The organism is Methanothermobacter sp. EMTCatA1, assembly GCF_002356395.1.
Taxonomy (GTDB): domain Archaea; phylum Methanobacteriota; class Methanobacteria; order Methanobacteriales; family Methanothermobacteraceae; genus Methanothermobacter; species Methanothermobacter thermautotrophicus.
The window spans coordinates 1,189,798-1,305,140 of record NZ_AP018336.1 but is presented as its reverse complement, the minus strand read 5'-3'; the positions used below and the strand labels follow the sequence as shown (position 1 = coordinate 1,305,140).

Genomic DNA, 115,343 nt, shown 5'->3' with positions numbered 1-115,343 from the left:
GACTATGACTCCCTCCGCGGGAAGGTTGGTATGGGTATAGCTGTTGGTGGTGATAGATGCGGGGGGCAGGAGCCAGCCCTCATGCAGATCCACACCTTCTACATACTCAACGGCGTCATACCCGTAAGTGGAGGTTCCTTCGGTGCAAATCTGGGGGCCTGTTTCTGGTCAAGGGACACCCTTGAGGGTGTTAAAGAGGACTCATATGGATTCAAAACCCTCAAAAAGACCCTGGGCATGTTTAAAAGGTTCCTGGACTCTGAAGGACCCTGAAATTCTTTTTTATTCGGAATTTATTTAAATCCGTCAACTCTTTATTTCTGGTGATTCAATGGCATCTTCAGGCACATCCAAACTTCTAAAGGGCAGTTTCCTTATAATGATAGGCAACCTCCTGTTCAGGGTCGGGGGCTACATCTACAGGGTGCTCATGACGCGTCTGCTTGGACCCGAGGGCTACGGTTTGCTTGGACTCACACTCCCCTTCCAGGGAATATTCCAGATACTGGCAGCGGGGGGCCTTCCTCCAGCCATTGCAAAGTACGTGGCCCAGCATAGGGCTCTGAATGAGGAGGAGATGGCGCGCCAGGTCGTTGTGACATCCCTAAAGGTGATGATATTCCTGGGTATAGCCTTTTCCCTGGTCATGTTTTTCACTGCCCCCTGGCTTGCAAATGATTTCTTCCACAAACCAGCGGCCCAGTACCCCCTCCAGGCGGTTGCCCTCATAACACCATTCAGTGTCATTGTTGGGGCATTCCGTGGAGCATTTCAGGGCATATACCGCATGGAATACGTCGTGATTACAAGGGCTGTTGAGCAGGTTTTCATGATAACAATGGCTGTTGTATTCGTCATGGCAGGTTTCTATGCAGCCGGGGCGGTCATTGGCACCTCCATGGGGTTCCTTGCATCAGCCATCTCAGCCATAATCATCTTTCGCAGACTGATAAACAGTTACTTTCCGCCCGCCCCACCCGAAAAGAGACTGGGCCTCAGGGAGGAACTTGGACTTGTCAAGACCCTGATATCCTTCTCGATCCCGGTCATAATAACCGCCCTCTCTGAGATGGCCATATACGACATAAGCGTATTCGTAATAGGATACTTCATGGCAACAACCTCGGTGGGGTACTACACCGCCGCCGATCCTGTTGCAAGGCTCCCTCTTGTGATATCAATGTCTGTAGCCACGGCTGTACTTCCAGCAGCCTCTGAAGCATTCGCCCTGAAGGATCAGAATCTCCTTGAGACCTACATTGTCCAGTCATACCGGGTCGTGACCCTCCTTGTGCTGCCAATGTGTGTGGGTATAGCCGTGTTCTCAGGGCCCCTCCTTGAACTCCTCTTTGGGAGGGACTTCATCTTTGGGGCTGGGGCCCTCAGCATACTCGTGGTGGGTATGAGCTTCTACACCCTCTTCATGATATCATCAAGCATAGCCCAGGGGATAGGGTACCCCCGCCTCCCCATGTATGTCCTGGTGGGTGGGACCATCATAAACCTTGTACTCAACGTTGCCCTTGTACCCATGCTCGGGATCGAGGGAGGGGCCCTTGCAACAACCCTTGCAGCCCTAATTATAATGATCATAATCCTGTGGAAGACCACACAGATAACAGGTGTGAAGCTTCCAGGGATGGCGTTCATCAGGATAGCCACTGCATCCGGGGTTATGGGTGGTTTCATGATTCTGCTCCCCCAGAACATCCCAGGCCTCCTTGCAGCCATCATCTTCGCTCCCCTGGTTTATGGTCTGAGCATTCTCCTTGTCGGTGGTGTTGAGAAGAGGGATGTGAGGCTCATTCGAAGGTTAGGTGCAAGGATGGGGCCCCTCAGTGGTGCAGTTGCAAGAATGGCTGATCTGATGGACCGGTGGGCGAGATAGTTGATGGCATAAAGATATAAAGAACCGGCGCCATAGGTTCTACAATGAGATTTGCCTGTAGAATCCCTATCAACGATCTTGAAGTTCCGGTTGATGAGAGAATGTTCAAGCTCCTCAACCTCATCCACAGGATGGGCTCCATAACAGTTGCAGCAAGGGATGCTGGAATTCCCTACAGAAGCGCCCTTGCATACATACGGAACGTCGAGGATATCCTTGGCGAGAACATAGTGGAGACCCGGCGTGGTGGAAGGGGAGGTGGTGGAGGCAGCAGGCTCACAGATACAGGCCTGATGATCATCAAGGAGTACCTTAAACTAAAGAGGGCCCTCGAAAGACAGAGAACTGTGAATGAACTTGAGGGTGTCGTTAAGGAGGTTTCAGCGGATGGTCTCAGGGTTGTGGTAGGGGGTTTCACCATTGATGCCGCCCGTGCAGAGGATGTATCCGCCGGGGACAGGGTCATCCTCCTTGTTGAACCCGACGATGTTGTCCTGATGAGGGAAAGGCAGGTCACAAGCATGAGGAACATCATCAGGGGGAGGGTGACAGGTCTTGAGATGAAGGGGGACATCGTAAGGGTCAGAGTGGACGCCGGTGATGGACTTGAAATTGAAACCCATATAACACCGGCTTCACAGAGGAACCTCCAGCTTAAACTGGGCACAATGATCTACGCCGGTTTTAAGGCAGTTGCTGTTACCGTCCTGAAGATATGAGGTGTTCACATAATCTCAAAACGCATTAACCTTTCATGAAGATGGGAGTGGTTCACTTGAAGATAATTGTTGATCCAGATAAGTGCACAGCATGTGGCGAGTGCCGGGAGGCATGCCCCAAGGGTGGTAAGATATGGACCATCCAGAGAGGGAAGCCTGCAACCCCATCAAATCTTGAATTCTGCCACCAGTGCATGATCTGCGCAAGTAAGTGTCCTGAGGGCGCCATAAGAATTATCAGGGATGATAACTATGAGAAGAAGTATGAAGACGAGGGAAACCCTTGAAACCCATGTGAAGGTGGATCTTGAAATCGACGGGAGTGGAAAATCAAGCGTGAACACCGGTCTCGGATTCCTTGACCACATGCTTGAATCAGTTGCACGCCATGGACTCCTTGACCTGGAGGTTGAGGCGAGGGGTGACCTGGAGGTTGACGACCATCATACCGTTGAGGATGTTGCCCTCACACTGGGGGAGGCCCTGAGGGAGGCCCTGGGTGATAAGAGCGGTATAAGGAGGATGGCCCATGCCATGGTCCCAATGGATGATGCCCTTGCAACCGTTGCCCTGGACCTCAGTGGAAGGCCCTATACGGTCCTTGAACTGGAATTCGATGATGCTGTGATAGGTGATGTGAAATCACAGAACATAGGACACTTCATTGAGTCCCTTGCGGTATCTGCAGCCATGAACATCCACGCCTCCGTGAGGGGAAGGAACGACCATCACAAGGCCGAGGCTCTATTTAAGGCCCTTGCCCTTGCAATCCGGGACGCTGTCCGGGTTGAACACGGGGAAATTCCAAGCACGAAGGGCAAATTGTAATATGGAACAGGATATGGGATGAAAACTCCAGTTCCAGATAATTTAGCCGGCATTCCGGCTCCACTGAAACAGTAAAGCACCTCTCCACGCAACCGTAAGCCCCTTTTTTTCATTGATTAACATGAGTCACCTCCATGGTGGATTGTGCCTCAGCCATGTTCATCCAGAGACCACCATGGGGACCCAGAAAACATCAGACACGCTTCAAGTATATCCATTCACTGATAATATCAAATCTTAATTTGTAAACATTTATTAACCTTTTTTAACATATATTGTATCAGGATCAGGCTCACCGGCCATGATCATATCATTGAAGGACTGCAAATCGCGGTTATCAACTGGAATGGGGGTGAACGTTTTGTGTGAACTTTTAGGAATGTGTTTCAACCAGGAGGTGCAGCCATCCTTCTCCTTGAGGGGTTTCAGGATGAGATCAGAGCGCAACCCCCACGGATGGGGGCTTGCCTTCTATCCGGACAAATCCGTCCAGGTGTATAAGGAGCCAGTAAAATCCAGAAAAAGCATTATGGCGGAGATCATGGAGGGCTATAACCTTATCAGATCCAGCATCATAATGTCCCATGTCCGGACTAAAAGCAGTGGAGAGATCTCCCACAAGGATACCCATCCTTCCAGAGGGAGTGGGACGGTAGAGAATATGTATTCGCCCACAATGGCACCCTAAATGCAGAATTTAACCTGGAAGACGGAAGATACCGGCCAGTAGGTGAAACTGACTCTGAGATAGCCTTTTGCCATATCATGAACCAGATCAGCGAAAAGGGGGTTACATTCAAGGATGAATCAGAATACAGGTGGCTATGGGACCTCCTGCGGGATATAAACCAGCGCGGAACATTCAACTGCCTTCTATCCGATGGCAGGCATCTCTTCTGTTACCATGACCATGCCGGATACAATGGTCTCTGCCAGCTGCACCGAAGGGCACCCTATGATAAAGTGAAACTCCTGGACGATGACTACGAGATAAACCTTGCCCATGAGAAAAGACCCGACCAGGAGGGCTACATCATCGCAAGCAATCCTCTGACCAATGAAAAATGGGAAGAATTCCAGGAGGGTGAACTGAGGGTCTACAGGGATGGTAAACTGGTATACAGCTCCGGAGAATAGGTTAATCTGAACCTCTCCATCCCCACTTCATTTTGCTGTGGAACTTCAAAACTTGTGTGGATGTCTTTTCAGCTGAGACCTGTAAAATTATATTAAAGGGAGAAAAAAGTAAAATCAGAACTGATCTATTCTGGTTTGGCCAGAAGATCAGTTTTGCTTAATGTTTCGCCCTCTTTACCGTGTGGTGTTCTGAGGACGGTGTCGTTGGCCTTTTCAATCTCCCTTGCTTCTACTGCAAGTTTGGCTGCTGCAGCCAGCATTTCATGTGCTGATGCAACTATTGGTATGTACTTGTCTGGATCCTGCACCATGAAGCAGCCCTTAACGTCTATATCTGCAACCTTGGTGGCTATCTCATATGCTGCCATGGCCTTGGCCTTTGCATATGGGTTCTCATATCCTGCTGCCTCAACAGCCACGTCGGTATCTATAACAACCTGTGGAAGTTCAGGAGCCTTTCCAGCCTCAACATCGGCGATCATGGCATCAATTGTGTTCTGAACGACCCTGTATGCACCTGTGAATGCCAGAACCTTTATAACGTCGGAGTTGAAGGATGCCATCTCTGTTGGGTCCAGGAACTCCCTCCTGGCACCTATCATTGGGTCCGCCTTAACTATGATGTAACCGAGTCCCTGTTCCTCTATTTCATCCTTTACCCTCAGACCTGGAGCGTCACCAATTATCATGGCAGGGACGTCAGCCTCTGATAGGAGTTCCCTTGCCTTTGCAGGGCCCGGTGCACCTGGGTTTGGACTTATAAATATAACAAAGTCCCTGTCCATTTCAAGCATGGTGGGTACTGCCCTCTCAATTTCATCAGGGTTCATCTTTGCACCAGAACCAACCACACAGACATCTATGTTTGGCCTGTCGGCCCTCTCATCTAGTAACAGGTCAAGTACCGGTGAGGTCCCGATGTTACCGCATCTTATTATCCCAATTTTTACAACCATTAGATCACCAGAATCTTATTATTTTGCACCTTATTAAGTATTTTATGATTTAAAGATTATGATTAAGCTTTTATATCAGTAGTATATTTTTCACGGTTGCTGGGATGCGGATGGTTAAAATTCAAATTATAAATAATATTTTAATCATTTAATTTAATATTAAATTTATTAATCACAGGGTCTTTCAACAACAAGGACATTGCCCGTGAAGATCCTTGAAAATATCTCCCTCTTAACTGTGATCCTCCCAAGTGCAGGGTCCGCAAGTGTGACATTTCTCTCATCCATGGACATGATGACTGTGTAGTGACATGTGTCTCCATACTTAACAAAGACTATGTGGTTTTTTCTAAGATCATTGAGTTCCATTTTAACTCCCCTTGCTCTCAGGCCCTTTGAACTTGCTGCAAGGATCAGTCCATACATTGTGGTACCTGATTCGTCTGTACCTGCAAGTTCTGCAAGTTCTGCCTCGGTACAGTTCACTCCAAGGTTTCTGAGGACCGTTGCAAGCGCTGCCGGTCCACAGCTGTAGCTCCTGCTCTGCATGACTATAACCTCATCACCCAGAGATGTTCTCATAATAAAAACCTCCATTTTAATACTAATGTTAATAATTAATTATTAAATGTTATTAATAAATGTTGGTGATCTGTGGAATATGAAAGAACCTCAGGGATCTCCAGAGAAACAATCAGCTGAGAATATGAGAAGAGAATACAGGTAGAGCTACCGGAAAAAACAGGTGCGCAGAAAGCCAGAACAGCCTACCTGAAATGTCTGCGGGCATCCCAGATTCGTTTCATGGACTTAAAACCACCTCTGGGACCGGCAAATTCATTAAAATCTTCTACAAGCTCTGAAAGCTTGCTTAAAGCAGCTTCAGCGTTTCTAACAATGTCTGATGCTGCTGGTGGTCTGACATCATCCACCACATCCCTCAGATCACCAGCATCAGCAACCGGTATCCCCACCTCACCGGCGAGGTCAACACTGGCATGCCTCCCGTGGAAGCCCTTAATCTTGATGGAGGGGACACCCAGTACCGCCGCCTCGATTGTGATGCCCATTCCGGCACCGTATACCATGAGGTCAGCGGCGCTCATGAGGGAGGGAAGGTCAACGAAGCCCTCAAGTACCTCCACGTTGCCAGATTTTACAAAGCTCCTGACATAATCCGGGCTGAAACGGAACGGGACAACCAGGACTCTCCTGTCAAGTGCTTCAACCCCTGAGATCACCTCCGGTATGTCCCTCCTCCTCAGGTCCCCGCCAAGTACAAGGAGGGTGTAGTCCCTTATCCCCGGGTCTACGATCTGGAGGCGGCTCACATAGAGGGCGTGGGGGTATCCTCCGATGACCTCAACATTCTCAAGGAGGTACTGGTCCTCAAGGTAATCCCTGTAGCGTCCTGAGGGTGCCGTTACAATGTCTGCGAAGGCTATCATCTCGATGGGGTTGTAGATATCCTGCTCAACGTGGAGGACACCGATACCCCTGAGACGTGAAGCCGCTATGGCCTTCCTGACATCGCCGGCATTTCCACATGTGAGGACCAGGTCCGGTTCTATCACCCCGAGGTGCCTCCAGGTCCTCATGATATCCCTAATGACAAGTGCTCCAACCTCAACCGCCCTCCCTGAGCGGCTCCTACCTGCACCCATGGAATAGAATCTTGAACAGAGGCCATCAAGGATCTCCCTAACACCATCACCATGACAGAGGCAGTGATAATCATGTTCAGTGTCTTCCATGAGGGGGTGGAATGTCTTCGCAGGGGCCATTTCAGCTGCAACTGCCAGCCTCAGAGTAACACCTCCAGAGAACGTATATTGCTGATATAGATCCTATAAGGTAGAATACCCAGACCACAAGGTCCGTGGGTCCTGTTTCAACCCATACAATTGTCTGGGCCAGTATGATGGAGTATATGCCAGTGAAAAAGCCTTCGAGAACTCCCTGAATTCGGTGCATGAGCCCCAGAAGCAGGCCCAGTATAAACATCTGGAAAAGCATTGCATGTAATCCAAAATCGAGGAGGGATGGTCCAAAAATCGTGGAGGTTGTGGAGTGCCTGTAACCCAGTACAGCCTCCCCAACGATTGCCCTGGGGTCGGTGGAGTGGATGTACCCTGTCAGGGTGTAATAGAGAAGTTTGCCGCCTGTTGCACCCTGGAGGGATATTATCCTGTCAAAGACTGTGAGGGTGTAGCCTGCCCTGTAGAGGAGAAGTTCGACAGGGTTAAGGGTCCAGGTCTGCCACTCAATGGATTTAACTGCAACGTAGCCAACAAGAAGAGCTGCAACTGCAAGCGCAGAGATTAAAACTCCCAGTTCCCTCCAGGAGGGCCTGGCTGAATAGTAGAGGGTTATGGTGCCGCTGAGGAGTATGACCACCACAGTTGTCCTGTAACCTGTGAGGGCGAAGAGAATGGCCCCCATGATGAGGGGGATGTAGTATTTCCTCCGTGGATACGCTGCCAGGAGTATGTTGATGGATGGGAGGAATAACAGGTATGAGATGAACCATAACTTTGTGACAGCCCTTGCCTTGAGGTATCCGCTTAGGAGTGGGATTCCCCCCAGAAGATACAGGTTAATGGCCTGGATGAGAATTCCGGCAATCACTAACGCCACGAGGAATGGTTCAGAACCTTCATGGGTCCTTATCTTCCCTATCCTGAACCCTGATGATAGGTAAAAACCTGCAATGAGGGCGACCGTTCCGGTGGCAATGTAGATGATGGAAAGGGCTGAAGGTGGTTCAAGTCCCCTCAGGCCGAGTCCGGTTCCGGTCAGTGCCAGGGAAAGGTAGATTATAATGACAGCCACCACTGAGTATGGTGAAAACACATCAAACCTCATTTATGGTCCTCCTCCCTGGCAGCAGAAATCCCTCCATGCTAAAACTCCCAGGCATTCCGTGTGAAATTTGCAGCAAACTGTGGGCAGGATGCAGCATGTATGTGGATGTAGCTTGCAAGGGATGAGCCTGATGTGATACCATCAAGGGAATCCACTATCCCTCTCCCCCGGAGGACCCTGAAGGCGAATTTTCCGCCTGAAGCCCCCAGGACCCTTGAGTAGTGGAACTCATGTCCCCTGAATTTATCACCGGCCTCTGTGATCAGGTTATCCATCACTGCCTCGGCTATCACGTAACTCAATCCCTGGACGCGTCCTGTCATTTCAGCGGGGTGTGGGAAAACACCGCACATTTCACGTTCATCGATTGAACTCATGAGGTACATGAGGCCCCCGCATTCCCCGAAGATAGGTCTCCCATCTGCATGGAACCTCTGGATGGACTTCCTCATTGAGGTGTTGGATTCAAGTTCCGCTGCAAAGATCTCGGGGTATCCCCCACCGATGTAGACGGCGTCAACATCTGGAAGCTCCTCATCGTGTATGGGGCTGAAGGGAACCACAGATGCTGCGTTGTCCTCAAGGGCCTCAATGTTCTCCTGGTAGTAGAAGTTAAAGGCCTCGTCGATGGCAACACCTATCCTAACCCTCTTTCTGTTTCCCCTCTGCCAGAGAGGTTCCCTTTCACCCCTTATCTTCCCTGCGGAGGACATTATATCCTGAAGGGCCTCCAGGTCAATGTACTCCTCCATTGCAAGGCCCCACTTCTCGATTTGGGCTGCTATGGTATCCCTCTCAACTGCAGGGACAAGGCCGAGGTGTCTCTGTTCAACCTCGAGTTCACTGCTGCGGGGTATGCCCCCAATAACCGCTGTGCCGGTCAGTTCCTCCACCGCCCTTCTGGTCTTGAGGTAGTGCCTCCTGTTCTTGACCTGGTTCAGTATGACGCCCTCTATTTTAACCTCCCTGTCGAGGCTTCTGAATCCCAGGACCATTGCTGCAGCGCTCTTAACAAGGCTCCTTGAGTTTATTATAAGGACAACCGGAGCATCGAGGGCCTTTGCAACGGATGCAGTACTTCCTGTATCCCCTATCGGGCTTATACCCTCATATAATCCCCTTACGCCCTCTATTATGCCCATCCGGGATCCTGATAATTTCATGGCCCTTGTGAATGCCTCCCTTATCTGGGCCTCTGTCATGAAGAATGAGTCAAGGTTCCTTGAGGTGTTGCCGGTGGCCATGGTGTGATAGGATGGGTCTATGTAGTCTGGGCCAACCTTGAAGGGCTGCACGCCTCTACCTGAGAGCGCCTTCATTATCCCTGTTGCTATTGTGGTCTTACCAACCGCACTCCCTGTCCCTGCAAGTACAACTCTCATGTATGATGGTCAGCGCTCAATTTATTTAAATTATTTGTAACAAACAGAGAAAAATGACCGGAGCTGATGGAATGCATCAGCCCCGTAAGATACCCTGCGGCCGACAGAAGATGATGGAGTTTAGAGACTGCATCAGCACCTGATAAGGTACCTTGCCCTTGCTGTGTGGGACTTTCCATGTACAAGACAGAAATCCGCGTCACAGTGACTGCATACCCACATACCCTCTGGACAGGTGGGACCCTTCTCATACCTCAGTGTACCGTCCCTGCCACAGAAGGGGCAGTGGTTCCTGAAGGCAGCCCTGTGTTCAGCGTAGTCTGTGTGGAGTGAGCATGAACATCTACCCACCGATTCAACGTACTGTGAAGTTACCCTGTGGTAAGATGCTCCCACATCACGGGATATGCGTCTGTAGGCCCTGACGTGTTTCCTCTTGTAGACCTTCTTCCTGTAGTAGGCCTTTGTATGAACCCTCTTTTTCTTGTAGGTGTGCTTTGCTGCAGCAACCTTAACCGGCTTCACGGTTACAAAGTTCTTCCATCCTCCGCATCATGGGAAGCAGCCACACCTGCTGCTACCATGGGAAGGAGGAACAGGGATGTAATAAAAAATCGCTTAATTGTACCGCCTCCAATCCAGAAATACGTTTATCGTTCCCTCTGGATGGTAGGAATATAACTGCGAAGCCATATATAAATATTTTGCCTCCAAATCAAAAAATAAGGCATCATAAAACTCTTTTTTTCAATTAAAACCTTTTAATCCTTTTTCAAATATGCTGATAATGGATGTGTCATTTTTATTTCCCCTTTAAACCTCTTTGACAATCTAAATCGTCTTTTTCGAAAAATAAGTCATTTTAAGCTCCTTTCTGGTTGCGATGGTCCAATGGATTATACTGAAAGAGGCTGCAAAATCCATCTGGATCATTTAGAGGTCTGATTCGAATTTCGTGCCTGATTCGGTGGTTTAAATTGTGAAATAGCCGTTAAAATGTTCATATATCCAACTGTCATTAAAACTCATTTAATGGTTAATTTCTGGTCATCTGGCAGTCCAATCTAATGGTAAAATCTGGCAGTCCATGTACTGGTAAAATAATTAATAGAAGCCTCCACATATATACCTCCATGAGTCTCGGTGAAAGGGTCCAGGTACTAAGTGACAGCGCCCAGTTTGACCTGTGTGATTACAGTGCTGACCCATCACAGCGAAATACAGCTGTCCCTGGCATCTACTACACCAGTTACAGGGGCTGCAGGGTCCCCCTCTTCAAGGTGCTCCTCACCAACAGGTGCTGCAATGACTGCAGGTACTGTATAAACAGCTCATGCGAGATGCCGGTGGAGCTCAGCCCTGAGGAAATTGCCAGGGTATTCCTTGACTACTATGAGAGGAGATATGTTGATGGTCTCTTCCTAAGTTCCGGTGTCAGCCACGACCCGGATGAAACCATGGAGCGTCTCATAGAAACCCTCAGGATCCTCCGTCTGGAAGGCTATGGTGGTTACATACACCTCAAGATCATACCGGGATCCTCCATGGATAGCATAAAGAGGGCCATGGAGCTTGCAAGCCGTGTGAGCATCAACATCGAGACAGCCACCCCCGATGGCCTGGATGAGCTTTCATCAACCAAGGATTACGGTGTTGATATACTCCGGAGAATGAGGTGGATACACAGGTTACGGAAGAGGCACCCCGAACTTGCACCCTCAGGTCAGAGCACACAGCTCATGGTTGGGGCCGTTGATGAAACAGATGAGGATATAGTGAAAAGAGTCGGGTGGATCCATGACCGTTTCTCAATTAAAAGGGTTTACTTCAGCGGCTTCCAGCCCATGGAGGGCACTCCCCTCGAATCCAGGGATGAAGCTGATCCTATGAGGGTTCTTAGGCTTTATCAGGCAGATTCCCTCCTCAGTTCCTATGGTTTCAGTCCAGATGAACTCAGGTTCAGTGGGGGCTACCTTGACACGGACCTTGACCCGAAATATGCTGCTGCAATGGATATGGATATCTTTCCGGTTGACCTTGAGAGCGCACCCTACCATGAAATCATAAGGGTCCCCGGGATCGGTCCCAGGTCTGCCAGGAGAATAATTGAAATGCGCAGCAGGACACACCTCACACCTGAAAGGCTCAGGAAGATGGGTGTGAGAATGAATAGGGCAGAACCATTCATATACCTTGATGGCTTCCAGTCCACACTGGCTGAATGGGGTAAAGATAGAAGGGAGTGAAGCAGCCATGGGCGATCCACAGCTGCCTAAAGTTCAGAAAACAGCTCCCATATATCCGGGTACTTATCCCTCACCGCCTGCTCTATAAGGGCAGATGCCTCCCTGCTTATGCTGAATTCTGGCTGCGTCTTTTTAAGGTACCTTAAAACAGCTGCTGATCTTGCAGACCAAAGGGTAACCCTGGGATTCTTCTTAACTTCCCGTATGACCTCCTGGATGCGTGCATCATCATCCCTTCCTGTATCTTTTTCAGGTTCCTTCCTTGTCCTTGACTGGATCAGTGCATCCAGTCCCATTCCAAGGCCCTTCTTCTGTGTCATCCTATCCCTCCATTTCAAGTATTTCAGCTGCAAGTTTCATGTAGGCCTCTGTACCTGTACTTTCGGGGTCATAGGTTATGCAGGGCTTACCGTGGCTGGGGGCCTCTGCAAGGCGAACGTTCCTGGGTATCCTTGTCCTGAAGATGTTCTCCCTTTCACCGAAAAACTTCTCAACCTCCCTCTGTACGTCCCTTGCAAGTCGTGTCCTTGAATCGTAGAGGGTCAGCAGTATCCCCTTTATCGGACAGGGACTCTGGAGTCGTTCTTCCACCAGGTTCATTGTCTTCAGGAGGTCTGCCATGCCCTCAAGGGCATAGTACTCTGCCTGTATGGGTATTATGACACTGTCAGAGGCCACGAGGGCGTTGAGTGTGAGTATGCCCAGGGATGGTGGGGCGTCTATGAATATGTAGTCAAAGTCATTCCTCACATCCGCCAGTGACTCCTGGAGGATGGCATGGTATCCTATCTCACTGCTGAGCTCTATCTCGGCACCGCTGAGGGATATGTTGCTGGGTGCTATGTAGAGGTCCTGGAGCTCTGCAGGCATTATCACAGAGGACAGTGCTGCCTTTCGGCTCAGGACCGTGTATATTGTTGACTCCAGTTCTGACTTGTTTATCCCGAACCCAGTGGTTGCATTGCCCTGGGGGTCCATGTCGATTACAAGAACCCTCCTGTCAAGGAGGGAAAGTGCTGCTGACAGATTAACGGCTGTTGTTGTCTTTCCACAGCCACCCTTCTGGTTTATGATTGAAATTACCTCTCCCATCTCATCACCTGATGATCTAAGTTATAATTTATAACTTATAAAGTATATGTGATAAGTTATAAGTTATCAGATTAAAAAAATTATTAGAAGTTTATCCTCTCGGAGAGTTTAACAGGTAGCGGCAGTCTTCTGAAGGGCATGCCCTCTGTTTCAGCCCTTATACGTTCTATGAGTTCATCCAGGCCCATCTGGAGCTTTTCACCTGTTTCCCTCACATTGACCGTGAGTTTGCCCTCCATTTCACTGTCACCTATAACAACAACGTAGGGGACCCAGTCCTGGGCCGCATTCCTTATCTTCTTTCCGAGGGTCTCTGATCGGTCATCCAGGTCAGCCCTTATGTCAGCTGCGATAAGTTCTGATACCAGGTCACTGGCATATTCCATGTGGCGCTCTGCAATTGGAAGCACACGTACCTGGGTGGGTGAGAGCCACAAGGGCAGCATAGGTGGTTTTTCATCCATTTCAATGGCCGTCTTCTCAAGAAGGCTGCATATGACCCTCTCAATGCTGCCTGTTGGACTGCAGTGGAGTATTATTGGGTTTGCCTCCTCCTCATCACTGTTAACATAGGTTATCCCGAACCTCTCACCGCTTTCAACGTCAATCTGAACTGTTGGATTCTCTATCGGTCTTCCAAGGTAGTCTATAGCTGCGAAGTCCATCTTGGCAATCCAGTAGTGCTTCCTTGAGGGGAGTATCTCCAGGAGCACTGGTTTTCCGATTTTATCCGCTACTTCATGTACCCATTCCCTGTACTCCTCATAGAAGTCAGCCGTGGCCCTGAATATGACCTCATAGTTCACCTGGAGGTCCTGGCCGGTCCTCATGCACATCTCGACCTGCCTGGCGAATTCCTCAAGGGACTGATCAAGGTCAGCACATACCGTGTGGAGATCCGGCATTGTAAAGCCCCTGAGCCTCTTAAGACCAACCACCTCGCCCTTCTTTTCAAGCCGGAAGCTGTAGGTCGAGAGTTCATATATGGATGCAGGCAGGTTCTTCCAGGTCAGGAAGGAGTCTGAAAGGATCCTGAAGGCTCCGAAACAGCAGGCGTATCTCAGCATGAGCTCCTTCCTGTTCTTCATCCTGTACTGTCTTTCACCGAACTTCTCTGCATGTACCCTGATTGCCTCATCCTCGAGGTCATACATTATGGGTGTCTCAACTGGCATTGCCCCCTCACTGGTGACAAGCATGTAGACGTAGTCTGCAAGAAGGTCCCTTATCAGCCTTCCCCGGGGGTACCACCGGAGGTGTCCAACGTCTGCTGATGGCTCATAGTCTGCAAGTCCCTTCTCCCTCATGAGCCTAACGTGTGGTGGTTCTTCACCAGAGGATTCAAGTTCGCCAAGCTCATATTTCACCAGGTTCTCAAGGTCCCTGTTTTTGAACTCGAAGTCTCCGGGTTTAACCGTCTCTCCCCTATGGAGTATGAACCACTCGGATTCCTGGCTCTCCTCCTCCACCTTGGGGGGCTGTGGCCTTATGCTCCTTGATAGCTCTGAGAGTGGGTGACCCTTGCAGGATATCTTGAAGGCCTTGTACCACCCGAAAGGAACCCTTGAGACATCAACACCCTCGCTGCGCAGGGCTGATTCCATTCCCTCAAGGACCTCCACCGCTGTTTTGGGGGAGCTGAGCGAGGAGCTGAGGTGTGCGTAAGGGTATATCACGACTTTCTCTGCCTTAACGTCATTTAAAACCTTTATTATCTCATTAACCGCGTTTTCAATTACTGATTCAGGGTTATCCTCATCTTCGGCCTCCACTGCTGTGAAAACCACCAGGGACTCCCTGAAATCTCCCTGCATCTTATCTTCAGGGATTTCCTCTGCTATCCCTGTTTTATTCTTTGTCTCGTATTTCAAGTAATCAGAGTGAATTAACAGTATCCTCATGCCATCACCTTGGTAAGAATAACTAATGTTATTGTTTTTAAGGTGAGGGTTTTTAAATATTGCTCCAGTGGATCTTTAAACCCATAGTAATGTTCAGATGATGACCCTTAAGGGATCTCCTGAACCTCTTCAATGAGGTACATTCTGTGCTGATTGAAATGGAAATGTCCTGTCTCTGAGATTGAAAGGATCTTAAGGTGACCTCCCGGCACCTCCCCCCCATACCGTGTCGAATATCCGGGCATAGTTCTCTGCGATCTCAGGGTACTGGTTCCATATCCCGATGGCGGTTTCAGGGATGGGTGCACCATCGGGTGTGAAGCGTGAGAATATCCACATCATCTCCTGTGAATCCCGGACAAGCATCCTGACAGGGGGTATTTTCCTCACCTCAACCTCACCGGGTACATCAATCATCTCCCTGGCCATGATCCTCACCTCAACTCCACGACCGGTTATTCTATCAAGGGCCGGGCGGAGTGCCTTTATTTCATCCCTGAATATGAAGCCCATCCTCATCTTGAGTTCCTTCCTTGAACGGGATATTATCTCCAGTTCCTTCTTCACAATCTTCTCCTGTCCATGGATGAGCCATACAGGTGCCGGTACCCTGGCAACCCTGTCCTCATAGATTTCGGTAAGCCTGGACATGGCCTCATCAAGTTTTTTGATGATCCTACCCTTCTCCCTCCTGAACACCTCTGAGGGTGGCACCACATGGTACCTCATGGGTTTACCCCTCTCAACCTCCACGAAGCCCCTGTCTGAGAGCTGCCTCAGGACCTCATAGACCCTTGATCTTGGAATGCCTGAGACCTCAGCAACCTCCACTGCCCTGGCAGATACCAGCGAGACCATTGCAGTGTAGGCTGAGGCCTGATAATCTGTCAGACCCATGATCTTCAGGGATTCATTAACACCTCTATCCATAAACACACCTCACTCGTTATATCCCTAGAGTCCCCTCCCCATCTATCTGTTACATTTTATACTGAAATAGTGACAAAAATTATATATAATTTACTGCCAGTTTTTAATATGGTGATTGAAAATGAAGTACCGCTGCAAGGTATGTGACTACATATATGATCCGGAGGTGGGTGACCCCCGCTCAGGTATAGAACCCGGGACACCCTTTGAGGAACTCCCGGATGACTGGCTCTGCCCTGTGTGCAACGTGGGCAAGGACCAGTTTGAACCCCTCAGGGGTGAAATAAAACGCGTGCGACCCGAGGATATAGACATGTTCTGTTATCAGTGCTCCCAGACCGTCCGTGGAAGGGCCTGCACAATCAGGGGAGTCTGTGGAAAGGAACCAACAGTTGCCAGACTCCAGGACAACCTTCTATTCGCAATAAAGGGAATTTCAGCCTATCTCTACCATGCCAGGGAACTCGGATACACTGATGAGGAGGTGGACGCCTTCCTTGAGAGGGGATTCTATTCAACCCTCACAAACGTTAACTTCGATGCCGGGGAATTCATAGACCTTGCCCTTGAAGCAGGTGAGATGAACATCAGGACCATGAATCTCCTGAAGAAGGCCCACATTGACACCTACGGAGAACCCGAACCCACCGAGGTTAGGGTGGGGGCCCTTGAAGGTCCCGCCATAATCGCAACCGGCCACAGCCTCAGGGCCCTCGAGGAGCTTCTGAAGCAGACCGAGGGTACCGGCATAAACGTCTACACCCATTCAGAGCTCCTGCCAGCCCATGGCTACCCTGGACTCAGGAAGTACCCCCATCTTGCCGGCCAGCTCGGAGGCCCATGGTTCGACCAGAAGGACACCTTCTCACGCTACACTGCGGCCATACTTGGAACATCTAACTGTGTCCTGCTTCCCCGCGACGATTACAGGGATCGCATGTTCACCTGTGGTGTTGCAGCCCTGCCCGGCGTTGAACACCTGGAGGGCTATGACTTCAGTCCCCTCATAGATAAGGCCCTTGAACTACCCCCACTCAGTGAAGAAGATGCCACGACCCTAACAACAGGATTCGGGTTATCAACCATACTCTCACTGGCAGATAAGATCAGGGAGCTGGTTGAGGATGGTAAGATAAGGAGATTCTTCCTTGTGGGTGGCTGTGACTCCCCCCTCCCCAGGGCAAAATACTACACCGAGTTCGTGAGAAAACTGCCAGAGGACACCGTTGTCCTTACACTGGCCTGCGGAAAGTACCGGTTCAACTCCATGGACCTGGGTGACATCGAGGGGGTCCCGAGGCTCATAGACCTCGGGCAGTGCAACGATGCCATAGTGGCGGTTGAACTCGTTGAGGCCCTCAGCAACCTCTTCCAGATGGATATAAATGAGCTGCCACTCAGCATAATCCTCAGCTGGATGGAACAGAAGGCGGCCGCAATACTGTGGAGCCTCCTATCACTGGACCTCAAGGGCATGTACATCGGCCCAATCCTGCCTGGCTGGGCCAACGAGGACATAGTGAAGTTCCTGGTTGATAACTATGACCTCACACCAATAGGTGACCCTGAAGAGGATATCAGGAAGATACTGGGGTGATGGGAATGGAACTCACAGGAAAGGTGATGAAGATCAGTGACCTCATCGATTACCAGGACGGCTCGGTGGTCAGCAGGGAGATAATCCGCAAAGAGACAGGTACAGTTACCCTCTTTGCCTTTGACAGGGGTCAGGGCCTCAGTGAACACACCGCCCCCTTCGATGCAATGGTACAGGTCATTGATGGTGAGGCCGAAGTCACCATAAGCGGAGAGAAGCACCGCCTGGTTGCAGGTGAGATGATAATCATGCCTGCAGAAAAACCCCACGCCGTGATGGCTGTGAAACCCTTCAAGATGCTCCTCACCATGATAAGGTCCTGATCCAGGTCAATAAAACAGCAACAACCAGTCTTCTGATCTATGTTAAGAGAACAGCCAGCAACCCGGCTGTTATGATTGCAACGAAAAGGGTCCCCACCCTTTTCCCGAATTTTTTTGTTCCAAGAACAAGGGCTATTCCCCCCTTTATAAGAGTGTTTGAGATCCCCGCCAGTGTTATGGCGGCTGCAGCAGTTGATTGTGAGATGGAGCCCCCTGCTGCAAGGATTGACATGCTCACAGTTATTGCATCAACATCAGCAACACCTGAGATCACACTGGCCACAAGTACACCCCCACGGCCAAGATAGACACTGGCAGCCTTTGATATGAAGAGTATTGCAAGGAATAGGGCCCCAAATATTAGGGCCGGTTTGACAGAAAAGGGATTTTCAATCTTGATGTCTGAATCGATCCCTGATGATGACCTTATGAACATGGCTGCAAGCATAACACCCAGAACACCCATTGCAAGCATGGGAGGGGCCACATAACCCACAAGTGAGGAGTTAACAACTGAGACCTCCAGCAGTATCCTGAAGAACATCATGGAACTTGAAATGACCGCCGCGAATACCGCTGGTCCCATAAGGTCCTCTGAATCCCTCACCCTCCCTGCCATTGCAGTTACAACTGCAGTACTTGAAACCAGACCCCCTATGATCCCTGTAGCCCCAAGGCCCCTTTCGGGTCCGGCTATTTTCATGGCTATGTATCCAGCATAACTTATTGCAGATATGAAAACCACCATGAGCCAGACCTGGTAGGGATTGAAGACACCCCAGGGGCCAGTTGCGGTGTCAGGAAGGAGGGGGAGGATTACGAAGGCTATTATCAGGAACTTTATGGTGTCTATCATCTCCCTCTCACTTATCCTCCTCACTGCAACGTGTATGTACCTCTTCAGGGCCAGAATGGCCGTTACTATGATTGAGAGCATCACCGCCAGCCGGTAGTCATATGCAACACACATGGCCCCCAGGAGAAATGTGACAAGGGCAGCCACCTCCCCGGTTACCCCGATATCACCGCCCTCCCTGGTGCTTGCTGTGTAACTTACGACTATGAGGAGGATGATCCCAAGGAATGCCACAGGGAACGCCAGGAAAAACTTCCCTGAAAGATAGGCTGACAGTGCCCCTACAAGTGATATGAGCATGAAAGTCCTTATACCTGCAAATTCTGTCCTCTTGATCCGCCGCTCCCTCTCAATACCCACCAGCGCACCTATTGCAAGGGCTATCAAAAACTTAATTACCGGGAAGTCCATGTTATAATATATGGCAGTAACTTTAATATTAATTATCCCCCAATATTTAATAAAAATCGGGTTGATGATAATAATGGTGATTCCATGAAGAGTGATACAATAAAGAGGGGAATCCAGAGGGCACCCCACCGATCCCTCCTGAGGGCCTGCGGCCTGACAGATGATGACTTCGAGAAACCATTCATAGGTATAGCCAACAGTTACACTGACATAGTCCCCGGGCACATCCACCTGAGGGAACTTGCAGAGGCTGTTAAGGAGGGTGTGAATGCTGCGGGGGGTGTCGCATTTGAATTCAACACCATGGCGATATGTGATGGAATAGCCATGAACCACGACGGGATGAAGTACTCCCTGGCCTCAAGGGAGATAGTTGCAGACACCGTGGAGAGCATGGCCATGGCCCATGCCCTTGACGGCCTGGTGCTGCTTCCAACCTGTGACAAGATAGTCCCGGGGATGCTCATGGCAGCGGCCAGACTTGACATACCGGCCATAGTCGTGACCGGCGGGCCAATGCTCCCTGGAGAATTTAAGGGAAGAAAGGTGGACCTCATAAACGTTTATGAGGGTGTTGGAGCAGTCAGCACAGGTGAGATGTCAGAGGATGAACTGGAAGAACTCGAAAGATGCGCCTGCCCGGGGCCAGGATCCTGTGCGGGTCTATTCACAGCCAACACCATGGCATGCCTGACAGAGGCCCTGGGCATGAGCCTCCCTGGCTGTGCAACCGCCCACGCCGTAAGCTCACGTAAGAGGCAGATTGCAAGGCTCTCAGGTAAGAGGATAGTTGAAATGGTGCAGGAAAATCTGAAGCCAACCATGATAATGAGTCAGGAGGCCTTTGAGAATGCGGTTATGGTTGACCTCGCCCTGGGGGGCTCAACAAATACCACACTCCACATCCCGGCCATCGCAGCTGAGATCGATGGACTCAACATCAACCTGGACCTCTTTGATGAGCTGAGCAGGGTAATACCCCACATAGCATCAATCTCCCCGGCAGGTGAACACATGATGCTGGATCTTGACCGGGCAGGCGGGATACCGGCCGTCTTAAAAACCCTGGAGGACCATATAAACAGGGAATGTGTAACATGCACAGGCAGAACAGTCCAGGAGAACATTGAGAATGTGAAGGTAGGAGACAGGGACGTCATAAGGCCCCTTGACAGTCCAGTCCACAGTGAGGGCGGTCTTGCAATACTCAGGGGTAACCTGGCGCCCCGGGGATCGGTCGTGAAACAGGGAGCCGTTGCAGAGGACATGATGGTTCATGAGGGTCCTGCGAAGGTCTTTAACAGTGAAGATGAATGCGTGGAGGCCATATTCGGTGGCAGGATAGATGAGGGTGATGTGATCGTCATACGCTACGAGGGGCCCAAGGGAGGACCCGGCATGAGGGAGATGCTCAACCCGACATCTGCAATTGCAGGCATGGGCCTTGAAAGGGTTGCCCTTATAACCGATGGAAGGTTCTCAGGTGGTACAAGGGGGCCCTGCGTTGGCCATGTATCGCCTGAAGCCATGGAGGACGGTCCCCTTGCCGCGGTGAATGATGGGGACATCATCAGAATAGATATACCCTCAAGAAAACTTGAGGTTGACCTTAGTCCCCGGGAAATTGAGGAGAGACTCCAGAGTGCAGTTAAACCCCGCCGCAGAGTTAAGGGATGGCTTGCACGTTACCGTAAACTGGCAGGGTCCGCAGATACAGGTGCAGTACTCAGATAGGTGTCCATATGAATGACAGACGCGAAGTAATTGAGGCAGCCGCGTACCTCCTTCTGCTTGTGCTGGCAGTGGTTGCCTCCCAGCACATGAACGTGGTTGTATCAGGGAGCATGGAACCCGTCTTCTACCGTGGAGACATCGTCATAATCGAGAAGACCAGCTTCTTCGGGGTCCAGGAGATGGACCCTGAAAGCATCAGAAAGGGTGACATAATCATCTATGACGCCACCTGGTTCCCTGAACCCGTGATACACCGGGTCATAGGCGTTGAGACTGACAGAAACGGGGCCAGATATTACATCACAAAGGGTGATAACAACCAGGACCCGGACCCGGCCCCTGTCTATCCATCACAGGTTGAGGCGAGGGTGCTGACGGTGGGTTCACAGCCCCTCATGATACCCAGGGTTGGATACATAACACTCTGGCTTAAGGGACTCTGAATAAGGCAGGTGAAGAGATGTTCAGGTACATTGAAAAAGAGGCTAGGGATTCAATAACAGCAGCACTTGAAAAGCTCGGAATAAAGGTACCCCCGGAAATAAAACTGGAGGAACCACCAAACCCCCAGCTCGGGGACCTTGCATCCACAGTATCCTTCGAACTTGCAGGTGAACTCAGAAGGGCACCCATTGAAATAACGGCGGATATAATGTCTGTGATAGAAACCCCTGAAATATTTGAGACCATTGAATCCAAGGGGCCCTACATCAACTTTTTCGTCGATTACGGCAGATTCTCCAGCAGACTACTGGAGTCCATCCAGGATGACTACGGTTCACATCCCCCCAGGGAGGAGAGGGTGATCCTGGAACACACCTCGGCCAACCCCAACGGTCCCCTTCACATAGGCCATATAAGGAACGCCATCATAGGGGATTCCCTTGCAAGGATACTGAGGATGGCTGGCTACGACGTCGAAACCCAGTACTATGTTAATGACATGGGGAGACAGATCGCCATGATAGTCTGGGGCCTGCTGAACCTTGATGGAGACCTTGAGGACTACCCCGGGGATAAGATGGACCACAGGGTAGGTAAACTCTACTTCGAGGTCAACCAGAGGCTAAAGGAAAATCCAGGGATCAGGGACGAGGTGGATGAACTAATAAGGAAGTATGAGGCAGGGGAGAACGAGGAGCTATTCAGGAAGGTTGTTGAGTACTGCCTCAGCGGGATGGAGGAGACCATGAAAAGGCTCCACGTTCACCACGACCGCTTCGTATGGGAGGGCCAGTTCGTCAGGGATGGTACCGTTGACAGGGTGATAGAATCCCTCAGGAAAACCGGTTACACCGGCGAGAACGACGTCCTATACCTCGACCTTGAGGAATTCGGCCTTGAGAAGGAACTGGTGCTCACACGGTCAGATGGAACCTCCCTCTACTCAACCAGGGACATAGCCTACCACCTCCAGAAGTCAGAGGAGGGGGATGTTATCATCGATGTCCTTGGATCGGACCATAAACTTGCAGCCGAGCAGGTGGGGATTGCAGTGGAACTCCTGGGAGGTAAAAGACCCGAGGTCATATTCTATGAGTTCATAACACTCCCTGAGGGTTCAATGTCCACCAGGAGGGGTGTGTTCATATCCGTGGATGAGCTTATGGATGAAGCCCACAGCAGGGCCCTTCATGAGGTTAAAAAGCGGCGGGATCTTCCCGATGATGTTGCAGATGATATTGCAGAGTCCATCGGCAACGGTGCCATAAGGTACTACATAGCAAGGCTCTCACCCGAGAAGCACATCGTATTCCGGTGGGATGATGCCCTCAGCTTTGAGCGTGGCTGTGCATCCATCCAGTACGCCCATGCAAGGGCATGTAAACTCCTTGAGAAGGCGTCATTCACTGGTGAGGAGGATATTGAAGATGGATGGAAGCCCGAAGGTGATGAGAGAGAACTTGTCCGTCTTCTTGCACGTTTCCCTGTGGTGGTTGAAGAATCTGCACTTGCAAGGAGGGTTCACCCTGTGGCACAGTATGCCCAGGACCTTGCAAATACCTTCAACAGTTTCTACAGGTCCACGCCTGTTATAGGATCTGATTTTGAGGGTGCACGCCTTAGACTTGTTGATTCTGTTAGAAAAACCCTCAGAAACGCCCTCAATCTCCTGGGAATTCATGCCCCGGAGACCATGTAGGATCACTTCGGATCCTTCATTAAAATTTTTTTTGAGTGGCCTGGAGTCTTTGGACTGGATCACGATCATTAAGGTTTTTCTATTAATTAATTGACGGATGAAAAATTTCTTTAAACATGCATCAGTGGCATTCTGGGGTAAGAATATGATCCTGCCATACACCCTGCGTCACGATTCTGGTGTCCTGAATGAATATGATAAGGTTTTAATGAGCTTTAAGCCCATAAACCTGCTGAGTGGAACTCATATATCCCCCATGAGCCAGTGCATTATGGCCTTCTGGGCATGGAGCCTGTTTTCTGCCTGATCCCAGACAACCGAATGGGGACCGTCAATAACCTCGGCTGTTGTCTCCTGGCCCCTCACAGCCGGCAGGCAGTGCATGAATATGGCTTCGGGAGCTGCAAGTTCCATGAGCTCCATATTCACCTGGTATGGTCTGAAGACCTCTAAACGGTCCTCAGCCTCGTCTTCATATCCCATGCTCACCCAGACATCGGTGTAAACCACGTCGGCCCCCCTGACAGCCTCGGAGGGATCATGAATTACCCTTATCCGTGAACCTGTCTCATCTGCTATTTTCCCTGCCATCTCCCTGATGCCGGGGTCAGGTTCATAGCCGGGGGGGCAGGCAACATCCATGTCCATCCCCAGGGTGGCTGTTATGAGGAGGAGAGAGTGGCAGACATTGTTACCATCACCCACAAAAACCAGCCTTCCATCGAATCCCCCCAGCTTCTCCCTGATGGTCTGCATATCGGCCAGGGCCTGGCATGGATGTTCCAGGTCTGTCAGACCATTGATGACCGGGACAGATGCCTCGCCTGCAAGTTCAACCACGTCGGAGTGACTTATGGCCCTTATCATTATTCCATCAACGTATCTGCTGAGGGTCCTTGCTGTATCCGCTATTGGTTCGCCCCTTCCAAGCTGAAGGTCCGATGCAGAGAGGTAGAGGGGCTGAGCCCCCATCTGGAATGCCCCAACCTCAAAGGATACCCTGGTCCTTGTTGATGACTTCTCAAAGATCATGGCAAGTGTTTTACCCCTGAGGATCTTTTCCCTGATCTTCCCCTCCTTGTAGTCATCTGCGAGGTCAAGGAGGTCCACCACGTTATCCATGTCACATACAGATAGAAGGTGCTTCATCTGCCCAACTCCCTCAGGACCGCAGGTCCTCCATATGTTTAATCCTCTTCTCAACGAGTTCCCTGGTACCTATATCCCTCCTGTGGTAGAGCCTTCCCTTCACATGGGCCGTTGCTTCCTCACAGAGCTCCTCTGCAGAGTATATGTCATCTGCAGGGGCCACGAGTGCAAGTGCACGGGATGATGATGTGTATATGTGATCATCCTCCTGGTTCACAGCCGCATAATAGGTTATGACGCCCATATCCTCTATCTTCTTCTCGTCAACCTTTATCTCGGCGCCGGCAACACCTGATTCAGGGTAGCCCTCAGGTACCAGATACTTGCAGACCGTTGCAAGGTTCATGAAACTTGCTGATTTAAGGTTTCCATCCACTATACCCTCACATATTTCCAGCATGCTGGATTCAAGTAATGGGAGCACGTTCATTGCCTCAGGGTCACCGAATCGTGCATTGTACTCTATGAGTTTCGGACCATCTGCAGAGAGCATGAACTGACCATAAAGTATGCCCCTGTAGGGCCCTGTCTCCTTCCTTATGGCATCAACCGTCCTCTGCATTATTTCCACGGCGTCTTCATAGTCCTTCTGTGTCAGGAATGGAAGAAGCCCGTCTGAGTCAGAATATGATCCCATCCCTCCTGTTATGGGGCCCTGGTCGCCCTCATAGGCGTGGGGGTGGTCCTGGACTGCTGGCATTGGCACTATGTGTTCACCGTCGGAGAAGGCCTGTACAGTGAATTCCTCTCCAACAACCCGCTCCTCTATCACCACACTGGGATGACCGCCTATCCTTTTCTCAATGACCTCTGTTGCGTATTTGAGGGCCTCCATGTTATCCCTGAGGTGTTCTCCAACTATCTTGACGCCCTTTCCTCCTGTGAGGCCGACTGGCTTTACAACTGCCTCACTGTCAAAGTCTTCCATGAATTCACGTAGCTCCTCAGGGTCACTGAAGACCCGGTAGGTTATTGACCCCGGTATTCTGTAATCCTCAAAGAGTTTGCGCATGAATGATTTATCTGTTTCGATGCGGGCTGCATCCCTGGTGGGTCCCACCGAGGGTATACCTGCCTCCTCAAGGGCGTCCACCAGTCCAGCCTCAAGGGGGGCCTCCGGCCCTATGAATGCCATGTCAACTCCCTTCTCTGATGCGAACCTGACCACCCCTTCGGTGTCAACTTCAGGAGCAACAGTGAATTCCCTGGCGAGCCTTGATATACCCGGGTTTCTGTTACCCATCACAGAGTATATGGTTGCTTCATCTGCCAGTGCACTGCATATGGCATGTTCCCTTGCTCCTGTTCCCACAACAAGTATTTTCATCGGATAATCCTCCTGGAAATTGATAAGGTTAAATCTCCCTATTGTTTTATATAATCTTAGCACTTATTTGAAAGTATATATTTTATAGGAAATATGTCATTAATAATAATGACAGATTCCGTTCAAGGTGTTTCCAATGAAAGGTGGCCAGGCAATAATCAGATCACTTCTGGATCAGGGAGCAGACACCGTATTCGGATACCCCGGTGGACAGTTACTGCCACTCTATGATATGCTCTATGATTCTGAACTTAAACACATCCTCGTAAGACATGAACAGTGCGCAGCACACGCTGCAGACGGATATGCAAGGGCCTCAGGAAGGGTGGGGGTCTGCATAGCTACCTCCGGTCCCGGGGCAACAAACCTTGTAACAGGCATTGCAACGGCCTACATGGACTCAGCCCCCATCGTGGCCATTGCAGGTCAGGTCCCAACACACCTCATTGGAAATGATGCATTCCAGGAGGTGGACATGATAGGGATAACCATGCCCATCACCAAGCACAGTTTCCAGCCATCAGACGCCAGCGAGATACCTGCAATTGTCAGGGCAAGCTTCCACATAGCAAAGACAGGACGGCCAGGACCGGTTGTTATAGACCTCCCCAAGGATATACAGGAACAGGAGATCATGGAGGAGGTTGATGACCTGGAGCTCCCAGGGTACAGGCCCAATGTAAAGGGCCACCCCCTCCAGATAAAGAGGGCCGCTGAACTCATAAGGAGGTCAGAAAAACCCGTCATACTTGCTGGTGGAGGAGTTATAATATCAGGGGCGTCCAGGGAGATAAAGGAATTATCAGATCTCATAAAGGCCCCGGTGACAACAACACTCCTTGGTAAGGGTTCCTTTCCTGAGGACCACCCTTCAGCCATGGGTATGCTCGGCATGCACGGCCGCAAGGTGGCGAACCTGACAGTGGACGAATGCGACTGCCTCATAGCCGTTGGATGCAGATTCTCAGACCGTACAACAGGGAACGTTGCAGAATTCGCCCCCAACGCCAGGATAATACACGTCGACATCGACCCCGCTGAGATAGGTAAGAACGTTGGGGTTGATGTCCCCATCGTTGGAGATGCAAGAAACGTCCTCAGGGAACTCATAGCAAAACTCAAAAAATATGAAAAGAGGGACAGCCAATGGCTTGAAAGCGTCCAGAAATTCCGTGCCGATTGCATGCCAAGGATGAGCTATGATGAGGTGCCCCTGAAGCCCCAGCAGGTTATAAAGGAGATAAGCCAGGTCCTTGATGACGAGACGGTCGTTACAACGGATGTGGGACAGAACCAGATGTGGATGGCCCACTTCTACACATCCCGTGCCCCCAGAAAGTTCATATCATCAGGAGGCCTTGGAACAATGGGCTTCGGTTTTCCAGCCGCCATAGGTGCCAAGGTGGCACTGCCTGATAGTGACGTTGTTGCAGTGTGCGGTGACGGCGGATTCCTCATGGTCTGCCAGGACCTTGCAACCATAAGGGAATACGACATCCCGGTGGTGATATGTATCATGGACAACAGGCACCTTGGAATGGTGGCGCAGTGGCAGCGCCTCTTCTATGATGAGAGAATGTCCCATACACACCTGGGCGAAGTTCCGGACTTTGTGAAGCTGGCTGAATCATTTGGAGTGGAGGCTGAGAGGATAGAGGAACCCGGTGAAACCTCTGAAGCCCTTTCAAGGGCAATAAGGTCTGGTGAACCTGCCCTCCTTGATATAGTGATAGATCCTGATGAGATACTCCCCATGGTCCCCCCCGGCTGTGGTCTCACCGAGATAGTGGGGGAGTACCGGGTTGAAAGGGAGGACCCCCAGGAAATTAAATACTCCCCAGGGAAGGCGGATGGTGATTGAGATGGAACCCGATACCCATATCATAAGCGCCCTCGTGGAGCACAAACCAGGAGTGCTCCAGCGAGTTGCAGGACTCTTCACAAGACGTGGATTCAACATTGAAAACATAACGGTCGGGGAATCAGAAACCCCAGGCATTGCCAGGATGACAATAATCGCCAGGGGCGACGACAGGGTGCTTGAGCAGATAACAAAGCAGCTGAACAAGCTCATAGACGTCATAAAGGTCAGGGACCTTGAACCCGCGGCAACTGTTAAGAGGGAGCTCTGCATGGTCAAGGTCCACGCCCCATCAGAGAGTGAAAGGTCAGAGATAATACAGTACACCAACATATTCAGGGGGAGGATAGTGGATGTGAGTCCCGATGCCCTGACAGTTGAGGTTACAGGGGACTCTGAAAAGATAGACGCCTTCCTGGAGCTTCTGAGGAACTTTGGAATAAAGGAACTCGCAAGGACAGGGCCAACTGCAATGTCCCGTGGAAGCAGGACAATGTGATGCTCAATGCGGAAAAATTCCGGATCAGACCGGGACTCCCATAAATTTTATTTTAAATGAGCTGTTAATTAGAACTTGAGGAGGTTTTTTATGAAGATATACTATGAAAATGACATTGACATGGAGATACTGGCAGATAAAAAGATAGCGGTTATAGGTTACGGGAGCCAGGGCGAAGCCCAGGCCAGGAACATGGCTGACAGCGGACTCAACGTGATAGTTGGACTCAGAAGGGGTGGTAGCTCCTGGAAGAAGGCCCATGATGATGGCATGAATGTCATGACCATCGAGGACGCCTCAAGGGAGGCCGACATCATACACATACTCATACCCGATGAGATACAGGAAACCGTTTTCGAACAGTCAATAAGGCCCTACCTCAAGGAGGGTAACACCATATCCTTCTCACATGGATACAACATACACTACGGCTACATAAAGGCACCCGAAGGAGTCAACGTTACAATGGTGGCCCCGAAGGGTCCGGGTGCCATGGTAAGGAGGACCTACCTTGAGGGCTTCGGCATACCCGGCCTTGTGGCTGTTGAGGTTGATGCAACAGGCGATGCAATGGAGCAGGCACTTGCAATGGCAAAGGCATGTGGACTTGCCAGGGCAGGGGTCCTTGAGACGACCTTCAGGGAGGAAACAGAGACAGACCTGTTCGGTGAGCAGGCTGTGCTCTGTGGTGGTGTCACAGAACTCATAAACACGGCATTCAAAACCCTTGTGAGGGCCGGTTACCAGCCAGAGATAGCCTACTTTGAAACCTGCCATGAACTCAAACTCATAGTGGACCTCATCTATGAGAGGGGATTCAGGGGGATGTGGCACAATGTGAGTAACACCGCAGAGTTCGGCGGCCTTACAAGGAGAGGAAGGATCATAACAGAGGAGACTGAGAAGGAAATGGATGAGATCCTCAAGGAGATCCAGAACGGTAAATTCGCCAAGGAGTGGGCCCTTGAGAACAGGGCGGGTGCCCCCATGCTCAAGAGGATGAGGAAGCTGGAGAGTGAACTGGAGATAGAGGAAGTCGGGTCAAAGCTGAGGAAACTCTGCGGACTCGAGAAGTAAACCCCCCTTAACTTCTTTTTCAGGTGGTTGGTTTGGTATTCGTGGGTATGGACCATGGGACCACGGGTGTCTCCTTCACCATCCTCGGTGATGATGCTGAACACTTCAAGATAGGGAGGGAGGACCTATCAACAGGTAGAGCCTCCGCCCTTGATGAACTCAAAGATAGGGTTCCCCTCAACGAGATAGACCTCATGGCAATAACCTATGCCATGGGTGACGCCATAAGCACCATAAAGCCCATTGAGAGGGTGAAAAACAGGGGTATAATCTCCATTGGAGGGGCAGGTAAGGTCACAGGCGGTGGAACAGCAGTATACAGTGAAATCGAATCATCGGGGATACCCACCCTCCTCATACCTGGCCTCCACCGGAACACGCCCTGCCTTGATGAGAGGTTCAGGGCAGCCTACTCCCACCATGCGAGCCCCGAGAAGGTGAGCATCTGCTACAACGCATACCTTGAGACCGGCTGGGAGAATATGATCGTATCAGACATAAGTTCAAATACCGTCACGATGCTGATACAGGATGGCAGGATAGTCGGTGCCATGGATGCATGTGTAGGTGCCATGGGAGTTATACACGGACCCCTTGACCTTGAAATGCTCAGGAAAATAGACGATGGTGAGAAAACAGCGAATGAATGTTTTTCACATGCAGGAGCAGTTAAGATAGCGGGTATCGACACAAAGGTCTCAAGGGCCAGGGAGGAACTCCTTGAGATGTACCGTGCAGGTCGGGATGAGGCTAGGCTTGCCCTCGATACCATGATGATGACCATTGCCATGGAGATATGGGGACTTGCAGGTATCTCCAGTGGAATCGATGGAATCGTCCTCACGGGATCTGTTGGTGCCATGAGGGAACCCTATGACTTCCATGGAAAGCTGAAGGATATGGTGAAGGAAATCGCAGATGTAAGGTGTACGGATCCCACCTCAGGCTCCATGGGAAGTGCCCAGATAGCAAGAGACATATATAATGGTAAAAGGGAGATCCTTGGAATAGAGGTGGAGGTTTAGCTACCAGTTCTTTGCCAGATAAAATCAGTGCACACTTATTCCATGGCTATGAAGGCTATCTTGGTGCCCTTAATAAACTGGATGCCCTCTTCTGTCTGTAGAACCGTGTTAAGGTAGTTATCAATTGATATGAGTTTTCCCCTTGTTTCTTCATTGTTCTTCAGGGTGAGTAGAACGTTCTTATTTTTAAATTTCAGGAACTGTTTGTTAACCCTGAATTCCTTGTCACTGCCCTTCATTATTAATCCCCTTAACTGATTTAGTAATCCTATAATGATTCACATATATATAGTTCACAGCCTTAAATTTCCAGCACGGACCACACACCTGTAATGATTCACATACACTTCACAGGCTTACTCCCTCAGCACAGACCACTGCCCAGCTACGGTAACGCGGCCACCAGACACCGACTATTCCCATGCTATCCTCAGGAGTACTGTTAAAGCTGCAAACTGGCATATATTAACACTCAGAACAGGAAATCCGATTCCATGACCCTGGAATCCTTCCCTCGTTATCATGAAGATTATGAATATTGTGTTCTGCAATATCAGAAGGACTGTGAAGGCCACCAGTCCCAGTGTGAAGCTGGACTTTATCTTCCTGTAGCTTGAAAGATAAATTCCGAGAAGGATCAGGAGAAGGAAAACATTCAAAAGCCCCACTATTATGGCAAGGAACGTGAAGTTCTGGTCCTGGATGAAATCATGGGCACCCCTTCCCCTCATTCGCACACCTCGATTCTGCTCCATATCTCCTCAAAGAGGGGGTAATTATCCTCCATTACATCTGAAAGAAAGTACATTTTACCATACCTATCCCCTGAGGATACTATGATCTTATTCTTCTCAAGGACCCTCAGATGATGCTGAACTGTCTTGTAGTCAAGTCCCAGTGCCTCGGCCAGCTGGTTGTTATTGTATGGTCTCTCATGCAGCATCCTGATTATCCTCCCGCGGTTGTGACCTCCCCTTGTACCTGCAAGAAGCCACCATAACAACCTCTTCATAGGGACCACATTCAAAGTTCTGGATGGAGTTATGGTGGTCCCTCCAGATATCACTTTCTTATGCCCCGGTGAAGCAGCGTCTTTGATATGCTGCTCCAGATCTGATTATCAACTGGCTTTCTGAGTGCAGAATGTTGATCTCCGCCTGAAATCCGATCTCGGCCACGCCATTGCAGCTGCCAGAGAGGAATTCATGTTTTAAGGGGATGATATCTGATTTTTGATGTGCCTGAAAATCCCCCTGAATTGCTTCCAGTATATGTGTATGTGGATTAATGTTCCTATGACCATGAGGATTGCCAGTTCGGCGTGCCAGTAGGTAACCGATGGGTTAAGAGCCGTTTTTATGCCGAGGCGTATGAAGAGGAGGAGGAGAACCCCTGTGACTCCAGTCCCTGCATAGCCAGCTGTCAGGATGATATTCCAGATCCTCCTGTGCACTGATCCCCTGATACGGCCACTCCCCATCAGGTAGAGTGTGATCATATAAGCCGCGATCAGGATGAGGCTCAGGGGTATGAGATGATAATCTGTGGTGGGTTCCTCCACTGAGGGATGCTGCAGTGTTTCATCTGGAGCATCAACCCCTCCACTGTGAACTGAATCGTCTGAAGTCGCCGCGGAATCATCTGAGGTGCTCTGATCATTAGAGCTGTCCCGGGATGTATCATCAGAGGTGCTGTAGTCTGTGGTTGACTGTGAAAGGTCACATATCCCGTCTCCGTTAAGATCCGTGAACCTGGGGCACTGTCCGGGGTAGGGGTCATTCACAAGTCCATAGGGACAGGAAGCACCACATGCTACGCCAGCCGCCATGATACCTGCGAAGGGCAATACCCCGGTTAGAGTCCTTAAAATTCTCCTGATTCTCATTTTCCCACCCCAATTATTCTCCTCAAACTCCCCCTGTAGCAGTGAAAGTGGAAAACTGTGAGGGGTATGAGCGCAATCCCGGCCTCCACGTGCCAGTAGAGCAACTGCGGGTTGAGGTAAAACTTCACACCGGCTTCAGTAAGCAGCATGAGGACGAAGCCCCCAATTCCGGATATGATAAATGCCAGCAGTATTACGAGATTCCAGAGGTTCACATGAAAGGCCCTGCCTATAAAACCCGTCCTGTAGAGTAAATAGGTGACCATATAAAGTCCCGTGACGGGTATTGCCGGTAAAATACTGTATCCCATCCTGTTATCACCTTTAAGTTCTCTTTTTATAATGGATGGGTATGCCTCTTAAAAGAAATTTTTCCGGATTTAGACCCAGATCTCCACCAGATTCACAGGTATAACAGGTCACGGTTGGGACCTGGATGGCTGTGGATAAAAATCAGTTCCATGCTCTAATCAAGCCAGCCCTCCATTGAGTCAGGGCCTGCTGTGCAGTCGAGTGATATGGGGGTGAGGGTGGCGGTGTTTTCAGCCTTAAGTGTGTGGACATCTGTACCCGGAAGGTCTGTACCTGCAGGGTCACCATCTATCCAGTAGTATGGGCGTCCACGGGGATCCAGCCTTTTCTTTATGTGAACATTGTACATCCGGTCCCCCAGCCTCGTGAGCCTTATCTCATCGCTTGCTGGATGAGATGGGACATTCAGATTCAGGAAGTCAACACCCTCCGGGAGTCCCCTCCTGAGTATCCTCGATGCAACCCTCGCTGTGAGTTCAGCTGCCAGTGAAAAGTCAACGTCAACATGTCCGTCATGGAACTTGATATCACCCCGTCTCACCTGGAGAGAAACTGCCAGGGATGGCACCCCATGCACTGCAGCCTCCATTGCCGCCCCTATTGTCCCTGATGTTGTCAGTTCTGATTTACCAAGGTTCTCACCCATATTTATCCCTGATATCACGAGGTCGGGCTTTTCATCCATAAGCTCGAATATCCCTATGATAACAGCGTCGGTGGGTGTCCCCGAAACAGCATAGGCCCCTGATCCATCCCTGAGGGTGACCTCACTTACCCTTACAGGTTCAAAGAGTGTCAGCGCATGACCTATCCCGCTCTGCTGCGTGGCGGGGGCCACTATGATTGTCTCCCCAAGGTCCTCAACGGCCCTTCTTGCTGCAATGATGCCTGAAGAGTTAACTCCATCATCATTTGTTATAAGAATCTTCATTGCTGATCATCTTCCTCCATTTGAACTAAACTGATACCAATCATCATTATCTTATGCTCAATTATGTTAATTCTCGCCCTTATCTTCTTCTATGGATCCAAAAAACTGATGGTTGATCTTCATCAATAATCATCTCTATCTTTTTATAGTCTTTATATCAAATTTTAAGTATATCTTATAACATAGCTCTATTAAGTCTAACCCCGGCAGGTGGAAGAATTGAAGAAACAGAAACTGGTGGATTTTATTGCCAAGGTCATGGAGGATTCTGGTTTTAAGGTTTACAAGGACTTCAGGACCTCCCAGCATATAGTGGATATCTACGGAATTCTTCCAACCGCCCTCGGGGACATCGGGGTCGTTGTTGCCTGTAAGAATTATGATGAAAACTGGAAGGTTGGAATGGATGTTCTGAAGGAAATGGAAATGGCTGCAAAGACCCTCAAGGCATCCAAGGTCGTAATTGTAACGACATCTGATTTCTCATCCCAGGCAAGAAATTATGCTGTGAAGAGAAACATGAAGCTCATAGATAGGAAGGGCCTTATACGGATTGCAGAGGACTTCTCAAAGAAAATCCAGGTCCCTGAAGAGGAGGATGAGGAGTACCCTGAAGAGGAGGAGGTTGAGGTCTACACTCCCCCATCAAACATATTCCACACTGCACCCCAGAGGGGGGTTCTATCAAGAAGGGAGAGCCGCAAACCTCTGGCTCCAGTTATAAGGGGTCTGATGCAGAACACCATAATACTTATCCTGACAGTTGTTGCTGTGTCATTCATCATTGCGACCCTTCTGCAGCTTGCGGCTGGTCTCGGAACGAGCCTCACCGGTGTCTTGAAGCTGATGATCGCAGCAGCCCTATCCTATGGTATACCCTACCTGGTGGAGGAGGACGGTGCCGTTATAATGATAAAGGGTACGATAGTATTTTTCAGTTCACTCCTTCTGCTCGTCATCCTGATACTGATCTGATTCCCGTCACCAAAAAACCAGGTATCTGCAGTATATGTGCAATGGCAAAGCAACCTGAATCAAAAAATAAATTTTTAGGTTATCTTCTTGAGATAACCATTCCTGCTCCAAGTATGCCTATTCCAGCCACAAGTAAACCTGCTGCTGCGCCTGTCTCCTGCATTGGGACCATTCCTGCTCCAGCTGCTGGAACTTCCTGAGATTCCTTTATCATGATTGTTGCAGTGTCATTATTGTTTGTGGTATTGAGGTCTGGCTGATCCCCTGAGATTGTTGCTGTGAACTGTGCGGTACCTGACGCCGTGGCCCTCTGGTGCACAACAAGTTTGTAGACCGCGCCCACAGGGAGGTTCCCGATGGTCCACCGGCTGGTCAATGGGTCGTAGGATGGATCATTGTAGATCCAGTTTGCCCCACTGTCCCATGAAACCTCATGTTCAAGGTACTCAAAGGGATACTGACTGCTCCTTGTTATATCGACCTTCACTCCGGTTGCATTTCCAGGGCCGAGGTTTGTGACTGCAACTCCCTCAAAGACCTCATCGCCAACGCTGGCAGTGGTTATAATGTTTTCATCAAGATCAAGGTATTCTGCGTCCACTGCAAGATCCGAATTTACCTGTAAGTTGTCATCAGTTTCCTGGGCAGCTGCAGCTCCCATGGCAAGGAAAATCATGGCAACCAAAAGAAATCTGTACATTTTTCACCCCCCCCAAATTCTAACATCGGAAAAATAAATTCCAATGTACTGTTTGTTATTTATCTTTTTCATTGATAATATATAGGGGGTGAATAATCAAAAGCACCTGTCACTGACAGTGCCTTAATAGTGCTGCCTCCTGGCCATGTTCTATGAACACTGAAATGCATTAAATAAGTTTGAGAGTGGCGTGTGCCTCTGAAAAAATGAAAATCCAGTGGGCCGGACGAGATTCGAACTCGTGACCACCTCGGTGTGAGCGAGGTATCATACCCCTAGACCACCGGCCCCTCTGAAGCCCGAAGAATAATAAATGGGCCGGACGAGATTCGAACTCGTGACCACCTCGTTGTAAGCGAGGTATCATACCCCTAGACCACCGGCCCTCAGTGTGACTTTAAATTTTCACAATATATAAAGTTTTCCGGTTATGGAGAGCATTAATATAAACCTCCGACCATAACATACCCTACTAAAGTTTTCCGGTTATGGAGAGCATTATATAGGCCTCCAACCATAACCTATCCTAGTAAATCACCTGAGGTTATTATCATGTCATGCGAAGCCAGTGGAAAGATATGGTTAAACGGTGAAATGGTTAAATGGGAAGAAGCCACCGTCCACGTACTCTCACATGTTGTACATTATGGATCATCTGTCTTTGAGGGAATAAGGTGCTACAGGAACAGTAAGGGGTCAGCCATCTTCCGTTTGCGGGAGCATGTTAAACGCCTTTTTGATTCTGCAAAGATATACAGGATGGACATACCCTACACCCAGGAGCAGATATCTGATGCCATAGTTGAGACCGTCAGGGAGAACGGACTTGAGGAGTGCTATATAAGACCCGTGGTATTCAGGGGATACGGTGAGATGGGTGTTCACCCGGTGAACTGCCCAGTGGACGTCGCTGTGGCTGCCTGGGAATGGGGGGCCTATCTGGGTGCAGAGGCCCTTGAGGTTGGTGTCGATGCTGGTGTTTCAACCTGGAGGAGGATGGCGCCAAACACAATGCCCAACATGGCAAAGGCCGGCGGTAACTACCTCAACTCACAGCTTGCCAAGATGGAGGCTGTGAGACACGGCTATGATGAGGCCATAATGCTGGACTACCATGGCTACATAAGTGAGGGTAGCGGGGAGAACATATTCCTCGTCAGTGAGGGTGAAATTTACACCCCCCCTGTTTCATCATCCCTTCTGCGGGGGATAACAAGGGACTCCGTAATAAAGATAGCCAGAACCGAGGGTGTTACCGTGCATGAGGAACCCATAACCAGGGAGATGCTCTACATCGCAGATGAGGCCTTCTTCACAGGTACAGCCGCAGAGATAACACCCATCAGATCAGTTGATGGTATAGAGATAGGTGCCGGGCGAAGGGGTCCCGTTACAAAGCTACTGCAGGATGAGTTCTTCAGGATAATCAGGGCAGAGACAGAGGACAGCTTCGGATGGCTCACCTACATCTGATGATGAGGTTATAAGTGATAACTTATAAGTTAAAAGTGATGTTCATGGACGTTTTTCAGGCCATAGTCATTGGAACAGTGCAGGGTTTGACCGAATTCCTGCCAGTAAGCAGCTCAGGCCACCTGGTGCTGGTGCCGGAACTTATGGGTGTTAGCTCCAGCCTCGCATTCGACACCGTGCTGCATGTGGGCACACTGGTGGCTGTCATTGGATACTTCTGGAACGATATAGTTCACATGCTGGGGGCCTTCCTCTCAAGTCTGAGGGACATCCCCGCAGGTAGATTCAGGAGGGGAATCATTGAGGACCCCTTCAAGAGGCTTGCCTGGATGGTGATCATCGGTACTGTGCCGGCCGGCCTTGCTGGTGTACTGTTCAAGGACTTCTTTGAGTCACTTTTCAGCAGTTTAACCGCCGTGGGATTCTTCCTGCTGGTCACAGGCTTTCTGCTGTGGGGATCAGAGAATATCAGCAGGCGTGTGAGGGAGAAGCTTCCAGTTGAAAAACTCGGTGTCAGGGAGTCACTCATAATAGGGTGTGCCCAGGCCCTTGCCATAGCACCCGGCATATCACGTTCAGGTGCAACAATCTCTGCGGGCCTGTTTCTCGGCTTTGAGAGGGAACTTGCAGCAAGGTACAGCTTCCTCCTCTCCATACCTGCGATACTCGGGGCCGCCCTCATCCAGGTCAAGGACATTGGAGCCGGAATGGACCTCCTGGGTGCCAGCATGGTTGCAGGGTTTGCTGCAGCGGCTGTGTCAGGTTACATAGCCATAAAGTTCCTCCTTAAACTCATAAAGGAGAGGGACCTCTACATATTCGCCTACTACTGCTGGGCACTGGGTATCCTGATCCTTGCAGCCGCCCTCATCTAATGGTGAAGCTGTATCCGCACCACCTTTTTTATTCAAAGCTCTTCGTTTTGTTAAAGCAGATGCATAAAGGTTAAAGGGTTTCAGATACCAGAGCTTCTGAATCGATTAAAAATCAGAGTTCCACAGAGAATACATGGGCATAGAAGTATCTCCATGATACCGGTCCATGGGTGAGGTTATAAACCCACCAGGTACTCCAGAAGACCTCCAGAATTGCTGCAATGGCGAATAAAAGTATTATAAGCGGGATAAGGTATGCAAGGTTCTCCCTGAGGGCTGTGACGAGAGGTCCTCTGGACCTGTGCTGGATGGTCACAAGGAGGGACCTCACAAATACAAGGGCTGCCTGAAGTGAAAGTAGACACCCTGTGACCTCAAGGTGCAGGTGCAGTGTCCCCGCATAGATCAGGAGGCCCCTGACACCCCAACCCACCAGAAGGTTATGTAAGAGGGCCCCTGCAAGGACGAATATCTTAAGAACAGGATAAAATGTTGCCAGGGAGAAGATGAACACTGTAACCTGGGTTATGTTTGATATGAATATCCAGAAGGCAGTTGCTAACAGGTAATCGATGAACTGCTCCCTGAGACCAGGGAATGTGGAGAAGTGGACCACCATGTCCCCTGTGAGGAACCCATAGGCCAGTGGTCTTCCTGAGGCATCCAGTACAAAGCCAAGAAGGTAGAGTGCCATTGCAAAGGCAAGAATTCCAGGGTGTGGGATGATCCCATCCCACCGGGACCCTGAAGCCATCTGGAACCTCCATTAAAGGATTTCAGGCCAGTATTGTATTGCAGAGTTCCTCGATACGCTCCCTCACCATTTCAACGGGTATGCCATGGAGAAGTGCCAGTAGCATGGCGCCGCCGGCCCCAACACCCTCCTTCACAGAACCGTTGAGGTACTCATGGAGCCCCCTGTGCGACGCAGACCCGAAGTCAGGGTCAACCGCATAGATGTCAATATCACCTATCTGCTCTGCTATCCTGTTTATATCGGAGGTGCTGTCCTCGGCAACGAATATGGTCGTTGCAATTGCTGTATCTGAAAAGTCGAAGTCCGGGTCAATGGCCCTCATAAGGGCGCAGACCGCTGTCATCTGGGTACCCCCTGCAAGGGTCACCGGTACAGTGCTGCCCATGCATATCCCTGCAACCGCAGGTATCATGGGGTCCCCCACTGCCTCCACTGCCCTGAAGGGTTCCCTGGAGCAGTCCCCCTTCTCGATCCCTGCATTACTGAGTCCTGCCATCACAACCTCCCTCTTGAGGTCATGTGGGTTGTGGGGCATGCTGGCGCTGACCCTGAAATCAGCATCATATCCCAGGGCCGTTAAAACGCCCAGGGCAGTTGTTGTACCTGCCGGTGTGCTCTCACCCACCACCAGATGCTCTGTGAGGGAGGAGAGGGTCCTTCCAACCATCAACCCCCTCTCATATATCCTTTGAGGTTCGGTGACCGCCCTCCCTGTCCTTATATCACCTCCGGGTTCGGAGTTAATGTTTATATAGGGAACATCAGGTTTAACCGAGGCGCCTGCATCGGCGACCATGAAGGGGACCTCTGCAAGTTCCAGGGCCGCCTTGGTTATCACCGCCGGTGTGGGGGCTGCCTCCCCCTCCACGATGGTCTGGGGTATCTCAGGAAGACACCTGGGGGCATCATGAACTATGAGTTCAACGTCAGCTGCTGGAGTGTACTCTGTGAGTTCAGGGCTTGCTCCTGCCCCTGTTATTCCCGGGATTCTTGATGTCTCGGTTGTTGCGACGGCGCAGATGAACAGGGAATCCCTGTCAGTAACACCTTCAAGGTAACTGCCGGAACCATAGATCTTCAGTCCATCAAACATTTCCATTCACCTTTCCAACGATACAATAGTTATAACCGGAGATACATAAATTAGTTACACTCCAGAAGGAGCAGGGTCACAGGTGGTTAATTAAATGTTGTGTCTTGGTATAGAGGGAACTGCAGAGAAGACAGGTGTTGGTATCGTCGATGAGGCTGGAAACGTCCTATCACTGCGGGGAAAGCCACTTATACCTGAAAAGGGAGGTATACATCCCAGGGAGGCTGCTGAACACCATGCAAAATGGATACCCCGTCTCATTGCTGAGGCATGCCGTGATGCAGGTGTTGAACTCGGGGAAATAGGACTGATATCGTTTTCGAGGGGTCCGGGCCTTGGACCAGCCCTCAGGACCGTTGCAACAGCAGCTAGAACACTCGCACTTTCACTTGATGTTCCGATAGTTGGTGTTAACCACTGCATAGGTCACATAGAGATAGGCCGGCTCACCACAGGGGCCAGTGACCCTGTTTCACTCTATGTGAGCGGCGGGAACACCCAGGTCATAGCCTTCAACGAGGGAAGGTACCGTGTCTTCGGTGAAACCCTCGACATAGCCATCGGTAACATGCTCGACCAGTTTGCAAGGGAATCGGGCCTGGGACACCCGGGCGGTCCGGTCATTGAGCAGCTTGCATTGAAGGCCTCAGAGTACATTGAACTTCCCTACAGCGTTAAGGGGATGGATATATCCTTCTCAGGGCTTCTAACGGCTGCTTTAAGAAAAATGGAGGCTGGTGCAGGCCTTGAGGATCTGGCTTACAGCATCCAGGAGACAGCGTTTTCCATGCTGGTGGAGGTTACAGAGCGGGCCCTGGCATACACAGAAAAGAATCAGGTCCTCCTCTGTGGTGGAGTGGCTGTTAACAGGCGTCTGAGGGATATGCTGAGGGAGATGTGCCAGGAGCACCACGTGGAATTCCACATGCCTCCCCCTGAGTACTGTGGTGATAACGGTGCGATGATTGCCTGGCTCGGTCAGCTCGTCTACAGGTATAATGGACCGGACGCCCTGGAGGACACCACGGTGGTGCAGCGTTACCGGACCGATGAGGTGGATGTCCCCTGGATGAGGGAATCAGAGGCAGGAATAGAGCTCCCCCCTGACATCCTGGCCAAGGGTGCCGAGGCAAATATCTACAGGGGCCAGTGGATTGGGAGGCCCTGCATAATAAAGGAGAGGATATCCAAGGGTTACAGAATACCTGAAATTGATCAGAAGCTCAGGTCATCCAGGACCCGGAGAGAGGCCAGGCTCATCAACCAGGCCAAGGGCGCCGGTGTGCACACACCAGTACTGTTCGATGTCGACCCTGATGGAGGGGTTATGGTCATGGAGGAGGTTCGCGGCACCCCATTCAGGGACGCTGTTGAGGATACAGAGCTCTGTTCAAGGATCGGTGAGGCCATAGGGAGGCTCCATCACGCGGGTATAATACACGGGGATCTCACAGGATCCAACATAATCATCAGGGGGGGTGATGTGGTCTTCATAGACTTTGGACTTGGGAGGTTCTCAGATGAAATCGAGGATATGGGTGTGGATCTCCTTGTCCTCAAAAAGTCCCTTGAAAGCACCCACTACGCCCTGGCCGGCGAGTGTTTCAGCAGGGTCCTTGAGGGGTACGGCAAGATAATAGATGCTGACATCCAGTCAAAGATAAGGGAGATAGAGTCCCGGGGAAGATACACTGACTGAGCTCAGAATTAATATCCACACGATACTAAACCCCATGAATACACTGACTGAGGAGGTTCATCATGAAGGTAACATTTATAACTGGTAATAAACACAAGTTATCTGAGGCAGAGAAGATATTCCATGGTACTGGAATAGAACTGATGCATGCTGATCTGGGCTACCCGGAACTTCAGGGAACACTTGAGGAGGTGGCCCGCTACGGTGCAGAACATGCTGCCAGGATCATGGATGGTCCTGTGATCGTTGAGGACGCAGGACTATTTATAAGGGCTCTTAAATGGTTTCCAGGACCCTATTCTGCCTATGTACAGGATACCATAGGAAACCATGGCATATTAAAGCTCATGGAAAATGTTGAAGATCGCTACGCCGAGTTCAGGTCGGCTGTTGGGTTCTGCACCCCCAACTCCGAACCCGAGGTTTTTTTAGGCGTGGTGAAGGGACGTATAGGTACTGAGGAGCGCGGAACAATGGGTTTCGCCTTCGACCCGTTATTCTATCCTGAAGGGATGGATAAAAGCTTCGGAGAACTCAGTACCTCAGAGAAGAACAGGTTTTCGCATCGAAGCAGGGCCCTTAAAAAATTTGCAGAATGGTACATTGAAAATTATGAGGTGATTTGATGTCTCTAAAACCTGATTGGGTTGAATACTCAAATGAAGAAATAGAGGATCTTATAGTCAAACTATACAGGGAGGGTAACTCCACCAGCAAAATAGGTATAATACTGAGGGACCAGCACGGCATACCCAGCGTAAAGGCCGTTACAGGGCTTAAAATAACACAGATACTTGAGAAGCATGAAATGAAACCTGAATACCCTGAGGACCTCATGAATCTCATAAGGAAGGCTGTTAACATAAGGGATCATCTTAAGGAACACCCAAAGGACCTCCACACAAGGAGGGGCCTTCAGATCGTTGAATCAAAGATAAGGCGCCTTGTCAGGTACTATGTGAGAGAAGGTGTCCTTCCTGAAGGATGGAGATATGACCCACAGAAAGCAGCCCTCCTCGTCAAGTAAACTCCCCGACTCAATTCTCAAGAGGGGTGCAGAGGCCTCAAAGGTCCTTGAGGAGCACCTTGAAAGGGGAAACATAATAAGGATCATCTCGCACAACGACGCAGATGGTCTATCAGCCGCAGGAGTTGTTGCAAGGGCCATTTCATCCATGAATGGTCAGTTCCACATCTCCATCCTCTCGAGGCTGAAGAAGGAGTTCATTAAGAAATTGTCGGGAGAGAAATACTCCCTATTCTTTTTCTGTGATATGGGAAGCGCCTACCTTGAGGAGATATCCCGCCTGAAGGGTGATGTCATCGTCGCTGATCATCATCAGCCCTCTGAATCCGAGGCAGGACCCCATGTTGTTCACATAAACCCTCATCTGCATGGTCTTGATGGTAGCAGGGACCTCAGTGCATCTGGAACGGCCTACCTGGCCACGAGACTCCTTAACAGAAAGACCGCCCCCCTTGCCCTTGTGGGTGCCCTGGGGGACATGCAGTACACTGACGGATTCACCGGTGCAAACAGGTTCATCATGGAGGAGGCTGTTGAAGAGGGTGTCCTTCAGGTCCACAGTGACCTCAAGCTGGCATCAAGGTACACCGAGCCCCTTTACCGTTCCATTGCATACACCTTCAACCCGGCCCTGCCTGGCCTCACCGGGGATATGGAGGCTTCTATGGGCTTCCTTGAGAATATAGGCGTATCCTATGGCGTTAAATATCCTGACCTGTCCCCTGAGGAGAGGGATGTTCTGAGGGATGAACTTACAAGGATAAACCCTGAGATATTCGGAGAGGTATTCACGAGCAGGGAATTCCGGAATATAGGTGACCTCTCTGACATTGCAGGGGTGCTTGATGCCTGTGGAAAGAACCGTAAATATGGCATAGGAATCGGACTGTGCCTTGGTGAAAGGGAAGGTGCCCTTGATGTGGCCCTCGAGCTCCAGAAGAACTACCGTGAGGAGCTTGTGAAGGGCCTTGCATGGATAAGGAGGGAGGGCTCCACCACCCTGGAGAACCTGCAGTACATCTACAGTGAGGATAAGGCCTTCAAGGGGATCATGGGGACCATAGCAAGCATATCACTCTCCCTCAAAATTCTTGACCCTGACATCCCCCTCCTCGGACTTTCACGGATGGATCAGCACGTTAAGGTATCTGCAAGGACAACCAGGCCAGCTGTTGAAAGGGGTGTTAACCTCGGGGTTGCCCTCAGGGATGCCGCCGCAAGTTTTGGTGGTACCGGGGGAGGACATGATATAGCGGCCGGGGCGATGGTGCCCTACAGGGATATGGAGAGTTTTCTGCAGCTTGTTGATGAGATACTGGGGACCCAGACTGGTCCCTGAAGAGACACCATGTGTGGGGTTGGAAAAGTGTACCTTGATAGGACAGAAGAGAGGATGTATGATGGTGAATTCGGTGAGACAGTCCAGCAGAGTATGGAGATACTTGTTGCCCTGGGTGATATCTATGGTGCTGAGAGGATGGTTGACATATCCTCTGCCCAGGTTTCAGGGGTATCCTACAAGACAATAGGGGACGCCGGTCTTGAATACCTGGAGGACCTCCGTGCCAGGGGTGCCGGAGTGAAGGTTGCAAGTACCCTTAACCCTGCGGGGATGGACCTCCAGAGATGGAGGGAAATGGGATTCTCAGAGGAATTCGCCAGGAGACAGATAAGGATAGTGGAGGCATACTCTGCCATGGATGTCATGAACACCTGCACCTGCACCCCCTACCTCATAGGGAACGTCCCCCTGAGGGGCTCCCACGTTGCCTGGTCAGAGTCCTCTGCAGTTTCCTATGCCAACTCTGTTCTGGGAGCCAGGACCAACCGTGAGGGTGGTCCAGGGGCCCTTGCAGCCGCCATATGCGGTAAGACCCCGGAGTATGGTTACCATCTCCAGGAGAACCGGAGGGCCACCCTGAGGGTTGATGTTGAATGTGAACTCTCGGGCTCGGATTACGGGGCCCTGGGTTACATTACAGGAAAAATTGCCGGTGAGGGTGTCCCATATTTCACTTTCACTGGCCATCCATCGGCTGATGACCTCAAAGCCCTTGGGGCTGCCATGGCGTCGTCCGGTGCGGTTGCACTCTACCATGTTGATGGGGTGACACCCGAGTACATGGAAGCCTCTCCTGATGAAGCAGGGGATAGCATTACGGTTGATGCCGGGGATATACTGGAGGCAAGGGAGGAGCTGTCCACCACTGATGATGATCCTGACCTCATATGCCTGGGGTGCCCGCACTGTTCCCTGGATGAGATCCGGAGGATAGCCTCATTTTTAAGGAAAAATAAGCCTGCCTGTGACCTCTGGGTGTGCACCTCTGCTGCCATAGGAAGTGCTGCCAGCAGGATGGGCTACACAGACGTTATAGAGGCAGCAGGTGGGATGGTTGTATCTGACACCTGCATGGTGGTTGCACCTGTGGAGGATCTTGGCTATGAGGTCCTTGGTGTTGACTCTGCCAAGGCCGCCAACTATGTCCCTGGTATGTGTGGCCTTGATGCCGTCTATGATGACTGGATGAACCTCATCAGACCTTAAAAGTTATAACTTATAAGTTATAACTTTTCCTCTGGAGGGCGCTTCCAAGCTGAAGCCCTATTGATGAAATGTTCTCAAGGCTTATCCTGTTGTAGGGTTTAACACTGTAACTTGCCAGGTTTAATATTCCTGTTATCTCCCCTGAAAACTTAATCGGAATCATTAGAATTGTTCTTATATTGTTTCTCCTTATGGACTCATGTATCATGCGGTATTCAGGCGACTCAGAGGTTATGTATATAACCCCCTCCTTCTCAATGGACCTCTCAAAGAGGTCTGTGAAGACCCCGGCCATGCACATTCTGCTGAGGGTTTCTGGCAGGTTCCTCTGAACCCTGAGCTGGAGTTCCTTTTTCTCCTCCATGAGGTATATGCATCCCATTTCAAATTCCAGGGTTTCTATGACGGCCTCGATTGATTTTTCAAGCATTTTTTCCTCTTCCTCATCACTGTTTATGATTTCGGAAACCCTGTTCATGGCCAGAAGTGTTCTTATGAACTCATCCTTCTCCTGTCTCAGTTTCTCCATTTCTAGATACTCTGAGACCTCGTCGGCCACCATCTCTATGATTTCAAGGCTCTGTGAGGCTATGGAGTCCTCGGGGCTTCTGATTATAAGGGCTCCCCTCGCCCTTTCCTCTGTGATGAGGGGTACTGAAAGCATGAGACCCGAGTCATGCCTCCATGATACCGTCTCGAGGGTTTCAATGCTCCTGTAGATGAAGTATTCAAATTCAGTGAGATCCTCTGACTCAGGGTATTCGTAGGCCCTGCTGAACCCTGAGGCATCGCTTAGGACCACCGAAAGCTGTTTAAGGTCCATTATGGTGGATAATTCATCCCTTATTGAGTTCATAAGCTCTTCAAGGCTGCCAGAGGATGATCTCAACCTTGTGATTGTGAGGAGGACCTCAAGTTCATTCTTGGAAAATGAGGAACTTGCAAGGTCCCTTCCTATTATGACCCAGAAGTTGTTTACAGGTGTGACTGAAAGGCTGTAGTTCCTCCTTATCCCATCCCTTCCCCTCAGATCGACCTGTATCGTGCCCCGGGATTTCATTCTGTTCTCAATGAGGACCATGCTCTCCCGGTCCATGATGTCCCCAAGGCACTGTGCACCGGGGAACATTCTTCTGAAAAGGCCGTTGGATACTACTATGTCCATGAGGGTGTTTATGGTGAAGACGAGTTTATCAGGGTCATCTATTTTTCTTTCAAGTTCCAGGAGTTCCAGGAGGTTTCTGTGAATTTTTGATGCGTTTTTTATAAGCTCAGAATCTCTGGATGTGTCTCCAGTGTATTCCACAGTTCCCTCAAGGTCTCCCGCAGGCATCCATAGTTTGCTTCTGCCAACCGTCCTGTATGTTACAAGACCCCTGGCCTCCAGTATGTGAAGGTACTTGAGAACCGTTGCCCTGCTCCTGTTTATTCCACGGGTTATCTTGTCGAGCATGCACTCCTCTGGAGGATTTGATTCCAGGTAGGACATTATCATCTTCTCGGTTTCAGAGAGTTTCTCCACTGACCTCACCCCATGATAGCTATGGTATAACCATGAATTATAACTTTAGAGAAAAATTTAAATATTGGGTTTTTATACTTTATCGTATAGTTATACTATCATGTATAGGTGGTTGTATGGATTACAGGAAGATTTCAGAAGAACTTAAGGAACTCCTGGAAATGGAGGGCAGCCCCGTGGCTGTCAGGTTAGTCAAGAATGAGGAAATATCTGGTGAAAAGCTTGAAAAGAAGAGGCACTGCGAGTTCATACAGGATGCACGCTTAAGGGGTGCCTGTGGCTATGCAACTGCAGACGAACACCTCTGCAGGGGTGGCGCAGCGGTCCTTGGACTCTGCAGGGTACCACCCCAGGTTGCGGATGGAAGCCTGTACCATAAACTCGGAAACTACAGCACACTGGAAGCTGCTGCTGAAACCGTAGAGGCCGTTCCCGCGGTGAAAGGGGAATACCATGCCTCAGTCTATGCACCGCTCGAAGAGGCTGATTTCGAACCAGACGCCGTTGTATTCATACTTAAACCGGCCCAGGCGCTTAGACTCAGCCAGGCATACCTCCATGACAGGGGTGGCAGAATAAGCGGGGACTACTCAGGGATACAGTCACTCTGTGCAGACGCCGTTGCAGCTGTAAGGGAGAGGGGCATCCCAAACATGACAATGGGGTGTAACGGTTCAAGGAAATACGCCGGGATCAGGCCCGAGGAACTTGCAGTCGGAGTACCAGCATCTGACCTTGAGGGAATTGTGGAGGCCCTCAGAAAATTCAGGGAAAAATGGGGATAAAAATGAAATTAAACCTCAGGGGAGTAAACAGATACGCTGCAGCTATAATAACAGACAATATACTTAAAAATGGTGTTCAGAACCTCCAGCTGATCCTGAAGGAGGACTCTGAAGAGGTCAGGAGAGTTGCAGAGAAGCACCATATGGAATATTCTCCCAGAGAAACAGAAAAGGGGCTGGTGGTTAACATTTCACCTCAGGGTATTGAAGAGATAGATGTTACCGGAGAAACCTGTCCCGGCCCGGTTATAATCGTAGGGGATAGGCTCTCCTCAATGGAGCCAGGGATGAGGATAAAGATAAAATCAGAAAGCAGTGACGTGATCGATGACCTTGCACTCTCAGCTCCTGAAATGAAGGCAGAGGTCATTGAAAAATCGGCCAGCCACCTCATCCTTGAAAAAACAGATGTTAGCAGGGAAAGGGAATTTACAGGAAAGGATAAGGTACTCGTTGTCCAGAGCAACGGGACAGGGAATGCAGAGAGGGCCTACGCCACCTTCATATTCTCAAAGGCTGCCCTCAGCATGGGAAAGGATGTCACAATATTCCTCCTCATGGATGGCGTGAGCATTGCAAGGAAGGGTGGTGCAGCCGCCGTAAAACACCCGGCCTTCCCGCGGCTGGATGAACTCATGGCCGAGGTCATTGAGATGGGTGTTAAGATCTACGTCTGTGAAATGAGCGCCCAGTTCAGGGGGCTCAGAGAAGATAACATGGTCGAGGGCTGCAAGATAGCAGGTGCAGCCACGTTCATAACACTGCTTAGTGACCCGAGCTACGCAGTGGTGAACTTCTAGAGGTGATGAAATGTATCAGGTCATTATATTCGCACTCCTCTTTGCAGGAATCTCATCAGGTTTCATAACCTTCCGTATAATGGGGATGAGGATGGCGCCACACTTCGGAGTCCTTATCCTTGCCCTCATTGCAACGGCAGCAAATATCATGTCTGGCAATGTAACCCTGAATTACGTTGCAGTGGCTCTGCAGGTACTCACAGGGATTTCAGCCTACACACAGTTCCTCCCGGTTCTGAGGGACAGCTTCCAGACAGCTCCACTCTACGCCTGCCATCTGAGCACAGTCACCGTTGCTGCGGTGCTCGCAGCTGCCTCAGTCCCACTTTAACCTCCCTTAAATCTTTTAGACCGGTTGAACACGCATCATCCCCAATAAACCCCCATTTATTCCTTCTTTTAATCTCTTAAACCTCAAACTAGGAAGGCCAAAGCCTCAGGTAACCTGATTTTCAGCACTGAAAGGAACCTGAACCTTAAATAAATTGATGACCAGATAAAAGACCATGGCAAGGTACATAGAGCACCCCCTCATAAAGCCAGAGAAAATAGAGGCAAGGACCTATCAGCAGCTGCTGGCAGCAGATGTCATCAGAAAGGGCAACTCAATGATAGTCGCCCCCACAGCCCTCGGAAAGACGGTTGTGGCTGTCCTTGTGGCTGCAGAGAGACTCAGGAAATACAGGGGCTCAAAGGTACTCATCCTATCACCCAGCAAACCCCTGGCCATACAGCATGAGGAGAGCTTCAGGGAGTTCATGCTTGCAACCTGCACATCCCTTACAGGTAGCATAAAACCTGAAGAGAGAAAAGAACGGTGGATTAAATCCCAGATAATATCCGCCACGCCCCAGACAGTTGAATCAGACATCCTGGCTGGAAGATACGACCTCAGGGACGTCTCACTCATCGTATTCGATGAATGCCACCGCGCAGTTGGATCATACTCATACGTCTTCCTTGCATCTAATTATATACAGAACGCCAGGCACCCCCTCATACTGGGACTCACAGCGTCTCCGGGTGCAGATGAGGATAAGATAAAAACTGTCTGTGAGAACCTCTTCATGAATGAGGTTGTGGTGAAAACAGAGGGGGACCCTGATGTGCGCCCCTACCTCAAGCCCATAAAAATAGAATGGGTAAAGGTCAGGATGACACCGGAGCTTGAGGATATAAGGGAACTCCTCAGGAAGGTCCTTAAAAATCGCTTGAAGATGCTTAAAAACCTCGGTGTTATAGACACCATCAGTGTGGGTAAGAAGGACCTTCTGAAGGCAAGGGGCCGTGTCCAGAACAGGATAGCGCGATCAACGAGCCCTCCAAGGGCATGCTACAGGGCCATATCACTCCTTGCATCCTGTATAAACGTGGAACACGCCCTTGAACTTCTTGAAACACAGGGCATAAGGCCACTCCACCAGTACCTTCTCCGGCTAAAGGAGAAGAAAACAAAGGCTGCTAAGGGTCTCCTGGCAGATCCGGACTTTACAAGGGCCATGCACCTCACAAGAAGGGCCATGATGTCAGGGGTGGAACACCCTAAACTTGACAGGCTAATGGAGATACTGAAAAGGGAACTTAAAGGAGATGAAGCAAGGATAATAGTGTTCACACAGTTCCGTGACACCCTTGAGGAGATATACCAGAGATGCAAACGTGAAGGTATCAACGCAGTTAAATTTTATGGACAGAACAGCAGGAGCGGAGAGAAGGGCCTCACCCAGAAACAGCAGAGGGATATAATAAAATCATTCCGCATGGGGAACCATGACGTGCTCCTATCAACCAGTGTCGCTGAGGAAGGTATAGATATCCCCTCGGTGGACCTTGTGGTGATGTATGAACCTGTTCCCTCTGAGATAAGGATGATACAGAGACGTGGAAGGACCGGGAGGAAGAGGAAGGGCCGCATGGTTGTCCTCATAACAGAGAAGACCCGCGACGAGGCATACTACTACTCAAGTATCAGGAAGGAGAGATCCATGAAGGAGAACCTCAGGGGCGGGTCAGTTAACGTGGAGGTTAACCCCATAATGGAACCCTCAGGGGAGGGACCCTTCATCTATGCTGATTCCCGGGAGGTCAACTCAAGGGTCCTCAGGGAACTCAAAAAGATAGGAGTGGATTTTGAACTCAAACCCCTTGCAGTTGGTGACTATCAGATAAGCGAGGATACTATAATTGAGAGGAAGACAACACAGGACTTTATTGGTTCAATTATAGATAAAAGACTGTATAAACAGGCAAGGGAGATGGTCAAAAACTTCAAAAGGCCTGTTATGATCATAGAGGGGGAGGACCTCTATTCAGGATTCATAAACCCGGACGCCGTGAGGGGTGCCCTTGCAGCTGTTGCTGTGGACTTTGGAATACCTGTAATCCCCACGAGGTCAGCCGAGGATACCGCTGCAATGATAAGGAGGATAGCCATAAGGGAGCAGAGGGAAGGCAGGCCTGATATGCGTGTTCGCACGGATAAGAAGCCACTGACCCTCAGGGAGAAGCAGCTCTTCATCGTGGAATCCCTGCCAAATATCGGTTCAAAGTACGCTGAAAGGCTCCTGGAAGCCTTCGGATCAGTTGAAGGTGTTATGAACGCCTCAGAGAAGGAACTCCGTAGCGTGGAGGGTATAGGTGCAAAGAGGGCTTCGGAAATCAGGAGGGTCATTGAGGCAGAATTTAAGGGACCCGATGAAGCCGCATATAAATTCAAGGAGTAAGGTGATTGGACTTGCGCATACTTATGGATGAGAGAGGTAAAAAATATCTCCTGGAAGAAGGAGAGGACTTTCAGAGTGACATGGGGATCATCAAAGCAGAAACCCTGGAGGATTCCAGGCCCGGGGATGTCCTCAAAACCCACCTTGGCAGGGAGATTTACGTCCTTAAACCCGGACTCTCAGATTACCTTGAACTCATGGAGAGGAGGTGTTCAATACTCCTTCCCAAGGACATAGGAATGATATGTGCATATACAGGGATAGTTGAAGGTTCAAGGGTTGTTGATGCGGGTACCGGTGCGGGTACAGTTGCAATGTACCTTGCCAATCTGGTGGGAGAATCAGGGCACGTCACAACCTATGAAATACGTGAGGACTTTGCTGAGATAGCAGAGAAGAACATTGCAGCCTTTGGATTCAAAAACGTGGAGGTCAAGAACAGGGATATAAAGGAGGGTATAGAGGAGGAGGACCTCGACCTGGTTTTCCTTGATCTGCCCAGGCCCTGGGAGCTGATGGAGGATGTCCATGATTCCCTCCTGAGAGGTGGGTGGGGAGTCTTCTACAACCCCTACATTGAACAGGTGAAGCTGATACACAGGATAGGGTCGAAGGTTGGATTTGCAGATATAAGGACATTTGAAACCATTGAACGTGAAATAGAGGTCAGAAAGCAGGGTACAAGGCCCAGAACAAGGATGGTCGGCCATACAGGGTATCTCACCTTCATGAGAAAGATTTAAGGAATAGGGTTATACATGAAAATCTGGAAGGGGTACTGATGTTTGAAAACGTTATCTCAATAAAGGATTTTAAGAGGGAGGATATCGACTTTATCCTCAGGGAAGCCGAGAAGATGGAGCCATTTGCATCGGGAGAAAAATCCTCCAGCGCCCTCAGAGGAAAGATACTTGGCATGATGTTCTATGAGCCATCCACAAGGACACGCTTATCCTTTGAAACTGCCATGAAGCGTCTGGGAGGGGACGTTGTTGGATTTGCAGATACAGGGGCGACATCTGCCGTTAAGGGTGAGAGCCTGGCTGACACCGCCATGATGCTTTCAGCCTATTCCGACGCCATAGTTATAAGGCACAACCTGGAGGGTGCAGCACGTTACATATCAGATGTTGTGGATGTTCCAGTGATAAATGCAGGGGATGGTGCCGGGCAGCACCCAACACAGACCCTCCTGGACCTCTATACCATGAAGAGGTTCTTCGGGAGGATAGGTTCCCTGAGGGTTGCACTGGTTGGTGACCTCAAGTACGGGAGGACTGTCCACTCACTGGCCTATGCCCTGGCTGTTTTCGGTGCCAGTATGAGCTTCGTATCACCACCCGTCCTCAGAATGCCTGATAACATCATACATGACCTGAGGGGGGCTGGTGTTGAAGTTAAAGAGACAGAAAGGCTTGATGATGTCATAGATGAGGTGGATGTCCTCTACGTTACAAGGATACAGAAGGAACGTTTCCCTGACCCTGAGGAGTATTCAAGGATAAGGGGAGCCTACCACATAGATGGATCCACTGTGGCTGATAGGGACCTGATTGTGATGCATCCACTCCCAAGGATAGATGAGATATCCCCTGAGGTGGATTCCCTCCCACAGGCCATGTACTTCAGGCAGGCGTTCTATGGTGTGCCGGTCCGGATGGCCCTCCTGAGGCTGCTGATAAGTGAGAGGAGAGGACCTGAAAACCAGAAGATAGTTTGACCGGGATGGCTCTAGAAAAAAGCTTTAAACACCCCAGAGTGAGTCCTCCAGGAGGGAAGTTTCGCACTGCAGGTCTATGATATTTGTACGTCCCTTTCCCCTTCCCCGTGAAACAGTATTTGTGGATATCAGGCCGAGCATTTCAAGCTCGTTTATGAAGTCAAATATCCTCCTGTAGGAAACAGAGTCCCCCTTTGCTATTTCCTTGTAGACTTCATAAAGCCTTCCGGAGGTTATTTCCTCCTTCCTCTTTGTGAGGTAGAGTATGGCCTCAAGCACCCTCTGCTGCTGGCTCGGTAGTGTCAGTATTATGTCCGTGATCTTGTTGTGTTCTATGTAGTCCTTGGCCTCCCTCACAAAGTCCCCCAGGACTTTATCTGAGTCCCTTTCATCGGCAATTTCACCTGCTGTCCTGAGGAGGTCCAGGGCGTACCTTGCATCACCCTCCTCCTTGGCTGCCAGAGCTGCGCATAGGGGTATGACATCATCATCAAGGGCACCCTCCTTGAAGGACATCTTTGACCTCTCCTCAAGGATATCAACAAGCTGCTGGGCCCCATAGGGTGGGAAAACTATCTCCCTGTCTCTGAGGCTGCTCCTGACCCTGGGTTTTATGAATTTCTTGAATTCCACGTAGTTACTTATGGATAAAATGGAGACATTATCTGTCCTTGTAAGGGTGTACAGGAGTCCATCTCCATCATTTCTGAGGAGTATGTCTATTTCATCAAGTACGACCATGAGTATCATGTCCTGGCCAAAGGCGTTTTTCTTGAACATGTTCCTGAAGGTGTTCACGATTTCAGCCTTTGTCCAGCCACGGTAGGGGACATCACGACCGAGCTGCTGGCATAATCTTGCTATGACCTGGTACTCTGTTGTGTAATCTGTGCAGCGGATGTATTCAGTCCTTATATTCACGTCACAGTCCTTTGATGCCTCCTTCAGCTGTTTCATGGCAAATTTTGCAACGGCAGTTTTCCCTGTACCTGTTTTACCATAGATTGTAATGTCTGGAGGTGTCACTCCATTGAGGGCCTCAACCCAGTACTTGGCTATTGATCGTATCTGCTCCTCCCTGTGAGGTAATCTGTCAGGAAGGAACCTGTGATCAAGATATTTCTTATCCTTAAAAACAGATTCTTTGTCCCCTATCTCATCAAAAATGTTCATGGTACCACTTCAACTAATTTTTAGAGAAAACTGCTGCATCAAATTATCAATAAAGGCCCTAAAATCTGGATACAGTGAAATTCAGGATGACCTTTTCAGCTGGCAGCGCCCCGTACTACCATCCCCTGATGTGGGAGTGTGGTAGATTTCAAGTGTAAATTTTCTTATTCCAACTATTAGATAAAAGTTTTTATTAAAACCAGCTTGATTTATAATAACGTATGTGGGACATCCATTTCAAGTGTAACCATCTGCATCCTCGATGGGAACTCATGAGAGATGAATTTCAAGTGTAAAAATCCTGCTGTTCCTCAACCATTTCTCTGATTCAGTGGGAGATGTGTGAGACATTCATTTCAAGTGTAATCTGGCCATGATTCTGGTGACCTGTAAGAGAGACATTCATTTCAAGTGTAACTTAGTATTAATTGATCTCGATTTTTTGAGACATTCATTTCAAGTGTATTTGGGGTTTTTGTTTTTCGCTCTGTAAACCAGGCTGAACTAGGAAAGAACCTTTACAGTTGAACCTGATGTCACTATTTTAAACAAATTTTTAATAATAAAGTTACAGTTGAAATTGACCTCTCTCTCTCAATCCTGAATAAAGTTTCGCTGGTTACAGTTGAAATTGACCTCTCTCACCTGGGCAACTAAACGAGAGAAAAAACTTTACACTTGAAACCATTGACCCACACCCAGAGAAACAGGAAACCCAAATGATTTTACAGTTGAAAACCATCCCCCACATATGAAAAATGGTTACAGGGAGTCCTTACAGTTGAACCGGACCTCCCCTAGACATACATGCTATCATGTTCTGGTCTTTCCTCACCGAAACGTTCCTGTATCATCCACATGACCTGAAGTTTTGCCCTGAAGACATTTTTTATACTTGAAATCAATCTGTCCTTTGAAAGGCCGTCGAAGAATATTTCATCTGTCACGAGGTAACTGTTAAGGACGTTTTCTGGATGGTCGAGCTGGAAATCAACCCCGAACCGGTTAAGCGTGAATCTGACCTTCCATATGAACTCAGTCCTCTTCTCCATGCTGAGTGCCCGGATCCCTGCCTGGTGCTCTGGACTGACACTGGTTGCGCAGGCTATGAGAATCATGTCATCCTTTCCGGCGGGCTGGATTATATCGATAACGTGATCCTCAGGGTAGTTCACAACATAGTGAAATCTGGCGTTTTCGTCAGGAACCTCCATGCGGAGGAACCCCTCTTCATCAAGCCATTTCTTGATCATTTCTTGGGACATGTTATCACGGCTATAACTATCTCCCTTCATGAATATATAGATAAAAATTATTACATGTCTCAGATATATAACAGAGCACAGTTAAAAGAGGAGTACATGAATGAAGTTTCAGTCCTCCTGCTTGCTGTAATCATTGACCTACTCATTGGGGAACCACCACACCGGCTTCATCCGGTGGTCTGGATGGGGTCAGCAGTGGAATGGATGCGGAACATCCTTGGAAACAGCCGTATATCCGGCATAATACTCACCATTGCAGTTGCAGCGCCCTTCACAATCCCACTGTTCCTGATCAACCATCTTCAAGACCCCCTGAATCTCATTATATCCTCCATCTTACTTTCAGCGGTGATATCCATAAGGATGCTTGTAACCTCTGCCCTGGAGGTTGGAGGATCCCTCAAGGAGGACATTGAAGATGCCAGGAGGAAACTTTCAATGCTCGTCAGCAGGGACACCACTTCCCTCTCAGATGAACAGATAACCTCAGCGGCGATTGAGACACTCACAGAAAACATCACGGATTCGGTGACAGCCCCCATCTTCTATTTCATCCTCCTGGGCCTTCCAGGCGCCTTCCTCTACCGGGTGATCAATACACTTGATGCTATGGTGGGCTACCTTGACAGCGAGAACAGAGACATAGGATGGTTCCCTGCAAGGCTGGATGATATACTCAACTACATCCCATCAAGAATCACCGGTGTCCTGATGGTCCCTGCAGCCCTCCTACTCGGCATGAACTGGAGGGGATCCTTCAGGATTCTTTTGAGGGACGCCCGGCGTACTCCAAGCCCCAACTCAGGTTTCACCATGGCTGCAGCGGCAGGGGCCCTTTCTGTTCAGCTGGAAAAGCCGGGTGTCTACGTCCTCGGGGATCCATGTGATGGACTGGACAATGAAAAACTTCTTGATGCCGTGAAGCTGAGTTCCCTGACCCTGATACTGTTCACGTTAGCTGCAGCAGGGGTAATGCTGGTGATACCATGATAGTTACAATACTCACACTAACAGAGAGGGCCAGAAGACTCGCAGGGGAGATGAGGGAGAAACTCCTCCGGGACCCGACTATTCTTTCGGTTGAAGTCATGCACCGGAACATGGATCTGGGGAATGTTTTCGCTGAAAGCGACATTATAGTGGGTATAATGGCTGCAGGTATAATGGTGAGGAAGATAGCACCACTGATCAATAACAAACTATCAGACCCGGGGGTCCTGGTTGTTGATGAAAAGGGGTCAAATGTTATAAGTCTACTTTCCGGTCATGCGGGGGGTGCCAATGACTTTGCAATTAAACTTGCAGGTCTGATAGGTGCTAATCCCGTTATAACAACATCCACAGACGTCAATGGCCTTGTTGGTATTGATACCTTTGCAGCGAGGTACTTCTACAGGATCCTTGACCCCCACCTTATCAGGCACTTCAACTCCTCAATTATCCAGGGGCACCGGGTTGAACTTCACTCCTCCAGGGACCTTGAGGCCCTGATTGATGATGATATGCGCAGAACCTACACCTATGTCCCGGAGGGGGACGAGGTTGTGAGGGCCCACTGCAACTCAAGGGTCATGAGGCTTGCACCCCTCAAGCTTTCAATGGGGATAGGGACAAGGAGGGGGGTTGGATCAGATAGAGTAATCGGTCTCATCAGGGAAACCCTGAAACTGCTGAAAATACCCCCCGAACGGCTTGATGCCATTGCAACAGGCTACATGAAAAGGGATGAGGATGGTATCAGGGAGGCTGCCAGGCTCCTAGGAGTCCCCCTTGAATTCATAGGGCCCCAGGAACTCAGATCCCAGAATACTCTCTCATTTTCTGATTTCGTCTATGAAAAGTTTGGTGTGGGAAGTGTATGTGAAGCAGCAGCCCTCAGCAGTGCAGGTAAGGATTCAAAACTTGTAATAAGAAAAACAAAGTCCTCTGGAGTTACAGCTGCACTTGCAGTTTCAGGGACACCAAAAGCTTTTTAACCCAGATGATATAAACCAGATTGAATATAAACATTATTCTGTATTCTTCAAGAATTCAGCAGGGAGGACTCAATATGAGTAACGAAACATTCAATCGCGTTTCTGAAATTTTAAGGCACATTATGGAAGACAACAGCGTCCCCAGGAACATTAGAAGAGCTGCAGAGGAATCAAACGAAATTCTGAATAACCCTGATGAGGACAGCACCGTCAGGGCCAGTACAGTTATATCCATACTGGATGAGATAAGCAACGACCCCAACATACCCATACATGCGAGGACGCTGGTCTGGGAGATACTCAGCGAACTTGAATCCATAAGGGAATAAAAAACTGTTTCTGAATTTTTCAGGGTTTTCCAGAGGTTAAGATAGTTTTACTATTTTTAAGTGATGATATCTTTTTCCTGGATTTTTTGAGGGTTCTGCCTGTGCACTTAAGTGCTGATTATTTTTTCATGGATTTCAGGGTCTCGGCTATGAACTGGGTCCTTGCAGACTCCTCAATGAATTCCGCCAGTAGAAGGGCGTCCCTTAAACCTTCACCTGCACATACAACTCCATGGTTCTCCAGGATGGCAGCATCCTCATCAACCATTACCCTGCCACATTCAGCTGCAAGTTCTCTGCTACCTGGCGGGTGGTACGGGACCATGGGTATGTAACCCCTCCCGAGACCCATGAATCCCTCCATCTTCTCAATCTGGACTCCTGCAATGGAGAAGGCCCTCGCATGGGGCGAATGGGTGTGCACTATTCCACCCACATCTGGCCGTGCCCTGTATACCTCAAGGTGGAGTCCCAGTTCGGATGATGGCCTCCCTCCCCTGATGACCCTTCCATTGAGGTCCACCACAACAACATTCCTGAGTGAAACCTCCCCCAGGGGGACCATGGTCGGGGTTATGAAGACCCTATCACCCATTCTTGCACTCACATTTCCACCTATGCCGGATACAAGGCCGGTCCTGTAAATATGAAGTGAAACATCAACGACTTCTCTTATCGGGTTCAAGTGTATCACCTTGGATTACATCAACATACGGTTGCAGGGTTCAGGTGTAGATAACATTCAGCTGAATTCAAGGAGTTTCATCACACCCCTGTTAAGCACCGGGACCTGGCCGCAGGTTGGGACGATGTTGTAGATCTTCTGGAACTCTGTCTGGGACTGGAAGGTCCCTGAATTTATGAGGTGCACTCCCTTGTACTTTTTGTAGGCATTTATGTGAACATGGCCGGTGTGGAGTATGTGTGGGACCTCATCGATGACCAGGTGGTCCTCTATCTCAGATGCCAGCGGTGTTCTCTCACCATATATCGGTGCAAGGTGCCTCTTCTCAAGGAGTTCCTCCATTATGAGGTCTGACCTTTCATGTGAGAGCCCGTTGACACTCATGGCCATGTCATCAAAGCTACGGCCATGGTATATGAGGGTCCTCACACCGTCAAGGCTCACAAGGGATGGGTTGCTGAGAAATTCTATGTTCCTGATACTGTAGAGGGACTTTGCATATTCCTCGGGTATTGCTGGCTGGGGCTCCGCTATCCTCGAGGAGTCGTGGTTTCCCGGGATCATAACGATCTTTATGTCGCTCCTTATATCACCGAACAGCCTTGCAGCCTCCTCATACTGTTCATGGATGTCCCTTATAAGGAGTTCCTTTTCCTGTCCAGGGTAGATTCCAATGCCATCAACGATGTCACCCGCAACCACCAGGTACTTAACATCCGCTGCAAGGCTTCGCTGCTCCTCTGAACCGAAATCCCCGTTTATCCATTTCACAAATTTCATGAAGGCATCCTCAAGGAAGGTCTGACTTCCTATATGAACATCTGATATGAAGGCAACTGAGAAGTCCATCTCCTTCTCCTGTATCCTGGGGACCCCGGGGTGGAATATCTCGGAGGCAACCACGAACCTTCCCTTCTTGGTTCCATGGACACCCACAACCTCATCCCTCACGATTTTCTCGGACTTCTCAAAGAGCTTATGGTTTTCGTTGTGCACAACAACACTGATTTCACCTGTATCATCCTCAAGTTCAATAATCCTGTGATTGTTCTTGGTGCTCCGCACATCATTGACCATCCCTATGATGCTGACGACGTCCTCTCCTCCCCGGAGGTCAGCAATTGGCATATGACCCTTCAGTTCAGGGCGCTTACTGAGAAGGTTCTTCAGGCTGCTGTAGCGGCTGTTGAAGTATGCGATCATGTCCCCTATCTCACCACTGGTGTAGGACCGGTTACTTGTATCACTTATCACCTCAAAATCGAAGTCCCTCTCTGCCGGGACCATGAGAGGACCCCTGGCCTTTATCTCCGCGGGGTTATCTATTTCAAAGAATTCATCAAGCATTTCAGAGGTTAAAACAGTGAATTTACCACCATTGCTCTTTATCTTAACTATGAGTTCTGAGGACACGCTTGCAGGATCATCCATTTCCCTGAGCCGGAAGTAGGCATTATCCTCTATGAGGATCCCTTCCCTTGCAAATTTTCCGATTATCTCGTTCATTTTAATCCTTCACTGCCCTGTAAGGTGGTTGTTAACATCTAATTCAGAAAGTTTTAAAATGTGTGTGCAGTAAAATATTTTATTGAGTTCATATATTCTTTATCAAAATATTAATTTACCCTTTGGGTTTAATCACAGAGAAAAAGGTGATGCATTGCCAAGGATAATCAGACTCTTCCTCTTCCTCATCATGTTCCTGGCCTTCTTTGAGGTGGGACTTATAAGCTCATACACCCTTGTAACGTCAAAGCCCCCGGACATAGAAAAACTCCTGGACATGCAGATAGACACGGTCTCATCCTTCCTTGATTCCGGTAAAAACATAACCTCCACGATTACCGGAGGCCCCGAGGAGGTCAGAATAATAAACAATGCAGACGTTGCAGATGCCCTTAAAGCCAGGACGGGACTGGATGGTATAAACATAAAATCCCTCAACGCAACAACCACCCAGGATACCTCCCTTGAGATGATTGATATCAATATAACGGCGACAGGTTACCGTGAAAACCAGACAGGGAAGGGCCAGATAGTGATAAGACCAACTGAACAGTTCAGTGTAATTGCAGCTGCAAGGGCACAGACAAGGTCCTCGGGGGTCTGGGTCGATGTGAAGACCCTGAGGATTTTATCTGTGACAAGGATCTACTGAGTCTGTCATTTGCGACAGCTTCATGATCAGTGTCCTTCTTAGAGGGATTTAATCAAGTCTTAGGCGGTTGGTGGCTTCATGATCAGGATAATAGGAATTGGACCAGCAAGGGATGATATAACCATAAGGGCCCTGCGGGCCCTGGAGGATTCTGACGTCGTTATAGGGTATGCGAGGTATATCCGCCAGATAGAGGACCTCCTTGATGGAAAGGAGGTCATAAGGAGTGGTATGGGGGATGAGATTGAGAGGGTGGAACTTGCAATTGAAAAACACCGCGAGGGCCTTGATGTCGCACTTGTGAGTTCAGGGGACCCAGGTGTTTACGGCATGGCCAACGTATTCTTCCAGATATTTGATAAATATTCAGGCATCGAATTTGAGGTCATACCCGGCGTCACAGCGGTTAACTACGCCGCATCAAAGCTGGGAGCACCCCTCCACGACTTCGCGGTTATAAGTCTGAGTGACATCCTGACACCACTATCTGAAATAATGGCAAAGATCAGGGCCGCCGCAGAGTCCGGGATGATAATAGCCCTTTACAATCCACTGGGAAAGAGGAGGAAGAGGCCCTTCAGGGAGGCTGTTGAAATACTGAGGTCTCTGCTGCCCCCTCAGACACCGGTTGGCATAGTAAGGACCGTGGATGGGGCCCCTGATGTGAGGATAGTGGACCTTGAATCCCTTGACGAGTCCCTTGTGGACATGTCAACAATAGTGCTGGTGGGCAACGTAACCACCTACACAAGGGACGGTCAGATGATAACACCAAGGGGCTACGCCGTGGAGACACCCCTCCATGAACTTGCAAGGGAGTTCTACGAGGAAAATCCACTGGGAAAAGCCTCGGGTCCAGATGAAAACTGTGAGTTCTATCCCTGTCACTTTGAAGGCCAGAACTGTGCATTCTGCTACTGCCCCTTCTACCCATGTGCGGAGGGATCCACAGGCGGGCGATGGATAAGGGACCGGGGGGTGTGGAGCTGCCAGGACTGCACATGGATACACACAGACAGCGCAGTTGAATGCGTGAAGAGGAGCCTGGGGGATATAATTTCAGGGCCAGATGATCTCATGGACAAAAAGAGGGAGCTCCTGAAACTCCGTAGAGAGTGCCTGATGAGGGGATGATCACCAAATTTTTAAGTATGCAGTTCAGGCATCTCCAGGTTATTCATAAAGGAGTATCTTGAAGATCTCACTGGCACCTGATTTTGGATGATCTTCATGAGCACCCGCGTCCCTCACAGCAACATATTTATTTTAATTTATCCAATATCAACCCACCAGCCCAGGAGGATGAAAGTTGTCTAAGAGTGTTAAGGATATCCTCATTGAGATGAAGAACCTTTCGGAGCTCATGGTGGATCTTGCATACTCGGCACTGCTATTCAACAGCAGGGATGCAGCTGAAGAAGTCATAAAACTTGAGAACAAGGTTAACAGACTCAACTATGAGATAAAGAAGGAATCTCTTCTTGCAGCAAGGTCTGTTGAGGACGCTGAGGAGCTTACAGCCCTTCTTGAGGTGGGTGAAGCTGCTGAGAGCATTGCAAACTCGGCCAAGGATATCGCCGACCTGGTGCTCAAGGGAATAAAGCCCCATCCGGTCTTCAAGATGGTCATGGAGGAGTCCGACGAGATCATCGTCAGGGTCACCATTGAGGAGGGATCCGAGCTCGCAGGGAAATCCCTGGGGGATCTTCTCCTTGCAACCAGGACTGGTATGAGGGTTATAGCCATCAGGAGAGGTGAGTCCTGGATCTATGGACCCGACAGGAACACGGTGCTGGCAGAGAAGGATACACTCATTGCCAAGGGGAACGAGGCGGGAGCAGAGCTACTGTTTGCACTGGCAAAGAATGAGATGACCCTTGAGGATATTGGCTGCAGTATAGAATAGTGACGGGATGATGGAAATGTTAGCAGGTGATATTCATGAAGAGAAGAGAAAGATTGCTGAGGATGACTCGGATCCTGCTTCAGTCCCTGCTAACATTCACCGTGAACATCTCCATAGCAGCCTCAAGGGGATGGGTAAGGGCATTTAACCTATCAAGAAAGTTTGGCAGCTTTTTCAGGGATTCCAGGAGGATTCTCGGGGAAAGCTTCGTGGCCCTTTTCATCTGTGCAATCGGGGACCTTATAGCCGGCATATTCCTCGGTAAGATGTCCCCAATGCTTGAATCATACCCGGGTCTCCTTGTACTCATACCCGGGGCCATAGGTATGAGGGGTAACATCTTCGGAGCCCTGGGCTCACGCCTTGGATCTGGCCTCCATATCGGTGTGCTCTCACCTGAACTGCGAAGATCAGATGTCCTTGCAGATAACATTGAGGGGACCATCATACTGACGGTGGTCATGTCGCTCTTTCTGGGCTTCATGGCATGGATCTTCTGCCAGCTCTTTGGCTTTGAGAGCATGGGGATAATGGACTTCACGGTTATCTCGGTCATCGGGGGTATAATATCAGGGGCTTTTCTGCTCCCTGCAACGGTCCTCATATCCCTTAAGAGCTATGAAAATGGATGGGACCCGGATAATGTCACCACACCCCTGATTGCAGCTTCAGGAGATCTTTTCACCCTACCATCAATATTTGCAGCCCTCGCAGTCCTTGAGATGGTCAGGAACGGATTTTTTGAATGGATACTCTTTGCCATATTCCTTTTGATAGGTGCAGCCGGACTCATAGCCGGCTTCAGGGGGAGATACGATCTCAGGAAGATTATCAGGCAGAGTGTACCTGTCCTCCTCATATGTTCGGCCCTCGGAACAACTGCAGGTACAGTTCTGAACAGTAAACTGTCATTTATACTGGACAACCCGGCAATACTGGCACTTGTACCTCTATTTTCAGGTGAAAGCGGGGACCTGGTGAGTATACTTGGTGCAAGGCTCTCCTCAGGGCTTCACTCAGGTATAATTCCAGCATCCCTGAGACCCCACGGGGAGGCCCTGAGGAACTTTGGGATAATAGCTGTACTGTCCCTCCTCATATACCCTACCATAGGGCTTCTGGCCCACCTTGTAAGTGATTTCCTTGGCATAGGGTCCCTGGGCCCCTTCAGTATGGTTCTCATAAGTTCCATGGCCGGGTACATGCTCACACCATTCCTCCTTCTTGTGGGCTTCTATCTCAGCTCGGCATCATACAGACTCAGACTTGACCCTGATAACATCGTGATCCCCCTCTCAACGAGCATGACGGATCCGGTGGCAAACACTTGCCTGGTCATAGCCATTATAACAATCATGGGTCTCTGATCAGAAGGGAGCTGTTATGACCTCAAGGACGCATGGCTGGACCCGGAAGTAGTCTGGTGACATGAGATAATCCCTGCTGCCGCGGGGAAGGGCCACAACGGACACCCACCCACCTCCATGTACGTGCAGCCATGCCACGCCCTCACCGGTCAGATTGAGTTTAACACTCCCATATATGAGATCCACCTCATCAATGTGGCTGTTCCCTGTATCCAGCATCCATGAGCCCTCCGGGCTGTCAGAGATCAGATAGTAGTCCAGTGAACTGTTAAATCTAAAATTCATGCAGGTCCAGTTCTCCGGGTGTCCGCAGGGACAGACAGCCTTCTGGAGTTTTATTACATGGCCTGAGAGGAAGTTGCAGTTAACGGGTATTCTCATCACTGAGATCTCATCCCCGCTGATGTTTTCACCTGCGACCAGGGGCCTGATGCTGGAGTTGATGGGTCTCAGGACAAGCTGCACCCTCATACCCTGGAAGGCCCTGCCAAGGAGTTCCGGCCTGCTCTGTAGTTTCCTGAACTTTTCATAGGATATCGTTCCCCTCTCACCGGGCACTGCAAGTCCAGGGGATTTACAGGCGCTTACAGGAATTTTTTCCCAGCTGGGCGGATCCCCTGGAGTGTTTACCAGGATATCAGCTGCAGCAGCGGCTTTCTGATTCACGTGACCCTCCCGGAACTCCTCGCTGAGGCGACTCTCCTGCATGTCCACAAGTTCTGCAGATGTTCCCAGGATAAGGGCCACTATGATCAGTGAAAGCAGAAAGTCAGTTGACAGTATCATGGTTTCCCCATCCGTACTCTGGCGAGGGCAGAGGGCTGGCCGGGGTTATCATTGTCTTCTCACCCCGTACTTTGTCATGTGACCTGCGTCCAGGTAAATGATGAATCCTGAGATGTTCAGTGCTTCGCCAGTGTATTTTTCATTAAAGAGGACGTGGTCAATGGATACCGGGGCCTCTCCTAATTCCTTCGACGGGATTATGAATGTTTCAAGCCCCATGTGTGGGCAGGATGTTTTTCCCTCCAGTCTGCAGAGGTAACAGGCACCATCCCTGCTTTCATGGTAGTATCCATTGAGGATGCAGGCATGGACCCCCTCAGATCCATGGGAGGTGTAGGGTTCGTAGGGGCATCTTCTTATAATGAGGGGCCCCTTTGCATTGATGTAGGCTCCACCATCCACGCCACTGGAGTTAAGATACTCTGCGAGGGCATCACCATATTCTATTGTGGTGTTACTGTGTTCAAGCCTCCCGAGGACCCTGAAGGGCAGCGGATCCGGGAGTCCATCAACCGTGACCCTCACAGAAAGGTTCTCAGCGTGTTCAATGTTCCCTGCCCGTATTTCAAGTGTTGAGTTGACCTCAACCTGAAAGGGGGCCTCTGTTCCTTCAACCGAATTCACCCTGCAGCTTGCATTGACGTTCCTGTGGCTTCTGCATAGACGGTCAATACGCTCCTGCACTCTCTCCCTGACCAGATCCCTGACATCATCTGAGGGAAGGGTCCCATTGATGGCCTCCCCTGCGGTTTCATTGAGCACATCCATTGTTATGATGGGGACGTTGTCCCTGATGTCCCATGCAGCACCCTCTACACAGGCTGAAAGTTTTCTCTCCATGTTCATGTCACTGTGTGCTTCACCGAGACTCAGAATCATGGCCGTGATTATGATTACGGGTATCATCAGCAGTAGGGATGCACCTGCCATGACGTATCCACAATCATCCATAATATCACCAAATGAAAATTAAGTATTACAGATATAAAAATATTACCTAAATATTAATAAAGTATTATTAATTCTTTGTGCTGGAGAAAATGAATATGGACCCATTTTAGGACTAAAGGACGCCCATAACACATTAAAAAGTAGCTGCGAGCAAGAGGGATCTTTATTATTCCCTCAGGGAGGCAGTGATTTAAATATCAGATGACCGTATGATTTAATTATAATGAACCAAGATAGATAATGAAAAGTGATTACTGTATGGAGGTTACATGATGACAGAAACCGTCAGGACATGGCGCCATATACCCCAGCGCTACAATCTTACAGGATCAAAATGTCTTCAGTGCGGGAATGTTTTCTTCCCCAGCAGGATAATATGCCCGGAATGCAGACGCAAGGGCAAACTCGAGGAATTGAAGTTCAGCGGGAAGGGAAGGATACACAGTTACTCCGTCATAAACACCCCCACCGACGAGTTCAAGGACATAGCCCCCTACGTGGTGGCCATAGTTGAACTGGAGGAGGGTGCAAGGGTAACAAGCCAGATAGTTGACTGCGACCCTGATTCAATAGAAATAGGTGATGAGGTCGAGATGGTATTCAGGAAGGTTAGAGAAGAGGGCGAGGATGGAGTGATATCCTATGGATTCAAATTCAAACCAAAAACCTAAGATAGGCGTTCTGCTGGTGGGGCACGGCAGCCGCCTCCCCTACGGTGAGGAGGTTATAAACGGCATAGCTGACATCTACCGACAGGAGGCCGACCACCCCGTTGCAGTGGGCTTCATGAACATGTCAAGACCATCAATACCCGAGGCAATAAATGAACTTGCAGCCATGGGTGTTGAGAAGATCATCGTCACACCGGTTTTCCTGGCCCATGGAGTGCACACCAAACATGACATACCCCACATACTCGGCCTTGACAACGGTGCCGAAGGCCACCATCACCATGAACACGAACATGAGCATGAAGAATTTGAATTCGATGGTGAGATAGTCTATACGGAACCCCTCGGCGCTGATCCAAGGATAGCCGAGATAATCAGGGACAGGGTTAAATCAGCAATTTAACTGTTCCCATCCAACTATTTTTGATAAAATGCATGATAGAATATCCTCCCTTGGAGAAAAAAAGCTCATATCCAGGATAATATCCAGAGCAAGATCAGTTTTCGGATCATCAGAGGTCATGGGCCTCGGGGACGACGCAGCCCTCATTGATGCAGGGGAAGAGTTCCTGGTACTAACCTCTGACCTCCTCCTTGAGACCAGACACTTCCCTGACCCTGAAAGGCCACGGGACATGGGCTGGAAGACAGTCACTGTTAACATGAGCGACCTTGCTGCAATGGGCTCTAGACCTGAAGGATTCATCCTTTCGGTGGCCCTACCCGACCTTGAACTGGAATTCTTTGACTCCCTCATGGATGGCGTGATAGAGGCATGCTGCCACTACCAGGCTCCACTCATCGGAGGGGACACAAACGAGGCCGATGAGATAATACTCTCAGGAACAGCCATCGGGCGGGCTGAAAAGGACATGGTCCTCATGAAGTCCGGGGCCAGGCCAGGGGACCTCGTGGCTGTCACGGGACCCCTGGGAGTTGGTGCAGCAGGGACAGAACTCATCCTTTCGGGTAGAGATACAGGGGGCTTTGAAAATGCGGTTGAGAGATCCCTCAGACCGGTGGCCCGCATAGAGGAGGGACTCATCCTTGCAGAATCAGGTCTGGTATCCTCGGCCACCGACATAACCGATGGCCTTGTAAGTGAGCTCGGGGAGCTCATGGATGCAAGCGGGACAGGCATGAGGATATATGAGGATAGGCTGCCCCTGGGCAGGGAGGTCCCTGAAATTGCATCCATTCTCGGCAGGGACCCACTGGAACTCGCCCTATACTATGGAGAGGACTTTGAACTGGTATTCACAGCACCACCCACCGGGATGGAAGAACTCTCTGACATGATGGAGCTCCATGTAATCGGTGAGGTCACCGTTGGAGGTGGAATTGAAATGGTTGATAAGGATGGAGTTACATATAAACTTCATGTGAGGGGCTATGAACATCTCAGCCCCGGCTAGGGGGTATGCCATGAGGAAGGAAGCCATACTTTATGAAGGGGTCGATGACAGGCTCAGGTGCCTGGTATGTAACAGGAAGTGCCTGATACCTGAAGGTGGGAGGGGCTACTGTCTCACCCGTGAGAACAGGGACGGCAGGATATACTCACTCACCTATGGGGAGGTGTCATCGGCAGCCGTTGACCCCATAGAGAAGAAACCTCTCTTTCACTTCCATCCAGGGACCCTTGCATATTCACTTGGAAGTGTGGGCTGTAACTTCAGGTGCAGGTACTGCCAGAACTGGAGCATATCCCAGGCCAGGATAGACGAATTCCCCACAAGATACATTTCACCGGAGGAGGCAGTTGAAAATGCCCTCAGCGCCAGCTGCAGGTCCATAGCCTGGACCTACAATGAACCCACCATGTGGCTTGAATACACCCTTGACTCAGCGGAACTTGCAAGGGCCGAGGGTCTCTCGACGGTCTATGTGACTAATGGGTACATGAGCAGGGAGGCGCTTGACATACTGGGCCCCCTCCTGGACGCTGCAAACGTTGACCTCAAGGGAATGTCAGAGACCTTCTACAGGGAACTCTGTGATGCAAAACCCGGGCCAGTGCTTGAGAACATCATAAGGATGCATGATATGGGTATCCACATTGAGGTAACAAACCTCCTCATACCAGGATACAATGACTCAGATGATGATATAATGGCCCTCATAAACTTCATGGTCTCTGAGGTCGGAGTTAGGGTCCCGCTGCACTTCACGCGGTTCTTCCCACATTACAGGATGCAGGACGTGCCACCCACAGGAACTGACAGGCTTATGAGGGCGAGGGAGCTGGCACTTGAGGCTGGAATGAAGTACGTCTATGTCGGTAACCTGCCAGGCACCGATGCAGAGAACACCTACTGTCCGTCCTGCGGGGAGGTGGTTATAAGAAGGAACGGCTACATCACAGATACCTCTGGACTCGCTGATGGCAGATGCAGATCCTGCAACTCCAAAATTGATGTTGTTACTGACTGAATTAAGATTCAAGCGAATGATGATGTTTAACCATGGATTTATAGCTTAAGGAAAAGGGGGTTGAGGCCCCGGTTACTCTGACCTGCTGACCCTCTGGAATTTTTCAGCTGAAGCAAGGGGCGCGGTTGCATCGACACCAACCTTGGTGGTGGTGCCATCAGGCAGTGCTGCAGGATCAAGGGATGAACCCCTGGCCCCTGGAACTATGAGGATGTCATCATCACCCTTAACCCTGGTTGCAATGGCATATTCAATTTCCTCAGGGTCAAGGACGTCTATATCCTCATCCACAACCACGACATGCTTCAGGGAGGGGTGTGCTGCAAGGGCAGCCATTATAACGTTCTTACCATCACCTTCAGTCTGTTTTTTAATTGATACAGCGGCGTGGAGCCAGCAGCACCCACCCTCCGTCAGAACAACGTTCCTTACAGTGGGGACTGTATTCTTAACGGCCCTGTATATCCTTGGCTCCTGGGGGAGACCCTGAAGGAGACGGTGCTCAAAGCCGGCTGGCAGAATGGCGTGGTACATTGCATCCTTCCTGATATGCATCCTTTCAAGGGAGATAACAGGTTCATCCCTTACAACATCATAGGTGTCTGTCAGATCAACAAAGGGGCCCTCCCTCTCCCTCACACCACAGAGTATACGTCCCTCAAGGATTATCTCTGCAGGGGGGACCTCCATGTCGACTCCCTCACATCTGACAAGTTCCAGTTCACCTTCATGGAAGGTGTTCGCCACCTCCATCTCATCTGCATCGATGGGTATGGAGGTGGTGGTGGCAAGGAGCGTTGCAGGGTCCATACCTATGGCTATGGCTATTTCAAGGTCCTCACCCCTCTCCTCAGCCTTCTGGAGGTAGGTGTAGAGGTGCCTGGGTACTATGCGGACAGCCAGCCTGTCATCACCGATGACCATCATCCTGTGAATTGAGGCGTTCCTCACCCCTGTATCAGGGTCCCTGGCAAATATGACCCCTGCAGTTATGTAGGGTCCACCATCCCTCCTGTAGTGCCTGAGGATGGGGAGCTCTGAGAGGTCAGCCCTCCCTGATCTGTAACCATCCAGTCCCCCCACGCTACTGATTGGGGTGGGGTTTTCCATGGCCTCAACGATCCTGTGGGTTATCTCATGGACCCTGCAGTTCAGGGAGAGGGCTATCTTCTCCCGGGTATTGCAGAGCCCTGATATGACGGGTATATCGGATTCCTTCAGGTTTTTGAGTATAACAAGGTCCCTTGGATGCTCTCTGAGTATGCTGGCAGCCTCGAAACTGGTTGATACCTCATCCTCAACCACCAGGGCCTCCTCGCCGATTTTATCAAGAAAGTTTCTCATTCAATCACCATCAGAAGTTATGGAACGGCTCTTTATCCTGATCTCCATTTTTCATATTTAGAACTTAACGGAACGGCTCTTTATCCTCTTTATCCTCGATTCTATCTTTTCATCGTATATTCCAAGCATTTCAGCAGCCAGTATTGCGGCGTTACCACCGTTACCTACCCCCACCGTTCCAACAGGTACACCCGGCGGCATGTTGATCATTGAGAGGAGTGAGTCCCAGCCGTTCATCTTGAGGGGGCAGGGAACCCCTATCACCGGCCTGTCGCTGAGGGCAACAACAGCACCCGTAACATGTGCAGAGAGGCCGCTTATGGCTATGAAGAGCTTCACGTTCTCCATCTTCTCAAGGTACCTCTCAAATCTTTCAGGGTACCTTATGGGTGATATGACGTTCAGATCATAGCTTATACCCATCCTTTCGAGGAACATGGTGGTCTTCTTGGCTATCTTCATGTCAGAGTAGCTGCCAGGTATCACAGATACCATGGGGTCATCCTGGGAATCTGACGGGACCTTATCACCCATGGGAGGCATTTCAACCTCCAGGGGTGCATAGTAGGACCCCTCTATGCTGTTGAGCACCTGACATTCATCTCTCCGCACGCGTTCATAGAAACCTCTCCTTAGATCTGCAACCCTTTCCCTTACCCCGGGATCTCCTATCCCTATTATCTGGGCAGCGAGTATTGCGGCGTTTTCTCCCCTGTCTACCCCCACAGTGGCGACGGGGGCAGGGAAGGGCATCTGTGAACATGCAAAGAGGGCGTCGAGCCCTCCAAGTTTAACGTCAACAGGGACCCCTATGACGGGTCTGTGGGTGTTTGCAGATATCATGCCTGGAAGATGGGCTGATAGTCCTGCTATTCCTATGAATACCTCAACACCCGCCTTCACGGCCTCTGAGACTATTGCCTTTACCTTTTCATGTGTCCTGTGGGCTGAGGCAACCCTCAGGTCATAGGGTATCCTGAGTTCCTCAAAGATTTCCATTGCCTTTTCGGCTATCCTGAAATCAGATGCACTTCCAAGGAGTATCATCACTCTGGGCTTCATCTGGAGATTCACCTTTAACTTTATATATAGAGAATCTATCGGAGGTCATATTTAATAGATGGCACCTCCCGCAGGGACCATTTACAGGTCTTCATAACAGTATATAAGGGGATTCTACCAATAGAGAGTTACAGAGTATCAGAAGGTGTACTGATGTCATGGCTCATTCTCATGGTTGTGTTCTTTCTATGCGCTTTCAGAGCAGTGAAGGATAAAAGCCACACTGTATCGGTGGTTATACCTGCATTAAACGAGGAAAAAACAGTTGGAAGTGTAATTGAAGCAGCCAGAAAATCAGATATGGTGGACGAGGTTATCGTTGTGGATGATGGATCCACAGATAATACTGCTGGTGCTGCAGAGGATGCAGGCGCCACTGTTATAAGGCATACAAGCAACCGCGGAAAGGGGGCAGCCCTAAAAACAGGTTTCAAGCATTCCCGGGGCGACATAGTGGTCTTTGTCGACGCTGACCTTGAGAACATGACAACAGAGAAGATTGAAAGGATGATAAAACCCATAATAACGGGGAGGGCCGACCTCACAAAGACCAGATTCAGAAGAAAGGCCGGGAGGGTTACTGAGTTAACAGCCAAACCCCTTCTTAAGTTCTTCTTCCCTGAGATAAAATTTGAACAGCCCCTGAGCGGACAGTTCGCAGCTAAAAGATCGGCCCTTGAGAAGATGAAATTTGAGGAGGACTACGGGGTTGATGTTGGCATAGTACTGGACGCCGATGTCCTGGGCCTCACCGTGAGGGAGGTGGATATCGGGAGCATACACCATGACATGGCGAGCCTGAAGGATCTCAATGTCGTCGCCAACGAGGTTGTTAGGACAATAGTTGACAGGGCCCTGGAGTACGGCAGAATAACCATGATGGATTCCATGGGGAAATCAATAAGGATGTGCATCCTTGGTCTATCACTCACAACCCTTGGGGTCTTCAGCATATTTTTCATAAGGGCCATACCAGCAGTCCTGGGTGTCATAATATCCCTCACAGGATTTATAATGGCGGTCTACTATTTTTTAAGGCTCATCAGGAGATCCATCTATGTTTTCAGGCGTTCAGCAGGTAAGCTTCAGACAGTGAGGTCCTTCATCTACATGCACTTCCCCATACTCATATCTGCCCTCATACTCATTGCAATGATATCAACCCTCCTTGGAGCCGTGGAGGTGGACGACGGGAAAATATCCATTGAGCCAACATCTGGAAACCTTATAATATGGAAGAAGAGCAATGAAAACAGGACATTCGATGTCAGGGGACCCTACAGAGTTGACAGTGCCCTTGAAAATGAAAATAATTCAATAAGAATTCCTGAGGAGGCCATAAACACCCTTGACCTCAATTACGGCGACCGCATATTCCTGGCCGGAGAGGCCTATACACTTAACAGGACACGGGAAGGCGAAACCAACATAATGAGGGTACCATCCGGGGCAAGGAACGCCCTGGGGCTCAATGTGGGTGATGTTATCCAGGACGGGAACCTCCGCAAGGTGTTCAGCAATGTCTATGCACTGAGAAACATCTCAGACTCAAATCTGACGGTCTACAATGGCATCATAATCCAGGATGATGATTCACCGGGGGCAGAGGTCCGGGTCTATCTGGATGACAGGATGGTTGCCCGCACCACAGGGGCAATGGAGAATGGGACCTACACAGTTTACGTGGATGGTGTTGCCGCGGGCAGGATAATATTCAGGGGCAAGGACACCGATCACAGGATTTACTGGGGAGCTCATGTAATAAAAATTGAGGTCCGGAGCGGGGCCATGGATGATATGCGCTTTGCTAAATCCTCTGAGGGCAGGTTCCTGAATGTATGGCTCTGATCAGGTGGTCTGAGTTCCCTAGCCCACCTGGATGCCTCTGAAGAGCCCCATAAGTAGCATGGATTTATTCCGTACTAGTAGTAGACCCTGGCGGCCTCCTCCGGATCATCGTAGAGTCCAAGGGCTGCAAGGGCCCCTATCTTGCCCTGAGAACCGGTAACCTCGATTAGCTCCACGCCAAGTTCCCTGGCAACCCCTTCGGCTTCCTCCACTTCCATGAGGGTCCTCTTGGATTTTGCAGAGTACTCCCTCAGTTTTTCAGGCACCACTATACCCCTCAGGACTGCCATGGCTGTCTTATCTGAGAGGGTGTTATCCCTGAGGAGGTCCCTTACCAGGGCAACCAGTTTATCTGCTTCACCGGGTCTGACTGCAAATGCAAGGGCAACCGACACACAGTTCTGTGTCTTGTGTGGGTTGTGGGGGTAGAGCTGTACCGTGACATGGTCGATGTACTCAAAACCCTGTTTTCTGGCCTCCAGTCCTATATTGTTTGCAAGGGTCCAGGTGGCCCCGCTCTCTGGCGTGTCTGTGTCATCTATCCCGATAACAACCTTCTCAAGGCGGGGGGTTATAACAGCGGCCCGGCCCGGCTTTGAACCACCACCGACCTCGTAGAGTTCTATCCTCTTAACACCCTCAGCCATGCCCCGGCACATGGCGGCGCCGACACCTGCACCTGCAAGGCCTGCATGCACAACACGGACCTCATCACCCTCAACCGCCACCTCCTCTATTCCAGCGGCGTTAAGGCTGGCCTGGAGTTCTATAGGAGCTTTACCTGTACGTGCAAGGTAGCTGTGCCTGTTACCGTCTCTCCGGGCCCTCTCTATGAGTCTGCTGGATCTCTGGTACTGGTATATCATCCACTCTGACCCTGAAACGCAGGGGTGGTACTCCAGGATCTCAACCATGTCCCTGTCCACCATTGTGAGGACCTTCCGGTATGGTGAGATCCAGGGGTCCTGGAACCTCTCCTTCAGGTCAGATGGCCTGAGTATTTCCATGGAAGCTCCCCGGAAACTAAATATCCTCTTTAAGTCTTCTGTACATTTTAACAGCTGCCTCAACAGCCCTCTTGGCGTAGTCAACGCGCTGGTGGGCCTCGAGCCTCGTCATTCCGGGTCCTGATATTCCGAGGGCCACGGGCTTGTCATAATCAAGGGCCAGGTCGGCTATTTTACGTGAGGCGTGCTGCACGACTATCTGGTCATGGTCGGTGGCTCCCTCGATGACCGCCCCTAGGGTTATCACGGCGTCTATCTCATCTTCCAGAAGGAGTTTCTTCACTGCAAGTGGCATGTCAAACACGCCGGGTACAGCAATCACCCTGGTTATCTCTGCATCAAGGAATCTGGCATGTTCCTTTGCAAGTTCCAGCATCATATGGGTTATGTCATAGTTAAACTCAGCTACAACAGCCCCTATCCTGACTTTTTTCATTCAATACCTCCATTTAGAGTACAAGTGCACCTGCAATGGTACTCAGGACCATTATTATCACTATCAGTAATGCTATTGCCTGTGCCTTATTCATTAAATCACCCCATCCCTGCTATTTCCTCGAGGGTCTCTCCGAGGAGCTGGATTTCCTCTGATGTGTTGTAGTAGTGTATGGATGCCCTGACGGTGCCGCCGGTTTCATGGAGCGCCAGGTGCTTCATTGCAGGTATAGCGCAGTGGTGACCACTTCTAACACAGATCCCGGCGGTTTCGTCAAGAATCTTTGCAACGTCGTGGGGGTCCATGTTATTTATGTTGAAGGAGAGGATACCATAAATATTTTGGGGGTCACCATAGCATTCAATACCATCGATGGATGAAACGGTAGCGTGGAGTTCCTCTGTCATCTTCATGCCATGTTTCTGGATCCTCCTGATTCCTATCCTGTTCATGTAGTCTATTGAGGCACCGAGGCCTATGAATCCTGCAATGTTGAGGGTGCCGGCCTCAAACTTCGCCGGGAAGTCCTCGAGCACATATCCGTCCTCTGAGACATCAAGCACCGTACCTCCCCCCAGCATCAGGGGTTCAAGTTCTCCCTGGACATCAGTGCTGCAGTAGAGGAATCCCGTGCCAACAGGTCCCAGGGTCCCCTTGTGTCCAGGGAATGCTGCGAAGTCAGCCCCAATGGCCCTCACATCAACCTCCATGTGGCCTATCGACTGGGCGGCATCAACCAGGTAGAGGGCCCCCACGTCATGGGCTATCCTCCCTATCTCCTTCACGTCCTGCACCGTACCGAGGGCATTGGAGATGTGGGTCACGGTGACGAGCCTTGTGGTCTCATCAACGGCGTCCTCTATTCTGCCGGGGTCCACCACTCCCCCTTCATCTGCCTTCACCACCCTCACATCAACTCCCCTCTCACGGAGCCTCAGCCAGGGGAGGAAGTTGGAGTGGTGTTCGATGTTTGGCACAACAACTGAGTCCCCCTTCCTGAACCTGAGTCCCCCCGCCACGATGTTGATGGCCTCAGAGGTGTTCTTGGTGAATACTATCTCATCACTGGAGGCGTTTATGAACCCAGCCACCTTCTCCCTGGCCTCCTGGAGTTTCCTGGTGGCCCTTAGCACCAGGGAGTAGGCCCCCCTCCCGGTGTTGGCATTGTATTCCTTAAAGTATTCTGTCATGGCCCTGACAACCGGGAGTGGAGTGGGGGTTGTGCTGGCAGCGTCGAGGTAGACATGATCCCTGAGGAGGGGTATGTCTCTCCTGACGTCCTCTGTACGCATGAATATCAATCCTCCAGGTGTCTGGCTATCTCGGCAGCCATCTCCATGGTGCCAAGCTTCCCACCGAGGTCCGGTGTCACAAGACCCTCTGCAAGGGTTTTTTGGAGTGCTTTTTCTATTTTTTGGGCTTCTTGTTTTTTGTTGAGGTGTTTTAGCATTAGTGTGGTTGTTAGTATCATGGCTGTGGGGTTGGCTATGTTTTTTCCTGCGATTTGGGGTGCTGATCCGTGCACTGGTTCGAATAGTGCGTTTTTTTCTCCTATGTTTGCTGATGGTGCGAGTCCGAGTCCTCCGATGAGTCCTGCGGCTTCGTCTGATAGTATGTCTCCGAATAGGTTGGTTGTGACGATGGTCTGGAATTCCTGGGGCTGGGTTATGAGGTACATTGCTGTGGCGTCCACGTAGTAGTCGGTGGCCTCCATCTGGGGGTATTCTGATGCCACTTTATAGAATTCGTCTCTGAAGATTCCGTCGGTTTTTTTGAGTACGTTGGCCTTGTGGACTGCTGTTACCTTTTGCATGCCCTCTTTCTGGGCGTACTGGAAGGCGAATTGGCTGATTCTCCTGGAGGCGGTTCTTGTTATGATTCTTTTTGCAACGGCGCCCTCAGGGGTGTACTCCTCGTCACCGACATAGAGGTCCTCGGTGTTCTCCCGCACAATCACAAAGTCAAGGTCCGGGTAGAGGCAGGGGACACCTGGCAGGGACTTAACAGGCCTCAAATTCGCAAAAAGATCAAATTCACGCCTCAGGCGGACTATAACGTCAGCTGCGCTTTCACCCGCAGCCCCGAAGAGGGTTGCCCTGGCTTCACCCACGGCTTCAAGGGTCTCCTCTGGCAGTGCCGTCCCTGTCCTTTTAAGGCAGGCATCACCGGCATCTGCATGTATGAATTCAAGGTCAAGGTCGAGGGTGTTCAGGATGTGGAGGGCTGCCTCCATCACCTCCACTCCGATTCCATCACCGGGTATGACTGCTATCTTCATTGATTTCACCCTTTAAAGTCTCCCTTTTTCTTGAGGTAGGGTATAAGACCACCCTTCTCGAGTATCTCAACCATGAAGTCCGGGAGTTTCTTGAAGGGGAATTCATCATCTCCCCTTATTATAACACCCCTATCGAGGTCCACCTCTATCTCATCACCCTCATTGAGTTTCTCTGTTATCCCCGGGGCCTCAAGGAGGGGTATTCCAACGTTTATGGCGTTCCTGTAGAATATCCTTGCAAAGGACTCTGCGATTACCGCGGCTATCCCGGCACCCTTCAGGGCCAGGGGGGCGTGCTCCCTGGATGAACCGCACCCGAAGTTTTTTCCGGCGACGATGAAGTCACCGGGTTTCACCTTTGACGGGAATTCAGGGTCCAGACCCTCCATCACGTGTTCCCTCAGCTTCTCAGGGTCCCTCATTACAAGGTACCTTCCGGGTATGATTATGTCAGTGTCCACGTCGTCCGGGAACTTCCAAACCTTTCCTTTCATTACCATCACCTCTACTTCAGACTCCCAGGGTGGGTTATGCTGCCCTTCACTGCAGATGCGGCTGCCACGGCTGCTGAGGAGAGGTAGACCTCTGCTTCGGGGCTTCCCTGCCTCCCCCTGAAGTTCCTGTTTGAGGTTGAGAGGCTCACCTCCCCTGGTCCGACCAGTCCAACGTGTCCTCCGAGGCAGGGGCCGCAGCAGGGGTTGCATACCAGGGCTCCTGCATCCACGAATATCTCAATCAGTCCCTCGTCAAGGGCCCTGCGGTAGACCTCCCTGGAGGCAGGTATGACGAGCATCCTGACACTGTCTGAGACCTTCCTGTTCTTCAGTATGGCGGCAGCGTCCCTGAGGTCACTGAGCCTTCCATTTGTGCATGAACCAAGGAAGACCTGGTCTATCTCTGTCCCCTCCACCTCGGTGACGGGTTTCACATTGTCCACATTGTGTGGACAGGCGACCTGGGGTTCAAGGTCACTCACGTCGACCTCCATGACACTGAGGGATGGAGCGTCAGGGTCTGTTTTGAAGACCCTCCAGGGTTTACCTGACCTCCTCCTGACATAGTTCAGGGTTTTTTCGTCAGGTTCCACGATTCCTGTCTTACCACCCATCTCTATTGCCATATTTGAGAGGACCATACGGTCGGATACACTCATTTCTGCAACGGTTTCACCTGCAAATTCACAGGCCATGTAGGTTGCGCCATCGGCACCAACCCTCCCTATTATGTTCAGTATGACGTCCTTTGCATAGACGTGCTCCCTGAGTTTTCCCCTCACATCAAATCTCAGGGTTTCAGGGACCCTGAACCAAAGTTTCCCAGTTGCAAATACCATGGCCATATCTGTTGAACCTATACCCGTTGCGAAGGCTCCGAGGGCCCCGTGGGTGCAGGTGTGGGAGTCTGTACCCACCACGACCTCACCGGGCACAACATGGCCCTTCTCAGGGAGCACCTGGTGACAGACGCCTTCACGAACGTCATAGAAGTTCCGTATTCCCTGCTCCTCTACGAAGTCCCTCATTATCATGTGGTTCTGGGCGGCTTCAATGGAGTCTGCAGGGACCTGGTGATCGAATATCACAACGATTTTTTCAGGGTCCCAGACCCTATCCTCACCTATGGCCCTGAAGGACTCAACCGACAGGGGACCTGTGAGGTCATGGGTCATCGCAACATCTATATCCGCCATAACTATTTCACCGGCTTCCACCCTATCCTTACCTGAAGCCCTGGCAAGTATCTTCTCAGAAACAGTCATAGACATCTTCTATCCTCCTTTAGCAGAATAATTGAAGGGTTCATAAAGGTTCCAGCAAGTGGTCCATGGGGCAGTCTGTGAAAATTAGAGCCTCTTTAACCTTCTGATGTCCCCATATGTTCACTGGATAACTGTCTTTCGCCTTCATACTGAAAAACTCGTCTGAATTTTACATCTATATTTTCACCCGGCCCTATAAATACTTTGATAATAAGATTTAAATATATAGTAATAACTTATTAGTTTTCAGGAGCTCACCAAGTCTTTTATAGACGGGGCGTGATATTATTAATCAAGTGAGGGACCCAAATGAAGGAAGAATTGAAGAGGGAATATGAAAGAATTAAGGACAGGATCTCCCCTGAGGAATTTGAGGAACTCATAGAAAAAAAGAAAGAGGAATTAGGGGACATAGGATTCATGGATGACCTTACCATTGCATCGACAGTCGTTGATGATATCCTGAAGGAAAAAAACACCATGCTATCCGAGAAACCCGAACACAGGATGGACACAATATCCAAGCTTGAGGAGGGAGCCGAAACCCCTGTGACAGGGAGGGTCATGAAGATATCAAGCCCCAGGACCTTCACCACCAGGAAGGGAAGGGAGGGGAAACTCGCCAACGTGATAATCGCAGATGATACAGGTGAACTCAGGGCAGTGTTCTGGACAGAGAACATCAAGCTCCTCAAGAAATTCAGGGAGGGCGATGTGATAAGGATAAAGGATGTTAACATAAGGGGAGGATTCGGCGGCAGGAAGGAGGCCCACCTCATGCCAAGATCCACCGTGGAGGTCCTTGACCCCGAGGACTACCCTGAATTCCCTGAGTACCGTGAGGAGATAACCCCGATAGGAGATCTGGTGGAGGATGATGAGGTCAATGTCATAGCAAGGATCACAGGAGTATCCCGTGTAAGGACCTTTGAGAGGGACGGAAGGGAGGGCAGGTTCATCTCCCTGGACATCATGGATGCAACGGGTTCAACGACCTACACCCTCTGGAACAATGACGTAAACCTCGTTGAGGAACTGGGACTGAAGGAGGGTGATGCAGTGAAGATACTCTGGGCCCAGCCAAGGAGAAGGGACGATAAGGTTACCCTCACCCACACCAGCCTCACAAGGGTGGTGCCGGGTGAATACGATGTACCTGAATTCAGGGAGGAGCTCGTGAAGATAGGGGACCTCCATGAGATGAGAAACGTCACTGTGATGGGCCTTGTGACAAAGGTCAATGACCCGGTAGAATTTGAGAGAAACGACGGCACAACAGGTTCTGTGAAGTCCATTGAGATAGCCGATGACACGGGATCTGCAAGGGTAACCCTCTGGGATGAGGATACACGCATCAAAATCAACAAGGGGGATATCATCAGGATATCAGGTGCCAATGTCGAGTTCGATGACTTCAACCAGTCCTACAGGATAAACACGAACTTCAACACCCGCATCACCCTCAACCCTGAATCCGACGGTGCACTGCTGAAGGTCCTTGAGGAGTACAGGGAACAGATGAGGCCAATGAAGATATCTGAGATACTTGAAATGGAGGATGAGGGAGAGGAAGTCGATGTCGTTGGAAGGATCTTCAGCCTCAGTGACCCCCGCGAATTTGAGAGGGAAGACGGGACCGGAATCGTGAGGTCAATGGAACTTGCCGATGAGACAGGCAAGATAAGGATCAGTCTCTGGGATGAAAAGGCCGAGAAACCCATGAATATCGGCGACGCAGTCAGAATAGAAAACGCACGCATAAGGCTTGGACTCTACAGCGTGGAACTCAGCGCCGGACGAACAACAAGGATAGTGAACCCCCTGCCAGAGGACATGGAGGACCTTCCATCCTTTGAGGAACTTGAGGAGATGCTCTATCAGACAAAGAAAATAGCCGACCTCGAGGAGGACGACAGGAACATAAGGATAATTGCAAGGGTCGTTGACCTCTTTGAACCCAGGGAGTTCCAGAGGGGTGACGGCACCCCCGGACTTGTGAGGACAGCTGAATTCGCTGATGACACGGGATCAATAAGGGCCAGCCTCTGGGACGATGCTGCTGAGAAACCCCTGAGCATAGGGGACCCCGTCAAGATAGAAAATCCCCGGGTGGTTTTCAGGGATGATATGGGTGGTGGAAGACTTGAACTCAGCATAGGAAACAGTTCAAGGATTGAACCGGCCAGCGAGAGGGACCTTGAGGGTCTCCCATCCTTCGATGAACTCCAGGAGATGCTCTATCCCCACCGTGATATTGCGGATCTGGATGAGGATTCAAGGAACGTCCTCATAGAGGGTGAGCTGATCGAGATGTCAGGAAGACGGATTCTCTCCATAAAGTGCCCATCCTGCAATGAGAGGCTTGATCTCAGCGATGAGAACATATGCAACTTCTGCGGGGAACTGGTGGATGAACCACGCTACCTCCTCATGATCCCCGGGAGGATCATGGACGACACCGGTGAGGTCATGATAACCTTCTTTGGAAGGGAGGCAGAGAGTATCCTTGAAATGACAACAGATGAGGTTGTGAACATTATCAACCAGTCTGCAGATGAATCTGCACTTGAAGAACGTGTGGAGGATCTGAATGGAGTAACCGTGAGGGTTATTGGCAATGCAGATATGGATGTTTACAGCGAGGAGCTAAGGTTCATACCCAGAAAGGTCGTAAAGAAGGAACTTTAATTTACCGACGATCCATGCTTAATGAATATTTAAAGATTTAAGGGAGATTAAAATGGTTGAACTGGAAGATCTACCAAATGTAGGGGCTAAAACAGCACAGAAATTAAGGGACGCAGGTTTCGGTGACATGATGCGTCTTGCAACAGCCACAGCCAAGGAACTCTCTGTGAAGGCAGAGATTGGTGAGGGCGTGGCTGAAAAGGTGATAGAGGCTGCCAGAAGGGCTGAGAAGATAGACTTTGAAACAGCCTTCGATGTCATGGAGAGACGGAAGGATGTGGGGAGGATCACAACGGGGAGCAAGGCCCTCGATGAACTGATAGGTGGCGGAATCGAGACACAGGCAATAACCGAGGTTTTCGGAGAATTCGGGTCAGGTAAGAGTCAGCTGTCCCATGAACTTGCAGTCACGGTTCAGCTGCCAGAGGAGAGGGGAGGACTGGATGCTGAGGCTGTTTTCATAGACACAGAGAACACATTCCGTCCTGAGAGGATTGAGCAGATAGCAAATGCCTTTGAACTTGACCTTGAGGAGGTTCTGAATAAGATACACATTGCAAGGGCCTTCAATTCCAGCCACCAGATCCTCATGGCAGAGAAGGTCAATGAGCTCATCCAGGAGGGTAAGAACATACGCCTTGTGATTGTGGACTCCCTCACCGCCCACTTCAGGGCAGAGTATGTGGGTAGGGAGGCCCTTGCAACAAGGCAGCAGAAACTCAACCAGCACCTTCACACCCTTCAGAACATAGCAAACACCTATAACGCCGCGGTATTTGTCACAAACCAGGTCCAGGCCAGACCGGATGCGTTCTTCGGAAGCCCCACCAAGGCCATAGGTGGACACGTGCTTGGTCACGCCGCAACCTACCGTATCTGGCTCAAGAAGGGGCTTGCAGGTAAGAGGATAGCCAGGCTGGTTGACAGTCCCCACCTGCCCGAGGGTGAGTGTGTCTTCAAGATAACAACCGCGGGTATCGTTGATTAAACCAGATTTATTTTTTGATTTTTATGGGTTCCACTGAGACTGTACTGTCGGTGCTGGTTCTTGTCCTCCTTGGTTACATCCTCAAGGTCCTCGGGGTTCTCGGGGAGGAGGATGCATCCACCCTCAACCGGGTTGTCATCAATGTGGCCATACCATCCCTCATATTCACGTCCCTCTACCGGGCAGACCTATCAGGGATCTCAGACCTTGTACTCATACCGGTTATCTGCATGATTACGGGCACACTCTCTGGAACGATTGCATATCTCTGGGCAAGGAGAAGAGGACTGGATTCAGGTAAAACATGGGGTTTAACTGTAGCTGCAGCGATGATGAACTCCGGTTTCCTGGGTTACCCGGTCACAGCAGGGATATTCGGCTCAGAGGGACTTGTGAGGGCCATATTCTATGACACCGGCACCACACTGATGTTCACGTCCCTCGGACTTCTTCTATCACACATCTCTGGAGGTGAGGGTTCCAGAATCATGAAGAGGGCCGTCTTCTTCCCTCCTCTCTGGGCCTTCCTGCTGGGGGTCATCTTCAACCTCTGGGGACTTCCCACAGGCATTGCCGGCACCATCCTCGGATACCTCTCAGGGGCGGCGGTTCCGCTCATAATGATATCCCTGGGCCTTACACTCAACTTCAGATTTTTAAGGCATTCGGTGGCCGATGCGACCCTTGTCAGTGGTCTCAGGCTCCTCATATCTCCACTCATGGCAGCCGGGATCTCCTATGTCCTTGCATTCAGGGGACTTAACTTCTCTGTCACGGTACTCGAGGCTTCAATGCCCTCTGCAATGCTTGCAGCGGTACTTGCAATTGAGAACGACCTGGACGTGGACCTTGTATCATCATGCATATTCATGAGTACAATCCTAAGTCTCGTGTCGTTACCCCTCTGGTCAGTTGTGCTCTAAAAAGTCACAGCAAAATACACACAGAATAAACATTTATTTAATATACCTGAAAAAAACTGAGGAAAGTGTAATAGTATATAAACCTTACTTAAAGTTTTTGATAGAAATATTTATTTAGCACTGTGGTATACCTTACATCAACTGACTATCATTGCTAGATACCCCTATGCAAGGTGATCTAATGGCAGAAGAAAAAAAAGAAGAAACAATGGAAGAACCAAGAATTGGTGTTTACGTCTGCCACTGCGGTGTAAACATCGGCGGTGTGGTTGACATAGAAGCTGTCAGGGACTACGCTGCAAAATTACCCAACGTTGTAGTTTCAAAGGACTACAAGTACTACTGTTCAGACCCAGGTCAGCTCGAGATACAGAAGGATATCAAGGAGCTCGGACTGAACAGGGTTGTTGTGGCTGCATGTTCCCCAAGGCTCCACGAACCAACCTTCAGGAGATGTGTTGAGGAAGCAGGACTCAACCAGTTCCTCTTCGAATTCGCAAACCTCAGGGAGCAGGACTCATGGGTGCACATGGACGACCCTGAGGGTGCAACAGAAAAGGCCAAGGACCTTGTGAGGATGGCCGTTGCCAAGGCAAGGCTCCTGGAACCTCTGGAGGCATCAAAGGTCAGTGTGGATGACAAGGCCCTCGTCATCGGTGGTGGGGTTGCAGGTATACAGACAGCCCTTGACCTTGCTGACATGGGATTCAAGACCTACATGGTTGAGAAGAGGCCAAGTATCTCAGGAAGGATGGGTCAGCTCGACAAGACATTCCCGACCCTCGACTGTTCAATGTGTATCCTCGCACCTAAGATGGTGGACGTCGGTAAACATGACAACATTGAACTCATAACCTACGCTGAGGTTAAGGAAGTTGACGGTTACATAGGTAACTTCAAGGTCAAAATCGAGAAGAAACCCAGATACATAGATGAAGATCTGTGTACCGGATGCGGTTCCTGTGTCGAAGTATGTCCGATTGAAATGCCAAACTACTTCGACGAGGGAATCGGTATGACCAAGGCGGTCTACATACCATTCCCACAGGCAGTTCCACTCTGCGCAACCATCGACAAGGACTACTGTATAGAGTGCATGCTCTGTGATGAGATCTGTGAGAGGGGAGCCGTTAAGCACGACCAGGAACCAGAGGAAATCGAAATCGAAGTGGGTACCATAATCGTGGCCACAGGATACGATGCCTACGACCCAACCGAGAAGCTCGAATACGGTTACGGCAGACATACAAACGTAATAACCGGTCTTGAACTTGAAAGGATGATCAACGCTTCAGGTCCAACCGATGGTAAGGTCATCAAACCATCAGACGGTGAAAAACCCAAGAGGGTTGCCTTCATACACTGTGTCGGTTCAAGGGACGAACAGATCGGAAAACCATACTGTTCCCGTGTCTGCTGCATGTACATAATGAAGAACGCACAGCTCATAAAGGACAAGATGCCTGATACCGAGGTCACACTCTACTACATGGACATAAGGGCATTCGGTAAAGGATTCGAGGAATTCTACAAACGTTCACAGGAGAAATACGGAATCAAGTTCATCAGGGGACGACCTGCTGAGATCCTCGAAAACCCTGACCTGACACTCACAGTGAGATCAGAGGACACACTCCTCGGTAAGGTCACAGAGTACGACTACGACATGGTTGTACTCGGTGTGGGACTTGTCCCACCAGAGGGCTCTGAGAAACTCAGACAGACCATAGGTCTATCCAAATCTGCAGACGGATTCCTGATGGAAGCTCACCCAAAACTCAGGCCGGTTGACACACTGACAGACGGTGTGTACCTTGCAGGTGTTGCTCAGGGTCCAAAGGACATTCCTGACGCTGTTGCACAGGCATCAGGTGCAGCTGCACGTGCAGCAATACCAATGGTTAAGGGTGAAGTGGAAATCGAGCCAATAGTCGCCGTGACAGACTCCGATGTCTGCGGTGGATGTGAGGTCTGCATAGAACTGTGTCCATTCGGTGCCATAAGCATAGAGGAAGGCCATGCAAACGTTAACGTGGCCCTCTGTAAGGGATGCGGAACATGTGTGGCAGCATGCCCATCAGGTGCCATGGACCAGCAGCACTTCAGGACCGAGCAGATCATGGCCCAGATCGAAGCTGCACTCAACGAACAGGCAAAATAGATGGGTTAACCCCATCAAATCCTTTATCCTTTTTCTAACTTACATAATACTCCGAGCAATCGGATTCGGAATCCCCCCAGCTATCAACACGCGTTTTTTATGTTGACATCGCAACTGGTAATGGAAGTTAACACCAATTTTATATTGTCATTGCAACTATTTTCCTATTGGAGATGATTTTCATGGTCAGCAATCAGGATTATACCGAGAAGATCAGACAGCTTATGAAGGACCATAACAGCTGGATGGAGTCAAGCATTAACCTCATAGCAAGTGAAAACATAACGAGTTCACGGGTGAAGGAGGCACTCCTCTCGGATCTATCCCACCGATATGCAGAGGGCCTCCCCGGTGAAAGACTCTATGAGGGATGCAGGTACATCGACGAGATTGAAGAGTTAACAATTGAACTTTCAAAGAGGCTCTTCAGGGCGGAACATGCGAACGTCCAGCCAACATCAGGTGTCGTGGCAAACCTCGCCTGTTTCTTCGCCACAGCAGAGGTGGGCGACCCCATAATGGCCATGGAGGTCCCCTACGGAGGACACATATCCCATGCCAGGGTCAGCGCAGCCGGTGTAAGGGGTTTCCAGATATACACACACCCCTTTGACTTTGAGAACATGAACATAGACGCCGATGCAATGAAGAAGAAGATACTGGAGGTTAAACCAAGGATAATACTCTTCGGCGGAAGCCTCTTCCTCTTCCCTCACCCTGTGGAGGAGGCTCTTGAGGCCGCCGAGGAGGTGGGGGCAAGGATAATGTACGATGGTGCCCACGTCCTGGGCCTCATTGCAGGGGGCTACTTCCAGGACCCACTACGTGAGGGCGCCGACATGCTTGTTGGAAGCACCCACAAGACCTTCCCGGGCCCACAGGGCGGTATAATCCTCTGCAGGGAGGAACTTGCAGCTGACATAGATGAGGCGGTGTTCCCCGGACTTGTGAGCAACCACCACCTCCACCACGTGGCCGGCCTTGGGATAGCAACGGCAGAGATGCTGGAATTTGGAGCTGAATATGCAGCCCAGACAATCAATAATGCCAGGAAACTCGCTGAAAACCTCCATGAACTCGGATTCAACGTGTTATGTGAGCACCTTGACTTCACAGAGTCCCACCAGGTGGTGATGGACGTCTCTGATATTGGAAGGGCAGCAGAGATCTCAAAGAGGCTCGAGGCCAACAACATAATACTCAACAAGAACCTCCTCCCATGGGATGATGTGAACAGGTCAGATGACCCATCAGGGATACGCATAGGTACACAGGAGATAACAAGGAGGGGCATGAAGGAGTCAGAGATGTCAGAGGTTGCAGAGTACATCAAGAGAGTTGTTATGGACGGAAAGGATGTCAGGGACGAGGTTGCAGAGTTCATGTCATCATATACCCGGGTCCACTACGCCTTTGAGGACTCGGAGGCCTACAAGTACATGGAGATCCAGTAGATGAGGATTGCCTGGGCATTCACAGGTGCAGGCCACCTCCTCCTTGAAAGCGTCGAGGCCCTTGAGGCCATGGTTGAAGGGGGACACGAGGTGACCATTCTGCTCTCAGGCGCAGCGGAGGAGGTCCTGAGGATGTACGGCCTCCTTGAAAGGGTTAAAAGACTTTCAGGGGGTTACTACCGGGAACTCATAACCGAGGACCAGGAGGGCTACAGTTTCCCCATAACAGGTAGGCTTTCCATGGGAAGATACGATCTCCTGGTGGTCTCACCTGTAACCTCCAACACCGTGGCCAAGGTCGTCCACGGCATAGCAGACACCCTTGTCACCAATGCAGTTGCCCAGGCAGGCAAGGGTGGGGTGCCGGTTTACTGTGTACCCGTTGACCTTGAGGAGGGCGACGTTGAGACGGTTCTGCCATCAAAACTTGAACTTGAACTCTGCAGAGGATGTGAACCATGTCTTGCAGCTGCAGCATGCCCCGAGGACGCCATAGTTCCGGGTGTTGAGATAAGACTACTCAGCTGCAGGGGCTGCGGCGCCTGCAGAACAGCCTGTCCCCACGGCGCGGTCTCAGGGGGCCGGATCATAACCATACACATGAGGGAAGTGGATATAAGGAACACAGCAAGACTCGCTGCAATGGATGGAATAAGGGTTTTCGCAAAACCCGGGGAGATTCTGGAGAACATGGCGCACAGTCATATCTAAGCAGGATAATACAAAAACCATCCGGCAGCTATTCAAACACCGAAAGGCACCCTGATCAGTCTTAATAATAGACAATAAAAAAAACCAAAAAACTTAATTTTTTTCAGGACCATATAAACCTCAGGGGTGTTTTTTATGGAGGGTAAACGAATAGATTTTCTTCTGGAGGAACTCCGGAACCCGGACTGGGTCGTGCGTGAGGATGCCGTGGAACTACTTGCAGAGGTGGCTGACCCACGTGCAGTGGGGCCACTCATTGAAGCCCTTGATGATGAGGACTACCATGTGAGGGAGGCTGCAGCGCTCGCCCTTGCAACCTTTGATGATAGGATGGCGGTTGAACCACTCAGGGAGCACCTCTCGGATGATAAACCTGGAGTCAGATATGCGTGTGCACTGGCCCTCGGGATACTGGGTGATGAGGATTCAATCCCGGACCTTGAGGAGCTCCTTGATGATGAGAGCCCGATGGTTAGGAGGGTGGCTGAGGTCGCCATTTCTGAGATAAGGAAACGTGCAGCTTAGTTCTGAGTTCTGCTCTGGCTGTTGCTATCCGGTATGAGCATCTGGCAGATCACCTACTGAAATCATATCAGGACTGCAGGTCCCTGAATTCGATTGTATCCCCAACCCGGGTCCCTGAATCCCTGATCTTTCCCTCCCTGAGTTCTATAACATACCTTGCGGGTTTCCTGGGGTTGTAGATCTGCCATGGCCTGAGGGTTACACTGTCAACGACCCGCATATCTCCATCAACAAATAAAACGTCCAGCGGGACAAGCATGAAGAACATGTGTATCCCTGAGCCATACCTCCCCCTCCCCACAGGTATCTCCAGCACAAGTCCGGTTTCAACGTCCCTGCGTAGCATCAGGCCCCTGAAGCGTGACATGAATGTCCTGGCAAATCTGACGGCACCCAGACTGGTGCCCCGCGTCTTATTAATGACCTCTCTCTTCATCATAATTTCTCCTGAACTGGATGTATATACTTATTTATATCATCACCCCAAAACCATAAACCATTACTGTGGATATTCATCAGGAGGTTATCACTGTGAGAAATATTATCGTTGAACCCCTTAACCAGACACCAATCGAGGATCAGAAGGTGGAGATAGTTGAAAGGAAGGGCATAGGGCATCCGGACAGTATAAGTGACGGGATCGCGGAATCAGTGAGCAGGGCCCTATGCAACGCCTACCTTGACAGGTTCGGTGCAATAATGCACCACAACACCGACGAGGTTCAGATAACAGCCGGCGAATCAGCCCCCCAGTTCGGAGGCGGCGAGGTCATAAAACCCATGGAGATACTCCTCACAGGGAGGGGCATAGCAGAGGTTGATGGTGAGAAGATAGGCCTCGACAGGATAGCCATCTCAGCGGCCAAGGAGTACCTGAGGGAGAACATACTGAACCTTGATGTTGAAACCTGCGCCGTGGTTGAGTGCAAGATCGGCCATGGCTCAGGGGACCTCAGGGATGTATTTGCCAGGAAGGGCAGGGCACCCCTCTCAAACGACACATCCTTCGGTGTTGGATTCGCTCCCTTCTCAGAGACAGAGAGGATAGTCATGGAGGCAGAGAACCTCCTGAACTCACCCGAATTCAAGAAGAAGCACCCTGCCGTTGGTGAGGACATAAAGGTCATGGGGCTCAGGGAAAATGATAACATCACACTCACGGTCGCCTGTGCAATGGTTGACAGGTACGTCTCAGACCTCGAGGAGTACCTGGAGGTCAAGAACGTTGTGAGGGATGAGGTCTTCAAAATCGCCTCAAAACTCACAGACAGGAACCTTGAGGTCTTTGTCAACACCGCCGACCGCTGCGAGGATGATGAACCCTCAGTCTACATCACTGTAACAGGGACCTCCGCAGAGATGGGTGACGATGGATCAGTTGGAAGGGGTAACAGGGCCAATGGACTCATAACACCCAACAGGCCAATGTCAATGGAGGCAACATCAGGTAAGAACCCCATAAACCATGTGGGTAAGATCTACAACCTCCTCTCAAACCAGATGGCCGGAGATATAGTTGAAAGTGTTGAGGGTGTTAAACAGGTCCACATAATGATACTGAGCCAGATAGGAAAACCGATTGACCATCCAAAGGCTGCAACAGCCCAGGTGATCCTTGAGGACGGGTATACAATGGATGAAGTCACAGGGAAGGTTTCAGGTGTCATGGACGCCTGGCTGGAGGACATACCCAGCATAACCGAGATGTTAGTGAAGGGACAGCTCAGGACCTTCTAATATCCAGCTGAGGGAGAAACACATGCCAATCCAGGAAGCCGAAAAATCCTACAGACCCCACAGGATCGAGGAGAAGGTCCAGAGTTTCTGGGAAGAAAGGGACATCTATGAACGGGTGAAGGAACTGAGGGAGGATAGGCCACGCTATTCATTCCTTGACGGCCCACCCTACTGCAGTGGAAGGATTCACCTCGGCACAGCATGGAACAAGATAATGAAGGATACATACCTCCGCTTCAAGTCAATGAAGGGGTTCAATGTCAGGAGGCAGCCTGGATGGGACACCCACGGTCTCCCCATCGAACACAAGGTCGAGGGACTCCTTGGTGTCAGGAGCAAGAAGGACATTGAGGACAAGATTGGAATCGAGGAATTCGTCAACAAATGCAGGGAATTTGCAGTTGAGAATAAGGCAGTCATGACAGGCCAGTTCCAGCGTCTGGGTGTATGGATGGACTGGGATGACCCCTATGTAACCTTTGACCCCGCCTACATGGAATCATGCTGGTGGACCCTCAAAAGGGCCCATGAAAAGGACCTCCTTGTGAGGGATCTGAGGGTCATAACCTGGTGTCCACGCTGTGAAACAGCCCTGGCCCTGGCAGAGATCGACTACCATGATAAGGAGGACCCATCAATCTATGTGAAGTTCCCTGTTTCAGGGGACACCCACATACTTGTATGGACAACCACGCCCTGGACTCTCCCTGCGAACATGGCGGTTGCGGTCCACCCGGACTTTGAATACGCCTACGCACGCCTTGATGGAGAAACCTACATAATGGCAGAGGCTCTGGTCGAGAAGGTTCTTGGTGAAGAAGCCGAGATCCTGAAAAGGGTTAAAGGGACCGAACTAGAGGGTTTAACCTACAGGCACCCCCTCGATGATGAGGTACCCCTCCACAGGGAGATTGAACACAGGGTGATCCTGGGGGACCACGTAACCCTGACAGAGGGGACAGGCTGCGTCCACACAGCACCGGGGCATGGTCCAGAGGACTTCGAGATAGGTAAGAAGTATGGTCTTGAGGTCATCTGTCCGGTGGACGAGGCAGGCATCTTCACAGAGGAAGCAGGAAAGTACTCTGGCCGCTTTGTCAAGGATGCCGACGAAGACATAATAGCTGACCTCAGATCAAAGGGTCTGCTCCTGAAGGCCGGGACCATAAGCCACAGGTACGGGTTCTGCTGGAGGTGCAAGACACCAATAATATACCTTGCAACAGAGCAGTGGTTCCTCAAGATAACCGAGATAAAGGATAAGATGCTGAGGGAACTTGACAGGGTCCAGTGGGTCCCCTCATGGGCAGGGGAGAGCAGATTCAGGAACTGGATAGAGAATGCACGTGACTGGACCATCTCAAGGCAGAGGTACTGGGGAATACCCATACCAATATGGATATGTGAGGAATGTGACAGCATACACGTGGTTGGATCCATAGATGAACTCAGGGAGCTGGCGGTGGAGGGAGAACTCGAGGGAGACTTCATCCACAGGCCCCACGTGGACAGGATAGTCCTTGAATGCGGTGAATGCGGTGGAAGGATGAAGAGGACACCTGACGTCCTGGATGTCTGGATAGACTCCGGGGTGGCTGGCTGGGCAGCCCTCCACTACCCCTCAGAGACAGAACTCTTCAGGGAATGGTTCCCCTACGACTTCATAACCGAGGGCCATGACCAGACCCGTGGCTGGTTCTACTCACAGCTGGGATGCGGTGTCATAGCCCTGGATGAGGTCCCCTACAGGAGGGTCCTCATGCACGGCTTCACCCTGGATGAAGAGGGCCGTAAGATGAGCAAATCCCTGGGAAACGTTGTTGAACCCGAGGATGTCATAGAGAAGTATGGTGCAGACGTCCTGAGATTCTATCTCCTCTGGGCAAACAAGCCATGGGAGGACCTCAAATTTGTATGGGATGAGCTCAGGAACGTCAACAAAATGTTCAACATACTCTGGAATGTCTATGTATTCGCAACAACCTACATGTCCCTTGACAGGTTCCAGCCAGGAGACCACAGTGCTGAGGATCTTAGCTTCAGGGATGAGGACCGGTGGATCCTCTCAAGGATCAACTCCGTGGCCCTTAAGGTCACAGAGGCCATTGAAAACCTCCACTTCCACAGGGCCACCCGTGAAATCCATGACTTCATAGTGGAGGACCTCAGCCGCTGGTACATAAGGCTGATAAGGAGCCGCACCTGGATAGAGAGGGACGACCCCGATAAACTCGCAGCCTACCACACCCTCTACACGGTCCTCAAGACCCTCATAGTCACCCTATCACCGATGGCACCCCACGTATGTGAGGACATCTACCAGAACCTTGTAAGGGGAGCTGAACCGGATTCACCAGAGAGCATACACATGCTTGACTGGATCCTGGATGAGGGGGCAGTTGACAGCCAGCTTGAGGCCGATATGGATATCGTCAGGGAGATAATAGAGGCCTGCGCAAGGGCCAGGGACACAGCAAGGTACAAGCTCAGATGGCCGGTCAGGGAGATGGTGGTGGTGTCTGAGGATGAAGGTGTTCTGAAGGCCGCAGAGTCCCTCAAGAACGTCATAGCAGAGCAGGCCAATGCAAAGTCCATCAAAACCTCAACGGAGTTCCCTGACATGAAAATAATAGCCAGGCCAAATCCAGCAACCCTGGGGCCCAGGCTGAGGCAGGACATGCCCCTGGTGATGAGGGAACTGGAAGGCGCAGACGGATCAGCAGTGAAGGCTGCACTGGACTCCGATGGTGAGTTCACGGTTGAAACTGATGGCAAGAAATTTAAACTCACATCTGAGGATATTGTATTTGAAACAGAGCTTCCAGAGAATATAGTGAGCGCTCAGTTCGATGGGGGAAGCGTTTTCATCGACACAGAGCTCACACCTGAGATCATGAGCGAGGCAATGGCCCGGGAACTTGTAAGGAGAATCCAGGATATGAGGAAGGACCTTGACCTGGACGTTGAGGCCAGCATAGAGGTGTCAGTTAAATGCAGCGAAGAATTCAGGGAACTCACAGAACCCCAGAGGGAGTTCATAGAGAACGAGGTGAGGGCCAGCACACTATCCTTTGATTACTCTGAACTCGAATACACCAAGGAATGGAAGATATCAGACGAAAACCTGATAATATCAATAAAACCTGCAAAGGTGTGAAAATGGTTTTAACCGATTCTGAAATGGAATTTATAAGGAAGGAGCTTGGGAGGGACCCCAACCCCCTCGAGTACGGGATGCTGGATGTCATGTTCTCGGAGCACTGCTCCTACAAGAGCAGCCGACCGGTCCTGGGCCTCTTCCCTACAGAGGGCGAGGATGTCATAATCGGCCCGGGTGATGATGCAGGTGTTGTGGAGATAACCGATGAACTGGCACTGGTCATCGGAATTGAAAGTCACAACCACCCCTCAGCCATAGAACCCTATGGTGGCGCAGGTACAGGTATAGGGGGCATATTAAGGGATATAATCTCAATGGGGGCCATGCCGGTGGCTCTCCTGGACTCACTCCGTTTCGGATACCTTGAGGACCAGAAGTCAAGGTACCTCTTTGAGCACGTTGTCAGGGGAATATCAGACTACGGGAACCGTGTGGGCGTACCAACAGTTGCTGGCGAGGTCGAATTCGATGAAAACTTCCAGCTGAACCCCCTCGTAAATGTTATGTGCGCGGGACTTGTACCTAAGAATGATATAAAGCGGGGAATCGCCCCCCGCCCCGGCGACGTCTTCCTCCTCATGGGGGGAAGGACAGGAAGGGACGGGATACATGGAGTAACCTTCGCATCCGAGGAGCTCACAAGTTCCTCTGAACTCGAGGACCGCCCCGCGGTCCAGGTGGGGGATCCCTTCACAAAGAAGATGGTCATGGAGGCAAGCTTCGAGATAATGGATGAGATAGAGGTCTCAGGAGTCAAGGACCTTGGAGGGGGAGGTCTGACCTGCTGCATCTCCGAACTGGTCGCCAAGTGTGACAACGGTGCAAGGGTCAGCCTCGAGGCCATACCACTGCGGGAGGAGGGGATGACCCCCTATGAGATCATGCTATCAGAGTCACAGGAGCGCATGATCTTCGTGATGGCACCAGATGATGTTGAGGCTGCAATGGAAATCTGCAGGAAATATGAGTTACCAGCAGCGGTTATAGGTGAGGTTACAGACACAGGCAGGATGATCGTTGAGAGCGAGGGCGAGGTTATAGCTGATCTACCAGCAAAGCTCCTGGCGGACCCTCCAGTGGTTGAGAGGGAAGCCAGAAAGCCCCAGCTACCGGAGGGACAGGTGGAGGTTAAGCATCCCCCCCTTAAGGACACACTCCTGAAGCTGATATCATCACCAAACATTGCAAGCAAGCGCTGGGTTTACAGGCAGTACGACCATGAGGTCCAGATAAGGACCGTCGTAAAACCAGGGGACGATGCAGCCGTCCTGAGGGTTGATGGCACAACAGGGGTTGCACTCACCGTCGACTGCAACAGCATCCACACGAAGCTCGACCCCTACGGTGGAGGCGCGGCCTCGGTCGGGGAGGCCATAAGGAACGTTGTATCAATGGGGGCCTGGCCTGTCTGCATAGTTGACTGCCTCAACTTCGGCAACCCAGAGAAGCCTGAGGTATTCTGGCAGTTCAGGGAATGTGTGAGGGGCATGGCTGATATGGCAGAAACCTTCAGCACCCCCGTTATAAGTGGTAACGTGAGCTTCTACAATGAGACAGAGGGCGTCACCGTGAACCCATCCCCTGTGGTGGGTGTGGCAGGTAAACTATCCCTTGATAGCATAAAGACCTTGGACTTCAAGGACGAGGGGGAGGAGATAGTGGTCATCGGGGAAACAGGGCCGGAACTGGGCGCATCAGAGTACCTGAGGACAGTTCATGGTATCGTGGATGGAAAACCCCCTGAAACAGATCTTAAGGCAGAGTTTGAAGCTGCAAAGGCAGTTAAGGAGATAATCGACGGGTCCGGAAATAAGGTGACAGCGGTCCATGACTGCTCAGCCGGGGGAATAGCTGTGGCAGTGGCTGAGATGGCCATAAAGTCAGGCATCGGGGCCAGGATAGACCCCATGAAGATCCCTGGCAGATTCAGGAACATCCACGAGGCCCTCTTCTCAGAGTCCAATGGAAGGTACATAATGACCGTGAGGGGATCAGCCAGGGACATACTGGGCGGGCTGGATGTCCCATGGGCTGTTATTGGAACCACCGGCGGCAGGACCCTTGAATTCGGCGATGTGGCCCTGGACATCTCAGAACTTGATGATGCCTATCACGGCGTGATTGAGGCATACATGTCCACATAGGTGTTCCTTTGAAATACCGGAGGGAATTCTTCAGGCAGCTGATACATGCAACCGGCATAGTCTTCGTGATCCTTGCAGGCTACCTGGACACCACCTCCATGATAATCCTCTCCCTTGCAGCAGCCATATGTGGGGAGATCATATTCCAGCTTGACAGGAGATTCTACCTGCCCTTCTTCTCAGTAATCCTGAGGGGCTGCAGAAGGGATGATACTGAGAGGGGCTTCATTTACTATTTCATTGGCATGACCCTCACCTATTCCCTCTTTGGATTCAACATGGCTGTGGCCAATGCAGCCATCATCATACTGACACACGGAGATTCACTATCAACCATAATCGGGAGGAGGTTCGGGAAACACCCCCTCCCACTTAAACATGATAAGAGCATTGAGGGGTCAGCAGCATTCCTTGCAGCAGGATTCCTGGGGTCCCTTTTCTTCGTTGAACCCATACATGCCCTCACAGGCGCCATCACAGGCATGCTGGTGGAGGCATACACACCGGTGGAGGATAATATAGTCATCCCCCTTGTGGTGGGGGCTATTCTACTGATTTAAATGTCCTTACACCGGGACACAATTAGTTATTTTCAGTTTATGTTAAGTTTATAAGCGATATTCAGTTTTGAGAGGTTTTTCTGTTCAGAGCCTTATAACGCCCTCCCTTCTGAAGGAGACAACGGCTGCCAGGAATATGAGCACCGAGAAAACTGTAGATGGTACCATGTCATAGATAATCCCGGGGTCCAGGTGGGGTCCTGATGACATTTTAACAATTAGCAGGCTGGGTATGAACCTTATTAGGGGGTTGAGGGCACCCATATCCATGAAGAGCGGCACAAAGAGGATAAAGGTTGCAAAGAAGAGTACAACGGTAATTGCTGAGTTGGCCTCCTTTGTGCTGTCTGCAAGGATTGATATGAACAGACCCACACCAATGAATCCAAGACCTGTAATGAGGAGGAGAAGGGCCAGTAATGGCATGTTATACACAGGTACCCTCAGAAGGACCAGGAGTCCAAGCCAGAGCATGCTCTGGATAAATGAGAATACCAGTGATGGCAGTATCTTACCGAGGATTATCATGGTCTCGGAGAGGGGTACCATGAGCAGCACCTCAAAGGTCTTCCGCTCCTTCTCTCCCACGACACTGTCCGTTACCATGTTGCTCCCCAGGAAGAAGGGGAGGAAGACAACGAAGGGGAGGATGAAGCCGTACATTATCTCCACAAAGTAGGAGCTCTCAAGGGCAAGGGGCCTGTAGTCCTCCCTCCTGATGGGGACAACCTTAAGCTTCACAGGTTCCTCAAGGGCCTGGATTGTCCCGGCCGGGAGTCCAGACTCCCTGAACCTTTTCTGACTTATATACCATGAAGCTGCGCCCTGAAGCCTTTCGCTCATGATTGTGTAGAACACGCTGGAGGTGTCGGCCTCTATCCTCACGTCTCCTCCACTCAGGTAGACGATGGCCACAACCTCTGATCCAAGGCTCTTCCTGGCGCTCTCAATGTCACTGAATTCCCTTACACTGAGACCCTCCCTTTCAAGGCCCTCAGTGAGGAGCCCGTCACCATCAACCACACCGACCTTCAGGAAACCTGAACCACCCCACCTCTCTATCAGCTGGGGGTCGGCAGCAACCGAGCTCACAATGGCGAGTCCATAGGCCCCCAGTATTATTATGACCTGAACGAGGATGAGAAGCATGTAGATCCTGTTGGAGAATATATCACGGGCCTCCTTAAGTGCCAGTGCTTTCAGTTTCATGGTTTCACCATTAACCTCAGTATACCTGGTCTGGGACCGAATACCACATCATCCCTCCCGAACAGCCTGACTGCAAGGCCATAGAATATGATGCTGAGTACCAGGATTGAGATGGCTGGAGGAATGATGTCGGAAGCCCCCAGGGCCTGGCCCGATATCATCTTTATTGTGAGTGTCATGGGTGAAACTGAACCTGATGAACCTGCCATGTAGGCCAGGGACGGGGCAATGAGGTACGCTGCAGATATGATGTAAGCCAGGGTTATCCCTATACCAGCCTCACGGTAGTTCCTTGCATAGACAGATATGAGGGCGGTGAGCCCCACAACCGGAGCCGATGAGGCAACAACTGTGAAATAGGCGCCCAGGGGGTTGACCATATGGAACCCCAAGGCAATGATCAGGATCATCCATACACCGATCTGGAGGGCAAGTACAGTGATCACCGAGAGGCACTTACCGAGGATGATCTCTGAACGCCTGACCGGCATGGCAAGGAGGGCCTCCCCGGTCTTCCGCTCCTTCTCACCCACGATACTGTCCACAACAAGGTTACCGAACAGGAAAACAGGGAGGAAGAGGAGGATTGAAACCATCACCCTTGTCACAAGCTGAACCGGGAGCGGCTCCCCACGGGTCTCCTCCCTGACCTCCGGGGCAGGACCAGGCGATTTCACAAACTCCTCTGATATCAGGCTGGAGGCCCTTTCAACAGCGGCTTCAACTTCATCCCGCACCACACTCCTCCTGGGATCCGAGTAGTCAAGGTAGAGGGTTGCATTGAGGGGTATGCCCGTGAAGTTGTCAACCACCAGCACGGATCCAGCATCCCCTCCCTCACGAATATCAAGGACGTCAGGGTTAAGCTGTCCCTGGATCAGGCCGGAGGGATCAATGACACCGAGCTCTGCAAATCCGGTGAGGGATGGTGTGAGGGCTTCACCACTCTCCAGCACATCGGTGAATCCACTGAACATGAACAGTGTTAAAATCAGGACAGCTATCTGGAACAGGAATATGAAGAGAAACTTCCGGCTTCTCAGCGTGCTCCTCAGTTCCCATTTTGCCACCTTGAGGAGATTCATCCTGACCCCCTGAGGCTCTCTATAAAAACATCGTTTAGTGTGGCCTCCCGGGTGTTAACCCCTGATACGTTGGCCCCGAGTTCCGTTATAACACCCGATATGGCCCCCCGGTTTTCAAGGGACACCCTGAGTGTGCTGCCATCAACTTCAACGGATTTTACACCAGGGATCATCATGAGATCACCCTCACCTACAGAGGAAATGTCCCTCACCTTCACCTCAAGGACCAGGTCCCCCCGGATCTTTGATTTCAGTTCATCAGGTGTTCCAATATCCAGTATCCGGCCCTGGTTTATTATTGCAACCCGGTCACAGAGGTACTCAGCCTCCTCCATGTAGTGGGTGCATAGTATCATGGTCTTTGATCCCTTCAGGTCCCTTATGAACTCCCTTATTGAGAATGCGGTTGCAGGATCAAGGCCCATGGTTGGTTCATCGAATATTATGATGGGAGGGTCATGTATCAGGGCCCTGGCTATACCTATCCTCTGCCTGAGGCCCTTGGAGAAGGTGTTGATGGGGTCCATGGCCCTATCGGTCATACCAACAAGTTCAAGGAGCTCAGCTATCCTGTCATCAAGCACATCCCTGGGGACACCGTAGAGTTCACCAAAGTATCGGAGGAGGTCCCCTGCCCTGAAGCGCTCGTAGAGGTTGGGCTCCTCTGGAAGGTAACCTATCATGGACTTGACACTGAGGGGGTCCTCTGTGACGTCATGGCCCCCCACCCTGACGGTCCCGGAGTCAGGGTGAAGTATGCCAGCTATTATACGTATGGCCGTGGTCTTACCGGCCCCGTTGTGGCCGATGATACCCATGAGCTCACCCTCAGCCACACTGAAGCTCAGGTTATCAAGGGCCCTGATCCTCCCAAAACTTTTACTCACAGATTCAACCTCTATCATGGAGCCTCCCGGACCACAGGGGTCCTCGTAGAGATATCATGTTCATCCATTGAGTCCCCCAGTCAACCACTGGAGGTCCCCTGCTGTAGCGATAACATTTTTATCGAGTGCATCAATTCCTGAATTAATTATATGGGGGTCCTTTATATATAGGTCCATATAAGAGAGTAGTTAAGCGGTGATGATCACATGTTCCTATCAGAGCTCTTACCGGTCAGGGATGCATTCAGGATTCTTGATGAGAACCAGAGGTTCACGGAACCAGAGACCGTGGATCTTCTTGAGGCCTATCACAGGGTCCTTGCAGATGACATAGTATCAAGGTTTGACTCGCCACCCTTTGACAGGTCTGCCATGGATGGCTATGCTGTGAGGGCAGAGGACACCTTCGGTTCATCCCCTGGGAACCCCTCAACATTGAGGGTCACAGACTCGATAGGTGCCGGTGAGGTTTCAGGGGTAGATGTTGGGCATGGAGAGGCTGTGAGGATAGCCACAGGTGCCCCGATCCCTGCCGGAGCCGATGCTGTTGTGATGGAGGAGTACACGCTCCAGGATGGGCCAGATATCAGGGTTTTAAGGCCAGTAGCCCCCTCTGAGAATGTGGCTCCGGCCGGTGAGGATGTGAGAAGAGGGGTCACAGTACTGCGGGAGGGGACCCTCATGAGGCCACAGGAAATCGCCATGGCAGCATCAGCAGGTTACAGTAAGGTTAGGGTATTTAGAAGACCGTCAGTGAAGGTTATAGTAACCGGAAATGAACTGGTGGACCCTTCTGATGACCTTGAGCCAGGTAAGATACCCAATTCCAATTTATACACATTAAATGCCCTGGTTGAAAGTGCTGGGGGGTCTGCAGATCCCGTGCATCTTCCTGATGATATTGACACTGTTGGGGAGGAGATAGAATCCTCTGCCAGTGAATACGATGTGATAATAACAACGGGGGGAACCGCCATAAGCCGTGGAGACGTGGTTGTTGACGCCGTGGATGGTCTGGGGGAGGTATTATTCCATGGAGTGGCCCTGAGACCCGGTAAACCAGTTGCATTTGGGATGGTCTCTGAAACACCGGTCTTCATGCTTTCAGGTTACCCTGTTGCAGCCATGGTGCAGTTCGATGTATTTGCAAGGTACTACCTGCTGAGGATGCAGCACCTTGACTACAGGCACCGGGCAGTGAAACGGAGGTGCAGGGCCAAGGTCGCCTCCGGGCCCGGAAGGACAGACTACCTGCGGGCCTGGGCTGATGATGAGGAGGTTGAACCTGTGCAGAGCAGAGGATCAGGTATTATAAGGTCAATGGTGGGATCAAACGCCTACATAGTCATAGATGAGAACCTTGAGGGGATATCAGCTGGAGAGGAGTGTGACGTGCTCCTCTTTGATTCCATGGTAATATGATGGATGTTTAGGGATCCTTAAGTTGGATCTGGATGATGAGGGAAGCATTAAGACTGATGGATATATATGGCTGCTGAAACAACCATTAAAACAAGAGGGTGTTATCTGATATGAACGCTTTATGGTTTTATCTAATCGCATTTATTCTCATATGGACAATGGCCATCCTGTTCAGGGACAGGCTGAAGATTGAGATACATGGGCCCCTGCTAATGAGAAGGACTAAGAGGCTCAGGGGATTCATAGATGGTCTTGCATCAGGCCATCCCAGGCTATGGAGATGGATCATGAATGCAGGCATACCCGTGGCATTCTTCTTCATGTTCTACATGCTATACATGCTTGTGATGTCCCTCCAGAACATATTTGTAACTCCCCAGGCGTCACTCATAGTGCCGGGTGTTGACATACCCGGGTCACCGGTCTACGTGCCCCTGGGGTATGGTATAATCGGACTTGCGACGGTCATCGTGGTCCATGAGTTTGCCCATGGTATCCTTGCAAGGCTGGAGGGTGTCCGCATAAAATCAATAGGCCTCCTTCTCCTCGCAATACTTCCGGGCGCATTCGTTGAACCTGACGAGGAGGACATCAAAAAAATCAGACCCATCTCAAAGATGAGGATATATGCTGCAGGATCCGTGGCAAACCTTATACTTGCAGGTATATGCTTCGCCCTCTTCTTCGGGATTTCGAGCTTTGCCATGCCCGCGGCATTCCAGCCAGATGGTGTTCAGATAGACAGCGTTGTGCCAGGAAGCCCGGCGAGCAAGGTCCTCACCCCTGGACTTGTAATTGAGAGCATCAACGGGATGCCAACAAGTAACCTGACAACCTACAGCGCTGCACTCAAAACGATAAGTGTGGGGGAGGTTATCAATATAACCACGGACCAGGGGACCTTCCACCTGAAGACCGGGAGGAATCCTAACAACTCAAGCAGGGCCTACATGGGCATCCGGACCAGCAACCACCTCCGGGTGAGGGACTCCGTTGCATCAGTGTTGGGGGATACCTTCCCCTTCGCCCTGACCTATCTTGAGGAACTCTTCTTCTGGATATTCTTCCTCAACTTTGCGGTTGGTACGGTGAACCTCCTTCCTGCGAAGCCCCTGGACGGCGGACTGATGTTTGAGGAGCTCCTGAGGTACAGGTTACCCGAGAGGATTGTGAAGCCTGCTGTTAGCTACGTATCCATATTTGTTATACTCATCATAGCGGTGAGTATAATCTGGGGAACCGGGCGGGGACTTCTCATGATGTTCTGATCTGGTCTTTCCTTTCTATCAGGACCTGATTTTTTTTTGATGTTCTGATTCTATTGGCCATCCCCATCAGGACCTGCCCTTCCTGCAGTTGAAGCAGACCTGGTCCTCCCTGTCTGTCCTGTATATCCTGCCACAGATGGGGCACATCACGGTCCTCATACCGGAACCCCTTCTCTTCACCGCGGGGTCACTGCACTGGCAGCGAATCCCCACCATCTTTTTTGTCATAATCAGTAATATGCTGGTTCCCACTGATATCTCTGTTCATGGCGATGCTGAATTTTTATGATGCTCCTGAAAAAGAGAAGAGTATTGAGGTCAGTCCACGGGCACCTCAAGACCCTTAACGCCCTCTGCAAGTTCAACAGTTATCCTTAGCAGACCATCTGAGAAACCTGCAGACGCAGTTTCTGGCTTCACACGGTGCGCAAGTGACCAGCAACCGCTGTACTTAAACTTTTCACCTTCAGCATTGAGACAGAAACCCTGCTCCGTCATTTCAAGGTGGATTTCGCTCTTCTTCACACCCGGAACTTCAACCGTGATCTCATAAATCGTACCGGTGTGGGTGATATATGCTGATGGTATGTAGGTGAGTTTCATTTGATCACTCATTCCTCGGGTTCCAGTTTACCCTCCTTGATGAGTTCCCTTTTAACCTTTGCCCATATACCTTCTTTCTTGTAGAGTTCCCTCAGTTTATCCTTGTCCGGGAACGTTATGGCGTTTCCCTGACAGAGTGTTGCGCATGTTGTGCATCCCACAACGCATTTGTAGGGCTGTGCGACCACCGGACCCTCCTTTGTCCACTTGTAGACCTTCTGTCCACAGTTCATGCACATACCGCATTTAACGCATTTCTCCGGATCAATGGTTGGGTACCATTCTATCTTCTCACGTGGGTATCCAGCAAACCATGCCATTTCAATCACCTCTCAAATTTTTAAGGGCATTTTTTGCCCTTGAACGGGGTATGGCCCTTTCATTCAGATATTCAAGTTTTTCAACGATTTCCAGGAGGATAGATCCTGGAAAGCCAACCAGTGCATCCTCTGGTTCTATGTCGCTTGCATCCCTGCATCCATAGCATCCCAGACTGATGTTGAGCTCTGATGTCAGATAGGGTATGATTGTGGCATCCACACAGACCGCCTGAAGCACCGCTGTTGAGCTCTGTATTCTCTCTCCTCCCCTCAGATTGAGGTATGCCAGGGCTAGCCACATGAGCTTCTCTGGACGGTCCTCCACAACCACAACGTCTGGTTCTTCATCGTACCTGTCAAGGGGGTAAAGGAGTATGCTCTGCCCTTCCCATTCAACTTCGGGCATATCCTGAAACATTCTTGCCCCGGTCTCCTCCTTCTCCACGATCCCGAAGCCCACAAGGCCCCTCCCGGTTTTCAGTTTTTCAGGGAGTTCACTGAAACCCAGAGCCCGTGCAGCTGCGGGGCATGTTATCTCCTGGCCGGGAAGCACAACCACTTCACCCTGCCGTGCCTTCATGAGGGCCTGACAGTATCTGTGTTTCCTGAGTATAACCGCATTCTCAGGTACTTCATCTGTGAATTTCACACCCACCGGGGAGTAACTGAGATCCAGGATGGACATCATTTTTGCTGTAGCTTCACTGATCATGGAGATATATTGATAAATCAGTATATTTAAGTTTATGGATTTATATTAAAGTAAATATTATTTTCATTAAAGAAAATTTTATATTTTATTAAAGCAAAGATGATTTGAGATAAAGTATAATGGAGGTGAAATTTTGAGAATATCAGTTATTCCAGTGATTTTACTCATGACAATCATGCTTGCGGGAGGTGTTTCAGCGGCTGATAACAGCAGCAACGTCACAGAGGATGCGATTCAGCAGAATTCTTCCCATTACAGTATTCTCATAATCACAGGGTCAACTTCGAGTACAAAGGCAATAGTGGAAGGCTATAAACTTGCAGGAAGGGACGGCTACAGATTCAATCTTTCAATGTTCACAAACGATGAACTTCTAAGGAACGATCCTCAGATAGACATGGCGGCACTGGAGGCGGGTAGAAAGGCTGACGTGATTCTCATTCAGATGATAAGTTCTCCAAACACCCTGACGAAGGTCAATCCAATCCTTAATGTTACGGGGGCAAGGAAAATAATTGCCATAGGAACCGGTAACACATTCAAGGATAATCCCCGTGTGGGTGCGGACAATGCAACAGTGAAGTACATCTGGGATCAGGGAGGCCCCGAGAACTTCCGGAGAATGATGCTCCTCCTTCTGAGGGACGCTGGAATGCAGCTAAAAAATGAGGAGAATGTAACAGCCATTCCCGCAGTGAAATCATTTGTATATCACCCAGACGCCGGCGAACAGTTCACAGCATGGGACCGTTACTACTCCTGGTATGTTCAGAGCGGCCACTACAGGGCAGGAAAACCATGGGTGGGCATAATCACATTCGATACATACTACCGTGGAAGCGACATGAGAATGCACACAGCCATACTTGAGAGCCTGGAGAGAAAGGGTTACAATGTGATCCTTGGCTTTGCAGCTGACACAGCTACAAAGAGGAACCTTATTGAGAACTTCTTCCTGGATGGTAACAGGACTCCCAGGATCAGCGGTCTCATAACATGCATGGGATTCAATTTATACAGCGGTGATCCCCTGAACTCCACAGCAATCCTCACGGAACTTGATTTACCAGCAATTGCCGCGGTCTATGCATCAAATCTCAGGGCATGGAACGAGAGCATATCAGGACTTTCATCTGAGGTGTACTGGCAGATAGCACTTCCAGAGATCGACGGAAGGATAGAGCCAGTCATGATCGGCGGCGGAGTTGAGGAGACAGACCCTCAGACAGGGCTGCGTTATACATACTATGTTCCGATTCCTGACAGGATAGAGAGGCTCACAGAGAGATTGATCAACTGGATAAAGTTAAGGGAACTTCCAAATGCGGAAAAGAAGATAGCCCTTATATACTACAACATTGGTGGGGGTAAGGATGGTATCAGTGCGAGTTACCTCAACGTACCAGAGAGCATCAGCAACATACTGAGGGCACTAAGGAGTGCTGGCTACAATGTTGAGGAAAAATCCACTGCAGAGGTGATAAACATACTCCTCGGGCCGGGCCTGAATGTGGGTTCATGGGCTCCGGGTGAACTTGAGAAGGTTGTCAGGGCCGGTGCAGTAACAGTTCCAGTATCTGAATACCTTAACTGGTTCAGTCTACTGCCAGAAACCCTGAGAAATAACATAACAGCGACATGGGGACCTGCCCCTGGAAACGTCATGGTCTACAATGGCAGCATAGTGATCCCGGGTGTTATGCTTGGCAACGTATTCCTCGGCCCCCAGCCAATGCGCGGATTCGGCGAGGATGCAGCTGACCTCATACACTCAACAACACTCCCACCGCACCACCAGTACCTGGCATTCTATCTCTGGCTTCAGAAAAACTTCAACGCAGTTATACATCTTGGTACACACGGAACCCTCGAATGGTTACCAGGGAAATCAGTTGGTCTATCATCCCTTGACTGGCCCGACGTGATGATAGGTGACCTGCCACATATCTACCCCTACATCGTAAACAACCCGGGTGAGGGGACTCAGGCAAAGAGGCGTGGGTACGCGGTCCTCATAAACCATAACATCCCCCCTATGGTGGTAAGTGAACTTTACGGGGATCTATCGGAACTTGAACACAAAATTAACCTTTACCATACGTCTGAGGATCCCCAGAGAAAGCTGATAATCGCTGAGGAAATCAGAAATCTCACAGTTAAACTGGACCTTCAAAGGGAACTTAACATTGACCTCAATGCTTCCTTTGAAGAGGCCCTTGATCGAATTGAGCACAGGCTTGATGAGCTATCAGCAACACTGATACCCTACGGGTTACATGTCTTCGGGGAACCCCTTAGCGGGGAGCTCCTTGATGCAATGGTGGAGGCAATTGTGAGCTTTGACCCAGCATCGAGGAATAACACAGAGTTCCGGAACGCCGTAAGAGAGAAACTTGCCACTGACCAGGAGATCACAAACCTTCTGAGGGCCCTTGAGGGACGTTTTGTTGAACCGGGTCGGGGGGCTGATCCCATAAGGATACCCGACCTCCTGCCCACGGGAAGGAATTCCTACTCCTTTGACCCCAGACTTGCACCTGATAGGGCTGCATGGGAGATCGGTAAGAAGATGGCAGATGACCTCATTGCAGATTACCTTTCAAGGAATGGCAGATACCCTGAATCTGTTGGGGTGGTTCTCTGGGCAATTGAGACCATGAGGACCAGTGGTCAGACAATAGCAATGGTCCTGAGACTCATCGGAGCTGAACCGGTATGGGATAAATCAGGAAGATTCACAGGAATAAGTGTAACACCCCTGGAAGTGCTTGGAAGGCCCAGAATCGATGTTCTGGTCACTATCAGTGGACTGTTCAGAGACACATTTGCCTACAGTATCGACAGGATGGATGAGGCGATAAGGCTTGTCATGAAACTGGATGAACCGGTGGAAGGCAACTACCTCAGGAAACATTACCTTGCAGACCTGGCGAATTATACTGCCAGGGGTTTACAGGCAGCGGAGACACTTGCCGGTGCAAGGATATTTGGCAGTGCCCCTGGAAGTTACGGTACCGGGCTACCTGAAGTGGTTGAATCAACTGCAAAGTGGGATAATCAGTCACAGCTCCTTGAAACCTACCTGAATCATATGGGATTCATCTATGGAAAGGACATATACGCCATTGATGCAAAGGAGGTCTTCATGAAGCAGCTATCAAATGTGGATGCAACAGTACAGGTCAGGGACAGTGTTTACGGTGTTCTTGACAACGACGACGTTTACCAGTACCTTGGGGGTCTCACGATGGCTGCAAGGACCATTTCAGGAAGGAATGTTGCCTCATACATCGCCAATACAAGGTTCACACCACGAATGGAGACACTGGCAGATTTCATTGCAGCAGAACTCAGAACAAGGACCTACAACCCGAAATGGATTGAGGGAATGCTGAATCAGGGATTCTCAGGTGCTCATCAGATATCCAAGGAGATAGGACATCTATTCGGCTGGAGTGCAGTCACCCCTGATCTGGTCCAGGACTGGATGTGGCAGAAGGTTGCAGAGACCTATGTCTTTGATCCTCAGGTAAGCAGCAGATTTAAGAGTCTTCAGCCCTACTCCTATGCCTCAACGGTAGCCTGGCTCCTTGAGGCCAGCCGCAGGGGCCTCTGGAGCACAGATTCAGCTACACTGCAGAGGCTTGCCGATGAGTACATCGCGGCGGTTAATGAGTATGGTGTTGTCTGCTGTCACCACACATGTGCCAACATGGTCTTCAACAGCTGGGTGGTGAAGCTATCATCCCTCAACCAGGCGGCCCTCAGAAAATTTGCGGCTGCAATGGCTGCAGCCACAGGGAAGTCCATTGATGTTCCCGGCTCTGGGGATTCACAGCCGGGCTCAGTGAATGGGGATGGAATCGGTGAGACAGGTGAACCTTCTTCAGGTTCCGCAGGGAATGCAGGCGGAGCATCAGGTTCATCGTCAGATGAGGCTTTAGAGTCATCAGAGGTTTCAGAAAACTCTGGAACTTCTGAAGGTTCTGGAAAGGCCTATGAGGTTGCAGCATCAACCAACAGCACCTCTTCAAGCACTCAGACCCCCATATATGCTATAATTGGTGTTATAAGCCTTATGTGTCTCCTTGGAGTGGGTTACTTCTTCCAGGGAAGATACTGAGGCTATTCTTTTATTTTTTAACTGCAACATGGTTTAGGTAAACCTAAAACTTTATATATGATTTAGGTGTAACTAAAGTTTAGGATTTCCTAAAGGTGGTATCATGGAAACAACACTCGACAGAATAAAGGAAGGCACGACTGTGACTGTGACATCCGTTAACCTTCCAGGGGATATAAGGCAAAGATTAACTGTTATGGGGCTATTAAGGGGATCCAGGGTCACTGTTGAGAACTCTGCACCCCTGGGAGACCCCCTGAAGGTTAGGGTGAAGGGCCATCCCTTTTCCATCCGTAAGGGAGAAGCATCGAGGATAGGGGTAAGGGATTAAAAATGCTCAGAATAGCACTTGCAGGAAACCCGAATGTTGGAAAGAGCACCCTCTTCAATAACCTTACGGGACTCAATCAGCACGTTGGAAACTGGCCAGGGAAGACTGTTGAAAAGAAAACAGGATACCTGAACTTCAGGGAAAATGATATTGAAATTACAGATCTCCCAGGAACCTACAGTCTAACAGCGGGATCTCCCGAGGAGGAGGTGGTCGTTGATTATCTCCTTGATGAGAGACCGGACCTCATAATCAGTGTTGTTGATGCATCCAATCTTGAGAGGAACCTCTACCTCACACTTCAGATCCTCGAGTTCGGCCTCAACACCATCATCGCAGTGAACCTCAACCGTGAATCAGAGAGGAAGGGATACAGGCTTGATGAGAAGAGACTTGAGGAACTGCTGGGGGTGCCGGTCATAAAGGTGGAGGCCATTGAAGGAAATCAGGATGAATTGCTTGAAGCAGCCATAAGACAGGTGAATAGTAACCCTCCACAGATCAGATATGAATTTTTGAGGTCAGATGCTATTAAGGAATTCAGGGAACTTCTTGAAGACGTTGAGGCAGATTTTCCAGCTGAATGGATCATAATAAAACTTCTTGAAGGGGATAAAAGGGTTGCCTCAATGGTTGGTGAGGACCTCATCAAGGAATTTGAGAGGATTAGAAGGATCCTTGAGGAGGAGCACTCTGCTGATGCGGACATCCTGGTGTCAGATGCAAGGTATGGCCTCATAGAGGGGCTCCTGGAGAGGTCCCTCAGGAGACCCTCCCTTGACAGGGTAACGGTCTCTGAACTTATAGATCGCGCTGTACTTAACAGGTACCTGGGGCTCCCGATTCTCCTGGGGGTGATGTGGCTGATCTTCCAGCTCACCTTCACTGCAGGGGCTCCACTTACAGAGCTGATTGATGCTGGTGTTTCCCACCTTGCAGGAGCAGTTCAGGGCGCCCTTGGAGACTCAGCTGCAGGGTCCCTTCTGGCAGATGGTGTGATAGGGGGTGTTGGATCGGTCCTCGTGTTCACACCGAACATCTTCATACTTTTCCTCCTCCTCACCTTCCTTGAGGATTCAGGGTACCTGGCAAGGGCAGCATTTGTCATGGATCGTGTAATGAATTCAGTGGCGGGTCTAAGCGGCAGGTCATTCATCCCCATGATGCTTGGCTTCGGGTGCTGTGTCCCGGGGGTAATGGCAACAAGGACCATAGGATCTGAGAGGGAGAGGATTCTCACAAGCCTCATGATACCCTTCATGTCATGCAGTGCCAGGCTCCCTGTCTACGTGCTCTTCACGTCAGCCCTCTTCCCCCTCATCTATCAGGGATGGGTCATATTTTTCCTCTACATCCTGGGAATTGCAGTGGCGATCATAACCGCCCGTCTGCTGGGTGAAGTGGTCATGGGTGAAGGTTCCCTCTTCCTGATGGAGCTTCCACCATACAGGCTTCCGAGGCCCAGGACTCTCCTGATTCACACGTACCACAGAGGCATCCAGTTCATAAAGAAGGCAGGAACCATAATATTTGCAGGTTCGGTGATCATATGGTTCCTTTCAGGGTTCCCGGGTGGAAATGTTTCCTCGTCCATACTCGGGACCCTGGGCTCCATCATGGCACCCATATTCCATCCCCTGGGATTCGGTGACTGGCAGTCCGCGGTTGCAATTCTATCTGGCTTCGCGGCAAAGGAGCTTGTCATAAGCACCTTCGGAACGGTCCACGGCGCAGGTAATATCGCAGCAAGCATACAGGGGGCCTTCACGCCGCTGGAGGCTCTGTCGTTCATGGTATTCGTGCTGCTCTATACACCCTGCCTGGCGACACTGGCTGTTATAAAGGAGGAGGCAGGCAAGAGGTGGGCCCTCTTCTCACCGTTATACTCAGTGTTCGTGGCCTGGATAGCCTCCTTCATCATATACACTGCCGGCACGCTACTTGGCTATTGAGTCCAGGGCATTCATCAATTAACGATATGGAGGTGAGCACATGGTATCCCGTGGAAGCATAAGGGGTGGAAGGAAGCCAAAAAATTAGAAGGTAGATTGATTAAAATGTGAAGACCATATCCAGGTTTTCCATTATATCAACAACCACCCTGTCAAGGCCTTCAAGTACTTCCACACCATCTATGAGCATTTCCCGGGTTATACCCCTTGCCATTAGATCTTCCTTCCTTGCAAAAACATTCCCGGTCCTTGAAATCTCCCTGATGGTGTGGGAGTACCTGTTTCCTTCCATTGCAGCATATATTCCATTTGATATCAGATACACCTTCAGGTACTCTTCACACCAGATATCCACTAGGTCCAGAAATGTTTTGAAGCTGAGCTCTGAAGGGCTCTTTGTCACGAGAAAACCCACAGATCCCATCAGTAACCGCTCCAGCCAAGGGTCTCCATCATGTCTTCACCGAGCAGTTTCTCAAGGCACTGGACCTTTTCCTGCATCCATGGCTCCTTCAGCGGCAGGCAGCTGTCAAGCTTCTGTTCACCGTTGAGCAACTTCATTGCAAATGCCATGCACGTGGATTCACCGCAGTCACCGCAGTTGCTACCTGGCAGGCATCTGTGTACATCCATGGGGCCGATGCGACTCATATCCCGCGAATCAGACCCGTCGCCCCCTGAATCATGGGCCCTGTTTATCCTGTCCATCAGTTCACCGGCGATTTCAAATGCTTCCTCAACATCATGGGTCTTGTTCATGCTGATTTTGCCCGAGGGGTAGAGACTTATTATACGGTCATAGATTGTTAGTGTGAGTATGTTCTTCTTCCTGACATAGTTCACAACACCAGGGGGGTACATGTTTGCAATCAAAGGTATGATATCCCCTATTTCTGAGTCAAGCTCCATGAGAACCCTTATTTTACCCTCAGCTGCAAGGCAGGGTTTCACCTGCTTGAGGGTGACCTCCTTTACAAGGGATCCCTGGGGCCGGACCTCCCTTTTAACTTCATCCATCTCCATCATGACACCTCATATCTTCATAATTGCAGTATCCCTCTTCAGCCTGAATATTTCATACAGTTCGGTATCGTCTATGACTTCGGCTGCCTCCACAAGGTCATCCTCCTCAAGACCCCTCTCCTTCAGGGATCTTTCATGCACAAAGACACTGCCCTCCGGGAAGATGAGGTAGGTGAGTTCCTCAACATTGGGGTAGTCGATGGCCTCTGAGACCTGATCAGCCACTGCGGCATAGACACCATCCTCGATTAGGAGGACATCAGTATCCAGTGAACTGTTCAGACATGCTATGACAACATAGAGGCCACTGAAGGCGTTTTCATATCCGTAGGGGCCCCTGTCTATTATTATGAGCGCGGATTTCATGTTAACATCCCAGGGTTATCACTCTGTGACTATCCTTTACCCATTCTCCAAGATCGTAAACGCTCTTTATTTCAACACCCCTTATGTAGGGCCTTTCTGAGCAGGTGTATCCCCTCGCCGTGGAACATCTTATGCAGGATGTTACCTTCACACCCTTCTTCACCAGCGACCTGAGCCTTTCTGCACTGTTGGGGAATGACTGGGGGGCCTGGTTCCTTTTCGGTATATGCGTCCCGTCCATGTAGAGGAATATTCTGACGTCGTAACCATTTTTGATGGCACTTTCAGCCATTTCAAATGCTATATCTGCATACTGGTAACGGTATGGTCCCTCTGTGACGACTATTGTGAGGATCTTTTTTTCCATGGTTCTATCTTGATGTCCCTTAAATAAATAATTTATTATGAATAATAATGATAGTTTATCGGTGTTGACTTTATTTCCCCTTAGACTGTTCAGCTGATCAATGGAGGTCTATTTCACTCCAATGGCCCTCTCGAAGGCCTCACTGTGCATCCTGGCAGCCATCTCCTTCTTGCACTCGTCATCTGAAAATAGTCTCATTTTCGGGGCACGGCAGGGGTAGTGCTGTATCTTAAGCCCGGCCTTTAATGGGAGATCCTGTGCATCCTCACCGGTAAGCTCCTCTGCGACGAAGAGCGTGGCTCCACAGGGCGAGGACCTCAGAACCCTTATCTCCTTAACCGTGTCACCTTCAAGGTCCACCTCCACCAGGGGCCTTCCAAACCTTGACACGAATTCATCAAATGAGGGGTTACCGTTCTCCTCCAGGTCGCACATGTTCTCAGGGGCTGTCACATTGCCGTAACTCAGGAGCTGGTTCCTGAAGCCATCACCCCTCCAGGCCCCTATGATGATCCAGTCAACATCCCCATGAATCTCATCAACGAGTTCCAGGGTGAGGTCCGGGTGGAGTATGTAGGTTATCACAATATCCGCTGACCTTATGGCCTTGAGTTTATCGGCGGGTATATCAACCTCATCTGCAAATATTCCAGAGGGAGCCTCAAGTTCAATGAACATGGTCTCGAATTCACGGGCTATGTTCTCATAGGCCCTTTCACCGTAGGGCCCGTCTGTTACGATGGCAACCTTAATCATTAAATCACTCTCCTTTAGTAAATCACAGTTTTTCAGGGTTGAACTCCTTCTTTATCCAGTCAGAGATTTCATCACGGATCCTTCTGAGGGTGTCAATATCTGCACCCCTCGGGTCAGGGAATTCAGCATGAAGGTACCTCTCACCACCCAGGAATACAGGGCATGCCTCATCGCAGAGGCTTGCAACGATGTCAAATTTTTCGCCCTCAAATTCCCTGAGACTCTTCGGTCTGTGGCCAGTCATGTCCACACCAATCTCCTCCATGACCTGTATGGTGAGGGGGCTGATATCCTTCGGGTCACTGCCAGCACTGTGGACCTCATAGTGGGCACCGTACATGGCCCTGAGTATCCCCTCAGCCATCTGGGACCTCCCGGAGTTGTTCCTGCATATGAATAGAACCTTACTCTTCATGTTTGATGCTCCCTTATAACTACCACACAGATCTATTGATGTATCCAAATTTATAAATATATCTGAATTATTTATAAAATGAAGAAGAGATCTATAACCGATAACTCCTAGGAGAAAGGGATAGATGAGAGTTGTTATAGTTGGCGGCGGGGCCGGAGGACTTTCAACGGCCTCCAATATAAGGAAACATGATAAGGACGCAGATATAAAGGTCATAACCCGTGATAAACATGTGGCATATTCCCCCTGCGCAATACCCTACGTTATGTGCGGTGAGGTTGAATGCTTTGATGATATAGTTATGCACAGGCCAGAGGACTACAGGGAGAGGAACATAGATATCCTCACGGAAACAGAGGTCGAGGCCATAGATCCTCAAAAAAAGACTGTAACCTACAGGGGAAAGGACGGCCTCAGGGAGATACCCTACGACGTCCTTGTCCTTGCAACCGGCGGCTCACCCTTCATACCACCGGTGGAGGGCACAGACCTTGAAGGGGTCTTCACCATAAGGACCCTCACAGACGGTGAAAGGATAACCGAATGGGCATCAAAAAGTAAGAGGGCAGTGGTGGTGGGCGCTGGACTCATAGGCCTTGAGATAGCCTATGGTCTCCTGAGGATGGGCCTTGAGGTCACCGTCACCGAGATGCTCCCCCAGATAGTCCCGAGATCCCTGGACCCGGACATGGCAGCCATAGTCCAGGGTTACCTTGAGGAGAAGGGCATCAGGGTCATCCTCGGCAAGGCCCTTGACAGGATAGTGGGTGATGAGAGGGTTGAGGGCGTTGTGGTCGGAGAGGAGTGCCTTGAGGCGGATCTCGTGGTCCTGGCGACGGGCGTGAGGCCTGAGACAAAGCTTGCCAGGATGGCAGGATGTGAAATTGGACAGTGGGCAGTCAAGGTAAATGACAGGATGCAGACAAGCGTGCCTGACATATACGCGGTAGGTGACTGTGTTGAGGTATACGATGCAGTCACGGGCTTCAGGACCCAGTCACCCCTGGGTTCAACTGCCGTCAGACAGGCCAGGGTGGCTGCAAAGAACATAGTGGGGATGGATGCAAGGTTCAGACCGGTCCTCAATGCAATGGTATCAAAGATAGGGGAACTTGAATTTGGTGCAGTGGGCCTCACAGAGGTCATGGCCCTCCAGAACGGTATAAAGGTGGTATCAGGTAAGAAGAGGGCCCTCACAAAGGCCAGGTATTACCCGGGTGCCGAGAGGATAGATGTTAAGATGATATGTGACCTCAGGGGAAGGATAATAGGATGCCAGATGGTTGCAAAGGAGAGGGTCGCTGAGAGGGTTGATACCATGTCCCTGGCCATATCCCAGGGACTCACGTGTTCTGAGCTCTCAGAGACTGAGTTCTCCTACGCGCCCCCGGTCTCAATGGTCATAGACCCCATAATCCTTGCAGCAGAGGATGCCTGTGAAAAACTGAAAAGGGTGAATGGCAGACCACAGGATTGATTGAGATGAAACAGTTCCTGGTGACCCCAGCGGCGGGTAAACGTCTAATTGCATGGGGAATGCTTGAACATCCATCCATCAGGAGGGTGCTTGAGGGGGGCACCCTGGTCATAATCGCCGGGACAACCAATGGTTACATAGCAGAGGAGATCCTTGGACAGCTGGGAGAGGACGGTTTTGACCGTCGCGGATTTCACAGGGGAATCATAAGGCCCCCCTATTTCAGGGCAGATGGTACCGGCCATGAGTTCCCGGGTGATGTGGTAATCCGCAGGGGCAGATGGGATCGTGGATTTACAATCTTTGATGTGGCAGATGAACTTGGAAGGGGGGACCTGATACTCAAGGGAGCCAATGCCCTTGAATACAGCTCAGGGAGGGCAGCGGTCTACATAGGTCACCCCATGGGCGGCACAGTGTTTCCAGCACTTCAGGCAGCTGCTGGCAGGAAAACAGAACTCATAGTCCCGGTTGGACTTGAAAAGATGATACCAGGCGACCCTTACAGTACAGCGCTCCGAATGAATTCAGCCGGCACTGAGGGTCCCGGAATGTTACCTGTACCCGGCGAGGTCTTCACAGAGGTGGACGCCCTCAGGCTTCTGGCGGGTGTGGATGCAGAGCCTGTTGCAGCTGGAGGCGTCCACGGGGCTGAGGGAGCCGTCCACCTCCTGGTTGATGGCAGCGAGGGGTCCCTCAAACATGCGGAGGATATACTGAAGCGCGCGGGTATGGAGAGACCCTATGCTGATTTCTGAATCAGAGGGGCTTCGGTGGCACCGTTGTGAAGTTAATCTCAGAATTCTACCTATTTTTTTGATATCCGTGAAAATTCAATGATGTGTCCATGGTCCCCCTTATTTCGTTTTATACGGTACCTGTATCCCGTGGTCCTTTCAAGGACTGCAGCGCCCGTGTTTGCATAGGGGCAGTTGATAAAAGCACCCCATCCTCCTCCAGTGAACAACAGAATCCATAGAAACTGCAGTTTTTAACATTTAGGGCAAAGTTTTCAGTGTCTGCGCTGATGGACGCTGCAAATCCATGTTCGATGAAGTAGTCTGCGGCTGATTTCAGGGGATCATCCCCGTGCCTGATGTTGTCTGCAATCACAGACCCCATCTCCCTTGTAACTCCCTGGGATCCATTACCCAGAACCCTCCAGAGCCCCACAGTCATGGCCCTGAAAATAAGCATGAGGGGGTCCCGACCCCTCAGGGGCTCGGCGGAATCCTCGAGTTCCTCCTTCCCAACACCACACCGGGGACACACCCAGCCATCCTCCAGCAGGTTGAATTCATCTTCTGGGATCTGATAGCCGCATATTCTGCAGATCTTCATGGTTATCCCTGGAAGTACCTCTCGAGGAGTCCCCTCAGCATGGCAGCATGCCTTCCCTCGTCCCTTGAGCTCTCATCAAAGAAGTCATGGGCCTCATCAACACCGCATTCCCTTGCCCTGAGGGCTGCCTCACGTTTCTCCCTGTTAGCTGCCTCCTCCCCCTCAAGCATCATCTCAAGGTTTTCCCTGAGGGTTTCCCTGATCACACCGTTTAGCTCTGCAAAGCGGGCTGCATGGGCAGCTTCCTCAAGGGCTATTCTTCTTAAGACCTCTGCAACCTCGGGGAGACCCTCACGCTGGGCCTGTCTTGCCATTGCAAGGTAGATACCGACCTCACTGCACTCTCCCCTGAAGTTTGCATCCACAACATTCTCAAGTTCGGTGCCCCTGCAGACACCGGTGATGTTTTCATTCATTGAGATCACCTGCAAGCCTTCTTCCAGCCTCGAAGCATGAATCGAGTTCCTCATTGTTCGGGACGTAGTAGATTTCATCCTCCTCCATGACATCGAATCCAGCATCCGCAAGGAGTTTCTGCATGGTCCCGGTGGCACCTCCCCTGCCACCCATTGACCCGAATACCATGGCCCTCCTCTGGCCGGTCCTGTTGAACTTCAGACCACGGAGGTACATCAGGAGGTCTCCAACGCTTGGGTAGGGTTCATCGTAGATTGCGGGTGCTCCGAGGGCAATGGCGTGACTGTCAAGTATGTCCTTCACGATCTCGCTGCGGTCGTCCTCATGGAGGTAGTAGACCCTCACATCAGCTCCCTCGCTCATGGCACCCTCTGCTATCGCATGGGCCATCATGGCTGTGGAGTGGTGCATCGTATCATAGATCACGGTGACCTTCTTCTCCACATTACCTGTGGCCCAGGCGGTGTATGCTTCTATTATCTTCATGGGTTCGGTCCATATCTGGCCATGTGAGGGTGCTATCATCCTTATCTTATCAAGGAGGCCGAGCTCCTTTACCTCATCGAACTTCCTGAGCACAAGCTTTGATAGGGGTGTTATGAGGTTCGCATAGAATTTTTTGGCAGCATCCATGAGTATGTATTCGGGTATTTCGGTGTCGAGGCGCTGTGGATAGCAGAGGTGCTGTCCAAAGGCGTCGTTTGAGAACAGTATGCCGGTATCAAGGAAGGTGAACATGCTGTCTGGCCAGTGGAGCAGGGGTGCCTCAAGGAAGGTGAGGGTCCTTCCTCCGAGGTCGATGGAATCCCCGGTCTTCACTGTGCGGAACTCTGTGCCCTCAAGGGCCGGGTAATGCTTGAGCAGTCCCTCCACCGCAACTTCTGTGCAGTGGATCTCTGCCTCAGGGAACCTCCTGTGAAGTTCCACCAGCACTCCGCTGTGGTCCTTTTCAACGTGGTTCTGGACTATGAAGTCCACTCTCATCTCTCTTCCCTCACGGTTGAATGCATCCT

Annotated in this window: 113 protein-coding genes, 2 tRNA genes and 1 pseudogene (2 of these 116 only partly in view); 60 read left to right on the top strand and 56 right to left on the bottom strand. The window is 50.4% G+C overall.

All coding sequences use genetic code 11. From position 1 onward, the window contains the following. The 6 genes and pseudogenes from tca_RS07030 to tca_RS09240 form a co-directional block, all read left to right on the top strand. A protein-coding gene (locus tag tca_RS07030) for a flavodoxin family protein (protein WP_048176002.1) crosses the window boundary here: on the top strand, nucleotides 1–273 show its end. The gene continues 312 nt to the left of window position 1, outside the view; the window shows 273 of its 585 coding nt (coding positions 313–585); the start codon falls outside the window, past its left edge; the stop codon is at nucleotides 271–273. 58 nt (nucleotides 274–331) lie between these two features. Further along, nucleotides 332–1,888: an oligosaccharide flippase family protein gene (locus tca_RS07025; RefSeq protein ID WP_048176000.1), complete on the top strand. Its 1,557-nt coding sequence runs from the start codon at nucleotides 332–334 to the stop codon at nucleotides 1,886–1,888. A 44-nt stretch (nucleotides 1,889–1,932) separates the two neighbouring features. After that, complete coding sequence (locus tca_RS07020) at nucleotides 1,933–2,607, top strand: TOBE domain-containing protein (RefSeq protein ID WP_084126280.1); 675 nt, start codon at nucleotides 1,933–1,935, stop codon at nucleotides 2,605–2,607. Between the two features lie 47 nt (nucleotides 2,608–2,654). Then, nucleotides 2,655–2,894, top strand: a complete 240-nt coding sequence (locus tca_RS07015) for a 4Fe-4S binding protein (protein ID WP_369798278.1) — start codon at nucleotides 2,655–2,657, stop codon at nucleotides 2,892–2,894. After that, entirely contained in the window at nucleotides 2,860–3,435 is a 576-nt protein-coding gene (gene hisB, locus tca_RS07010) for an imidazoleglycerol-phosphate dehydratase HisB (RefSeq protein WP_048061060.1), read from the top strand. Before tca_RS07015 ends, hisB begins: the two co-directional genes overlap by 35 nt. Nucleotides 3,436–3,736: 301 nt before the next feature. Then, nucleotides 3,737–4,572: pseudogene (locus tca_RS09240) on the top strand (class II glutamine amidotransferase). A gap of 125 nt (nucleotides 4,573–4,697) precedes the next feature. Here tca_RS09240 and tca_RS06995 read toward each other — a convergent pair. The 6 genes from tca_RS06995 to tca_RS06970 all read right to left on the bottom strand — a co-directional run bounded on the left by tca_RS06995 (nucleotide 4,698) and on the right by tca_RS06970 (nucleotide 10,300). Continuing rightward, on the bottom strand, nucleotides 4,698–5,528 hold the full coding sequence (locus tag tca_RS06995; RefSeq protein WP_010877074.1) for a F420-dependent methylenetetrahydromethanopterin dehydrogenase: 831 nt from the start codon (nucleotides 5,526–5,528) through the stop codon (nucleotides 4,698–4,700). A gap of 168 nt (nucleotides 5,529–5,696) precedes the next feature. Next, entirely contained in the window at nucleotides 5,697–6,110 is a 414-nt protein-coding gene (locus tca_RS06990) for a C39 family peptidase (protein WP_286708764.1), read from the bottom strand. A 185-nt stretch (nucleotides 6,111–6,295) separates the two neighbouring features. Then, entirely contained in the window at nucleotides 6,296–7,312 is a 1,017-nt protein-coding gene (locus tca_RS06985) for a hypothetical protein (RefSeq protein ID WP_115892680.1), read from the bottom strand. Between the two features lies 1 nt (nucleotide 7,313). Then, nucleotides 7,314–8,393 (bottom strand): oligosaccharide repeat unit polymerase family protein, encoded by a 1,080-nt coding sequence (locus tca_RS06980; RefSeq protein WP_286708763.1) that lies wholly within the window; start codon nucleotides 8,391–8,393, stop codon nucleotides 7,314–7,316. A 38-nt stretch (nucleotides 8,394–8,431) separates the two neighbouring features. Further along, complete coding sequence (gene cfbB, locus tca_RS06975) at nucleotides 8,432–9,775, bottom strand: Ni-sirohydrochlorin a,c-diamide synthase (protein WP_286708762.1); 1,344 nt, start codon at nucleotides 9,773–9,775, stop codon at nucleotides 8,432–8,434. A 132-nt stretch (nucleotides 9,776–9,907) separates the two neighbouring features. Continuing rightward, on the bottom strand, nucleotides 9,908–10,300 hold the full coding sequence (locus tca_RS06970) for a hypothetical protein (RefSeq protein WP_010877069.1): 393 nt from the start codon (nucleotides 10,298–10,300) through the stop codon (nucleotides 9,908–9,910). A gap of 608 nt (nucleotides 10,301–10,908) precedes the next feature. Between tca_RS06970 and tca_RS06965 the strand changes: the two genes are divergently transcribed. Further along, on the top strand, nucleotides 10,909–12,021 hold the full coding sequence (locus tca_RS06965; RefSeq protein WP_286708761.1) for a radical SAM protein: 1,113 nt from the start codon (nucleotides 10,909–10,911) through the stop codon (nucleotides 12,019–12,021). 26 nt (nucleotides 12,022–12,047) lie between these two features. On the opposite strand, the gene tca_RS06960 is transcribed toward tca_RS06965, so the two are convergent. From tca_RS06960 to tca_RS06945, 4 genes are all read right to left on the bottom strand, one after another. Further along, entirely contained in the window at nucleotides 12,048–12,341 is a 294-nt protein-coding gene (locus tca_RS06960; protein WP_286708760.1) for a hypothetical protein, read from the bottom strand. Nucleotide 12,342: 1 nt separating this feature from the next. Further along, nucleotides 12,343–13,113 carry a ParA family protein gene (locus tag tca_RS06955; protein WP_286708759.1) on the bottom strand — a complete coding sequence of 257 codons (771 nt, stop codon included), beginning with the start codon at nucleotides 13,111–13,113 and terminating at the stop codon, nucleotides 12,343–12,345. Nucleotides 13,114–13,196: 83 nt separating this feature from the next. After that, nucleotides 13,197–15,014: a threonine--tRNA ligase gene (locus tag tca_RS06950; RefSeq protein ID WP_286708758.1), complete on the bottom strand. Its 1,818-nt coding sequence runs from the start codon at nucleotides 15,012–15,014 to the stop codon at nucleotides 13,197–13,199. Nucleotides 15,015–15,206: 192 nt separating this feature from the next. After that, a complete protein-coding gene (locus tag tca_RS06945; RefSeq protein ID WP_286708757.1) occupies nucleotides 15,207–15,944 on the bottom strand; it encodes a TrmB family transcriptional regulator in 738 nt (245 codons plus the stop codon). A gap of 121 nt (nucleotides 15,945–16,065) precedes the next feature. Between tca_RS06945 and hcp the strand changes: the two genes are divergently transcribed. Together hcp and tca_RS06935 are read left to right on the top strand one after the other, a co-directional pair. Further along, nucleotides 16,066–17,541: a hydroxylamine reductase gene (gene hcp, locus tca_RS06940; RefSeq protein ID WP_286708756.1), complete on the top strand. Its 1,476-nt coding sequence runs from the start codon at nucleotides 16,066–16,068 to the stop codon at nucleotides 17,539–17,541. After that, entirely contained in the window at nucleotides 17,541–17,864 is a 324-nt protein-coding gene (locus tag tca_RS06935; RefSeq protein ID WP_394339332.1) for a cupin domain-containing protein, read from the top strand. Before hcp ends, tca_RS06935 begins: the two co-directional genes overlap by 1 nt. A 37-nt stretch (nucleotides 17,865–17,901) precedes the next feature. On the opposite strand, the gene tca_RS06930 is transcribed toward tca_RS06935, so the two are convergent. Further along, a complete protein-coding gene (locus tag tca_RS06930; protein WP_286708754.1) occupies nucleotides 17,902–19,131 on the bottom strand; it encodes an MgtC/SapB family protein in 1,230 nt (409 codons plus the stop codon). Between the two features lie 84 nt (nucleotides 19,132–19,215). On the opposite strand from tca_RS06930, the gene ilvD reads away from it, so the two are divergent. Genes ilvD through argS form a run of 3 tightly spaced genes read left to right on the top strand, consistent with a single transcriptional unit; the run spans nucleotide 19,216 to nucleotide 23,008 of the window. After that, the gene (ilvD, locus tag tca_RS06925; RefSeq protein WP_286708753.1) at nucleotides 19,216–20,865 is read left to right on the top strand and encodes a dihydroxy-acid dehydratase; all 1,650 of its coding nucleotides are present in this window, start codon (nucleotides 19,216–19,218) and stop codon (nucleotides 20,863–20,865) included. A gap of 8 nt (nucleotides 20,866–20,873) precedes the next feature. Further along, complete coding sequence (locus tca_RS06920) at nucleotides 20,874–21,308, top strand: signal peptidase I (protein WP_010877058.1); 435 nt, start codon at nucleotides 20,874–20,876, stop codon at nucleotides 21,306–21,308. Between the two features lie 17 nt (nucleotides 21,309–21,325). Continuing rightward, nucleotides 21,326–23,008, top strand: a complete 1,683-nt coding sequence (gene argS / locus tca_RS06915) for an arginine--tRNA ligase (protein WP_286708752.1) — start codon at nucleotides 21,326–21,328, stop codon at nucleotides 23,006–23,008. A 243-nt stretch (nucleotides 23,009–23,251) separates the two neighbouring features. Here argS and argF read toward each other — a convergent pair whose 3' ends face one another. After that, nucleotides 23,252–24,157, bottom strand: coding sequence for an ornithine carbamoyltransferase (argF, locus tag tca_RS06910; RefSeq protein ID WP_010877056.1), 906 nt, complete (start codon nucleotides 24,155–24,157; stop codon nucleotides 23,252–23,254). A 13-nt stretch (nucleotides 24,158–24,170) separates the two neighbouring features. Beyond that, nucleotides 24,171–25,484: a phosphoribosylamine--glycine ligase gene (gene purD, locus tca_RS06905; RefSeq protein ID WP_048175988.1), complete on the bottom strand. Its 1,314-nt coding sequence runs from the start codon at nucleotides 25,482–25,484 to the stop codon at nucleotides 24,171–24,173. A 136-nt stretch (nucleotides 25,485–25,620) separates the two neighbouring features. Here purD and tca_RS06900 point away from each other — a divergent pair, with 136 nt between their 5' ends. The 4 genes from tca_RS06900 (at nucleotide 25,621) to tca_RS06885 (ending at nucleotide 29,946) form a co-directional block, all read left to right on the top strand. After that, entirely contained in the window at nucleotides 25,621–27,345 is a 1,725-nt protein-coding gene (locus tca_RS06900) for an acetolactate synthase large subunit (RefSeq protein ID WP_048061055.1), read from the top strand. Further along, nucleotides 27,335–27,844: an acetolactate synthase small subunit gene (ilvN, locus tag tca_RS06895; protein ID WP_369798258.1), complete on the top strand. Its 510-nt coding sequence runs from the start codon at nucleotides 27,335–27,337 to the stop codon at nucleotides 27,842–27,844. The genes tca_RS06900 and ilvN overlap by 11 nt, the downstream gene beginning before the upstream one ends. Before the next feature lie 90 nt (nucleotides 27,845–27,934). Next, nucleotides 27,935–28,921, top strand: a complete 987-nt coding sequence (gene ilvC / locus tca_RS06890; protein ID WP_048061053.1) for a ketol-acid reductoisomerase — start codon at nucleotides 27,935–27,937, stop codon at nucleotides 28,919–28,921. Nucleotides 28,922–28,953: 32 nt separating this feature from the next. Further along, on the top strand, nucleotides 28,954–29,946 hold the full coding sequence (locus tag tca_RS06885) for a methanogenesis marker 12 protein (RefSeq protein WP_048175987.1): 993 nt from the start codon (nucleotides 28,954–28,956) through the stop codon (nucleotides 29,944–29,946). Nucleotides 29,947–29,981: 35 nt separating this feature from the next. Here the strand turns inward: tca_RS06885 and tca_RS06880 are convergent, their stop codons facing one another. The 6 genes from tca_RS06880 to surE all read right to left on the bottom strand — a co-directional run bounded on the left by tca_RS06880 (nucleotide 29,982) and on the right by surE (nucleotide 33,074). Then, complete coding sequence (locus tca_RS06880) at nucleotides 29,982–30,185, bottom strand: LSM domain-containing protein (protein ID WP_048175985.1); 204 nt, start codon at nucleotides 30,183–30,185, stop codon at nucleotides 29,982–29,984. Nucleotides 30,186–30,359: 174 nt separating this feature from the next. Next, a complete protein-coding gene (locus tca_RS06875) occupies nucleotides 30,360–30,677 on the bottom strand; it encodes a hypothetical protein (protein WP_048175984.1) in 318 nt (105 codons plus the stop codon). Then, the gene (locus tag tca_RS06870) at nucleotides 30,674–30,958 is read right to left on the bottom strand and encodes a winged helix-turn-helix domain-containing protein (protein ID WP_048175983.1); all 285 of its coding nucleotides are present in this window, start codon (nucleotides 30,956–30,958) and stop codon (nucleotides 30,674–30,676) included. Before tca_RS06870 ends, tca_RS06875 begins: the two co-directional genes overlap by 4 nt. 198 nt (nucleotides 30,959–31,156) lie before the next feature. Next, nucleotides 31,157–31,831, bottom strand: a complete 675-nt coding sequence (locus tag tca_RS06865) for a hypothetical protein (RefSeq protein WP_269899239.1) — start codon at nucleotides 31,829–31,831, stop codon at nucleotides 31,157–31,159. Continuing rightward, entirely contained in the window at nucleotides 31,828–32,142 is a 315-nt protein-coding gene (locus tca_RS06860; RefSeq protein ID WP_048175980.1) for a hypothetical protein, read from the bottom strand. The genes tca_RS06865 and tca_RS06860 overlap by 4 nt, the downstream gene beginning before the upstream one ends. Nucleotides 32,143–32,297: 155 nt before the next feature. Then, nucleotides 32,298–33,074, bottom strand: a complete 777-nt coding sequence (gene surE, locus tca_RS06855; protein ID WP_269899238.1) for a 5'/3'-nucleotidase SurE — start codon at nucleotides 33,072–33,074, stop codon at nucleotides 32,298–32,300. A 210-nt stretch (nucleotides 33,075–33,284) separates the two neighbouring features. On the opposite strand from surE, the gene tca_RS06850 reads away from it, so the two are divergent. Further along, nucleotides 33,285–34,049 carry a restriction endonuclease gene (locus tag tca_RS06850; protein WP_269899237.1) on the top strand — a complete coding sequence of 255 codons (765 nt, stop codon included), beginning with the start codon at nucleotides 33,285–33,287 and terminating at the stop codon, nucleotides 34,047–34,049. Between the two features lie 79 nt (nucleotides 34,050–34,128). Here tca_RS06850 and tca_RS06845 read toward each other — a convergent pair whose 3' ends face one another. The 3 genes from tca_RS06845 to tca_RS06835 form a co-directional block, all read right to left on the bottom strand. Continuing rightward, nucleotides 34,129–34,749, bottom strand: a complete 621-nt coding sequence (locus tag tca_RS06845; RefSeq protein WP_269899236.1) for an NPXTG-anchored protein — start codon at nucleotides 34,747–34,749, stop codon at nucleotides 34,129–34,131. Nucleotides 34,750–34,967: 218 nt separating this feature from the next. Further along, nucleotides 34,968–35,039: transfer RNA gene (locus tca_RS06840), tRNA-Val, on the bottom strand. A 24-nt stretch (nucleotides 35,040–35,063) separates the two neighbouring features. Beyond that, nucleotides 35,064–35,135: transfer RNA gene (locus tca_RS06835), tRNA-Val, on the bottom strand. Between the two features lie 166 nt (nucleotides 35,136–35,301). On the opposite strand from tca_RS06835, the gene ilvE reads away from it, so the two are divergent. Together ilvE and uppP are read left to right on the top strand one after the other, a co-directional pair. Further along, nucleotides 35,302–36,222 carry a branched-chain-amino-acid transaminase gene (ilvE, locus tag tca_RS06830; RefSeq protein ID WP_286708751.1) on the top strand — a complete coding sequence of 307 codons (921 nt, stop codon included), beginning with the start codon at nucleotides 35,302–35,304 and terminating at the stop codon, nucleotides 36,220–36,222. Between the two features lie 44 nt (nucleotides 36,223–36,266). Next, a complete protein-coding gene (gene uppP, locus tca_RS06825) occupies nucleotides 36,267–37,097 on the top strand; it encodes an undecaprenyl-diphosphatase UppP (protein WP_286708750.1) in 831 nt (276 codons plus the stop codon). A gap of 112 nt (nucleotides 37,098–37,209) precedes the next feature. Here the strand turns inward: uppP and tca_RS06820 are convergent, their stop codons facing one another. Both tca_RS06820 and cobT read right to left on the bottom strand, forming a co-directional pair. Continuing rightward, entirely contained in the window at nucleotides 37,210–37,851 is a 642-nt protein-coding gene (locus tca_RS06820; RefSeq protein WP_286708749.1) for a hypothetical protein, read from the bottom strand. 22 nt (nucleotides 37,852–37,873) lie between these two features. Further along, complete coding sequence (gene cobT / locus tca_RS06815; RefSeq protein ID WP_286708748.1) at nucleotides 37,874–38,947, bottom strand: nicotinate mononucleotide-dependent phosphoribosyltransferase CobT; 1,074 nt, start codon at nucleotides 38,945–38,947, stop codon at nucleotides 37,874–37,876. Nucleotides 38,948–39,041: 94 nt separating this feature from the next. Between cobT and tca_RS06810 the strand changes: the two genes are divergently transcribed. From tca_RS06810 to tca_RS06790, 5 genes are all read left to right on the top strand, one after another. Further along, nucleotides 39,042–40,646, top strand: a complete 1,605-nt coding sequence (locus tag tca_RS06810) for a bifunctional N(6)-L-threonylcarbamoyladenine synthase/serine/threonine protein kinase (protein ID WP_286708747.1) — start codon at nucleotides 39,042–39,044, stop codon at nucleotides 40,644–40,646. A gap of 62 nt (nucleotides 40,647–40,708) precedes the next feature. Then, on the top strand, nucleotides 40,709–41,272 hold the full coding sequence (locus tag tca_RS06805; RefSeq protein ID WP_286708746.1) for an XTP/dITP diphosphatase: 564 nt from the start codon (nucleotides 40,709–40,711) through the stop codon (nucleotides 41,270–41,272). After that, entirely contained in the window at nucleotides 41,272–41,673 is a 402-nt protein-coding gene (locus tca_RS06800; RefSeq protein ID WP_048061047.1) for a 30S ribosomal protein S15, read from the top strand. Before tca_RS06805 ends, tca_RS06800 begins: the two co-directional genes overlap by 1 nt. Continuing rightward, nucleotides 41,639–43,012: a DHH family phosphoesterase gene (locus tca_RS06795; RefSeq protein WP_010877034.1), complete on the top strand. Its 1,374-nt coding sequence runs from the start codon at nucleotides 41,639–41,641 to the stop codon at nucleotides 43,010–43,012. Before tca_RS06800 ends, tca_RS06795 begins: the two co-directional genes overlap by 35 nt. Nucleotides 43,013–43,039: 27 nt before the next feature. Beyond that, nucleotides 43,040–44,221 (top strand): aconitase X, encoded by a 1,182-nt coding sequence (locus tca_RS06790; protein WP_286708745.1) that lies wholly within the window; start codon nucleotides 43,040–43,042, stop codon nucleotides 44,219–44,221. Between the two features lie 10 nt (nucleotides 44,222–44,231). On the opposite strand, the gene tca_RS06785 is transcribed toward tca_RS06790, so the two are convergent. Further along, nucleotides 44,232–45,743 carry a GAF domain-containing protein gene (locus tca_RS06785; RefSeq protein ID WP_286708744.1) on the bottom strand — a complete coding sequence of 504 codons (1,512 nt, stop codon included), beginning with the start codon at nucleotides 45,741–45,743 and terminating at the stop codon, nucleotides 44,232–44,234. A 116-nt stretch (nucleotides 45,744–45,859) separates the two neighbouring features. Between tca_RS06785 and tca_RS06780 the strand changes: the two genes are divergently transcribed. The 6 genes from tca_RS06780 to pyrB all read left to right on the top strand — a co-directional run bounded on the left by tca_RS06780 (nucleotide 45,860) and on the right by pyrB (nucleotide 51,771). Beyond that, the gene (locus tca_RS06780; protein ID WP_286708743.1) at nucleotides 45,860–46,528 is read left to right on the top strand and encodes a DUF169 domain-containing protein; all 669 of its coding nucleotides are present in this window, start codon (nucleotides 45,860–45,862) and stop codon (nucleotides 46,526–46,528) included. Between the two features lie 2 nt (nucleotides 46,529–46,530). Further along, nucleotides 46,531–47,328 (top strand): DsrE family protein, encoded by a 798-nt coding sequence (locus tca_RS06775; protein ID WP_048061046.1) that lies wholly within the window; start codon nucleotides 46,531–46,533, stop codon nucleotides 47,326–47,328. Nucleotides 47,329–47,338: 10 nt separating this feature from the next. Beyond that, nucleotides 47,339–47,659, top strand: a complete 321-nt coding sequence (locus tca_RS06770; RefSeq protein WP_010877028.1) for a DUF5400 domain-containing protein — start codon at nucleotides 47,339–47,341, stop codon at nucleotides 47,657–47,659. A 175-nt stretch (nucleotides 47,660–47,834) separates the two neighbouring features. After that, entirely contained in the window at nucleotides 47,835–50,051 is a 2,217-nt protein-coding gene (locus tca_RS06765) for a DEAD/DEAH box helicase (RefSeq protein WP_286708742.1), read from the top strand. 11 nt (nucleotides 50,052–50,062) lie between these two features. Further along, complete coding sequence (locus tca_RS06760; RefSeq protein WP_286708741.1) at nucleotides 50,063–50,794, top strand: tRNA (adenine-N1)-methyltransferase; 732 nt, start codon at nucleotides 50,063–50,065, stop codon at nucleotides 50,792–50,794. Between the two features lie 38 nt (nucleotides 50,795–50,832). Beyond that, the gene (gene pyrB / locus tca_RS06755; RefSeq protein WP_048175954.1) at nucleotides 50,833–51,771 is read left to right on the top strand and encodes an aspartate carbamoyltransferase; all 939 of its coding nucleotides are present in this window, start codon (nucleotides 50,833–50,835) and stop codon (nucleotides 51,769–51,771) included. Nucleotides 51,772–51,795: 24 nt separating this feature from the next. On the opposite strand, the gene cdc6-1 is transcribed toward pyrB, so the two are convergent. Beyond that, nucleotides 51,796–52,944 (bottom strand): ORC1-type DNA replication protein Cdc6-1, encoded by a 1,149-nt coding sequence (gene cdc6-1 / locus tca_RS06750; RefSeq protein ID WP_010877024.1) that lies wholly within the window; start codon nucleotides 52,942–52,944, stop codon nucleotides 51,796–51,798. Between the two features lie 797 nt (nucleotides 52,945–53,741). Next, nucleotides 53,742–54,197, bottom strand: a complete 456-nt coding sequence (locus tca_RS06745) for a DUF2299 domain-containing protein (RefSeq protein ID WP_231855277.1) — start codon at nucleotides 54,195–54,197, stop codon at nucleotides 53,742–53,744. Nucleotides 54,198–54,305: 108 nt separating this feature from the next. Here tca_RS06745 and cbiB point away from each other — a divergent pair, with 108 nt between their 5' ends. From cbiB to tca_RS06730, 3 genes are all read left to right on the top strand, one after another. Beyond that, on the top strand, nucleotides 54,306–55,199 hold the full coding sequence (cbiB, locus tag tca_RS06740) for an adenosylcobinamide-phosphate synthase CbiB (protein WP_286708740.1): 894 nt from the start codon (nucleotides 54,306–54,308) through the stop codon (nucleotides 55,197–55,199). Further along, complete coding sequence (locus tca_RS06735) at nucleotides 55,196–56,185, top strand: cobalt-precorrin 5A hydrolase (protein ID WP_010877020.1); 990 nt, start codon at nucleotides 55,196–55,198, stop codon at nucleotides 56,183–56,185. Before cbiB ends, tca_RS06735 begins: the two co-directional genes overlap by 4 nt. Nucleotides 56,186–56,259: 74 nt before the next feature. After that, complete coding sequence (locus tca_RS06730; RefSeq protein ID WP_048061044.1) at nucleotides 56,260–56,514, top strand: UPF0147 family protein; 255 nt, start codon at nucleotides 56,260–56,262, stop codon at nucleotides 56,512–56,514. A 118-nt stretch (nucleotides 56,515–56,632) separates the two neighbouring features. Here tca_RS06730 and tca_RS06725 read toward each other — a convergent pair whose 3' ends face one another. After that, nucleotides 56,633–57,208, bottom strand: coding sequence for a class II aldolase/adducin family protein (locus tca_RS06725; protein ID WP_286708739.1), 576 nt, complete (start codon nucleotides 57,206–57,208; stop codon nucleotides 56,633–56,635). Nucleotides 57,209–57,256: 48 nt separating this feature from the next. Next, the gene (locus tca_RS06720; protein ID WP_286708738.1) at nucleotides 57,257–58,705 is read right to left on the bottom strand and encodes a DNA-directed DNA polymerase II small subunit; all 1,449 of its coding nucleotides are present in this window, start codon (nucleotides 58,703–58,705) and stop codon (nucleotides 57,257–57,259) included. A 154-nt stretch (nucleotides 58,706–58,859) separates the two neighbouring features. Here tca_RS06720 and tca_RS06715 point away from each other — a divergent pair, with 154 nt between their 5' ends. The 4 genes from tca_RS06715 (at nucleotide 58,860) to tca_RS06700 (ending at nucleotide 62,630) form a co-directional block, all read left to right on the top strand. After that, on the top strand, nucleotides 58,860–59,357 hold the full coding sequence (locus tca_RS06715) for a hypothetical protein (protein ID WP_286708737.1): 498 nt from the start codon (nucleotides 58,860–58,862) through the stop codon (nucleotides 59,355–59,357). Nucleotides 59,358–59,435: 78 nt separating this feature from the next. Beyond that, nucleotides 59,436–60,491: a precorrin-3B C(17)-methyltransferase gene (cobJ, locus tag tca_RS06710; protein WP_010877015.1), complete on the top strand. Its 1,056-nt coding sequence runs from the start codon at nucleotides 59,436–59,438 to the stop codon at nucleotides 60,489–60,491. A gap of 208 nt (nucleotides 60,492–60,699) precedes the next feature. Next, nucleotides 60,700–61,263 carry a potassium channel family protein gene (locus tca_RS06705; protein WP_173402648.1) on the top strand — a complete coding sequence of 188 codons (564 nt, stop codon included), beginning with the start codon at nucleotides 60,700–60,702 and terminating at the stop codon, nucleotides 61,261–61,263. A gap of 35 nt (nucleotides 61,264–61,298) precedes the next feature. Next, complete coding sequence (locus tca_RS06700; protein ID WP_083750457.1) at nucleotides 61,299–62,630, top strand: magnesium transporter; 1,332 nt, start codon at nucleotides 61,299–61,301, stop codon at nucleotides 62,628–62,630. Here tca_RS06700 and tca_RS06695 read toward each other — a convergent pair whose 3' ends face one another. Continuing rightward, the gene (locus tca_RS06695) at nucleotides 62,631–63,416 is read right to left on the bottom strand and encodes a hypothetical protein (RefSeq protein WP_048175947.1); all 786 of its coding nucleotides are present in this window, start codon (nucleotides 63,414–63,416) and stop codon (nucleotides 62,631–62,633) included. 48 nt (nucleotides 63,417–63,464) lie between these two features. Then, nucleotides 63,465–64,367, bottom strand: a complete 903-nt coding sequence (locus tag tca_RS06690) for a hypothetical protein (RefSeq protein ID WP_010877011.1) — start codon at nucleotides 64,365–64,367, stop codon at nucleotides 63,465–63,467. Between the two features lie 272 nt (nucleotides 64,368–64,639). On the opposite strand from tca_RS06690, the gene tca_RS06685 reads away from it, so the two are divergent. The 4 genes from tca_RS06685 to amrS are packed head-to-tail and all read left to right on the top strand — an operon-like array spanning nucleotide 64,640 to nucleotide 67,471. Continuing rightward, nucleotides 64,640–65,038 carry a Zn-ribbon domain-containing OB-fold protein gene (locus tca_RS06685; RefSeq protein ID WP_048061298.1) on the top strand — a complete coding sequence of 133 codons (399 nt, stop codon included), beginning with the start codon at nucleotides 64,640–64,642 and terminating at the stop codon, nucleotides 65,036–65,038. Further along, on the top strand, nucleotides 65,010–65,441 hold the full coding sequence (cfbA, locus tag tca_RS06680) for a sirohydrochlorin nickelochelatase (protein ID WP_048061042.1): 432 nt from the start codon (nucleotides 65,010–65,012) through the stop codon (nucleotides 65,439–65,441). The genes tca_RS06685 and cfbA overlap by 29 nt, the downstream gene beginning before the upstream one ends. A gap of 28 nt (nucleotides 65,442–65,469) precedes the next feature. Beyond that, nucleotides 65,470–66,453, top strand: coding sequence for a thiamine-phosphate kinase (thiL, locus tag tca_RS06675; RefSeq protein WP_010877008.1), 984 nt, complete (start codon nucleotides 65,470–65,472; stop codon nucleotides 66,451–66,453). Nucleotides 66,454–66,463: 10 nt separating this feature from the next. Next, on the top strand, nucleotides 66,464–67,471 hold the full coding sequence (gene amrS, locus tca_RS06670) for an AmmeMemoRadiSam system radical SAM enzyme (RefSeq protein ID WP_010877007.1): 1,008 nt from the start codon (nucleotides 66,464–66,466) through the stop codon (nucleotides 67,469–67,471). A gap of 72 nt (nucleotides 67,472–67,543) precedes the next feature. Here amrS and tca_RS06665 read toward each other — a convergent pair whose 3' ends face one another. Both tca_RS06665 and purE read right to left on the bottom strand, forming a co-directional pair. Beyond that, entirely contained in the window at nucleotides 67,544–68,815 is a 1,272-nt protein-coding gene (locus tca_RS06665) for a UbiD family decarboxylase (RefSeq protein WP_010877006.1), read from the bottom strand. Between the two features lie 57 nt (nucleotides 68,816–68,872). Then, entirely contained in the window at nucleotides 68,873–69,877 is a 1,005-nt protein-coding gene (purE, locus tag tca_RS06660) for a 5-(carboxyamino)imidazole ribonucleotide mutase (RefSeq protein WP_048175943.1), read from the bottom strand. Between the two features lie 153 nt (nucleotides 69,878–70,030). Between purE and tca_RS06655 the strand changes: the two genes are divergently transcribed. Continuing rightward, nucleotides 70,031–71,725: a glycosyltransferase gene (locus tca_RS06655; protein ID WP_048175942.1), complete on the top strand. Its 1,695-nt coding sequence runs from the start codon at nucleotides 70,031–70,033 to the stop codon at nucleotides 71,723–71,725. A 74-nt stretch (nucleotides 71,726–71,799) separates the two neighbouring features. Here tca_RS06655 and mmp11 read toward each other — a convergent pair whose 3' ends face one another. The 6 genes from mmp11 to hacA form a co-directional block, all read right to left on the bottom strand. Then, nucleotides 71,800–72,732, bottom strand: coding sequence for a methanogenesis marker protein 11 (gene mmp11, locus tca_RS06650; RefSeq protein ID WP_010877003.1), 933 nt, complete (start codon nucleotides 72,730–72,732; stop codon nucleotides 71,800–71,802). A gap of 16 nt (nucleotides 72,733–72,748) precedes the next feature. Continuing rightward, nucleotides 72,749–73,168: a 6,7-dimethyl-8-ribityllumazine synthase gene (gene ribH, locus tca_RS06645; protein ID WP_010877002.1), complete on the bottom strand. Its 420-nt coding sequence runs from the start codon at nucleotides 73,166–73,168 to the stop codon at nucleotides 72,749–72,751. Nucleotides 73,169–73,266: 98 nt separating this feature from the next. Further along, on the bottom strand, nucleotides 73,267–74,460 hold the full coding sequence (locus tca_RS06640; RefSeq protein WP_048061297.1) for a cysteine desulfurase: 1,194 nt from the start codon (nucleotides 74,458–74,460) through the stop codon (nucleotides 73,267–73,269). Nucleotides 74,461–74,465: 5 nt separating this feature from the next. Further along, nucleotides 74,466–75,446 (bottom strand): 3-isopropylmalate dehydrogenase, encoded by a 981-nt coding sequence (locus tca_RS06635; RefSeq protein WP_048061040.1) that lies wholly within the window; start codon nucleotides 75,444–75,446, stop codon nucleotides 74,466–74,468. Between the two features lie 5 nt (nucleotides 75,447–75,451). Continuing rightward, nucleotides 75,452–75,940 carry a 3-isopropylmalate dehydratase small subunit gene (locus tag tca_RS06630; protein ID WP_010876999.1) on the bottom strand — a complete coding sequence of 163 codons (489 nt, stop codon included), beginning with the start codon at nucleotides 75,938–75,940 and terminating at the stop codon, nucleotides 75,452–75,454. 11 nt (nucleotides 75,941–75,951) lie between these two features. Next, nucleotides 75,952–77,211 carry a homoaconitase large subunit gene (gene hacA, locus tca_RS06625; RefSeq protein ID WP_010876998.1) on the bottom strand — a complete coding sequence of 420 codons (1,260 nt, stop codon included), beginning with the start codon at nucleotides 77,209–77,211 and terminating at the stop codon, nucleotides 75,952–75,954. A gap of 303 nt (nucleotides 77,212–77,514) precedes the next feature. On the opposite strand from hacA, the gene tca_RS06620 reads away from it, so the two are divergent. The 7 genes from tca_RS06620 to tca_RS06590 all read left to right on the top strand — a co-directional run bounded on the left by tca_RS06620 (nucleotide 77,515) and on the right by tca_RS06590 (nucleotide 86,655). After that, a complete protein-coding gene (locus tag tca_RS06620; RefSeq protein ID WP_269889662.1) occupies nucleotides 77,515–79,893 on the top strand; it encodes an OB-fold nucleic acid binding domain-containing protein in 2,379 nt (792 codons plus the stop codon). 52 nt (nucleotides 79,894–79,945) lie between these two features. Continuing rightward, entirely contained in the window at nucleotides 79,946–80,881 is a 936-nt protein-coding gene (radA, locus tag tca_RS06615) for a DNA repair and recombination protein RadA (protein WP_010876995.1), read from the top strand. Between the two features lie 23 nt (nucleotides 80,882–80,904). Continuing rightward, nucleotides 80,905–81,804, top strand: coding sequence for an AEC family transporter (locus tag tca_RS06610; RefSeq protein WP_048061039.1), 900 nt, complete (start codon nucleotides 80,905–80,907; stop codon nucleotides 81,802–81,804). 181 nt (nucleotides 81,805–81,985) lie between these two features. Next, nucleotides 81,986–83,965, top strand: a complete 1,980-nt coding sequence (gene hdrA, locus tca_RS06605; RefSeq protein ID WP_048061038.1) for a H(2):CoB-CoM heterodisulfide ferredoxin reductase subunit HdrA — start codon at nucleotides 81,986–81,988, stop codon at nucleotides 83,963–83,965. Nucleotides 83,966–84,147: 182 nt separating this feature from the next. Beyond that, entirely contained in the window at nucleotides 84,148–85,419 is a 1,272-nt protein-coding gene (gene glyA, locus tca_RS06600) for a serine hydroxymethyltransferase (RefSeq protein WP_048061037.1), read from the top strand. Further along, nucleotides 85,420–86,130, top strand: coding sequence for a dihydromethanopterin reductase (acceptor) (locus tag tca_RS06595; RefSeq protein WP_010876991.1), 711 nt, complete (start codon nucleotides 85,420–85,422; stop codon nucleotides 86,128–86,130). Nucleotides 86,131–86,265: 135 nt separating this feature from the next. Further along, nucleotides 86,266–86,655 carry a HEAT repeat domain-containing protein gene (locus tag tca_RS06590; protein WP_048061036.1) on the top strand — a complete coding sequence of 130 codons (390 nt, stop codon included), beginning with the start codon at nucleotides 86,266–86,268 and terminating at the stop codon, nucleotides 86,653–86,655. A gap of 67 nt (nucleotides 86,656–86,722) precedes the next feature. Here the strand turns inward: tca_RS06590 and tca_RS06585 are convergent, their stop codons facing one another. Continuing rightward, the gene (locus tag tca_RS06585; RefSeq protein WP_010876989.1) at nucleotides 86,723–87,094 is read right to left on the bottom strand and encodes a DUF192 domain-containing protein; all 372 of its coding nucleotides are present in this window, start codon (nucleotides 87,092–87,094) and stop codon (nucleotides 86,723–86,725) included. Between the two features lie 92 nt (nucleotides 87,095–87,186). On the opposite strand from tca_RS06585, the gene tca_RS06580 reads away from it, so the two are divergent. Genes tca_RS06580 through tca_RS06565 form a run of 4 tightly spaced genes read left to right on the top strand, consistent with a single transcriptional unit; the run spans nucleotide 87,187 to nucleotide 94,256 of the window. Further along, nucleotides 87,187–88,392 carry a methionine adenosyltransferase gene (locus tag tca_RS06580; RefSeq protein WP_048061035.1) on the top strand — a complete coding sequence of 402 codons (1,206 nt, stop codon included), beginning with the start codon at nucleotides 87,187–87,189 and terminating at the stop codon, nucleotides 88,390–88,392. A gap of 22 nt (nucleotides 88,393–88,414) precedes the next feature. After that, nucleotides 88,415–91,549, top strand: a complete 3,135-nt coding sequence (gene ileS / locus tca_RS06575; protein WP_286708736.1) for an isoleucine--tRNA ligase — start codon at nucleotides 88,415–88,417, stop codon at nucleotides 91,547–91,549. Between the two features lie 2 nt (nucleotides 91,550–91,551). Then, entirely contained in the window at nucleotides 91,552–93,696 is a 2,145-nt protein-coding gene (gene purL, locus tca_RS06570; protein WP_010876986.1) for a phosphoribosylformylglycinamidine synthase subunit PurL, read from the top strand. A gap of 8 nt (nucleotides 93,697–93,704) precedes the next feature. After that, nucleotides 93,705–94,256, top strand: a complete 552-nt coding sequence (locus tca_RS06565) for a diacylglycerol/polyprenol kinase family protein (protein ID WP_286708735.1) — start codon at nucleotides 93,705–93,707, stop codon at nucleotides 94,254–94,256. A gap of 84 nt (nucleotides 94,257–94,340) precedes the next feature. Here tca_RS06565 and tca_RS06560 read toward each other — a convergent pair whose 3' ends face one another. Genes tca_RS06560 through tca_RS06550 form a run of 3 tightly spaced genes read right to left on the bottom strand, consistent with a single transcriptional unit; the run spans nucleotide 94,341 to nucleotide 97,455 of the window. Then, a complete protein-coding gene (locus tca_RS06560) occupies nucleotides 94,341–95,465 on the bottom strand; it encodes an ABC transporter permease (RefSeq protein WP_010876984.1) in 1,125 nt (374 codons plus the stop codon). Further along, nucleotides 95,462–96,550 carry an ABC transporter permease gene (locus tca_RS06555; RefSeq protein WP_286708734.1) on the bottom strand — a complete coding sequence of 363 codons (1,089 nt, stop codon included), beginning with the start codon at nucleotides 96,548–96,550 and terminating at the stop codon, nucleotides 95,462–95,464. The genes tca_RS06560 and tca_RS06555 overlap by 4 nt, the downstream gene beginning before the upstream one ends. Next, the gene (locus tca_RS06550) at nucleotides 96,547–97,455 is read right to left on the bottom strand and encodes an ABC transporter ATP-binding protein (RefSeq protein ID WP_286708733.1); all 909 of its coding nucleotides are present in this window, start codon (nucleotides 97,453–97,455) and stop codon (nucleotides 96,547–96,549) included. The genes tca_RS06555 and tca_RS06550 overlap by 4 nt, the downstream gene beginning before the upstream one ends. Nucleotides 97,456–97,644: 189 nt before the next feature. Here tca_RS06550 and glp point away from each other — a divergent pair, with 189 nt between their 5' ends. Beyond that, complete coding sequence (glp, locus tag tca_RS06545) at nucleotides 97,645–98,859, top strand: gephyrin-like molybdotransferase Glp (protein ID WP_269889659.1); 1,215 nt, start codon at nucleotides 97,645–97,647, stop codon at nucleotides 98,857–98,859. 212 nt (nucleotides 98,860–99,071) lie between these two features. Further along, nucleotides 99,072–100,127 carry a site-2 protease family protein gene (locus tca_RS06540; RefSeq protein WP_353681337.1) on the top strand — a complete coding sequence of 352 codons (1,056 nt, stop codon included), beginning with the start codon at nucleotides 99,072–99,074 and terminating at the stop codon, nucleotides 100,125–100,127. 66 nt (nucleotides 100,128–100,193) lie between these two features. On the opposite strand, the gene tca_RS06535 is transcribed toward tca_RS06540, so the two are convergent. The 4 genes from tca_RS06535 to tca_RS06520 all read right to left on the bottom strand — a co-directional run bounded on the left by tca_RS06535 (nucleotide 100,194) and on the right by tca_RS06520 (nucleotide 101,762). Then, the gene (locus tag tca_RS06535) at nucleotides 100,194–100,355 is read right to left on the bottom strand and encodes a hypothetical protein (RefSeq protein WP_158296334.1); all 162 of its coding nucleotides are present in this window, start codon (nucleotides 100,353–100,355) and stop codon (nucleotides 100,194–100,196) included. A gap of 90 nt (nucleotides 100,356–100,445) precedes the next feature. After that, nucleotides 100,446–100,730, bottom strand: coding sequence for an Hsp20/alpha crystallin family protein (locus tca_RS06530; protein WP_286708731.1), 285 nt, complete (start codon nucleotides 100,728–100,730; stop codon nucleotides 100,446–100,448). Nucleotides 100,731–100,738: 8 nt separating this feature from the next. Beyond that, nucleotides 100,739–101,050 carry a ferredoxin family protein gene (locus tag tca_RS06525; RefSeq protein ID WP_048061032.1) on the bottom strand — a complete coding sequence of 104 codons (312 nt, stop codon included), beginning with the start codon at nucleotides 101,048–101,050 and terminating at the stop codon, nucleotides 100,739–100,741. Nucleotide 101,051: 1 nt separating this feature from the next. Further along, nucleotides 101,052–101,762: a DUF169 domain-containing protein gene (locus tag tca_RS06520; protein ID WP_010876976.1), complete on the bottom strand. Its 711-nt coding sequence runs from the start codon at nucleotides 101,760–101,762 to the stop codon at nucleotides 101,052–101,054. A gap of 133 nt (nucleotides 101,763–101,895) precedes the next feature. On the opposite strand from tca_RS06520, the gene tca_RS06515 reads away from it, so the two are divergent. From tca_RS06515 to feoB, 3 genes are all read left to right on the top strand, one after another. Next, nucleotides 101,896–105,885, top strand: a complete 3,990-nt coding sequence (locus tca_RS06515; protein ID WP_286708730.1) for a cobaltochelatase subunit CobN — start codon at nucleotides 101,896–101,898, stop codon at nucleotides 105,883–105,885. Between the two features lie 103 nt (nucleotides 105,886–105,988). After that, nucleotides 105,989–106,216 (top strand): ferrous iron transport protein A, encoded by a 228-nt coding sequence (locus tca_RS06510; protein ID WP_010876974.1) that lies wholly within the window; start codon nucleotides 105,989–105,991, stop codon nucleotides 106,214–106,216. Nucleotides 106,217–106,218: 2 nt separating this feature from the next. Continuing rightward, entirely contained in the window at nucleotides 106,219–108,168 is a 1,950-nt protein-coding gene (gene feoB, locus tca_RS06505; RefSeq protein WP_286708729.1) for a ferrous iron transport protein B, read from the top strand. 100 nt (nucleotides 108,169–108,268) lie between these two features. Here feoB and tusB read toward each other — a convergent pair whose 3' ends face one another. From tusB to tca_RS06475, 6 genes are all read right to left on the bottom strand, one after another. Then, nucleotides 108,269–108,592: a sulfurtransferase complex subunit TusB gene (gene tusB / locus tca_RS06500; RefSeq protein ID WP_010876972.1), complete on the bottom strand. Its 324-nt coding sequence runs from the start codon at nucleotides 108,590–108,592 to the stop codon at nucleotides 108,269–108,271. Beyond that, nucleotides 108,592–109,191, bottom strand: a complete 600-nt coding sequence (locus tag tca_RS06495) for a (Fe-S)-binding protein (protein ID WP_286708728.1) — start codon at nucleotides 109,189–109,191, stop codon at nucleotides 108,592–108,594. The genes tusB and tca_RS06495 overlap by 1 nt, the downstream gene beginning before the upstream one ends. A gap of 9 nt (nucleotides 109,192–109,200) precedes the next feature. Beyond that, a complete protein-coding gene (locus tag tca_RS06490) occupies nucleotides 109,201–109,557 on the bottom strand; it encodes a DsrH/TusB family sulfur metabolism protein (RefSeq protein WP_286708727.1) in 357 nt (118 codons plus the stop codon). A gap of 1 nt (nucleotide 109,558) precedes the next feature. Then, a complete protein-coding gene (locus tca_RS06485) occupies nucleotides 109,559–109,924 on the bottom strand; it encodes a DsrE/DsrF/TusD sulfur relay family protein (RefSeq protein ID WP_010876969.1) in 366 nt (121 codons plus the stop codon). A gap of 108 nt (nucleotides 109,925–110,032) precedes the next feature. Continuing rightward, a complete protein-coding gene (locus tca_RS06480; RefSeq protein ID WP_286708726.1) occupies nucleotides 110,033–110,680 on the bottom strand; it encodes a DUF166 domain-containing protein in 648 nt (215 codons plus the stop codon). Between the two features lie 22 nt (nucleotides 110,681–110,702). Continuing rightward, the gene (locus tag tca_RS06475; RefSeq protein ID WP_010876967.1) at nucleotides 110,703–111,095 is read right to left on the bottom strand and encodes an arsenate reductase ArsC; all 393 of its coding nucleotides are present in this window, start codon (nucleotides 111,093–111,095) and stop codon (nucleotides 110,703–110,705) included. A 124-nt stretch (nucleotides 111,096–111,219) separates the two neighbouring features. On the opposite strand from tca_RS06475, the gene tca_RS06470 reads away from it, so the two are divergent. Next, on the top strand, nucleotides 111,220–112,572 hold the full coding sequence (locus tag tca_RS06470; protein WP_286708725.1) for an FAD-dependent oxidoreductase: 1,353 nt from the start codon (nucleotides 111,220–111,222) through the stop codon (nucleotides 112,570–112,572). Nucleotides 112,573–112,577: 5 nt separating this feature from the next. After that, on the top strand, nucleotides 112,578–113,330 hold the full coding sequence (locus tca_RS06465; RefSeq protein WP_286709244.1) for a hypothetical protein: 753 nt from the start codon (nucleotides 112,578–112,580) through the stop codon (nucleotides 113,328–113,330). Between the two features lie 109 nt (nucleotides 113,331–113,439). Here tca_RS06465 and tca_RS06460 read toward each other — a convergent pair whose 3' ends face one another. The 3 genes in view from tca_RS06460 to tca_RS06450 are tightly spaced (at most 2 nt apart) and all read right to left on the bottom strand, a layout consistent with a single transcriptional unit that may run on beyond the window. Further along, nucleotides 113,440–113,913: a rubredoxin gene (locus tag tca_RS06460; protein WP_269899214.1), complete on the bottom strand. Its 474-nt coding sequence runs from the start codon at nucleotides 113,911–113,913 to the stop codon at nucleotides 113,440–113,442. 2 nt (nucleotides 113,914–113,915) lie between these two features. Further along, nucleotides 113,916–114,329 carry a ferritin family protein gene (locus tca_RS06455; RefSeq protein WP_211305644.1) on the bottom strand — a complete coding sequence of 138 codons (414 nt, stop codon included), beginning with the start codon at nucleotides 114,327–114,329 and terminating at the stop codon, nucleotides 113,916–113,918. Continuing rightward, nucleotides 114,322–115,343: the 3' portion of an FprA family A-type flavoprotein gene (locus tca_RS06450; protein WP_269899213.1), read on the bottom strand. 193 nt of this gene lie beyond the right edge of the window; the window shows 1,022 of its 1,215 coding nt (coding positions 194–1,215); the start codon falls outside the window, past its right edge — the gene reads right to left on this strand; its stop codon occupies nucleotides 114,322–114,324. Before tca_RS06450 ends, tca_RS06455 begins: the two co-directional genes overlap by 8 nt.

Bases quoted from the DNA above. Each gene is read 5' to 3' on its own strand.
- tca_RS07025 (WP_048176000.1), top strand. From the start codon at position 332: ATGGCATCTTCAGGCACATCCAAACTTCTAAAGGGCAGTTTCCTTATA.
- tca_RS07020 (WP_084126280.1), top strand. From the start codon at position 1,933: ATGAGATTTGCCTGTAGAATCCCTATCAACGATCTTGAAGTTCCGGTT.
- hisB (WP_048061060.1), top strand. From the start codon at position 2,860: ATGAGAAGAAGTATGAAGACGAGGGAAACCCTTGAAACCCATGTGAAG.
- tca_RS06995 (WP_010877074.1), bottom strand. From the start codon at position 5,528: ATGGTTGTAAAAATTGGGATAATAAGATGCGGTAACATCGGGACCTCA.
- tca_RS06990 (WP_286708764.1), bottom strand. From the start codon at position 6,110: ATGAGAACATCTCTGGGTGATGAGGTTATAGTCATGCAGAGCAGGAGC.
- tca_RS06985 (WP_115892680.1), bottom strand. From the start codon at position 7,312: ATGGCCCCTGCGAAGACATTCCACCCCCTCATGGAAGACACTGAACAT.
- tca_RS06980 (WP_286708763.1), bottom strand. From the start codon at position 8,393: ATGAGGTTTGATGTGTTTTCACCATACTCAGTGGTGGCTGTCATTATA.
- cfbB (WP_286708762.1), bottom strand. From the start codon at position 9,775: ATGAGAGTTGTACTTGCAGGGACAGGGAGTGCGGTTGGTAAGACCACA.
- tca_RS06965 (WP_286708761.1), top strand. From the start codon at position 10,909: ATGAGTCTCGGTGAAAGGGTCCAGGTACTAAGTGACAGCGCCCAGTTT.
- tca_RS06960 (WP_286708760.1), bottom strand. From the start codon at position 12,341: ATGACACAGAAGAAGGGCCTTGGAATGGGACTGGATGCACTGATCCAG.
- tca_RS06955 (WP_286708759.1), bottom strand. From the start codon at position 13,113: ATGGGAGAGGTAATTTCAATCATAAACCAGAAGGGTGGCTGTGGAAAG.
- tca_RS06950 (WP_286708758.1), bottom strand. From the start codon at position 15,014: ATGAGGATACTGTTAATTCACTCTGATTACTTGAAATACGAGACAAAG.
- tca_RS06945 (WP_286708757.1), bottom strand. From the start codon at position 15,944: ATGGATAGAGGTGTTAATGAATCCCTGAAGATCATGGGTCTGACAGAT.
- hcp (WP_286708756.1), top strand. From the start codon at position 16,066: ATGAAGTACCGCTGCAAGGTATGTGACTACATATATGATCCGGAGGTG.
- tca_RS06935 (WP_394339332.1), top strand. From the start codon at position 17,541: ATGGGAATGGAACTCACAGGAAAGGTGATGAAGATCAGTGACCTCATC.
- tca_RS06930 (WP_286708754.1), bottom strand. From the start codon at position 19,131: ATGGACTTCCCGGTAATTAAGTTTTTGATAGCCCTTGCAATAGGTGCG.
- ilvD (WP_286708753.1), top strand. From the start codon at position 19,216: ATGAAGAGTGATACAATAAAGAGGGGAATCCAGAGGGCACCCCACCGA.
- tca_RS06920 (WP_010877058.1), top strand. From the start codon at position 20,874: ATGAATGACAGACGCGAAGTAATTGAGGCAGCCGCGTACCTCCTTCTG.
- argS (WP_286708752.1), top strand. From the start codon at position 21,326: ATGTTCAGGTACATTGAAAAAGAGGCTAGGGATTCAATAACAGCAGCA.
- argF (WP_010877056.1), bottom strand. From the start codon at position 24,157: ATGAAGCACCTTCTATCTGTATGTGACATGGATAACGTGGTGGACCTC.
- purD (WP_048175988.1), bottom strand. From the start codon at position 25,484: ATGAAAATACTTGTTGTGGGAACAGGAGCAAGGGAACATGCCATATGC.
- tca_RS06900 (WP_048061055.1), top strand. From the start codon at position 25,621: ATGAAAGGTGGCCAGGCAATAATCAGATCACTTCTGGATCAGGGAGCA.
- ilvN (WP_369798258.1), top strand. From the start codon at position 27,335: ATGGTGATTGAGATGGAACCCGATACCCATATCATAAGCGCCCTCGTG.
- ilvC (WP_048061053.1), top strand. From the start codon at position 27,935: ATGAAGATATACTATGAAAATGACATTGACATGGAGATACTGGCAGAT.
- tca_RS06880 (WP_048175985.1), bottom strand. From the start codon at position 30,185: ATGAAGGGCAGTGACAAGGAATTCAGGGTTAACAAACAGTTCCTGAAA.
- tca_RS06875 (WP_048175984.1), bottom strand. From the start codon at position 30,677: ATGAGGGGAAGGGGTGCCCATGATTTCATCCAGGACCAGAACTTCACG.
- tca_RS06870 (WP_048175983.1), bottom strand. From the start codon at position 30,958: ATGAAGAGGTTGTTATGGTGGCTTCTTGCAGGTACAAGGGGAGGTCAC.
- tca_RS06865 (WP_269899239.1), bottom strand. From the start codon at position 31,831: ATGAGAATCAGGAGAATTTTAAGGACTCTAACCGGGGTATTGCCCTTC.
- tca_RS06860 (WP_048175980.1), bottom strand. From the start codon at position 32,142: ATGGGATACAGTATTTTACCGGCAATACCCGTCACGGGACTTTATATG.
- surE (WP_269899238.1), bottom strand. From the start codon at position 33,074: ATGAAGATTCTTATAACAAATGATGATGGAGTTAACTCTTCAGGCATC.
- tca_RS06845 (WP_269899236.1), bottom strand. From the start codon at position 34,749: ATGTACAGATTTCTTTTGGTTGCCATGATTTTCCTTGCCATGGGAGCT.
- ilvE (WP_286708751.1), top strand. From the start codon at position 35,302: ATGTCATGCGAAGCCAGTGGAAAGATATGGTTAAACGGTGAAATGGTT.
- uppP (WP_286708750.1), top strand. From the start codon at position 36,267: ATGGACGTTTTTCAGGCCATAGTCATTGGAACAGTGCAGGGTTTGACC.
- tca_RS06820 (WP_286708749.1), bottom strand. From the start codon at position 37,851: ATGGCTTCAGGGTCCCGGTGGGATGGGATCATCCCACACCCTGGAATT.
- cobT (WP_286708748.1), bottom strand. From the start codon at position 38,947: ATGTTTGATGGACTGAAGATCTATGGTTCCGGCAGTTACCTTGAAGGT.
- tca_RS06810 (WP_286708747.1), top strand. From the start codon at position 39,042: ATGTTGTGTCTTGGTATAGAGGGAACTGCAGAGAAGACAGGTGTTGGT.
- tca_RS06805 (WP_286708746.1), top strand. From the start codon at position 40,709: ATGAAGGTAACATTTATAACTGGTAATAAACACAAGTTATCTGAGGCA.
- tca_RS06800 (WP_048061047.1), top strand. From the start codon at position 41,272: ATGTCTCTAAAACCTGATTGGGTTGAATACTCAAATGAAGAAATAGAG.
- tca_RS06795 (WP_010877034.1), top strand. From the start codon at position 41,639: ATGACCCACAGAAAGCAGCCCTCCTCGTCAAGTAAACTCCCCGACTCA.
- tca_RS06780 (WP_286708743.1), top strand. From the start codon at position 45,860: ATGGATTACAGGAAGATTTCAGAAGAACTTAAGGAACTCCTGGAAATG.
- tca_RS06775 (WP_048061046.1), top strand. From the start codon at position 46,531: ATGAAATTAAACCTCAGGGGAGTAAACAGATACGCTGCAGCTATAATA.
- tca_RS06770 (WP_010877028.1), top strand. From the start codon at position 47,339: ATGTATCAGGTCATTATATTCGCACTCCTCTTTGCAGGAATCTCATCA.
- tca_RS06765 (WP_286708742.1), top strand. From the start codon at position 47,835: ATGGCAAGGTACATAGAGCACCCCCTCATAAAGCCAGAGAAAATAGAG.
- pyrB (WP_048175954.1), top strand. From the start codon at position 50,833: ATGTTTGAAAACGTTATCTCAATAAAGGATTTTAAGAGGGAGGATATC.
- cdc6-1 (WP_010877024.1), bottom strand. From the start codon at position 52,944: ATGAACATTTTTGATGAGATAGGGGACAAAGAATCTGTTTTTAAGGAT.
- tca_RS06745 (WP_231855277.1), bottom strand. From the start codon at position 54,197: ATGATCAAGAAATGGCTTGATGAAGAGGGGTTCCTCCGCATGGAGGTT.
- cbiB (WP_286708740.1), top strand. From the start codon at position 54,306: ATGAATGAAGTTTCAGTCCTCCTGCTTGCTGTAATCATTGACCTACTC.
- tca_RS06735 (WP_010877020.1), top strand. From the start codon at position 55,196: ATGATAGTTACAATACTCACACTAACAGAGAGGGCCAGAAGACTCGCA.
- tca_RS06730 (WP_048061044.1), top strand. From the start codon at position 56,260: ATGAGTAACGAAACATTCAATCGCGTTTCTGAAATTTTAAGGCACATT.
- tca_RS06720 (WP_286708738.1), bottom strand. From the start codon at position 58,705: ATGAACGAGATAATCGGAAAATTTGCAAGGGAAGGGATCCTCATAGAG.
- cobJ (WP_010877015.1), top strand. From the start codon at position 59,436: ATGATCAGGATAATAGGAATTGGACCAGCAAGGGATGATATAACCATA.
- tca_RS06705 (WP_173402648.1), top strand. From the start codon at position 60,700: ATGAAGAACCTTTCGGAGCTCATGGTGGATCTTGCATACTCGGCACTG.
- tca_RS06700 (WP_083750457.1), top strand. From the start codon at position 61,299: ATGAAGAGAAGAGAAAGATTGCTGAGGATGACTCGGATCCTGCTTCAG.
- tca_RS06695 (WP_048175947.1), bottom strand. From the start codon at position 63,416: ATGATACTGTCAACTGACTTTCTGCTTTCACTGATCATAGTGGCCCTT.
- tca_RS06690 (WP_010877011.1), bottom strand. From the start codon at position 64,367: ATGGATGATTGTGGATACGTCATGGCAGGTGCATCCCTACTGCTGATG.
- tca_RS06685 (WP_048061298.1), top strand. From the start codon at position 64,640: ATGACAGAAACCGTCAGGACATGGCGCCATATACCCCAGCGCTACAAT.
- cfbA (WP_048061042.1), top strand. From the start codon at position 65,010: ATGGATTCAAATTCAAACCAAAAACCTAAGATAGGCGTTCTGCTGGTG.
- thiL (WP_010877008.1), top strand. From the start codon at position 65,470: ATGCATGATAGAATATCCTCCCTTGGAGAAAAAAAGCTCATATCCAGG.
- amrS (WP_010877007.1), top strand. From the start codon at position 66,464: ATGAGGAAGGAAGCCATACTTTATGAAGGGGTCGATGACAGGCTCAGG.
- tca_RS06665 (WP_010877006.1), bottom strand. From the start codon at position 68,815: ATGAGAAACTTTCTTGATAAAATCGGCGAGGAGGCCCTGGTGGTTGAG.
- purE (WP_048175943.1), bottom strand. From the start codon at position 69,877: ATGAAGCCCAGAGTGATGATACTCCTTGGAAGTGCATCTGATTTCAGG.
- tca_RS06655 (WP_048175942.1), top strand. From the start codon at position 70,031: ATGTCATGGCTCATTCTCATGGTTGTGTTCTTTCTATGCGCTTTCAGA.
- mmp11 (WP_010877003.1), bottom strand. From the start codon at position 72,732: ATGGAAATACTCAGGCCATCTGACCTGAAGGAGAGGTTCCAGGACCCC.
- ribH (WP_010877002.1), bottom strand. From the start codon at position 73,168: ATGAAAAAAGTCAGGATAGGGGCTGTTGTAGCTGAGTTTAACTATGAC.
- tca_RS06640 (WP_048061297.1), bottom strand. From the start codon at position 74,460: ATGCGTACAGAGGACGTCAGGAGAGACATACCCCTCCTCAGGGATCAT.
- tca_RS06635 (WP_048061040.1), bottom strand. From the start codon at position 75,446: ATGAAGATAGCAGTCATACCCGGTGATGGAATCGGAGTGGAGGTGATG.
- tca_RS06630 (WP_010876999.1), bottom strand. From the start codon at position 75,940: ATGAAAGGAAAGGTTTGGAAGTTCCCGGACGACGTGGACACTGACATA.
- hacA (WP_010876998.1), bottom strand. From the start codon at position 77,211: ATGTCTATGACTGTTTCTGAGAAGATACTTGCCAGGGCTTCAGGTAAG.
- tca_RS06620 (WP_269889662.1), top strand. From the start codon at position 77,515: ATGAAGGAAGAATTGAAGAGGGAATATGAAAGAATTAAGGACAGGATC.
- radA (WP_010876995.1), top strand. From the start codon at position 79,946: ATGGTTGAACTGGAAGATCTACCAAATGTAGGGGCTAAAACAGCACAG.
- tca_RS06610 (WP_048061039.1), top strand. From the start codon at position 80,905: ATGGGTTCCACTGAGACTGTACTGTCGGTGCTGGTTCTTGTCCTCCTT.
- hdrA (WP_048061038.1), top strand. From the start codon at position 81,986: ATGGCAGAAGAAAAAAAAGAAGAAACAATGGAAGAACCAAGAATTGGT.
- glyA (WP_048061037.1), top strand. From the start codon at position 84,148: ATGGTCAGCAATCAGGATTATACCGAGAAGATCAGACAGCTTATGAAG.
- tca_RS06595 (WP_010876991.1), top strand. From the start codon at position 85,420: ATGAGGATTGCCTGGGCATTCACAGGTGCAGGCCACCTCCTCCTTGAA.
- tca_RS06590 (WP_048061036.1), top strand. From the start codon at position 86,266: ATGGAGGGTAAACGAATAGATTTTCTTCTGGAGGAACTCCGGAACCCG.
- tca_RS06585 (WP_010876989.1), bottom strand. From the start codon at position 87,094: ATGATGAAGAGAGAGGTCATTAATAAGACGCGGGGCACCAGTCTGGGT.
- ileS (WP_286708736.1), top strand. From the start codon at position 88,415: ATGCCAATCCAGGAAGCCGAAAAATCCTACAGACCCCACAGGATCGAG.
- purL (WP_010876986.1), top strand. From the start codon at position 91,552: ATGGTTTTAACCGATTCTGAAATGGAATTTATAAGGAAGGAGCTTGGG.
- tca_RS06560 (WP_010876984.1), bottom strand. From the start codon at position 95,465: ATGAAACTGAAAGCACTGGCACTTAAGGAGGCCCGTGATATATTCTCC.
- tca_RS06555 (WP_286708734.1), bottom strand. From the start codon at position 96,550: ATGAATCTCCTCAAGGTGGCAAAATGGGAACTGAGGAGCACGCTGAGA.
- tca_RS06550 (WP_286708733.1), bottom strand. From the start codon at position 97,455: ATGATAGAGGTTGAATCTGTGAGTAAAAGTTTTGGGAGGATCAGGGCC.
- glp (WP_269889659.1), top strand. From the start codon at position 97,645: ATGTTCCTATCAGAGCTCTTACCGGTCAGGGATGCATTCAGGATTCTT.
- tca_RS06540 (WP_353681337.1), top strand. From the start codon at position 99,072: ATGAGAAGGACTAAGAGGCTCAGGGGATTCATAGATGGTCTTGCATCA.
- tca_RS06535 (WP_158296334.1), bottom strand. From the start codon at position 100,355: ATGACAAAAAAGATGGTGGGGATTCGCTGCCAGTGCAGTGACCCCGCG.
- tca_RS06530 (WP_286708731.1), bottom strand. From the start codon at position 100,730: ATGAAACTCACCTACATACCATCAGCATATATCACCCACACCGGTACG.
- tca_RS06525 (WP_048061032.1), bottom strand. From the start codon at position 101,050: ATGGCATGGTTTGCTGGATACCCACGTGAGAAGATAGAATGGTACCCA.
- tca_RS06520 (WP_010876976.1), bottom strand. From the start codon at position 101,762: ATGATCAGTGAAGCTACAGCAAAAATGATGTCCATCCTGGATCTCAGT.
- tca_RS06510 (WP_010876974.1), top strand. From the start codon at position 105,989: ATGGAAACAACACTCGACAGAATAAAGGAAGGCACGACTGTGACTGTG.
- feoB (WP_286708729.1), top strand. From the start codon at position 106,219: ATGCTCAGAATAGCACTTGCAGGAAACCCGAATGTTGGAAAGAGCACC.
- tusB (WP_010876972.1), bottom strand. From the start codon at position 108,592: ATGGGATCTGTGGGTTTTCTCGTGACAAAGAGCCCTTCAGAGCTCAGC.
- tca_RS06495 (WP_286708728.1), bottom strand. From the start codon at position 109,191: ATGGAGATGGATGAAGTTAAAAGGGAGGTCCGGCCCCAGGGATCCCTT.
- tca_RS06490 (WP_286708727.1), bottom strand. From the start codon at position 109,557: ATGAAATCCGCGCTCATAATAATAGACAGGGGCCCCTACGGATATGAA.
- tca_RS06485 (WP_010876969.1), bottom strand. From the start codon at position 109,924: ATGGAAAAAAAGATCCTCACAATAGTCGTCACAGAGGGACCATACCGT.
- tca_RS06480 (WP_286708726.1), bottom strand. From the start codon at position 110,680: ATGATTAAGGTTGCCATCGTAACAGACGGGCCCTACGGTGAAAGGGCC.
- tca_RS06475 (WP_010876967.1), bottom strand. From the start codon at position 111,095: ATGAAGAGTAAGGTTCTATTCATATGCAGGAACAACTCCGGGAGGTCC.
- tca_RS06470 (WP_286708725.1), top strand. From the start codon at position 111,220: ATGAGAGTTGTTATAGTTGGCGGCGGGGCCGGAGGACTTTCAACGGCC.
- tca_RS06465 (WP_286709244.1), top strand. From the start codon at position 112,578: ATGAAACAGTTCCTGGTGACCCCAGCGGCGGGTAAACGTCTAATTGCA.
- tca_RS06460 (WP_269899214.1), bottom strand. From the start codon at position 113,913: ATGAAGATCTGCAGAATATGCGGCTATCAGATCCCAGAAGATGAATTC.
- tca_RS06455 (WP_211305644.1), bottom strand. From the start codon at position 114,329: ATGAATGAAAACATCACCGGTGTCTGCAGGGGCACCGAACTTGAGAAT.